The organism is Amycolatopsis acidiphila, from assembly GCF_021391495.1.
Lineage (GTDB): Bacteria > Actinomycetota > Actinomycetes > Mycobacteriales > Pseudonocardiaceae > Amycolatopsis_E > Amycolatopsis_E acidiphila.
Map to the genome: position 1 here is coordinate 1865633 of NZ_CP090063.1, position 111860 is coordinate 1977492.

117 protein-coding genes, 2 pseudogenes and 1 riboswitch (2 of these 120 running past the window's edge) are annotated in these 111860 nt (G+C 71.2%); of the genes and pseudogenes, 77 read left to right on the forward strand and 42 right to left on the reverse strand.

Going from position 1 to position 111860, the window contains the following annotated elements:
* The 8 genes from LWP59_RS09080 to LWP59_RS09115 all read right to left on the reverse strand — a co-directional run.
* Positions 1–1312: the 5' portion of an MFS transporter gene (locus LWP59_RS09080; protein ID WP_373299405.1), read on the reverse strand. The gene continues 92 nt to the left of window position 1, outside the view; 1312 of the gene's 1404 nt are visible here — the first part of the coding sequence; it begins with the start codon at positions 1310–1312; its stop codon lies off the left edge, out of view.
* Between the two features lie 5 nt (positions 1313–1317).
* A complete protein-coding gene (locus tag LWP59_RS09085; RefSeq protein ID WP_144642603.1) occupies positions 1318–1752 on the reverse strand; it encodes a MarR family winged helix-turn-helix transcriptional regulator in 435 nt (144 codons plus the stop codon).
* A 37-nt stretch (positions 1753–1789) separates the two neighbouring features.
* Positions 1790–2761 carry a hypothetical protein gene (locus LWP59_RS09090; protein ID WP_144642604.1) on the reverse strand — a complete coding sequence of 324 codons (972 nt, stop codon included), beginning with the start codon at positions 2759–2761 and terminating at the stop codon, positions 1790–1792.
* Positions 2762–2818: 57 nt separating this feature from the next.
* On the reverse strand, positions 2819–3151 hold the full coding sequence (locus LWP59_RS09095; protein ID WP_229857295.1) for an alpha/beta fold hydrolase: 333 nt from the start codon (positions 3149–3151) through the stop codon (positions 2819–2821).
* Entirely contained in the window at positions 3148–3474 is a 327-nt protein-coding gene (locus LWP59_RS40635; RefSeq protein ID WP_325062724.1) for an esterase/lipase family protein, read from the reverse strand. Before LWP59_RS40635 ends, LWP59_RS09095 begins: the two co-directional genes overlap by 4 nt.
* A 173-nt stretch (positions 3475–3647) precedes the next feature.
* Complete coding sequence (locus LWP59_RS09105) at positions 3648–4517, reverse strand: SGNH/GDSL hydrolase family protein (protein ID WP_144642605.1); 870 nt, start codon at positions 4515–4517, stop codon at positions 3648–3650.
* A 71-nt stretch (positions 4518–4588) separates the two neighbouring features.
* On the reverse strand, positions 4589–5755 hold the full coding sequence (locus tag LWP59_RS09110) for an acyl-CoA dehydrogenase family protein (RefSeq protein WP_144642606.1): 1167 nt from the start codon (positions 5753–5755) through the stop codon (positions 4589–4591).
* Positions 5755–6951 carry an amidase gene (locus tag LWP59_RS09115; RefSeq protein WP_144642607.1) on the reverse strand — a complete coding sequence of 399 codons (1197 nt, stop codon included), beginning with the start codon at positions 6949–6951 and terminating at the stop codon, positions 5755–5757. Before LWP59_RS09115 ends, LWP59_RS09110 begins: the two co-directional genes overlap by 1 nt.
* Before the next feature lie 263 nt (positions 6952–7214).
* On the opposite strand from LWP59_RS09115, the gene folC reads away from it, so the two are divergent.
* The 7 genes from folC (at position 7215) to LWP59_RS09155 (ending at position 12998) form a co-directional block, all read left to right on the forward strand.
* On the forward strand, positions 7215–8675 hold the full coding sequence (gene folC, locus LWP59_RS09125; protein WP_373299404.1) for a bifunctional tetrahydrofolate synthase/dihydrofolate synthase: 1461 nt from the start codon (positions 7215–7217) through the stop codon (positions 8673–8675).
* A complete protein-coding gene (locus LWP59_RS09130) occupies positions 8672–9076 on the forward strand; it encodes a DUF4233 domain-containing protein (protein WP_144642609.1) in 405 nt (134 codons plus the stop codon). Before folC ends, LWP59_RS09130 begins: the two co-directional genes overlap by 4 nt.
* A gap of 82 nt (positions 9077–9158) precedes the next feature.
* Positions 9159–9569: a nucleoside-diphosphate kinase gene (gene ndk / locus LWP59_RS09135; protein WP_144642610.1), complete on the forward strand. Its 411-nt coding sequence runs from the start codon at positions 9159–9161 to the stop codon at positions 9567–9569.
* 75 nt (positions 9570–9644) lie between these two features.
* Positions 9645–10403 (forward strand): IclR family transcriptional regulator, encoded by a 759-nt coding sequence (locus LWP59_RS09140; protein WP_144642611.1) that lies wholly within the window; start codon positions 9645–9647, stop codon positions 10401–10403.
* Positions 10404–10463: 60 nt separating this feature from the next.
* Positions 10464–11375, forward strand: a complete 912-nt coding sequence (locus LWP59_RS09145) for an ABC transporter ATP-binding protein (RefSeq protein ID WP_144642631.1) — start codon at positions 10464–10466, stop codon at positions 11373–11375.
* Complete coding sequence (locus LWP59_RS09150) at positions 11375–12175, forward strand: ABC transporter permease (RefSeq protein WP_373299403.1); 801 nt, start codon at positions 11375–11377, stop codon at positions 12173–12175. The genes LWP59_RS09145 and LWP59_RS09150 overlap by 1 nt, the downstream gene beginning before the upstream one ends.
* A 1-nt stretch (position 12176) precedes the next feature.
* Positions 12177–12998, forward strand: coding sequence for an ABC transporter permease (locus tag LWP59_RS09155; RefSeq protein ID WP_144642613.1), 822 nt, complete (start codon positions 12177–12179; stop codon positions 12996–12998).
* Here LWP59_RS09155 and LWP59_RS09160 read toward each other — a convergent pair.
* Complete coding sequence (locus LWP59_RS09160; protein WP_144642614.1) at positions 12976–14355, reverse strand: S8 family serine peptidase; 1380 nt, start codon at positions 14353–14355, stop codon at positions 12976–12978. The two genes, LWP59_RS09155 and LWP59_RS09160, sit on opposite strands and share 23 nt — an antisense overlap.
* Before the next feature lie 474 nt (positions 14356–14829).
* Here LWP59_RS09160 and LWP59_RS09165 point away from each other — a divergent pair, with 474 nt between their 5' ends.
* The 6 genes from LWP59_RS09165 (at position 14830) to proB (ending at position 21877) form a co-directional block, all read left to right on the forward strand.
* Positions 14830–18132 (forward strand): Rne/Rng family ribonuclease, encoded by a 3303-nt coding sequence (locus LWP59_RS09165; RefSeq protein ID WP_144642615.1) that lies wholly within the window; start codon positions 14830–14832, stop codon positions 18130–18132.
* 154 nt (positions 18133–18286) lie between these two features.
* Positions 18287–18601 carry a 50S ribosomal protein L21 gene (gene rplU / locus LWP59_RS09170; protein WP_091512575.1) on the forward strand — a complete coding sequence of 105 codons (315 nt, stop codon included), beginning with the start codon at positions 18287–18289 and terminating at the stop codon, positions 18599–18601.
* Positions 18602–18615: 14 nt separating this feature from the next.
* Positions 18616–18873, forward strand: coding sequence for a 50S ribosomal protein L27 (rpmA, locus tag LWP59_RS09175; RefSeq protein ID WP_144642616.1), 258 nt, complete (start codon positions 18616–18618; stop codon positions 18871–18873).
* Between the two features lie 159 nt (positions 18874–19032).
* Entirely contained in the window at positions 19033–20484 is a 1452-nt protein-coding gene (gene obgE / locus LWP59_RS09180; protein ID WP_144642617.1) for a GTPase ObgE, read from the forward strand.
* Entirely contained in the window at positions 20481–20771 is a 291-nt protein-coding gene (locus tag LWP59_RS09185; RefSeq protein WP_144642618.1) for a hypothetical protein, read from the forward strand. Before obgE ends, LWP59_RS09185 begins: the two co-directional genes overlap by 4 nt.
* Entirely contained in the window at positions 20768–21877 is a 1110-nt protein-coding gene (proB, locus tag LWP59_RS09190) for a glutamate 5-kinase (RefSeq protein WP_144642619.1), read from the forward strand. Before LWP59_RS09185 ends, proB begins: the two co-directional genes overlap by 4 nt.
* 310 nt (positions 21878–22187) lie before the next feature.
* Here the strand turns inward: proB and LWP59_RS09195 are convergent, their stop codons facing one another.
* Positions 22188–23483: an MFS transporter gene (locus LWP59_RS09195; RefSeq protein ID WP_144642620.1), complete on the reverse strand. Its 1296-nt coding sequence runs from the start codon at positions 23481–23483 to the stop codon at positions 22188–22190.
* A 69-nt stretch (positions 23484–23552) separates the two neighbouring features.
* Positions 23553–25658: a RecQ family ATP-dependent DNA helicase gene (locus tag LWP59_RS09200; RefSeq protein WP_144642621.1), complete on the reverse strand. Its 2106-nt coding sequence runs from the start codon at positions 25656–25658 to the stop codon at positions 23553–23555.
* Between the two features lie 262 nt (positions 25659–25920).
* On the opposite strand from LWP59_RS09200, the gene nadD reads away from it, so the two are divergent.
* The 8 genes from nadD to LWP59_RS09240 all read left to right on the forward strand — a co-directional run bounded on the left by nadD (position 25921) and on the right by LWP59_RS09240 (position 32790).
* Positions 25921–26514, forward strand: coding sequence for a nicotinate-nucleotide adenylyltransferase (gene nadD / locus LWP59_RS09205; protein ID WP_144642622.1), 594 nt, complete (start codon positions 25921–25923; stop codon positions 26512–26514).
* A gap of 72 nt (positions 26515–26586) precedes the next feature.
* The gene (locus LWP59_RS09210; protein ID WP_186383406.1) at positions 26587–26904 is read left to right on the forward strand and encodes a hypothetical protein; all 318 of its coding nucleotides are present in this window, start codon (positions 26587–26589) and stop codon (positions 26902–26904) included.
* A gap of 10 nt (positions 26905–26914) precedes the next feature.
* Positions 26915–27295, forward strand: coding sequence for a ribosome silencing factor (rsfS, locus tag LWP59_RS09215; protein WP_144642623.1), 381 nt, complete (start codon positions 26915–26917; stop codon positions 27293–27295).
* Entirely contained in the window at positions 27292–27903 is a 612-nt protein-coding gene (locus LWP59_RS09220; RefSeq protein WP_144642624.1) for a histidine phosphatase family protein, read from the forward strand. Before rsfS ends, LWP59_RS09220 begins: the two co-directional genes overlap by 4 nt.
* A gap of 2 nt (positions 27904–27905) precedes the next feature.
* Positions 27906–28640, forward strand: coding sequence for a diglucosylglycerate octanoyltransferase (gene octT / locus LWP59_RS09225; RefSeq protein WP_144642625.1), 735 nt, complete (start codon positions 27906–27908; stop codon positions 28638–28640).
* Between the two features lie 9 nt (positions 28641–28649).
* A complete protein-coding gene (locus LWP59_RS09230; RefSeq protein ID WP_144642626.1) occupies positions 28650–29507 on the forward strand; it encodes a DegV family protein in 858 nt (285 codons plus the stop codon).
* A 173-nt stretch (positions 29508–29680) separates the two neighbouring features.
* Positions 29681–30427 (forward strand): ComEA family DNA-binding protein, encoded by a 747-nt coding sequence (locus LWP59_RS09235; RefSeq protein ID WP_144646170.1) that lies wholly within the window; start codon positions 29681–29683, stop codon positions 30425–30427.
* On the forward strand, positions 30427–32790 hold the full coding sequence (locus LWP59_RS09240; protein ID WP_144646168.1) for a ComEC/Rec2 family competence protein: 2364 nt from the start codon (positions 30427–30429) through the stop codon (positions 32788–32790). Before LWP59_RS09235 ends, LWP59_RS09240 begins: the two co-directional genes overlap by 1 nt.
* Before the next feature lie 2 nt (positions 32791–32792).
* Here the strand turns inward: LWP59_RS09240 and thrC are convergent, their stop codons facing one another.
* A complete protein-coding gene (thrC, locus tag LWP59_RS09245) occupies positions 32793–34058 on the reverse strand; it encodes a threonine synthase (RefSeq protein WP_144646166.1) in 1266 nt (421 codons plus the stop codon).
* 12 nt (positions 34059–34070) lie between these two features.
* Positions 34071–34203: riboswitch (SAM riboswitch) on the reverse strand.
* Between the two features lie 111 nt (positions 34204–34314).
* On the opposite strand from thrC, the gene holA reads away from it, so the two are divergent.
* A complete protein-coding gene (gene holA / locus LWP59_RS09250) occupies positions 34315–35295 on the forward strand; it encodes a DNA polymerase III subunit delta (RefSeq protein ID WP_144646164.1) in 981 nt (326 codons plus the stop codon).
* Positions 35296–35785: 490 nt separating this feature from the next.
* On the opposite strand, the gene rpsT is transcribed toward holA, so the two are convergent.
* Positions 35786–36046 (reverse strand): 30S ribosomal protein S20, encoded by a 261-nt coding sequence (gene rpsT, locus LWP59_RS09255; RefSeq protein ID WP_144646163.1) that lies wholly within the window; start codon positions 36044–36046, stop codon positions 35786–35788.
* A 352-nt stretch (positions 36047–36398) separates the two neighbouring features.
* Here rpsT and LWP59_RS09260 point away from each other — a divergent pair.
* From LWP59_RS09260 to LWP59_RS09280, 4 genes and pseudogenes are all read left to right on the forward strand, one after another.
* Positions 36399–36836 (forward strand): annotated as a pseudogene (locus tag LWP59_RS09260) (EamA family transporter); the annotation flags it as partial.
* Positions 36837–37196: 360 nt separating this feature from the next.
* Positions 37197–37637: pseudogene (locus tag LWP59_RS09270) on the forward strand (EamA family transporter); the annotation flags it as partial.
* 21 nt (positions 37638–37658) lie between these two features.
* Positions 37659–38039, forward strand: coding sequence for a VOC family protein (locus LWP59_RS09275; protein ID WP_144642062.1), 381 nt, complete (start codon positions 37659–37661; stop codon positions 38037–38039).
* 13 nt (positions 38040–38052) lie between these two features.
* Entirely contained in the window at positions 38053–38244 is a 192-nt protein-coding gene (locus tag LWP59_RS09280; protein ID WP_144642061.1) for a hypothetical protein, read from the forward strand.
* On the opposite strand, the gene LWP59_RS09285 is transcribed toward LWP59_RS09280, so the two are convergent.
* Positions 38231–38848 (reverse strand): class I SAM-dependent methyltransferase, encoded by a 618-nt coding sequence (locus LWP59_RS09285; protein WP_144642060.1) that lies wholly within the window; start codon positions 38846–38848, stop codon positions 38231–38233. The two genes, LWP59_RS09280 and LWP59_RS09285, sit on opposite strands and share 14 nt — an antisense overlap.
* A gap of 111 nt (positions 38849–38959) precedes the next feature.
* Between LWP59_RS09285 and lepA the strand changes: the two genes are divergently transcribed.
* On the forward strand, positions 38960–40810 hold the full coding sequence (gene lepA / locus LWP59_RS09290; RefSeq protein ID WP_144642059.1) for a translation elongation factor 4: 1851 nt from the start codon (positions 38960–38962) through the stop codon (positions 40808–40810).
* Between the two features lie 3 nt (positions 40811–40813).
* Here lepA and LWP59_RS09295 read toward each other — a convergent pair whose 3' ends face one another.
* The gene (locus LWP59_RS09295; protein ID WP_144642058.1) at positions 40814–41257 is read right to left on the reverse strand and encodes a pyridoxamine 5'-phosphate oxidase family protein; all 444 of its coding nucleotides are present in this window, start codon (positions 41255–41257) and stop codon (positions 40814–40816) included.
* Between the two features lie 33 nt (positions 41258–41290).
* On the opposite strand from LWP59_RS09295, the gene LWP59_RS09300 reads away from it, so the two are divergent.
* On the forward strand, positions 41291–42337 hold the full coding sequence (locus LWP59_RS09300; RefSeq protein ID WP_144642057.1) for an NAD(P)H-dependent flavin oxidoreductase: 1047 nt from the start codon (positions 41291–41293) through the stop codon (positions 42335–42337).
* A gap of 4 nt (positions 42338–42341) precedes the next feature.
* Here LWP59_RS09300 and LWP59_RS09305 read toward each other — a convergent pair whose 3' ends face one another.
* Together LWP59_RS09305 and LWP59_RS09310 are read right to left on the reverse strand one after the other, a co-directional pair.
* Positions 42342–43313 (reverse strand): alpha/beta hydrolase, encoded by a 972-nt coding sequence (locus LWP59_RS09305; protein ID WP_144642056.1) that lies wholly within the window; start codon positions 43311–43313, stop codon positions 42342–42344.
* A gap of 114 nt (positions 43314–43427) precedes the next feature.
* Positions 43428–44393, reverse strand: a complete 966-nt coding sequence (locus tag LWP59_RS09310) for a quinone oxidoreductase family protein (RefSeq protein ID WP_144642055.1) — start codon at positions 44391–44393, stop codon at positions 43428–43430.
* 43 nt (positions 44394–44436) lie between these two features.
* Between LWP59_RS09310 and LWP59_RS09315 the strand changes: the two genes are divergently transcribed.
* From LWP59_RS09315 to LWP59_RS09325, 3 genes are read left to right on the forward strand one after another with little or no spacing between them, the layout of a single operon-like run.
* The gene (locus LWP59_RS09315; RefSeq protein ID WP_144642054.1) at positions 44437–44637 is read left to right on the forward strand and encodes a hypothetical protein; all 201 of its coding nucleotides are present in this window, start codon (positions 44437–44439) and stop codon (positions 44635–44637) included.
* 10 nt (positions 44638–44647) lie between these two features.
* On the forward strand, positions 44648–45034 hold the full coding sequence (locus LWP59_RS09320) for a ribonuclease domain-containing protein (protein WP_144642053.1): 387 nt from the start codon (positions 44648–44650) through the stop codon (positions 45032–45034).
* Positions 45035–45047: 13 nt separating this feature from the next.
* The gene (locus LWP59_RS09325; protein WP_144642052.1) at positions 45048–45410 is read left to right on the forward strand and encodes a barstar family protein; all 363 of its coding nucleotides are present in this window, start codon (positions 45048–45050) and stop codon (positions 45408–45410) included.
* Between the two features lie 2 nt (positions 45411–45412).
* Here LWP59_RS09325 and LWP59_RS09330 read toward each other — a convergent pair whose 3' ends face one another.
* The 14 genes from LWP59_RS09330 to LWP59_RS40910 all read right to left on the reverse strand — a co-directional run bounded on the left by LWP59_RS09330 (position 45413) and on the right by LWP59_RS40910 (position 56236).
* The gene (locus LWP59_RS09330; protein ID WP_144642051.1) at positions 45413–46186 is read right to left on the reverse strand and encodes an enoyl-CoA hydratase family protein; all 774 of its coding nucleotides are present in this window, start codon (positions 46184–46186) and stop codon (positions 45413–45415) included.
* 44 nt (positions 46187–46230) lie between these two features.
* Positions 46231–46473: a Uma2 family endonuclease gene (locus LWP59_RS40640; protein WP_326489615.1), complete on the reverse strand. Its 243-nt coding sequence runs from the start codon at positions 46471–46473 to the stop codon at positions 46231–46233.
* A gap of 1 nt (position 46474) precedes the next feature.
* On the reverse strand, positions 46475–46660 hold the full coding sequence (locus LWP59_RS40645) for a hypothetical protein (RefSeq protein WP_308431684.1): 186 nt from the start codon (positions 46658–46660) through the stop codon (positions 46475–46477).
* Between the two features lie 87 nt (positions 46661–46747).
* A complete protein-coding gene (locus LWP59_RS09340; protein ID WP_144642050.1) occupies positions 46748–47629 on the reverse strand; it encodes a TIGR03854 family LLM class F420-dependent oxidoreductase in 882 nt (293 codons plus the stop codon).
* A gap of 20 nt (positions 47630–47649) precedes the next feature.
* The gene (locus LWP59_RS09345; RefSeq protein WP_144642049.1) at positions 47650–48354 is read right to left on the reverse strand and encodes a sirohydrochlorin chelatase; all 705 of its coding nucleotides are present in this window, start codon (positions 48352–48354) and stop codon (positions 47650–47652) included.
* Complete coding sequence (locus LWP59_RS09350; RefSeq protein WP_144642048.1) at positions 48351–49226, reverse strand: ABC transporter permease; 876 nt, start codon at positions 49224–49226, stop codon at positions 48351–48353. Before LWP59_RS09350 ends, LWP59_RS09345 begins: the two co-directional genes overlap by 4 nt.
* Complete coding sequence (locus tag LWP59_RS09355) at positions 49213–50013, reverse strand: ABC transporter ATP-binding protein (RefSeq protein WP_144642047.1); 801 nt, start codon at positions 50011–50013, stop codon at positions 49213–49215. The genes LWP59_RS09350 and LWP59_RS09355 overlap by 14 nt, the downstream gene beginning before the upstream one ends.
* 28 nt (positions 50014–50041) lie before the next feature.
* Positions 50042–51061 (reverse strand): ABC transporter substrate-binding protein, encoded by a 1020-nt coding sequence (locus tag LWP59_RS09360; protein ID WP_144642046.1) that lies wholly within the window; start codon positions 51059–51061, stop codon positions 50042–50044.
* A gap of 76 nt (positions 51062–51137) precedes the next feature.
* Entirely contained in the window at positions 51138–52439 is a 1302-nt protein-coding gene (locus LWP59_RS09365) for a sulfate adenylyltransferase subunit 1 (protein ID WP_144642045.1), read from the reverse strand.
* The gene (cysD, locus tag LWP59_RS09370; RefSeq protein ID WP_144642044.1) at positions 52439–53362 is read right to left on the reverse strand and encodes a sulfate adenylyltransferase subunit CysD; all 924 of its coding nucleotides are present in this window, start codon (positions 53360–53362) and stop codon (positions 52439–52441) included. The genes LWP59_RS09365 and cysD overlap by 1 nt, the downstream gene beginning before the upstream one ends.
* 9 nt (positions 53363–53371) lie before the next feature.
* Positions 53372–54076, reverse strand: coding sequence for a phosphoadenylyl-sulfate reductase (locus tag LWP59_RS09375; RefSeq protein WP_144642043.1), 705 nt, complete (start codon positions 54074–54076; stop codon positions 53372–53374).
* Complete coding sequence (locus LWP59_RS09380) at positions 54073–54225, reverse strand: Insertion element protein (RefSeq protein WP_144642042.1); 153 nt, start codon at positions 54223–54225, stop codon at positions 54073–54075. The genes LWP59_RS09375 and LWP59_RS09380 overlap by 4 nt, the downstream gene beginning before the upstream one ends.
* The gene (locus tag LWP59_RS09385) at positions 54222–55919 is read right to left on the reverse strand and encodes a nitrite/sulfite reductase (RefSeq protein ID WP_144642041.1); all 1698 of its coding nucleotides are present in this window, start codon (positions 55917–55919) and stop codon (positions 54222–54224) included. Before LWP59_RS09385 ends, LWP59_RS09380 begins: the two co-directional genes overlap by 4 nt.
* 116 nt (positions 55920–56035) lie before the next feature.
* Positions 56036–56236 (reverse strand): putative leader peptide, encoded by a 201-nt coding sequence (locus tag LWP59_RS40910; RefSeq protein ID WP_407653056.1) that lies wholly within the window; start codon positions 56234–56236, stop codon positions 56036–56038.
* Between LWP59_RS40910 and hemW the strand changes: the two genes are divergently transcribed.
* The 4 genes from hemW to LWP59_RS09405 all read left to right on the forward strand — a co-directional run bounded on the left by hemW (position 56198) and on the right by LWP59_RS09405 (position 58610).
* Positions 56198–57346 (forward strand): radical SAM family heme chaperone HemW, encoded by a 1149-nt coding sequence (gene hemW, locus LWP59_RS09390; protein WP_229857289.1) that lies wholly within the window; start codon positions 56198–56200, stop codon positions 57344–57346. The two genes, LWP59_RS40910 and hemW, sit on opposite strands and share 39 nt — an antisense overlap.
* A 191-nt stretch (positions 57347–57537) precedes the next feature.
* Positions 57538–57867, forward strand: coding sequence for a sigma factor-like helix-turn-helix DNA-binding protein (locus LWP59_RS09395; RefSeq protein WP_229857288.1), 330 nt, complete (start codon positions 57538–57540; stop codon positions 57865–57867).
* Positions 57864–58280, forward strand: a complete 417-nt coding sequence (locus LWP59_RS09400; protein ID WP_144642039.1) for a hypothetical protein — start codon at positions 57864–57866, stop codon at positions 58278–58280. Before LWP59_RS09395 ends, LWP59_RS09400 begins: the two co-directional genes overlap by 4 nt.
* Positions 58281–58292: 12 nt before the next feature.
* Entirely contained in the window at positions 58293–58610 is a 318-nt protein-coding gene (locus LWP59_RS09405; protein ID WP_144642038.1) for a hypothetical protein, read from the forward strand.
* Positions 58611–58613: 3 nt separating this feature from the next.
* On the opposite strand, the gene LWP59_RS09410 is transcribed toward LWP59_RS09405, so the two are convergent.
* Positions 58614–59549 carry a LysR family transcriptional regulator gene (locus tag LWP59_RS09410; protein ID WP_144642037.1) on the reverse strand — a complete coding sequence of 312 codons (936 nt, stop codon included), beginning with the start codon at positions 59547–59549 and terminating at the stop codon, positions 58614–58616.
* Between the two features lie 102 nt (positions 59550–59651).
* Here LWP59_RS09410 and LWP59_RS09415 point away from each other — a divergent pair, with 102 nt between their 5' ends.
* The 10 genes from LWP59_RS09415 (at position 59652) to LWP59_RS09460 (ending at position 70992) form a co-directional block, all read left to right on the forward strand.
* Positions 59652–60530 (forward strand): FAD binding domain-containing protein, encoded by an 879-nt coding sequence (locus LWP59_RS09415; RefSeq protein WP_144642066.1) that lies wholly within the window; start codon positions 59652–59654, stop codon positions 60528–60530.
* A 2-nt stretch (positions 60531–60532) separates the two neighbouring features.
* A complete protein-coding gene (locus LWP59_RS09420) occupies positions 60533–61015 on the forward strand; it encodes a (2Fe-2S)-binding protein (RefSeq protein ID WP_144642036.1) in 483 nt (160 codons plus the stop codon).
* On the forward strand, positions 61012–63390 hold the full coding sequence (locus LWP59_RS09425; protein WP_144642035.1) for an aerobic carbon-monoxide dehydrogenase large subunit: 2379 nt from the start codon (positions 61012–61014) through the stop codon (positions 63388–63390). The genes LWP59_RS09420 and LWP59_RS09425 overlap by 4 nt, the downstream gene beginning before the upstream one ends.
* Positions 63390–64268, forward strand: a complete 879-nt coding sequence (locus tag LWP59_RS09430; protein WP_144642034.1) for an XdhC family protein — start codon at positions 63390–63392, stop codon at positions 64266–64268. The genes LWP59_RS09425 and LWP59_RS09430 overlap by 1 nt, the downstream gene beginning before the upstream one ends.
* On the forward strand, positions 64261–65118 hold the full coding sequence (locus tag LWP59_RS09435; protein WP_144642033.1) for an AAA family ATPase: 858 nt from the start codon (positions 64261–64263) through the stop codon (positions 65116–65118). The genes LWP59_RS09430 and LWP59_RS09435 overlap by 8 nt, the downstream gene beginning before the upstream one ends.
* A complete protein-coding gene (locus LWP59_RS09440) occupies positions 65115–66209 on the forward strand; it encodes a vWA domain-containing protein (RefSeq protein WP_144642032.1) in 1095 nt (364 codons plus the stop codon). The genes LWP59_RS09435 and LWP59_RS09440 overlap by 4 nt, the downstream gene beginning before the upstream one ends.
* Positions 66210–66280: 71 nt before the next feature.
* Positions 66281–67030 (forward strand): ABC transporter ATP-binding protein, encoded by a 750-nt coding sequence (locus LWP59_RS09445; protein WP_144642031.1) that lies wholly within the window; start codon positions 66281–66283, stop codon positions 67028–67030.
* Positions 67030–68850, forward strand: a complete 1821-nt coding sequence (locus LWP59_RS09450) for an FtsX-like permease family protein (protein WP_144642030.1) — start codon at positions 67030–67032, stop codon at positions 68848–68850. Before LWP59_RS09445 ends, LWP59_RS09450 begins: the two co-directional genes overlap by 1 nt.
* A gap of 58 nt (positions 68851–68908) precedes the next feature.
* Positions 68909–69733 (forward strand): siderophore-interacting protein, encoded by an 825-nt coding sequence (locus tag LWP59_RS09455; protein ID WP_144642029.1) that lies wholly within the window; start codon positions 68909–68911, stop codon positions 69731–69733.
* Positions 69734–69765: 32 nt separating this feature from the next.
* Positions 69766–70992: a serine hydrolase domain-containing protein gene (locus tag LWP59_RS09460; RefSeq protein WP_144642028.1), complete on the forward strand. Its 1227-nt coding sequence runs from the start codon at positions 69766–69768 to the stop codon at positions 70990–70992.
* Positions 70993–71346: 354 nt separating this feature from the next.
* Here LWP59_RS09460 and LWP59_RS09465 read toward each other — a convergent pair whose 3' ends face one another.
* From LWP59_RS09465 to LWP59_RS09490, 6 genes are all read right to left on the reverse strand, one after another.
* Positions 71347–72342 (reverse strand): TIGR03842 family LLM class F420-dependent oxidoreductase, encoded by a 996-nt coding sequence (locus LWP59_RS09465; protein WP_144642027.1) that lies wholly within the window; start codon positions 72340–72342, stop codon positions 71347–71349.
* 9 nt (positions 72343–72351) lie between these two features.
* Positions 72352–73737: a dihydropyrimidinase gene (hydA, locus tag LWP59_RS09470; protein ID WP_144642065.1), complete on the reverse strand. Its 1386-nt coding sequence runs from the start codon at positions 73735–73737 to the stop codon at positions 72352–72354.
* Positions 73737–74579, reverse strand: a complete 843-nt coding sequence (locus LWP59_RS09475; protein WP_144642026.1) for a nitrilase-related carbon-nitrogen hydrolase — start codon at positions 74577–74579, stop codon at positions 73737–73739. Before LWP59_RS09475 ends, hydA begins: the two co-directional genes overlap by 1 nt.
* Positions 74530–76098 (reverse strand): NCS1 family nucleobase:cation symporter-1, encoded by a 1569-nt coding sequence (locus LWP59_RS09480; protein WP_144642025.1) that lies wholly within the window; start codon positions 76096–76098, stop codon positions 74530–74532. The genes LWP59_RS09475 and LWP59_RS09480 overlap by 50 nt, the downstream gene beginning before the upstream one ends.
* A 147-nt stretch (positions 76099–76245) precedes the next feature.
* On the reverse strand, positions 76246–76608 hold the full coding sequence (locus tag LWP59_RS09485) for an SSI family serine proteinase inhibitor (RefSeq protein WP_144642024.1): 363 nt from the start codon (positions 76606–76608) through the stop codon (positions 76246–76248).
* A 52-nt stretch (positions 76609–76660) separates the two neighbouring features.
* Positions 76661–78250, reverse strand: coding sequence for a PucR family transcriptional regulator (locus LWP59_RS09490; RefSeq protein ID WP_144642023.1), 1590 nt, complete (start codon positions 78248–78250; stop codon positions 76661–76663).
* Between the two features lie 85 nt (positions 78251–78335).
* On the opposite strand from LWP59_RS09490, the gene LWP59_RS09495 reads away from it, so the two are divergent.
* From LWP59_RS09495 to LWP59_RS09580, 18 genes are all read left to right on the forward strand, one after another.
* Positions 78336–79637 (forward strand): aspartate aminotransferase family protein, encoded by a 1302-nt coding sequence (locus tag LWP59_RS09495; RefSeq protein ID WP_144642022.1) that lies wholly within the window; start codon positions 78336–78338, stop codon positions 79635–79637.
* Complete coding sequence (locus tag LWP59_RS09500) at positions 79634–81118, forward strand: CoA-acylating methylmalonate-semialdehyde dehydrogenase (RefSeq protein ID WP_144642021.1); 1485 nt, start codon at positions 79634–79636, stop codon at positions 81116–81118. Before LWP59_RS09495 ends, LWP59_RS09500 begins: the two co-directional genes overlap by 4 nt.
* Before the next feature lies 1 nt (position 81119).
* Complete coding sequence (locus LWP59_RS09505) at positions 81120–81500, forward strand: ester cyclase (RefSeq protein ID WP_144642020.1); 381 nt, start codon at positions 81120–81122, stop codon at positions 81498–81500.
* A 39-nt stretch (positions 81501–81539) separates the two neighbouring features.
* Positions 81540–82565 (forward strand): heat-inducible transcriptional repressor HrcA, encoded by a 1026-nt coding sequence (gene hrcA, locus LWP59_RS09510; protein WP_144642019.1) that lies wholly within the window; start codon positions 81540–81542, stop codon positions 82563–82565.
* Between the two features lie 36 nt (positions 82566–82601).
* The gene (gene dnaJ, locus LWP59_RS09515) at positions 82602–83771 is read left to right on the forward strand and encodes a molecular chaperone DnaJ (protein ID WP_144642018.1); all 1170 of its coding nucleotides are present in this window, start codon (positions 82602–82604) and stop codon (positions 83769–83771) included.
* The gene (locus LWP59_RS09520; RefSeq protein WP_144642017.1) at positions 83771–84523 is read left to right on the forward strand and encodes a 16S rRNA (uracil(1498)-N(3))-methyltransferase; all 753 of its coding nucleotides are present in this window, start codon (positions 83771–83773) and stop codon (positions 84521–84523) included. Before dnaJ ends, LWP59_RS09520 begins: the two co-directional genes overlap by 1 nt.
* A 381-nt stretch (positions 84524–84904) precedes the next feature.
* Positions 84905–85261: a histidine triad nucleotide-binding protein gene (locus LWP59_RS09525; protein WP_144642016.1), complete on the forward strand. Its 357-nt coding sequence runs from the start codon at positions 84905–84907 to the stop codon at positions 85259–85261.
* An 89-nt stretch (positions 85262–85350) separates the two neighbouring features.
* Positions 85351–86427 carry a PhoH family protein gene (locus LWP59_RS09530; protein WP_144642015.1) on the forward strand — a complete coding sequence of 359 codons (1077 nt, stop codon included), beginning with the start codon at positions 85351–85353 and terminating at the stop codon, positions 86425–86427.
* A gap of 6 nt (positions 86428–86433) precedes the next feature.
* Positions 86434–86979, forward strand: a complete 546-nt coding sequence (ybeY, locus tag LWP59_RS09535; RefSeq protein ID WP_144642014.1) for an rRNA maturation RNase YbeY — start codon at positions 86434–86436, stop codon at positions 86977–86979.
* Between the two features lie 3 nt (positions 86980–86982).
* Positions 86983–88314, forward strand: coding sequence for a hemolysin family protein (locus tag LWP59_RS09540; protein WP_144642013.1), 1332 nt, complete (start codon positions 86983–86985; stop codon positions 88312–88314).
* A complete protein-coding gene (locus tag LWP59_RS09545; protein WP_144642012.1) occupies positions 88307–88642 on the forward strand; it encodes a cytidine deaminase in 336 nt (111 codons plus the stop codon). The genes LWP59_RS09540 and LWP59_RS09545 overlap by 8 nt, the downstream gene beginning before the upstream one ends.
* Complete coding sequence (era, locus tag LWP59_RS09550; RefSeq protein WP_144642011.1) at positions 88639–89532, forward strand: GTPase Era; 894 nt, start codon at positions 88639–88641, stop codon at positions 89530–89532. Before LWP59_RS09545 ends, era begins: the two co-directional genes overlap by 4 nt.
* A 32-nt stretch (positions 89533–89564) precedes the next feature.
* A complete protein-coding gene (gene recO, locus LWP59_RS09555; protein ID WP_144642010.1) occupies positions 89565–90323 on the forward strand; it encodes a DNA repair protein RecO in 759 nt (252 codons plus the stop codon).
* A 78-nt stretch (positions 90324–90401) separates the two neighbouring features.
* The gene (locus LWP59_RS09560; protein WP_144642009.1) at positions 90402–91214 is read left to right on the forward strand and encodes an isoprenyl transferase; all 813 of its coding nucleotides are present in this window, start codon (positions 90402–90404) and stop codon (positions 91212–91214) included.
* Positions 91211–91627, forward strand: a complete 417-nt coding sequence (locus tag LWP59_RS09565) for a hypothetical protein (RefSeq protein ID WP_144642008.1) — start codon at positions 91211–91213, stop codon at positions 91625–91627. The genes LWP59_RS09560 and LWP59_RS09565 overlap by 4 nt, the downstream gene beginning before the upstream one ends.
* 246 nt (positions 91628–91873) lie before the next feature.
* Positions 91874–92878 carry a permease gene (locus LWP59_RS09570; RefSeq protein WP_229857284.1) on the forward strand — a complete coding sequence of 335 codons (1005 nt, stop codon included), beginning with the start codon at positions 91874–91876 and terminating at the stop codon, positions 92876–92878.
* Complete coding sequence (locus LWP59_RS09575; RefSeq protein WP_144642006.1) at positions 92875–93195, forward strand: hypothetical protein; 321 nt, start codon at positions 92875–92877, stop codon at positions 93193–93195. The genes LWP59_RS09570 and LWP59_RS09575 overlap by 4 nt, the downstream gene beginning before the upstream one ends.
* The gene (locus tag LWP59_RS09580; protein ID WP_144642005.1) at positions 93192–93890 is read left to right on the forward strand and encodes a TIGR03943 family putative permease subunit; all 699 of its coding nucleotides are present in this window, start codon (positions 93192–93194) and stop codon (positions 93888–93890) included. The genes LWP59_RS09575 and LWP59_RS09580 overlap by 4 nt, the downstream gene beginning before the upstream one ends.
* Here LWP59_RS09580 and LWP59_RS09585 read toward each other — a convergent pair.
* Both LWP59_RS09585 and LWP59_RS09590 read right to left on the reverse strand, forming a co-directional pair.
* Entirely contained in the window at positions 93878–94300 is a 423-nt protein-coding gene (locus LWP59_RS09585; RefSeq protein ID WP_144642004.1) for a Fur family transcriptional regulator, read from the reverse strand. The genes LWP59_RS09580 and LWP59_RS09585 overlap by 13 nt on opposite strands.
* Positions 94297–94689, reverse strand: a complete 393-nt coding sequence (locus LWP59_RS09590) for an ArsR/SmtB family transcription factor (protein ID WP_229857283.1) — start codon at positions 94687–94689, stop codon at positions 94297–94299. The genes LWP59_RS09585 and LWP59_RS09590 overlap by 4 nt, the downstream gene beginning before the upstream one ends.
* Positions 94690–94799: 110 nt before the next feature.
* On the opposite strand from LWP59_RS09590, the gene LWP59_RS09595 reads away from it, so the two are divergent.
* The 9 genes from LWP59_RS09595 to LWP59_RS09635 all read left to right on the forward strand — a co-directional run bounded on the left by LWP59_RS09595 (position 94800) and on the right by LWP59_RS09635 (position 104607).
* On the forward strand, positions 94800–96188 hold the full coding sequence (locus tag LWP59_RS09595; RefSeq protein WP_144642003.1) for a glycine--tRNA ligase: 1389 nt from the start codon (positions 94800–94802) through the stop codon (positions 96186–96188).
* Between the two features lie 106 nt (positions 96189–96294).
* The gene (locus LWP59_RS09600) at positions 96295–97233 is read left to right on the forward strand and encodes an ABC transporter ATP-binding protein (RefSeq protein ID WP_186383375.1); all 939 of its coding nucleotides are present in this window, start codon (positions 96295–96297) and stop codon (positions 97231–97233) included.
* Complete coding sequence (locus LWP59_RS09605) at positions 97230–97955, forward strand: ABC transporter permease (RefSeq protein WP_191334781.1); 726 nt, start codon at positions 97230–97232, stop codon at positions 97953–97955. Before LWP59_RS09600 ends, LWP59_RS09605 begins: the two co-directional genes overlap by 4 nt.
* A gap of 11 nt (positions 97956–97966) precedes the next feature.
* Positions 97967–99127 carry a sensor histidine kinase gene (locus LWP59_RS09610; RefSeq protein WP_373299401.1) on the forward strand — a complete coding sequence of 387 codons (1161 nt, stop codon included), beginning with the start codon at positions 97967–97969 and terminating at the stop codon, positions 99125–99127.
* Positions 99124–99729: a response regulator transcription factor gene (locus LWP59_RS09615; RefSeq protein WP_144641990.1), complete on the forward strand. Its 606-nt coding sequence runs from the start codon at positions 99124–99126 to the stop codon at positions 99727–99729. The genes LWP59_RS09610 and LWP59_RS09615 overlap by 4 nt, the downstream gene beginning before the upstream one ends.
* Positions 99730–99739: 10 nt before the next feature.
* Positions 99740–100387, forward strand: a complete 648-nt coding sequence (locus LWP59_RS09620) for a YdcF family protein (protein ID WP_144641989.1) — start codon at positions 99740–99742, stop codon at positions 100385–100387.
* Between the two features lie 32 nt (positions 100388–100419).
* Positions 100420–101676 (forward strand): deoxyguanosinetriphosphate triphosphohydrolase, encoded by a 1257-nt coding sequence (locus LWP59_RS09625; protein WP_144641988.1) that lies wholly within the window; start codon positions 100420–100422, stop codon positions 101674–101676.
* A 21-nt stretch (positions 101677–101697) separates the two neighbouring features.
* On the forward strand, positions 101698–102807 hold the full coding sequence (locus LWP59_RS09630) for a serpin family protein (RefSeq protein ID WP_144641987.1): 1110 nt from the start codon (positions 101698–101700) through the stop codon (positions 102805–102807).
* A 9-nt stretch (positions 102808–102816) separates the two neighbouring features.
* The gene (locus LWP59_RS09635; protein WP_144641986.1) at positions 102817–104607 is read left to right on the forward strand and encodes a glycosyltransferase family protein; all 1791 of its coding nucleotides are present in this window, start codon (positions 102817–102819) and stop codon (positions 104605–104607) included.
* A gap of 319 nt (positions 104608–104926) precedes the next feature.
* Here the strand turns inward: LWP59_RS09635 and LWP59_RS09640 are convergent, their stop codons facing one another.
* Positions 104927–105670 carry an alpha/beta fold hydrolase gene (locus LWP59_RS09640; protein WP_229857281.1) on the reverse strand — a complete coding sequence of 248 codons (744 nt, stop codon included), beginning with the start codon at positions 105668–105670 and terminating at the stop codon, positions 104927–104929.
* Positions 105671–105736: 66 nt separating this feature from the next.
* Here LWP59_RS09640 and LWP59_RS09645 point away from each other — a divergent pair, with 66 nt between their 5' ends.
* Positions 105737–106312 (forward strand): carboxymuconolactone decarboxylase family protein, encoded by a 576-nt coding sequence (locus tag LWP59_RS09645; RefSeq protein WP_144641984.1) that lies wholly within the window; start codon positions 105737–105739, stop codon positions 106310–106312.
* Here LWP59_RS09645 and LWP59_RS09650 read toward each other — a convergent pair.
* Positions 106266–107204 (reverse strand): sigma-70 family RNA polymerase sigma factor, encoded by a 939-nt coding sequence (locus LWP59_RS09650; protein WP_144641983.1) that lies wholly within the window; start codon positions 107202–107204, stop codon positions 106266–106268. The two genes, LWP59_RS09645 and LWP59_RS09650, sit on opposite strands and share 47 nt — an antisense overlap.
* A 23-nt stretch (positions 107205–107227) precedes the next feature.
* Between LWP59_RS09650 and dnaG the strand changes: the two genes are divergently transcribed.
* The 4 genes from dnaG to LWP59_RS09670 all read left to right on the forward strand — a co-directional run.
* Entirely contained in the window at positions 107228–109126 is a 1899-nt protein-coding gene (dnaG, locus tag LWP59_RS09655; protein WP_144641982.1) for a DNA primase, read from the forward strand.
* 3 nt (positions 109127–109129) lie between these two features.
* Positions 109130–109642 carry a hypothetical protein gene (locus LWP59_RS09660; RefSeq protein ID WP_144641981.1) on the forward strand — a complete coding sequence of 171 codons (513 nt, stop codon included), beginning with the start codon at positions 109130–109132 and terminating at the stop codon, positions 109640–109642.
* Positions 109643–109657: 15 nt separating this feature from the next.
* Positions 109658–110422, forward strand: coding sequence for a trans-aconitate 2-methyltransferase (locus LWP59_RS09665; protein ID WP_144641980.1), 765 nt, complete (start codon positions 109658–109660; stop codon positions 110420–110422).
* 1190 nt (positions 110423–111612) lie between these two features.
* Positions 111613–111860: the 5' end (the start) of a CHAT domain-containing protein gene (locus tag LWP59_RS09670; protein WP_186383374.1), read on the forward strand. It continues 2884 nt past the right edge of the window; 248 of the gene's 3132 nt are visible here — the first part of the coding sequence; it begins with the start codon at positions 111613–111615; its stop codon lies off the right edge, out of view.

Genomic DNA, 111860 nt, shown 5'->3' on the forward strand with positions numbered 1-111860 from the left:
CCAGCAGCGCCCACGCGAGGTGGTGCAGACCGGCGGAGGTCGTCTGCGCGCCGAAACACCGTGCTATCAGGGTGGATGCCGCGATCGCGCCCAGGTACTGGGCGGTCCGGAACAGCCCGCTCGCGGTGCCCATCTGTGCCGCGGGCGCCTGGCTGTAGAGCGCTGTCTGGTTGGTCACACTGGTCAGTCCCTGGCCCAGTCCGAACACCGCGGTCATCGCCAGCAGGCCCAGGATCGGCGTGCGCGTGCCGACGAACATCAGCAGCGCGGAGCCGGCCAGCAGCGCGAGCGAGTTCGTGATCAGGCGGCTGCGGATGCCGGTCGGCTTGACCGAGGCAGCCGACGCGACCACCGCCACCGCCGACATCGGCAGCAGGAGCCCGCCGGCGCCCTCCTCGCTCAGCCCGCGGGCGGCTTCGAGCCACTGGACGTAGCCGAACATGATCGAGTAGACGATGAGGAAGGCCAGCGACTGGCGCAGGTAGGTGCGCAGCAGGGGCGGGTTGCCCGCGAGCATCCGCAGGTCGATGAACGGGGTGCGGGAGCGCAGCTCGAACCAGGTGAACACCACGCCCAGCACGACCGCCACGCCGAGCAGGTACAGGTCGCCGACCGCCGGTTCCATCACGAACAGCAGCACGACGAGCAGGGTGACGGAGAACAGCAGGATGCCCACGACGTCGATGCGCTCGTGGGTCAGCGTCGCCGGGTCGTCGCGTGGCACCCAGAACAGCGCCAGCAGCAGCGAGGCGGCCGCGAGCGGGATGTTGACCGCGAAGATCGCGGGCCAGCCGAACAGGCCGATCAGCAGGCCACCGAGGGTGGGGCCGATCACCATGACCGTCTGCGAGGACATCGCCAGCACCGACAGCACCCGGCTGGGTACGCCCTGACCGGCCGCGTCGGCGTGTTTGCGCAGCACCGCCATCGCCGCGGGGAACCCGGCGCAGGTGCCGACGCCGAGCACGGCACGCACCGCGATGAGCCAGTCGAGGGAGAAGGCCATCAGCCCGCCGATCCCGGCGAGCATCACGATGACGGCGCCGGTGAGCAGCACCCGCCGCGCGCCGAAGCGGTCGACGAACAACCCGACGACCGGCTGGCCGACCGCCGTGGCCAGGTACAACGCGGTGATGAGCCACGCCGTCTGCTCGGGCCGGGCGCCGAACGCGTGCGCGATGGGCACCAGCGCGACCGCGATCAGCGTGGAGTTGATGGGGTTGAGCACCGCACTGGACACCAGCGGGGTGACCAGTTTGGCGCCGAACACTGCCGGTGCCCGGGTCGCGGTCTGCTGCGGCGTCGTACTCACTACTCCTAGTTCTGTGCCAGGCGCTCCAACAGTGGTAGCGCCTGCTCGATCCGTTCGCGTTCCGCCTGGGTGAACCCGGCCAGGGCCGTGGCCAGCCACTCCTCCCGGTGCTGGTGCACCCCCCGCACGGTCTTGCTACCCAGTTGGGACAGCGAAATCACCGTCCGCCTGCGGTCGCGCGGGTCACGTGTCCGCTCGAGGTAGCCGAGCTCGTCCAGTGCGCCCAGCGTGGCGGCCATGGACTGCTGGCGGACGTGCTCGGTGGCCGCCAGCTGGGCCTGGGTCGCCGGGCCGTCCCGGTGCAACCGGGCCAGCACCGCCGACTGGGACGGGGTCAGCACCCCGGCGTTGTCCACCTGGCGCAGTCTCCGGTGCAGCTGTCCGACCACTCCGCGCAGCGCACCGGCGAGCCGCGCGACCTCGTTCGGAACGCGGGTCATCTACACAGTCTAGGCTGTTGAGTTCAGCCTGTGCAAATCAGCGGCAGTTACCCTGCGTGGGCATGGGCTTGCCCGGGTCGAACCGGCCGGGTTCCGGGGTGAGGGAGGTGGCGTCGAAGTCCGGTTCGCTGAACGCGGGCGCCAGCACGCCGTCTTTGCTCGCCTGGCAGGCGATGTCGGTGGAGTACGTGCCGAAGTCGTCCAGCCCGAGGCCGCGGGCCGTGCTCTCCCAGGACGAACCGGTCCGGAAGACGTAGTCGGCGCCGACCCGGATGAAGGGTTCAATGTCCGCCGGTCCGTAGACCACCTGGTCGCCGGGGTCGAACGCGTACGCCACCACGTACTCCGCATGCAGCACGAGCTCACCCGCCCGGCCCGCCTTCGCGGTCACCGAGCCCGTCATCCTCGGGGTCACGGGCAGGAGGTGGTAGCCCCCGGCGAGATAGGTGAGGTACGACGCAGGGTTCTTACGGACGTTGTCCCGGGCGTAGGGCGCGAGCAGAGCGAGGTACTTCGCCGGGTTGTGCCCGTCGAGCGTGTCCTGGTCGAATTGGGCCACCGAGATCGCCTGCTTGACCTGGTCCAGTGCCGAGCTGACCTGCTTCGCCGAGAAGGTTCCCACTTTCGTCGCCGGGGGAATGCTCAGGCCCGCGATGCCCTCGGCCCAGTTCTGCGCCGGGGTGTTCTCGAACGGCCTCGACAGGTCCACGTTCGCGAAGTCGGGCAGGTCGGTGGGCGCGGTCGTCGTCGCCGCGGAGGCGGCCCCGGCCACCGGCGCACCCGCGGGGGACGCGTCCGTGTACTGCTCGGAGGTCGTCTTCCCCCAGCGGTAGAACGCGAAGCCCGCCCCGGCCACCACCACGAGCACCACCGCGAAGATCGCGAGCCGCCGGCCCCGGTGCGCGCGGCGGCGGTTGCGCTGGAGGTCGACCCAGGCCTCCTTCTCCGCGTGCCGCTGCCAGTCCGGGTCCATCAGCTCCGGGTGGTTCTCGATGCCGTGCTCGTCCACTGCCTACCGCCTCATCTCGTGATCTTGCTCCCGGAGATCGGCGGAACGGCCCGGGCGTTACGGCGAAACGACGTCCGCAACCAACTCGGGATGTGACACGTGCGGGCAGTGCCCGCCCGGCACCTCGACCGGCTCGACGCCCAGCCGCTCCCGCGCCGTGTAGCGCATCCACTCCGGCCGCAGCGTCCGGTCGCCGACCGGCAGCACGAACGTCGAGGGCGGCAGGGGGCCGGCGACGGGCTCGTCGTAGACCGCCGCGGGGTACCACAGCCGCAGCGTCGACAGGCCCCAGCGCAGGGTCGCGAGGTCGCAGTCGTGGAACAGGAAGTACGTCGCCGCCCCCGGATCGGTCGTCGGCTGCTCGGTCAGTCCGGCCCACTCCGGGTTCATGATGTCGTGGATGTGGGCCGCGAGGTCCTCCCGGAAGCTGACCTCGCCCGGGACCGCCGCGGCCGGCCACACGACGTGCTGAGCGTCGAGCGCGGCGGCGACCGCGGGCAGGAGCAGCCCGCCGCGGAATGCGCGATCACCACCGGGCTCCTCGCCGTGGTCTGCTCGACGGCCAGTCGCGCGTAGCCGGCGGCGAGCAACCCGGGCCGGCCGGTGGGCAGGTCGACCGTCTCGACCCCGTGACCGCGCCGCCGCAGGGCATCGGCCAATCGGTCCCAGCCGGCGGGTGACTGCGTCGTCCCGTGCAGCAGTACGCAGTCCATCGGGTCATCTTGCGCGCTGCCCCGGGCCCGCGGTCTACGGTTCCACGGTCGAACCGGGCCGGGTGTCGCTGGGGGACGCCGTCGTCGTGGCCTGAGCTCCGGTCGCGGCGCACCAGCCGAAGCCCGGAACGCTTCCTGGCCGCGGTCGTGGGATTCCTGGACGAGCGGCTCGCTCAGCCCAGCGCCGCGTAGACGATCTTCGCCAGGCCCGACTCGCCGTTGAAGTTCGGGTGGTACGGCGCGGCGGTGAGCTGGATGTCCTTGCCGTTGATCCAGGCGGCGGCACCGGCGCAGGCGTCGTGGCCCAGCGACGGCGTGAAGGTGTCCACATAGGACGTGTCGCCGTCGGTGGACGCGGCGCCGGAGATCGCGTCGTTGAGCGCTTCTTCGACGCTGGTGAGCCACGCGTAGTCACCGTCGGCGAACGGCAGGATGTTCGGGCAGGTCCCGGTCGGCGGGGCGATCCGGGGGTAGCCGACCGCGAGCACCTTCGCCTGCGGCGAGCGCTGGTGGATCGCCGCCAGCACGTTCGTGATGTTGGCCTGGGTCTGCGTCAGCTGGGCCTTGATCGTGTCCACGCCGTCGACCGTGAAGTGCCGCTGGCACGGGTTGCCCGTCGGGTCCGACGCGCGCAGCCCGGGGCAGGTGCCGATGAGCGTGCCGAACACGCTGTAGTCGTTGCCGCCGATGCCGAGCGTCACCAGGTCGGTGTCCGGGCGCAGCGCGTTCAGCTGCGGCGGGTTGGTGCCCAGCGGCACCGACTGCGGCGCCGTCATGTCACCGGTGTCCGCGCCGCTGCAGCTGACGTCGGTGAACGACGGCGCCAGCAGCCGCAGCGCGAGCTGCGCCGGGTAGTTCGACGTGGACCGCAGGCACCCCACCGGGTCGATCCGCTGCAACGGGATCAAAGGACCCGCGGTGTAGGAGTCGCCGAGCGCCACGTACCGCTCGTACCGCTGCGGGGCGGCCGAGGCGGAGAACGCGGAGACCAGCACTGTGCAGACGGCGAGAACGGCGATGACGAGGCTCCGGCGAGCGCGCATACGTCTTTCCTAGCCCTCGCCGGGGAGGTGCGCTGCCGCCGATCGGGTGGCGTCGCGGCCGATCACCCGGTCTAGCGGTACGCGGACTGCCCCGTCAGCAGCTGGCCGAGGACGAGGGTGTGGATCTCCTCGGTGCCCTCGTAGGTCAGCACGGACTCCAGGTTGTTCGCGTGCCGGAGCACCGGGTACTCGAGGCTGATCCCGTTCGCGGCGAGGACCGTGCGCGCGCTGCGGGCGATGTCGATCGCGGTGCGCACGTTGTTCAGCTTGCCGAAGCTGACCAGCTCGGGCGGCAGCTCGCCGGCGTCCTTGCGGCGACCGAGGTGCAGCGCGAGCAGCATGCCCTTGTTCAGCTCGAGCGCCATGCCGACGAGCTTCTGCTGCGTCAGCTGGAAACCGCCGATGGGCTTGCCGAACTGCTCGCGGCTCGCGGCGTAGTCGAGCGCGGCCTCGTAGCACGCGCGGCCCGCGCCCAGCGCGCCCCAGAGGATGCCGTAGCGCGCCTCGGCCAGGCACGACAGCGGCCCGCGCAGGCCTTTCACGCCCGGCAGCACGGCGGAGTCGGGCAGCCGCACGTCCTCCAGCACGAGCTCGGCGGTGGCGGACATCCGCAGCGACATCTTGTGCTTGATCTCGCGCGCCGTGAAGCCGGGCGTGTCCGTCGGCACCAGGAAGCCGCGGACACCCTCCTCGGCACGCGCCCACACCACGGCGATGTCCGCGAGGGTGCCGTTGGTGATCCACATCTTCGAGCCGTTGAGGACCCAGTCCGAGCCGTCGCGCTTCGCGATCGTGCGCATGTCACCGGGGTCCGACCCGCGGTCGGGCTCGGTCAGGCCGAAGCAGCCGATCTTCTCGCCGCGCGCCATGCCCGGCAGCCACTGCTCCTTCTGCTCGTCGGAGCCGTACTTCCAGATCGGGAACATCGCGAGCGAGCCCTGCACCGACACGAAGCTGCGCAGCCCCGAGTCGCCGGCCTCCAGTTCCAGGCAGGCCAGCCCGTACGAGGTCGCGTTGGTGCCCGCGCAGCCGTACCCGGTCAGGTGCATGCCCAGCAGGCCCATATCGCCGATCGAGGAGATCAGGTGCCGCGGGAACTCCGCGTCCTCGAACCACCGGCCGGCGTGCTCGAGGACCTCCTTGCGGACGAACGTGCGCACCGTGTCGGCGATCTCGCGCTCCTCCTCGGTGAGCTGGTCGCGGATGCCGAGCAGGTCGCGGGGATCGGGTTTGGTCATCAGCGGGTCCTCCTGCGGGCGCGCGCGAGCTCACGCGCGGCCGGTCCGTCTTCGATCGCTTCGCCTAGCGAACACACTAGGCCCTCCTGCCCGCGCCGGCCGATGAGCTGAGCGCCGGCGGGCAGCCCGGCGGCGGTGAGCCCGGCCGGCACGGACAACGCCGGATGGCCGGTGACCGCGGCGAGTGCGGTGAGCCGGTAGTAGGCGGCTTCGACGTCTTCGGTGCGGCCGTTGACCTGCACCGTGTCGGCGTCGAGCGGAGCAGCGGTGACCGGCACCGTCGGCAGGAGCAGGGCGTCGACGGTATCGAAGGCGGCGTCGACCTCGCCGCGGATCTCCCGGGCGAGCTTCCTCGCCTGCTCGTAGTCCGAAGTGGACACTCGAGAGCCCGCCCGCAGCTGGCCGATCGCGCGCCCGGCCAGCCCGTCCGGGTGCTTCTCGTACTCGGCCCACCACTGCCGTGCGGACTCGAAGAGCAAGACCGTGTAACCGGTGCCGCGCGCGTGGCGGCGGGCGAGGGGCAGCTCGACGTCGACGATCTCCACTCCGGCGGCCCGGAGCGTCCCGGCCGCCTCCTCGACGAGCCGCAGCACCTCGGGGTCGGCGTTGTCGCCCCACAGGCTCGCCGGCCGGCCGACGCGCAGGCCGCCGACCGGCCGGATCCCGGCGGTCTCGCCGGTGAGCAACCCGTGGATCCGCAGGCATTCCCTGGCGGTGAGGGCGATCGGGCCGACCGTGTCCATCGAGGGGCTCAGCGGCGTGATCCCGTCCATCGGCACCGAGCCGTGCGTCGGCCGCAGGCCCGCGACCCCGCACAGGGCGGCGGGGACGCGGATGGACCCACCGGTGTCCGTGCCGAGTGCGACGGGTGCCGCGCCGATGGCCACGGCCACCGCCGAACCACCGCTCGACCCGCCCGCGTCACGGCGGGGGTCCCAGGGGTTGGCGCAGCCCGGCGTCCGGCACGACCAGGCCAGCTCGGGCACGGTCGTGCGGCCCATCGCGACGTGCCCGGCCGCGCGCAGCCTCGCCCACACCGTCGCGTCGGCCGTCGCCACGCGGTGTCCCAGACCCGGGGTGCCGTTGCGGACGGTCTGGCCCGCGACGTCGATGAGGTCCTTGACCGCGACCGGTTCTCCCGGCCCCGAATACGTCTCCACGAACGCGCCCAGTTCGCGCCACTGCGATCCCGTCACCCCGTGTTCATATCAGCCGGGGTGCCTGGTGGACGAGCAGGTAACGCCAGAACAGCAGCGGCCGGACGGTGCTGCCGGGCAGCAGCCGCGCCGACTCGCGGCGGACGTCGGTCATGGTCGTGTCCCAGCACGGCCAGCACCCCGCCCGCCGCCGAGCGCGCGTGTCCGGGGATCCGGCGCAGCAGCAGTGGGTGGTGGTGGTCGTTGTGGTCGAAGGGCATGCGGCCAAGCTGCCAGAAAGTTTGTCCGTAGACTTGACAACCGTGGATGAGGAGTACCCCGCCGAGCTGTCCAGCGGCGACAACTTCGTGGCCGGGCCTCTGCCTGACGACCCCGAGGACGTCGAGACGCCCGAACCGGAGCAGACCGAGCGCGACGCGCGCCAGGAGCTGCTCAAGGTCGAGGCCGAGCTGAACACCCGCTGGCCCGAGACCAAGATCGAGCCGTCGCTGAGCCGGATCGCCGCGCTGGTCAACGTGCTGGGCGAGCCGCAGACGACGTACCCGGTGCTGCAGGTGGCGGGTACCAACGGCAAGGGCTCGACGGCCCGGATGATCGACGCGCTGCTGACCCGGATGGGCCTGCGCGTCGGCCGCTACACCAGCCCGCACCTGCAGCTGGTCACCGAGCGCATCGCGCTGGACGGGGCGCCCATCCCGGCGTCGAAGTACGTCGACATCTACCACGACATCGCCCCGTACGTCGCGATGGTGGACGGCGCGGGCGGCCCGCCGATGAGCAAGTTCGAGGTGCTGACCGGGATGGCGTTCGCCGCCTTCGCCGACGCGCCGGTCGAGGCCGCGGTGATCGAGGTCGGCCTCGGCGGCACCTGGGACGCGACGAACGTCGCCGACGCGCAGGTCGCGGCGATCACGCCGATCGGCGTCGACCACGTCGAGTACCTGGGCAGCGACCTGGCCGGGATCGCGAAGGAGAAGGCCGGGATCATCAAGCCCGGCAGCGTCGCCGTCATCGCCGAGCAGGACCCCGTCGTGCAGAAGGTGCTGCTGGAGCGCGCCGTCGAGGTCGACGCGACGGTGGCGCGGGCGGGCAGCGAGTTCGCCGTGCTGCGCCGGGAGATCGCGGTCGGCGGGCAGCTGCTCACCCTGCAGGGGCTGGGCGGCGTGTACGACGAGATCTTCCTGCCGCTGCACGGTGCGCACCAGGCGGGCAACGCGCTGCTCGCACTGGCCGCGGTCGAGGCGTTCTTCGGGGCGGGCAAGGACCGGCAGCTGGTGATCGAAGCGGTCCGCGAGGCGTTCGCCGAGGTCGAGACGCCCGGACGGCTGGAGCGCGTGCGCGCGGCCCCGGCGGTGCTGATCGACGCGGCCCACAACCCCCATGGCGCCCAGGCTCTCGCGGCGACGATCACCGAGGAGTTCGCCTTCCGGCGGCTGGCCGCGGTGGTCGGGGTGATGGCGGACAAGGACGCGCGAGGCATCCTGGAAGCGCTGGAGCCGGTCGCGTCGGAGATCGTGGTGACGCGGAACAACTCGCCGCGCGCGATGCCGCTCGACGAGCTGAACGACCTGGCGCTGTCGATCTTCGGCGAGGACAGGGTGGTCGCCGAGCCGAGCCTGGACGCGGCGATCGAGACCGCGGTGGCGCTGGTCGAGGAGAGCGACGACCCGGAGGAGCCCCTAGCCGGTGGCGGGGTGCTGGTGACGGGCTCGGTCGTGACGGCGGGCGAGGCGCGGACCCTGTTCGGAAAGGAACCGGCATGAGCTCTCCGGAAAAGCCCGAGTCTGCCGTCAAGCCCCCGGCGAAGGACCCGATGAAGTCGTTCCGCGGGGTGATGGCCGGGACGCTCGTCCTGGAGGCGATCACGGTGGCGCTGGCGCTGCCGGTCGTCGCCCGGCTCGGCGGCGGCGTCGGCACGGGCAAGGGCTGGGCCGTGATCGCGATCGCGGTGGCGCTCCTGCTGTGCTGCGGGGTGCTCAGGCGGTCGTGGGTCGTGCCGGTCATCCTCGCGCTGCAGGTCGCGTTGCTGGCCTTCTTCTTCTCCATCACCGCGATCGGCGTGATCGGCCTGCTGTTCCTCGCGTTCTGGCTCTGGGCGCTGTGGCTGCGCCGCGACGTCGCGCGCCGGATGGCCGCGGGCACGCTGCCCAGCCAGCAGCAGTAGCCGGGGACCACCACTGTTCGCCGGGCGGCCCGCCGTTACGCTTCCGGCACCGTCAGTCTTAATTCGAGGAGAAACGAAAGTCGTGAGTGAACGCACGCTGGTCCTGGTCAAGCCCGATGGCGTGAAGCGCGGTCTCGTCGGCGAGGTCATTTCGCGGATCGAGCGCAAGGGCCTGACGTTGGCCGCACTGGAACTGCGCACGGTCGAGCGTTCGGTCGCCGAAGAGCACTACGCCGAGCACAAGGAGAAGCCGTTCTTCGGCGAGCTGCTGGAGTTCATCACCTCGGGGCAGGTCGTGGCGATCGCCGTCGACGGACCGCGGGCGATCGCGGCGTTCCGGCAGCTCGCGGGCGGCACCGACCCGGTCGAGAAGGCCACCCCGGGCACCCTGCGCGGCGACTTCGCGCTGGAGACCCAGTTCAACCTGGTGCACGGCTCTGACTCGCCGGAGTCGGCCGAGCGCGAGCTGAAGCTGTGGTTCCCCGACCTGTGAGCTGACTGCCCGAGCCCGGGACGCAGATCGATCACGGTTGTTGCGTCCCGGGCCGGTTCGGTCCACCATCACCCCATGAGCGCCGGCGTTGGCGATTTGCCCAAATCCGTGCTGGCGCGCGGCCTGATGCTCCTGGACGCTTTCGCCACCACCGACACCGAGCTGACGCTCGCCCAGCTGTCCGGCCGCACCGGCCTGCCGAAGGCGACCGCGCACCGGCTGGTGGCGGAGCTGGTGCGCTGGGGCGGCCTCGAGCGCTCCGGGCACGGCTACCGGCTCGGCATCAAGCTCTTCGAACTCGGCCAGCACGCTCCGGGCAGGCGTGACCTGCGGGAAGCCGCCCTGCCGTACCTGCAGGACCTGTACGAGTCGACGCACGAGAACATCCACCTCGCGGTGCCCGACGGGGCGCACACCCTGTTCCTGGAGAAGGTGACCGGGCACCGTTCGACGCCGATCATGTCGCGGGTCGGCTCGCGGATGCCGGTGCACTGCACGGCCACCGGCAAGGTCTTCCTCGCGCTCGGGCCGCCCGGCTACTTCCGCCGTATCGCGGCCGCCGGGCTGTGCCGCAAGACCGCGCGCACGATCGTCGCGCCCGGGCTGCTGCGCCAGGAGCTCGAGCGCGCGCACGAACGGGGGTACGGCGTGAACCGCGAGGAGTCCGAAGTCGGCGTGGCCGCGGTCGCCGCCCCGGTGTACGACTCACGGCGCAGGCTGCTCGCGGCCATCTCGATCACCGGCAGCGCGCAGCGGCTGGACCTGGACCGGCTGGCCCCGGCGGTCCGCACCGCGGCCTTCGCGGTGTCGCGCGAGCTGGCGGGCGGCCGGTAAACCGGTCGAAAAGTGTCGGTACCCCGTCCTACTGTTCAGGACGTGGACGAAGAACCGACCATGGTGCAGGCCAAGGCGCTCACGAAGCGCTTCGGCGAGTTCGAAGCGGTCCGGGGGATCGACGTCGAGGTGCGGCGGGGTGAGGCCTTCGGCTTCCTGGGGCCGAACGGCGCCGGGAAGTCCTCCACCATGCGGATGATCGCGAGCGTTTCGCCGCGCACCGACGGTGACCTGAAGGTCCTGGGGATGGACCCGAACACCGACGGTCCGCGCATCCGCGCGCGGCTGGGCGTGGTGCCGCAGCAGGACAACCTGGACAACGAGCTGACCGTCCAGCAGAACCTGCAGGTCTACGGCCGGTATTTCGGGCTGTCCCGGGCGCAGACCCGCCGCAAGGCGGTGGAGCTGCTGGAGTTCGCGCAGCTGTCGGACCGGGCGGACGCGGAGGTCGAACCGCTCTCCGGCGGGATGAAGCGGCGGCTGACCATCGCCCGCTCGCTGGTCAACGACCCGGAGCTGCTGCTGCTCGACGAGCCGACAACGGGGCTGGACCCACAGGCCCGGCATCTGTTGTGGGACAGGCTTTTCCGGCTCAAGGCCCAGGGTGTCACGCTCATCGTCACCACGCACTACATGGACGAGGCGGAGCAGCTGTGCGACAGGCTCGTCGTCATGGACGGTGGCCGGATCGTCGCCGAGGGGTCGCCCGCCGAGCTGATCTCGCGGTACTCCACCCGGGAGGTGCTGGAGCTGCGTTTTCCGCCGGGGCAGGAGATTCCGCCCGAGCGGTTCACCGACCTGGCCGACCGGGTCGAGGCGCTGCCGGACCGGATCCTGTTGTACACCACGGCGGGTGAGGCGGCACTGGAGCAGGTGCACGCGCGCGGGCTGCGGCCGTTGTCGAGCCTGGTGCGCCGCAGCACGCTGGAGGACGTCTTCCTCCGGCTCACCGGACGGACGCTGGTGGACTGATGGTGGTCTCCACGGGACGGGTCGTCGGTTCCTGGCGCGCGGCCTGGCTGCGGGTCGAGGGCAGCTGGGCGTGGTACCGGCGGTACTGGAAGTCCAACCTGTACTCCTCCGGCCTGCAGCCGCTGCTGTTCCTGGTCGCGATGGGGCTCGGGTTCGGCTCGCAGGTCAAGGCCGGGCCCGCGACCGGCGGGCTGTCGTACCTGCAGTACATCGCGCCCGCGCTGCTGGTATCGGCGGCGATGCAGAACGCGGTCGGCGAGTCGACGTATCCCGTGCTGTCGGGTTTCAAGTGGCAGAAGGACTATCTCGCCGTGACGGCGACGCCGGTGACGCCGGGACAGTTGCTGGGCGGGCACTTCACCTGGGTCGCGTTGCGGTTGCTGCTGTCGGGTTCGGTCTACGCGCTGATCGCGCTCGCCTTCGGCGCGTGGCTCGACGCGGGAGCGATCCTGGTGGTGTTCGTCGGGGTGTTCACCGGGCTGGCCTGTGCCGCACCGGTGACCGCGTTCGCGGCGAGCACCTACGACGAGGGCGTGCGGTTCAACTCGTTGTTCCGGTTCGTCGTGATGCCGATGACGCTGTTCGCCGGAACCTTCTTCCCGATCGGGCAGATCCCGCTCGCGCTGCGCTGGCTCGCCTGGATCTCCCCGCTGTGGCACGGAAACCAGCTCGCCCGCGGGGTGACCCTCGGCGGCGTCGCGCCGATCGCGATGGTCGGCCACCTCGCCTTCCTGGCGGCGCTGCTGGCCGCCGGCGCCTTCTTCGCGCACAAGTCCTTCTACCGTCGCCTGGTGGTTTGAGATGACCGTCCTCCACCAGCGGCCCGGGCTGCTGCTGCGCATCCTCCCGCCGGGTCTCTACGCCGGCCGGGCGAGCAAGCTCGTGGAACGCTCCGTCCTCGCCTACTCGCGGATGTGGCTCGTCTTCGTCTCTGGCGTGTTCGAGCCGCTGTTCTACCTCGTCGCGTTCCAGATCGGCTTCGGCAGGCTGGTCGACGAGGTCACCGGCCCCGACGGCAGGCCGATGAGCTACGTCGCGTTCGTGGCCCCGGCGCTGCTGGCCTCCTCGGCGATGAACGGCGCGATCTTCGACAGCACGTTCAACGTCTTCTTCAAGTTCCGCTACGCCAAGACCTACGAGGCGATGCTGGCCACCCCGATCGGCCCGCTGGACATCGCGGTCGGCGAGATCTCCTGGGCAGTGCTGCGTGGCGGCATCTACGCCGTCGCGTTCTTCGGCGTGATGCTGGCGATGGGCCTGGTCGCCTCGCCGTGGGCGGTCCTGCTGATCCCCATCGCGCTGCTGGTGGCGTTCGCGTTCGCCGCGATCGGCATGGCCTGCGCGACCTTCCTGCGCTCGCCGTCGCAGTTCGATTTCATCCAGCTCGCCGTGATGCCGATGTTCCTGTTCTCCACGACGTTCTACCCGCTGACGGTGTACCCCGGGCCGATACGGGTCCTCGTCCAGTGCTTCCCGCTGTACCACGGCGTGGAGCTGATGCGGGAGCTGTCGGTCGGCGCGTTGAACCCCGGCATGCTCGGCCACCTCGCGTACCTGGTCGCGCTCGCCGTCTTCGGCGTCTGGGCCGCCGCGCGGCGGCTCACCCACCTGCTGCTGCGCTGACGGCGTCCAGCGCGCCCGCGGCGTCGACCATGCCGTGCCCGTAGAACCCGTTGTAGCCGGTGTATCCGGTGCAGAACGCGTCCTGATGCCCGTCGCCGGTGAGGTCGTAGTCGGTGGGGCACGGCATCGGCCGCGCGCCCTGGAACAGCGCGGCCCGCAACTGCCGTGCGCTCAGCCCCTGATGCGCGGAGGCGACGAGTGCGGCCACACCCGCGGCGTGCGGCGCCGCCATCGACGTCCCGCACATGGACGCGTACCCGCCCGGCACGGTCGAGAGCACGCAGTCGCCCCGAGCCCCGCCCGGTGCCGCCAGATCCACGACGCCCAGCCCGTACGAGCTGTAGCCGGCCTTCACCCCGTCCCGCCCGACGGCGGACACCGTCACCGCGTCCCGCAGCCCCGCGGGCAGTTCTTCACAGCTCGACGGAGTCGGCGACACGCCCGAGCGCGGTGACGGCGTCAGGTTCACCGACTCGTTCGTCGCCGCCGCGATGTCGAGGGTGCCCTGAGCCGTCGCGTACTCCTCCGCACGCGCGATCGCCTCGTGCACGACCGGGTAGCCCTCGCGCCGCGCGCACGACACGCCCCACGGATCGACCGAGAAACTCGTGTTGACCACCGGCAGGTGCCGCCCCGCCGCCCACATCAGCCCGCACACCGCCGCCTCGGGATCGACGTAGCCGTCGTCGTCGATCACCTTCACCGACGCCACCCGGACCCTGGGCGCGACCCCCGTGATCCCCTTGCCGTCGTCCGCGGCCGCGATGAGCCCCGCGACATGCGTGCCGTGTGCCGAGGTGGTCGGCTGCCAGGCGTTCGCGGCACGGTCCGGCACGCCGCTCAGGCACCCCGCGGAATCGTTCCGGTCGATCGCCTGGGCCAGGTCGGGATGTGCCGGGTCGACCCCGGAGTCCAGGACGCCCACGACGACGTCCGGGCTGCCGGTGCCCCCGATCGCGTCGACCGCCGCCATGTCCCACTGCTCGTCGGTCCGGTCCACCCCCGGCACCGTGGCCGACGACACCTCCGCGCGCCGCTGGGTGACCGGGCGCCGGACCTCCTGCGCGCTGAACGCCCTGTCCGGCCCGAACTTCGCCGCGAAACCGGGATCGGTCGACGTCACGACGCCTACACTGATCTGTGGGTAGTAGATCGCGGACTGCCCGCAGGCCGCGCCGACCTGGCGGTCGGCCTGGGTCTCGGGCGTGCCGCGGTCGAACACCACCAGGTAGCGCACCGTGCGACCGGTGTCGCCGCAACCCGGGTCCGGCTGGTCCGCGGCGGCGACGGGGAAGGGCGCGGCGGCCAGCAGCGCGGCACATGTGCCGAGCGTGAGGGACCGTCCGAAGCCGGACACCGGCGAAACCTCCAGGGGACCAGCGGTATCAGCCGCACGCTAGGACACCGCCGCAGCCGCGACAAGCGGAACCGCGAAGTTCGCCCGGCCGGGCGGGCGCGACCTGCGCCGCGCGGCTCCGGGCACGTCGTGTGGGATACTCGGGGTGGCCGCCGAGCCGGGACGCCCGTCAACCGCGGTGCGAACCGGCGCCGATGGCCCGGTGACGTGCGGGAAGAGCGCCAGGTCGTCGCCGCCCGGGAGCGGGCGGCTCGACGACGTGGGAGGCGGAGCGGGAAGCCGCCGGCCCGGCCGGCACGTGATCGAGTAGACCTGCCTTCGGCGGGTGCCGGACATCCGGCGCCGTCGTGGCGAGAGAGGCACAGGATTCCCGTCGGTGGTGACCACCACGGCGGAACAGACAGGAAGGGGCCCCTGCGCGGCCGCGTCCTTCCAGCATCGGCTGGCAGACGCGCCCGGGGGCGGAGGAGACAGATGACGAACGCGGAAACACCCGCCGAGAACACCGGCGGGGACACCGCCGCACCTACCGGCCCGCTGGGCGAACTGCCCGCCCGGGTGCGGGTTCACGCCCTGGCGAAGCTGCTCGGGTCGAACAGCAGGGACGTGCTGGCGAAACTGACCGAACTGGGGGAGACCGCCCGCAGCGCCCAGTCGAGCGTGCCCAAGGACGTGGCGATCAGGGTGGCCGAGGCCCTCGCTGGCCCGGCCGAGGAGCCCACGGCCGCTGAGGTCGCGGCCGTGGCACAGGCCGAGCCGGAGGCGCCGGAGTCCGACACGACCGAGATCACCGCGGCCCCCGACGTGGAGGAAGCCGCACCGGAGCGCCAGCCCGCCGGTAGGCGGTCGATGGCCCACGTTCCGGTGTTCGCGGCCCCGTCGCCGGTGTTCCTGCCGCCCGAGCCGCCTGCCGCCCGGCCCGAGCCGACGCAGCAGCAGCAGGACGAGCCCGTCGCCCAGGAGGAGCCCGCCGAGGCGCCCGAGCGCGACAGGGACGACGACGGCGACGACGCGAATGGCCGGCGCCGCCGGCGTCGTGGCCGTCGTGGCCGTGGCCGGGGCAAGGGCGGTGACGAGGGCTCGTCGAACGAGGACGAGAGCACCGACCAGCCGGAACATGCCGACGAGGACAAGCCGGCCCCGGCGCAGGACGAGCGCAAGCCCGATGCCGACGCCGAGAGCGACGACGAGGACTCGGACGACACCGATGCCGGCAGCCGCCGTCGTCGGCGTCGCCGCCGCCGCAAGGCCTCGGAGGACGACAACGCCGAGCCCACGACCGGCGACGACCCGCCGAACACCGTCGTGCACGTCCGCGAGGCCAAGGGCGAGGACAAGAGCAACGGCAGGGAAGCCAAGGCCGACAAGGCTGACAAGGGCGACAAGGGCGACGGGGTCCGCAGCGTGCGCGGCTCCACCCGGCTCGAAGCCAAGCGCCAGCGCCGCCGCGACGGCCGTGAAGCGGGCCGCCGCCGCGCGCCGATCCTCTCCGAGGCCGAGTTCCTGGCCCGGCGTGAGGCGGTCGAGCGCACCATGGTCGTGGCCGAGCGCGGCGACCACACGCAGATCGGCGTGCTCGAGGACGGCGTGCTGGTCGAGCACTTCGTGACCTCGTCGGGCAGCGGCTCGATCGTCGGCAACGTCTACCTGGGCCGGGTGCAGAACGTGCTGCCCTCGATGGAGGCGGCGTTCGTCGACATCGGGCGTGGCCGCAACGCGGTGCTCTACGCCGGTGAGGTCGACTGGGACGCCGCCGGCCTGGAAGGCAAGTCCCGCAAGATCGAGCAGGCGCTCTCCAGCGGTGACAACGTGCTGGTCCAGGTCACGAAGGACCCGGTCGGCCACAAGGGCGCGCGGCTCACCACGCAGATCTCGCTGCCGGGACGGTTCCTGGTGTACGTGCCCGCGGGCGGGGCCACCGGCATCTCCCGGAAGCTGCCGGAGAACGAGCGTCGCCGGCTCAAGGACATCCTCAAGCGCATCGTCCCCGAGGACGCGGGCGTCATCATCCGCACCGCGTCGGAGGGCATCAGCGAGGAGGAGCTCGAGCGCGACGTCCGCCGCCTGAAGGCCCAGTGGGAGATCATCAAGGAGAAGGCGGGCGCGGCTTCGAGCGGCAAGAAGTCGTCCGCGCCGACGATGCTCTACGAGGAGCCGGACCTGCTGGTGAAGGTCGTCCGCGACCTGTTCACCGAGGACTTCGCGAAGCTCGAGGTCCAGGGCGACACGGCGTGGGAGACGATCAACGCCTACGTCGGGCACGTGGCGCCGGACCTCGCCCCTCGGCTCAAGCGCTACGTCGGCACCGGTGACGTGCTCTCCGAGTACCGGATCGACGAGCAGATCACGAAGGCGCTCGACCGCAAGGTGTGGCTGCCCTCGGGCGGCTACCTGGTCATCGACCGCACCGAGGCGATGACCGTCATCGACGTCAACACCGGCAAGTTCACCGGCTCCGGGGGCAACCTCGAGGAGACGGTGACCCGGAACAACCTGGAGTCCGCCGAGGAGATCGTGCGCCAGCTGCGGCTGCGCGACATCGGCGGCATCATCGTGATCGACTTCATCGACATGGTGCTGGAGTCCAACCGCGAGCTGGTGCTGCGGCGGCTGACCGAATGCCTCGGCCGGGACCGCACCCGCCACCAGGTGGCCGAGGTGACGTCGCTGGGCCTGGTGCAGATGACCCGCAAGAAGGTCGGCACCGGACTGCTGGAGGCGTTCTCGACGCCGTGTGAGCACTGCAAGGGCCGCGGCGTGATCGTCTCGACCGAGCTGTCGCGCCTGTCGAACGCGAACGGTTCCAACGGCAACGGCGGTGGTGGCGGTGGGCACCAGCACGGCGGCGGTGGCTCCCGGCGCTCGCGAGGCCGGGGCAAGGCCGAGGAGCCGCAGGAGCAGCGCGGTGAGGCCGGGCGCACGCCCGAGCGGCGGGAGTCGGTGGTCACGGCCGTCCAGGCCATGGCGAACGCCGCGAAGCTGGCCTCGACGGGCAAGCCCGAGGGCGAGGAGACCGCGGAGGATGGGGTGTCGGCCGCGCTGAACGGCCGGCACACGCCCGAGGAGCAGGCAGGCCCGGAGGCGGCCCAGGCCGAGACGGACGAGCTGGCCTCGGCCGGGTCGACGCCCGCCGAGACGCCTGCCGAGGCCGCCCAGGCGCCGTTCGGCACGGGCACCGCGGATGACGCGGAGGCCGCCCAGGCGTCGTCCGGCAAGGGCATCGCCGGCGACGTGGAGTCCACCCAGGCCGAGGCCGCACCCGAGGCCGGGTCTGGGCCCGCTGCCGGAGCCGCACCCGAGGCCCCTGCCGGGGCCGGACCAGAGGCCGCTGTCGAGGCGGGACCTGACGTCCCGGCTGCCGAGGCCGCGCCTGAGGCTCCGGCCACGGCGCCTACCCCGGTCGACGCCGCTCCCGAGGCTCCGGCCGACGCGGCCGAGGCCGCGCCTGACACCCCGTCCGCGACCTCGGACGCCGCGCCTGCGGCCTGGGATGCCACTTCCCCGGCGGCAGCCGAGGCGTCGAATGCCATCTCCACGAGCTCGGACGCCGCGCCTGCGGCCTCGGAAGCTGCGTCTGCGGCTTCCCCGTCCGCGGTCGAGGCCCCCAGCGCCGAGCCCGAGCGCACGTCCACGCCAGAGCCCGCCGGGGACGCGCAGGAGCAGGCGGAGCCCGAGGTCGAGGTGCCGACTCCGGCTGTGCGCACTGCCCGTCGGCGTCCGCGCCGTGCGGCGTCGCGCCCGGCAGGCCCCCCGGTGCACGCCTCGGACCAGAGCTGAGCAGTGAAGAGCACCCCGGTGTGCACCAGCACCGGGGTGCCCCGTAACCTATATGACGGCCCGCCTGCGTGTGGGCCATGGCGCGATAACCGGACCGCACAGTGCGGGCCGTATCGCAAGCCCTCACCCATTGTCGAGTAAGCAGGAGACTTCCGTGTCGGCGTACGCGATCGTCAAGACCGGCGGCAAGCAGTACAAGGTGGCCGTCGGCGACGTCGTCGAGGTCGAAAAGCTCGAGGGCGAGCCGGGCACCGAGCACACCTTCCCCGCCGTGTTGTACGTCGACGGCGGCGAGGTCACCACGGACGCCGACGCGTTGGCGAAGGTCTCGGTCACCGGCAAGGTCGTCGAGCAGACCAAGGGTCCCAAGATCCGCATCCACAAGTTCAAGAACAAGACCGGCTACCACAAGCGCCAGGGGCACCGGCAGAAGCTGACCCGCGTCGAGGTCACCGGAATCAGCAAGTAAGGAGCTGAGCACTTATGGCACACAAGAAGGGTGCTTCCAGCTCCCGCAACGGTCGTGACTCGAACCCCCAGTACCTGGGCGTCAAGCGGTACGGCGGCCAGGTCGTCCAGGCGGGCGAGATCCTGGTCCGTCAGCGGGGCACCAAGTTCCACCCCGGCGTGAACGTCGGCCGCGGCGGTGACGACACGCTGTTCGCGCTCGCCGCCGGTGCGGTCGAGTTCGGTGCGAAGCGTGGCCGCAAGACGGTCAACATCGTCCCGGTCGAGGCCTGACGCGCGACAAATGGGCGACGTGTGTCCGCGGAATACGCGGACCGCGTCGCCCGTTTTTGTGTCTGTCGGAGGGCTGAGCCCCCCATATCCCCACGGTGCTCCTACTGACCCGGAGTGGTCGCGCTGGCAAGCACCAGCAGTACTTTCGAAAGGCTCGACATGGCGTCCCGGTTCGTTGACCGCGCGGTGATCCAGGTGGCCGCCGGTAACGGCGGGAACGGGTGCGCCTCGGTGCACCGCGAGAAGTTCAAGCCCCTCGGCGGCCCTGACGGCGGCAATGGCGGCAATGGCGGCGACGTGCTGCTGGTCGTCGATCCCAACGTGCACACCCTGCTCGACTTCCACTTCCGCCCGCACGCCAGCGCCGGCAACGGCAAGCAGGGCCAGGGCAGCCACCGCGCGGGCGCGGCCGGCCAGTCGCTGGAGCTGAAAGTCCCGGCCGGCACCGTGGTGATGACCGAGAGCGGCGAGGTGCTGGCGGACCTGACCGGCCCCGGCACCACGTTCGTCGCCGCCCAGGGCGGCCGCGGCGGCCTCGGCAACGCGGCGCTCGCCTCGCGGGCGCGCAAGGCGCCTGGGTTCGCGTTGCTCGGCGAGTCGGGCGAGGCGCGTTCGCTCGTGCTGGAGCTGCGCTCGGTCGCGGACGTCGGACTGGTCGGGTTCCCGTCCGCGGGCAAGTCGTCGCTGATCTCGGTGCTGTCCGCGGCGAAGCCGAAGATCGCCGACTACCCGTTCACCACGCTGGTGCCGAACCTCGGCGTCGTGACGGCGGGGGAGACGGTGTTCACGATGGCCGACGTGCCGGGGCTGATCCCCGGTGCCAGCGAGGGCAAGGGGCTGGGCCTGGACTTCCTGCGCCACATCGAGCGTTGCGCGGTGCTGGTGCACGTCGTCGACTGCGCCACCTTCGAGCCCGGCCGTGACCCGGTGTCCGATGTGGACGCTCTGGAGGAGGAGCTCGCCCGCTACACCCCGGGCCTGGGCGGCGAGCTCGGCGACCGGCCGCGCGTGGTCGTGCTGAACAAGGTCGACGTGCCCGACGCCGCCGAGATGGCCGAGATGATGCGTCCGGAGTTCGAGGCGCGCGGCCTGCCGGTGTTCGAGATCTCCACCGCCACCCGGCACGGCCTGCGTGAGCTGACGTACGCGCTCGGCGCCATCGTGGAGAAGTTCCGCGCGGAGCAGCCGACCCCGGAGGCCGAGCGCATCGTGCTGCGGCCGCAGGCGGTCGACGATGCGGGATTCACCGTCGAGCCCGACCCCGAGGAGCCGGACGGCTTCGTCGTCCGGGGCACGCGTCCTGAGCGCTGGATCCGCCAGACCGACTTCGGCAACGACGAGGCTGTTGGCTACCTCGCCGACAGGCTGAACCGGCTCGGTGTGGAGGAGCGGCTCGCGCGCATGGGTGCCGAGCCCGGATGCCCGGTCACGATCGGCGAGGTGACCTTCGACTGGCAGCCGTCCACGCCAGGCGTGGTGCAGCACCTGTCGGGCCGTGGCACTGATGTCCGGCTCGAGGACAACAGCCGGGTGTCCGCGGCGCAGCGCAAGGAAGCCCGCCGCATCCGCCGGGACGGAGTGTCCGAGTCCGAACTGGACGACGACGAGTGAGCGAGCTCGCGAGCGCGTGTGGTGAAACGGCGGTGTGGCGCGTGCGGCCGGTGAGCACGGTGGTAGTGCTGGCGCGGCCGGTGAGCACGGCAGGGCGGCGTGTGCAGCCGGTGAACACGGCAGGGCTGCGGGCGTGGCCGGTGGACATGCCAGGGCTGCGTGCGTGGCGGGTTGACACGGCTGTACTGCGGGCGCGGCCGACGAACATGGCGGGCCTGCTAGCGCGGCCGGTGGAAGTGGCAGGGCTGCGGGTGCGGGCGATGAGCGCAGGCGAGGCGGCGGCGTGAGCGTGACCCGGAAGGCCGTGGCCGACGCGGAGCGCCTGGTCGTCAAGGTCGGTTCGTCGGCGCTCACCACCGCCGGGCACGGTCTGGACGTCGAGCGGCTCAATGCGCTCGTGGACGCCATCGCCGGCCGGATCGCCCGGGGCGGCCAGCTGGTGCTGGTGTCCTCGGGCGCCATCGGCGCCGGGCTGGCGCCGCTCGCGCTCGGCAAGCGTCCGCGTGACCTCGCCACCCAGCAAGCGGCCGCGAGTGTCGGGCAGCTGCAGCTCGCGCACGCCTACGCCGAGTCGTTCGGGCGGTACTCGCTCACCGTTGGCCAGGTGCTGCTGACCTCGGACGACGTGGTGCGCCGCTCGCACTACCGCAACGCGCAGCGCACCTTCTCCCGGTTGCTTGCGCTGGGCGCGGTGCCGGTGGTGAACGAGAACGACACGGTCGCCACGGAGGAGATCCGTTTCGGCGACAACGACCGGCTCGCCGCTCTCGTCGCCCATCTCATCGGCGCCGACGCGCTTGTCCTGCTGTCCGATGTGGACGGCCTGTACGACGGCGATCCCCGTGACGGCGCGACACGTAAGGTCGCCGAAGTCGCGGACGACGCCGACGTCCAGGGCATCTCCGTCGGCATGTCCAGCTCTGGACTCGGCACCGGCGGGATGGTCTCGAAGCTCGCCGCCGCTCGGACGGCAGCGGCTGCCGGCATTCCGGTGTTGCTGGCCTCAGCCTCCGAGGCGGCGCGCGCCCTGACCACGGCCGAGGTCGGGACCGCTTTCGCGGCGGCGGACTCCCGGCTGTCGGCCCGCCGGTTCTGGCTCGGCTACGCCGCGGGCCCGACCGGACGCCTCCAGCTCGACGATGGCGCTGTCGCGGCCGTCGTCCGGCGCCGGCGTTCGCTGTTGGCGGCCGGCGTCACCGGTGTGAGCGGAGACTTCCAGGCGGGCGACGTGGTCGAGCTGGTGGACCCGGCCCAGCGAGTGGTGGCACGCGGGGTCGTCGCCTTCGACGCCGGTGAGCTGCCTGAGCTCATCGGCCGCTCCAGCCACGAGCTACCCCCCGAGCAACGTCGCGAAGTAGTCCACGCCGACGACCTGGTGCCGCTGCGCCACTGACGCTCCCACTGTAGGAGCGGCGGCAGGCGCCGCGCCGCCGACGCCAGCCGCAGCGCGGGCGCCGCCGTGCCAGCCATGCCACGGCGTCAGCCGCGCCGTACTGCCGGCCATGCCGCAGTGCCAGCGGTGCCGGAGTACCAGCCATGCCGCACTGCCACCCGTGCCGGAGTACCAGCCATGCCGCACTGCCACCCGTGCCGGAGTACCAGCCATGCCGCACTGCCACCCGTGCCGGAGTACCAGCCATGCCGCAGTACCAGCCATGCCGCAGTGCCAGCCATGCCGCAGTGCCAGCTGGGGCGCCGCGGCGCTAACGCAGTTCGCTTGCGCGGGTCTCCGGCAGCCTCAGGATCACGACGAACGTGATCAGCGCGGCCACCGCGACGTACCAGAAGAACGCGATCGACGCGTTGGCGGCCGAGAGTGCGCTGATCACCAGCGGTGCGGTGCCGCCGAACACGGCGACGGTCAGGTTGTACCACGCACCGATGCCCAGTCCCCGCAGCGAAGTCGGGAACAGCTCGCTCATGATCGCCGGTGCCAGCGACGAGAACGCCGCGTACAGACCCAGTCCCACACAGAACACCACCAGGAGCCCGCCGAGCGCTGGTCGCACCAAAGTGGACAGTGGCACGGTCAGGATCGCCATCGCCGCGGACCATACGTACAGCTGTGGCTTCCGGCCGATCCGGTCCGACAGCATCCCGAACGGGTACTGCAGCACGACGAACAACGCGGTACCGACCGACAGTGCCAGGAACACGTCCACGTCACTGGCGTGCCGCGTCTTGACTGCGAACGGCGTCAGGGCGCTGAAGAACGTGTAGTAGCACAGCGTCGACAACATCGTGATCCCCACGAGCAGCCCCACCGCCTTCGGGTGGTGCCGCAACGTTGCCAGCAACGGTCGCCGGACCCGCCGGGCCGTCGTCTTGTTCTGCTCGAACTGCTCGGTCTCGACCAGGCTGCGGCGTAACCACAGGCCGATGATTCCCAGCACCCCGCCCAGCAGGAACGGGATCCGCCAGCCGTAGGCGTTCAGGTCCGCCTTGTCCAACGTGCGCGCCAGCACGAACCCGAGCACCGAGGCCAGGAGTACCGCCGAGCCCGTCGAGATGTAGAAGAACGACGAGTAGCGGCCCCGCCACTTCGGCGGTGCGATCTCCCCGAGGTACGCCGACGCGTTCGACACCTCACCGCCCAGCGACAGCCCCTGGGCGATGCGAGCGAGCAGTAGCAGAACCGGCGCGAGCCAGCCGACCAGCGAGAACGACGGCAGGATGCCGATCACCACCGAGCCCCCGGCCATCAGGCTGATGGTCAGGATCATCGCCGGCTTTCGCCCTCGCACGTCCGCGAACCGGCCGAGCAGCAACCCGCCCAGTGGCCGGAAGAAGAACGCGAGCGCGTAGGTGGCGAACGTGTTGATCTGTGCCAGTGTGTCATTGCCCGACGGGAAGAAAGCGGTTGCGAAGTAGATGCTGAACGTCGCGTAGATGGTCCAGTCGAACCATTCCAGGGCATTGCCCACACTCGCCGCGAACAGCTTGCGGATCGGCAGGCGGTGCCGGACCACGGACTCGGATTCGATCTCCGATTCGACCATGGCTGCCTCCACGCGATCGCCCGATTGGTGGAGATTGCCATACGAGTGGCCGTTTCGGAAGGGTTTTGGCTAAGTCGTGGCCGCGAGCGCGAACGGCAGGACCGCGGGCGCACCTCCCTTCCGCAGCAGCCGGGCTGCGATCGTCATCGTCCAGCCCGAGTCCGCCACGTCGTCCACCAGGAGTACCGGTCCTTCCACAGTGGACAACTCGGCGGCCAGTTCCTCGGGCAGGACAAGGCGTTGCCACAGATCCGCGACCCGCTGTGCGCTGTTGGCCCGGCGGGGCGCCGGCCCCTGTGCCTCGAGGCTGCCGAGGAAGCGCAGGCGGCCGACCTCGGCGAAACGCGCCGCGAGGCTGTGCGTCAGCCGAGGCCGGCTACTGGACGGTAACGCGACCACGGCGACCGGCCGCAGTGCCCAGTTCCAGCCCGCGAGCACCGAAACACAGGCCTGGAACACCGATGCGGGCACCTCGACGTCCGGCGCCGTGGTGCCGACCAGTTCCCGCAGCCGATTGCCCCAGCCGACGTCGGTGAGCCGCCCGAGCGTCCGTCCCGGCTCGGCCTGCTCGGTCTTCGCGATCCGGCCCGACAGCGGCACGTCGAGGGTGCCGAGCCCGGTCGGCCATTGCCGTCGCGGGCTCAGCTCGACGCCCGGCCGCTGCAGGCGGGCGCCGGTCTCTTCGACGACCTCGGCCGAGATCGCCGTCGTGCGGTGCTCACCGGTGCAGTTGTCACACCGCCCGCACGGCTGGGCGTACGGGTCGTCCAGCTGGCGCAACAGGAACTCCATCCGGCAGCCCTCGGTCGCCTGGTACTCCAGCATCGCGCGCTGCTCCACACCCCGGGCCTCGCTCACCCGGCCGTAGCGCCCCGAGTCGTACTCCCAGCTCTGGCCCGTCGACTCCCAGCCGCCGCGGACCCGCCGGACCGCGCCGTCGACGTCGAGCACCTTCAGTACCATCTCCAGGCGCGTCCGCGACAGCTCCACCGTCGGCTCCAGCGCGGCTGTCGACAATGGACGGTTGCCCCTCGCCAGCGCGTCGAGGACCTGCGTCACCCGCTGCTCGTCGGGGAACGCCAGCGAGCTGAAGTAGTTCCAGATCTCGCGGTCCTCGTCGCCGGGCAACAGGATCACCTCGGCGTGCCGGACACCGCGCCCGGCGCGCCCGACCTGCTGGTAGTACGCGATCGGCGAGGACGGCGCGCCCAGGTGCACGACGAAGCCCAGGTCGGGCTTGTCGAACCCCATGCCGAGCGCCGACGTGGCTACGAGGGCCTTGACCCGGTTGGCCAGCAGGTCGTCCTCCGCCGCTTCGCGGTCCGCCGGATCCGTCTTGCCGGTGTACGCCGCGACCTCGTACCCGTGCTCGCGCAGTAGCCCGGCCACGTCGTGCGCCGCGGCCACGGTGAGCGTGTAGATGATGCCCGAACCCGGTAGCTCGGCCAGGTGCTCGGTCAGCCAGGCGATGCGTGCCTCCGGCGTCGGCAGCTTCGCGACCGACAGGTGAAGGCTCTCGCGATCCAGCGGTCCACGCAGCACCAGCGTGTCGTCGCTGTTGCCCAGGCCGAGCTGCTCGGCCACGTCGGTCACCACGCGGTCGTTCGCGGTGGCCGTGGTGGCGAGCACGGACACGCCCTCCGGCAGGTCCGCCAGCAGCGTGCGCAGCCGCCGGTAGTCGGGCCGGAAGTCGTGGCCCCAGTCGGAGATGCAGTGCGCCTCATCGACCACGAGCAGTCCCGCGGTCGTGGTCAGCTTGGGCAGCACGGTGTCCCGGAAATCGGGGTTGTTGAGCCGTTCCGGGCTCACGAGCAGCACGTCGATCTCGCCGCTCGCGATGCGGGCCTGCACCTCGTCCCACTCCTGCGGGTTCGCGGAGTTCATCGTCGCCGCCGCGATCCCGGCCCTGGCGGCGGCCGTGATCTGGTTGCGCATCAGCGCGAGCAGCGGCGAGATGATCACCGTCGGCCCGGCTCCCCGTTCCCGCAGCAGTGCGGTGGCCAGGAAGTACACCGCCGACTTGCCCCAGCCGGTGCGCTGCACGACGAGTGCGCGTCTGCGCTCGGCGACCAGCGCCTGGATGGCGGTCCACTGGTCTTCGCGCAGTTCCGCGCCCTCGCCGGCCAGCGCGTGCAGCAGCGAATCGGCTCGTTCGCGTAGTTCCTGGATGTCCACGGGTCCACGTCTACCGCATCGGTCCGACAATGGCCGCTCGAAACCTTCATGACTGGGCCACTCGCGCGTACTGTGAGGTGGAACACGCAACGGGAGTGCATCACGTCGGGGGCCCGCGCGGTCTCTCACTTGTCCCGGTCGGGACCACCGGGCGTCATCGGAGGTTCCCCTCGGATCGCCGGCGGCGCGAAAGTGCGTGGGCCGCCCCGCCGAGAAGCGGGCAACGGCCCACGCACTCTCCGTAGCTCTATACGCTGCGGATATGTCACCACGGCGCATCGGGGTCATGGGCGGTACCTTCGATCCCATTCATCACGGTCACCTCGTCGCGGCCAGTGAGGTCCAGTCCCGCTTCGAGCTCGACGAAGTGATCTTCGTGCCGACAGGGCAGCCGTGGCAGAAGTCGGGCCGTGTGGTCACGCGCGCGGAGGACCGGTACCTGATGACGGTGATCGCGACGGCGTCAAACCCGGTGTTCTCCGTCAGCCGGGTGGACATCGACCGTGGCGGCGAGACCTACACGGTCGACACCCTGCGCGACCTGCACCGGGAGTACCCCGAGGACGAGCTGTTCTTCATCACCGGCGCGGACGCCCTGGAGCAGATCCTGACCTGGCACAACGCGGACGAGTTGTTCACCTACGCCCATTTCATCGGCGTCACGCGGCCCGGCTACCGCCTCAACGACCACCATCTCCCCAGCGGGAAGGTGAGCCTGGTCGAGGTCACCGCGATGGCCATCTCGTCCACCGGGTGCCGGGAGCGCGTCGAACGGGGCGAGCCGATCTGGTACCTCGTGTCGGACGGCGTCGCGCGGTACATCGACAAGAGGAAGCTCTACCGCAAGCCGGAGTGAGCGACTCGCCAGGCCGCCGGTAGTGCCGCCGCGACGGCGAACCCGGCCAGGATCGCGCATGCGGTCAGTGGCGTGGACCGGATCTATGCCGCCCTGCTGGAGCAGATCCCGCGCCTTGAACGCATGCTGAGCACGTTCATCATCGGCTACGCGGCGTCCGAGGCAGGCGGGCGGTTCGAGACGCTGAATCCTCGCGGGCGGCGTGACCACGCGGCCGGGCGGGACCTGCCGGGACACGCCGCCCTGGCGGAGTGGCTGGCGAAGGACGTCGACTGGGACGCCGAATTCAAGGCCGACCTCGCGGACCTCGGGTACCTCATCGAAGCCGCCGTGACCAGGCGGCCGGAGCTGCCAGGTACCCTCGGTGAGCCAACAGATGCCCAGCCATGAGGGAGCAGGAGTGGCAGCGACGTCCCAAGCCCGTGAGATGGCAACCGTGGCCGCCCACGCGGCGGCCGACAAGAAGGCCACCGATGTCGTGGTGCTGGACGTCTCCGATCAGCTCGTGATCACCGATGTCTTCGTGATCGCGTCGGCCGCGAACGAGCGCCAGGTGGGCGCCATCGTCGACGGCGTCGAGGAGAAGCTGCGCGTGGCCGGCCACAAGCCGGTGCGCCGCGAAGGCGCTCGCGAGGGCCGCTGGGTGCTGCTCGATTACGTCGACGTGGTGGTGCACGTCCAGCATGACGAGGAGCGTTCGTTCTACGGCCTGGAGCGGCTGTGGAAGGACTGCCCGCGGATCGAGGTCCCCGAACCGGCCGACGGCGGAGACGACCGGTGACCTTGCGGCGCCTCGTGCTCTGGCGGCACGGGGAGACCGACTACAACGCCGCGGGCCGGATGCAGGGCCACCTCGACTCCGCGCTCACCGAGGTCGGCTGGAACCAGGCGCGGTTCGCGGTCCCGGCGCTCGCCAGGTTCGACCCGGCCCTGGTCATCGCTTCCGACCTGCGTCGCGCGACCGACACGGCAACGGTGCTCACCGAGGCCATCGGCGTACCGCTGCGCATCGACAAGCGCTTGCGTGAGACCCATCTCGGCGAATGGCAGGGCCTGACCGGGGCGGAGGTCGACGCCGACTGGCCGGGGGAGCGCGACCGCTGGCGCGTCGACGCGACGTGGGCGCCGCCCGGCGGCGAGTCCAGGGTCGAGGTCGCCGCGCGTGCCGGTGAGGTCGTCAACGACCTGCTCACCGACACCGAGCCGACGGACACCGTGCTGCTCGCCGCGCACGGAGGTCTCATCACGGCACTGACCGCCGGCCTGCTGGGGTTGCCGATCGAGGCGTGGCCGCAGCTGGGCGGCATCCGCAACTGCCACTGGGTGGAGCTCACCCGGCGTGACGAGGCGTGGCGGGTCAACGCCTACAACGCGGGCATGTACGGCTGACCGTGCCTCGCCTGCTGGTCTTCGGCGACTCGCTGAGCTTCCACGGCCCTGACGGCCCCTGCGCTGCCGACGAGGCGCGGCTGTGGCCCAACGTCGCCGCCGCGGCGCTCGGCGGCAGCGTGGACCTGGTGGCCGGCTTCGGCTGGACGGCTCGCGACGTCTGGTGGTCGCTGATCGGCGACCCGCGGGTCTGGGCGGACCTGCATCACGTCGATGCCGTGGTCCTGGCGATCGGCAGCATGGACACCCTGCCGTCGCCATTGCCCACCTACCTGCGCACGGGCCTGCGGTACCTCCGCCCGGACGGCCTCCGCCGGGTGGCGCGCAAGGCGTACCTCGCCGCCCAGCCGAAGCTGGCCGTGGCGATGCGCGGCCGCCCAACCGTCCTGCCGTCGAAACTGACCGTGCACTACCTGGACACCGCTGTCGGCGCCCTGCGGATCCTCCGCCCATCGCTGCCCATCATCGGGATGCTGCCGGGCGTCCACCGCGCCGATTCGTACGGCCGCGTGCACACCGCTCGCGACGGCGCTGCTGCCGCGATGGCGTCCTGGGCCGAGCGGGTGGACGTGCCGCTGCTCGACCTGCCCGCGGTCGTCGGGGAACACGTGCTCAGCGGCCGTGGCAACCCCGACGGGATGCACTGGGGCTGGGAAGGGCACGCCTCGGTGGGCAAGGCCATGGCCGCGCTGATCGGTCCGCTGCTGGTCCCCGACGCGGGCCCCGGGGCCCCGTAGGCTTGCGGCGTGCAGGTCGCCGTCATCACCGACTCCACCGCCCACCTGCCCGAAGGGTTCGCCGAGCGGTCCGCCATCCGGGTGGTTCCGCTGCACGTCCTCATCGACGGCGAGGCGGCGCTCGACGGCGTCGACGTCGGGCCCGGGGCGCTCGCCGAGGCGCTGGGGCAGCGGCGGATCGTGACGACGTCGAGGCCGACGCCGGGTGAGTTCGCGAAGGCCTTCCGGGCTGCGCTGGACGAGGGCGCGGACGCGGTGGTGTCGCTGCACCTGTCGAGCGAGATCTCGGGGACCTGGGAGTCGGCCGTGCTGGCGGCGCAGGAGGTCGGGCCGGAGGTCGTGCGGGTCGTCGACTCGCGGGGGACTGCGATGGGCCTGGGTTTCGCGGCCCTGCATGCCGCTGCGGCGGCCTCCGCCGGGGCGAATCCCGAGGAGGTCGAGAAGGCCGCGATGTCGGCGGTCCGGGCCTCGAAGACCGTGTTCGTGGTGGAGACGCTGGAGTACCTGCGCCGGGGCGGGCGCATCGGTGCCGCGGCGGCGTTGCTCGGGACCGCGCTGGCGGTGAAGCCGCTGCTGCACATCGACGACGGGCGCATCCAGCCGCTGGAGAAGGTCCGGACCATGAACCGGGCGATGGCGCGGCTGGTGGACCTGGCGGAGCAGGTCGCCGGGGACGAGCCGGTGGAGGTGGCCGTGCACCACCTGGCGTCGGCCGAGCGGGCCGCGGAGCTGGCGAACCGCCTGGAGGAGCGGCTGTCCATTCCGGATGGCTGCCTGGTGTCGGAGCTCGGCGCGGTCATCGGCGCGCATACGGGGCCTGGGGTGATCGGTGTGGTGGTGCAGCGGGATCCGGCGGGTCTCCGCTGAGGTCGGGCAACCGACTCGTTGCCGCTCTGCCCCGGCCCATTCCGGCTTCGTGAGCGCTGCTGCGGCTCGCCTACTCCCGACCCTGCCTCGAGTTGTCCACAGAACCCCAGTTGTCCACACCCGGCCCAACTCCCGCTTTCCCGCCCGAGCCCACCCCTCGTAGCGTCGATCGCGTGTTCGAACAAACATTCCCCCAAGCACCGGAGTCCCAGGCTCGCAACCGCCTCCGCCAGCTCGCCGACCAGGCGCTCGCCGTCGAACGTGAACCGCCGCTCGTGGGCAGGCTCGTCGAACGCTGGGTGCCGCCCGCCCTGACCCGGAGTCCAGCCCGCCGCCGGTTGACGGCTCTCATCGCGGTACTCGCCGCGGTGGTGGTCCTTGTCGGCGGTTCCGTCCTCCTGCTCGGCGGCAGCCCGCCGGCCGAACAGGCGCCCCTGCTGCCCGCCGCGCGTGACAGCCCACCGACTGCCGCCGCGTCCCCGTCGAAAGCCGCCGAAAGCTCCCTCGTGGTCAGCGTCGTCGGGAAAGTCCGCTCGCCCGGTCTCGTGACGGTGCCGAGCGGGGCCCGTGTCGCCGATGCGTTGAGCGCGGCCGGCGGGGCCCTCGACGGCACCGACATCACCGCGCTCAACCTGGCCAGGAAACTCACCGACGGCGAGCAGTTGAACGTCGGCGTCGCCGCGCCCCCGCCGACGGCGCCGCAGCAAGCCGACGCATCCGCAGCCCCCGGAAAGCTCAACCTGAACACCGCGTCGGCCGAGCAACTCGATTCACTTCCAGGAGTCGGCGAAGTCACCGCGAAGCGGATCATCGATTGGCGGACCCAGCACGGCTCGTTCAGTTCGGTCGATCAACTCCAAGAGGTCGACGGCATCGGTGCCACGAAGTTCTCGCGCCTGCGTGACCAGGTGACGGTCTGATGCCCGCCGAAGCCAGAATTCCTACCTGGCACGACTTCCGGCTGGTCCCTTCGGCGCTGGTCCTCTGGCTGGGCGTACTGACCGGGTTGCTCTGGAGCTGGTGGGCCGCACTGGCAGGTGGCGTGGCCGCGGTCGCGGTGGCTTCACTCCTGTTGTGGCGATGGCGGGCAACGCGCCCCAGGTGGTTCGCCGGCGCGGGTGCGTTGTTGCTGGCTGGGCTGCTTCTTGCCGGCCCACTGGCCGTACGCCTCCACCAGGCGCAGCACGATCCGCTGTCCGCGCTGGGCGTACACGGAGCGACAGCCACGCTGCGTGTCACGGTGAACGAGCGACCGAAGCCGATCGAGTCCGCCGGCTACGCCGGTCAACAAGCGGGTGCGCGGTCGGTGGTCATCACGGCGACAACCCAGCAAGCCGAGGCGGCGGGCAGGCCCGTCGGCACGAGGGGACGGGTGGTGCTGCTCGCCCCGTTCCAATCCTGGTCGAGCCTGCTGCCCGGCCAGGACGTGACGGCCAAAGGCTCACTCGCTCTCCCCCGCGACGCGGACCTGACCGTAGCGGTGGTGTACGTGCGGGGGCCGCCGGTGGCGGCCAGTGGGGCGCCCTGGTGGCAACGAGCGGCCGAGTCCACGCGGGCGGCTCTTCGCCAGGCCTGCTCTGTCCTGTCCGAGGACGCGGCGGGGCTCCTCCCGGGGTTGGTCGTCGGCGATACCAGCGGGGTATCGCCGCAGGTCCAGCGCGAGTTCAAGGATGCCGGGCTCTCCCACCTGATGGCGGTCAGCGGGAGCAATCTGGCAGTCGTGGCCGGGGCTGTTCTGTTGCTCCTCCGGGTATTGCGCGTTGGGCCGCGACTATCCGCGGTAGTGGCCGGGTTGGCGCTCGTCGGCTTCGTGATCCTCACCGGTGGCGAGCCGAGCGTGCTCCGTGCCGGAGTGATGGGCGCGATCGGTCTCCTGGCGCTGGCACTGGGACGGCAACGATCGGTACTGCCGGCGTTGGCGGCCGCGGTATGCGTCCTGGTGGTCTACGACCCGGCGATGGCCGTGAGCTTCGGCTTCGCGTTGTCGGTCCTCGCTACCGCCGGGCTCGTGCTGCTGGCGCCGCGCTGGGCCGCCGCGATGACTAGGCACGGCGTGCCGCCCGGACTTGCCGAAGGGCTCGCCATCCCGCTCGCCGCCTTCCTGGTCACCGCGCCGGTGATCGCCGGGATGGCCGGGCAGATCAGCGTCGTCTCGATCGCGGCGAACATCCTGGCCGCCCCGGTGGTCGCCCCGGCCACGGTCCTGGGCGTGGTGACAGCCGTGCTGGCCCTGTTCTGGCCGGCCGCGGCCAAGCTGCCCGCGCTCGCGGCAGGTCCCGAGGCGCACTGGCTCCTCCTGGTCGCCCACCACGCATCCCGGGTACCCGGTGCGGTTCTGCCTTGGCCCGGCGGCTGGTGGGGCGGGCTTTTGGCTCTCGTCGCGGTGGCCGTGCTGGTGGTGGTCCTGCGGCGGCCGCGTCTGCGGGTCGGGTTGGCGCTCGCACTGGTGTGCGTGCTGCTGGTTGTGGTGCCGGTCCAGGTGATCGCACCGGGTTGGCCACCGGCGGGATGGGCGATGGTGGCTTGCGACGTCGGTCAAGGGGACGCGGAGGTCCTCTCGACGGCCGAACCCGGGCGCGCGATCGTCGTCGACACCGGTCCCGAGCCAGGCCCGGTCGACGAGTGCCTCGGGCGGCTGGGTGTCGACCGGGTGCCGCTGGTGGTGCTGAGCCACCTGCACGCCGACCACATCAGTGGCCTGGACTCGGTGTTCGACGGCCGCTCGGTCGGCGCGGTGGCGGTCGGACCTGGCCGGATGCCGGCGTGGGCTTGGCGGCAGGTGGCTCAGATCGCGGCACGGCACGGCGTGCCGTTGCTGGAACTGGAACTCGGCCAGCGGCTGGACTGGCCCGGACTGTCTCTGGAGGTGATCGGACCGCTTTACGTTGGTTCCCAGCAAGACGACGACGCGGACGGAACGAATATCAACAACACGTCGATCGTGCTGCGAGCGTTGACATCCGTTGGACGCGTTCTGCTCACCGGCGATGTCGAGCTATTGGCGCAAGCCGACTTGCTCGACAGCGGCGCGGATCTCCACGCGGAGGTGCTGAAGGTTCCTCATCACGGAAGCAGGTTCTCCAATCCACGCTTCCTCGCCGCCGTCGCTCCCCGGCTCGCACTCATCAGTGTCGGCGCGGGCAACAGCTACGGCCATCCCAGCAAATCCACTGTGGACTCGCTGGTGGCCGACGGCGCGCTGGTCACCCGCACCGACACCGACGGCGACACGGCGGTGATCGCCGACAGCGGAGAACCGGCGGTGGTGCGAAGGGGAAAGTGAACTCAGCTCTCGAGAGCGCGGCGCACGGCGTCCACCGAGGGCGGAACTGTGGCCTTCGGTCCGACCTGGCCTTCGATCGCGTCGAGAGTCTTCAGCCCGTCACCGGTGATGAGCAGGACGGTCTCGGCGTCGGGGTCGAGTTTGCCGGTCTCGATGAGCTTCTTCGCCGTCGCGACGGTGACGCCGCCGGCGGTCTCGGTGAAGATGCCTTCGGTGCGGGCCAGCAGCCGGATCCCCTCGACGACCTCCTCGTCGGAGACGTCCTCGATCGCACCGCCGGTGCGGTTGACGGTGTCGAGCACGTAGGGGCCGTCCGCCGGGTTCCCGATGGCCAGCGAGCGGGCGATGGTGTCCGGCTTGACCGGCTGGACGACGTCGTGCCCGTTGCGGAAGGCGGTCGAGACGGGGGAGCAGCCGGTGGCCTGCGCGCCGAAGACCTTGTACGGGGTCTCTTCGACGAGGCCGAGCTTGCCGAACTCGCGGAAACCCTTGTCCACCTTGGTCAGCTGCGAACCGGAGGCGATCGGCACGACGATCTGCTCCGGCAGCCGCCAGCCCAGCTGCTCGGCGACCTCGAAAGCGAGCGTCTTCGAGCCCTCCGAGTAGTACGGCCGGACGTTGACGTTCACGAACGCCCACGTCTCGTGCTCGGCGGCGAGCTGGGTCGCGAGGCGGTTGACGTCGTCGTAGTTGCCGTCGACGGCGATCAGGTTGCCGTCGTAGACCGCGGTGGTGAGGATCTTGGCGCGTTCGAGAGAGGAGGGGATGAGCACGACGGACTGCCAGCCCGCGCGGGCCGCTGCGGCCGCGACGGCGTTGGCCAGGTTGCCTGTCGACGGGCAGGCGAGGGTGTCAAAGCCGAACTCGCGGGCCGCGGCGAGCGCGACGGCGACCACGCGGTCCTTGAACGAGTGGGTCGGGTTACCGGTGTCGTCCTTGACCCAGACCCGCTTCAGGCCCAGGGCCTTCGCGAGGCGATCGGCACGCACCAGCCTCGTACAGCCCGGCTCGGTATTGGGGATCTCCTCGACGTTCGAGGGCACCGGCAGGAGCTTCTTGTACCGCCAGATGTTGCGCGGACCGGCCTCGATGTCCTCGCGGCGGACGCGGCCGAAGTCGTACGCGACCTCGAGCGGCGAGAAGTCCTCGGCGGACACGAACTCGGGAGCCAGCGGCTGGCGGTGGCCCTCTTCCTTGGAGACCAGCTCCACGGCCGGGCCCAGGTCCAGGGTGCGCTTGGTCGAGGTCGAGCTGAGGGCTGCAGTCATCGCGAGGTCCTTTCCTCATCTGCCCCGCTGGCGCGGGCCGGAATTGGCACCGTGATCGTCAGCTACCTCGCGGAATCGAGATGACAGGCTGACGCCGGTTGCCGGGGCTTCATCGGGCCGTTCCCTCTGCCCCTCTGGATGAGCGGTATTCAATTTTCGGCGTGCCCGAGGGCAACGCAGCTGCAACAAACATACGACACGGGTCGCGATCGACGCCATGCCCCTGCGGACTTCGTCACCGTGGCAGGATCGTGGGGTGACCGCGCCAGCCACCACCACGTCGTCGCTGCACCTCGTCCTCGGCGAGGAAGAACTGCTTGTCGAGCGGGCCGTTCGCGCTGCGCTGGACTCGGCACGACTGGTAGACCCGGCCGCCGACATGACCCGGGTTCGCGTGTCCGAACTCACCGCTCCCGCGCTCGCCGAGCTCGTCAGCCCGTCGCTGTTCAGCGAAGGGCGGGTCATCGTGCTCGACGCCGCGCAGGACATCTCGCAGGAGCTGGCCGACGCGGTGCTGTCCTACCTCAAGTCGCCCGCGGACGGGGTCGTGCTCGTCGTCGTGCACACCGGCGGCGGCCGAAGCAAGGCGGCGAAGGCATTGCCCGCCGCGTTGCGCAAGGCCGGTGCACAGATAGCCGACTGCCCGAAGATCACCAAGCCCGCCGAGCGGGAATCGTTCGTACGCAACGAAATCCGGCAAGCGGGAGGGCGCATCGACGCGAGCGCGGTCGCTGCCCTCATCGACGCGGTCGGCTCGAACCTCCGGGAACTCGCGTCTGCCGCGGCCCAGCTCGTCGCCGACTCCGGTGGCAAGGTCGACGAGGAAGCAGTACGGCGGTACCACCGAGGGCGCGCCGACGTGACGGGCTTCGCGGTGGCGGAGAACGCCGTCGCCGGTGACCGTTCCGCGGCGCTCGAGTCGATGCGCTGGGCTGAGCAGATCGGCGTCCCGCACGTCCTGGTGGCCGACGCCCTCGCCGACGCGGTCCGGACCATCGCGCGGGTGTCCGCCGCGGGGCGTGGCAACCCGAACCAGATGGCCGGTGAGCTGGGGATGCCGCCGTGGAAGATCCGCAAGGCGCAGGGGCAGGCCCGAGGCTGGGGCGCGGCAGGCCTGAACAAGGCGATGGCGATCGTGGCTCGGGTGAACGCCGAGGTCAAAGGTGCCGCGGCCGATCCGTCCTACGCGCTCGAACGAGCGATCCTCGACCTTGCGGACGCCCGCGACTTGCGCTGATCGGGGCGTTCGTGACCTGCGCCGACCCCGGCGCCCGTGAGCTGCGTTGACCCGGATGGCTGGCGACTTGTGCTGACCTCTGCGCCCGCGACCGGGGTCGATCCGGACGGCTGAGGACCTGCATTGACCCTGGCGTCCGCGACCGGCGCTGACCGGTTGCCTGGCGACCTGCGTCTGACCCCGGCGTCCGCGACCGGCGTTGACCCGGACGTTCGTGACTTGCGTTGACCCGGGCGCTCGTGGTCGGCGTTGGTCCGGACGGCTGACGACTGCGCTGATCCCGGCGCCCGCGACCGGCACTGACCCGGACGCTCCGACTCAGGCGGGCGTGAACCGGGCCGGTCGAGCGGCGTGATTTGCGCTGATGCGGGCAGGGGTAGCCCGACGGGCCCAGTTCGAGTCGTGCTCGTCATTGGCATGTCGACCAGGAGAAACGCAGGAGGCCCGCCGCAGTGTGACGGGCCTCCTGAAAAGCGCGGAACGAGTCAGCTCAGAGCTGGTTGGCGCGCTTCGCCATGGCGGACTTCTTGTTGGCGGCCTGGTTCGGGTGGAGGACACCCTTGCTGGCGGCCTTGTCCAGCTTCCTGGCGGCGGCCTGCTGCAGCTCGAGCGCCTTGTCCTTGTCGCCGGCCTCGGCGGCCTCGCGGAACTTGCGGATCGCGGTCTTGACCGAGGACTTGATCGACTGGTTGCGCTGGCGCGCCTTCTCGTTGGTGGCGATGCGCTTGATCTGGGACTTGATGTTGGCCACGCGGGCGCTCCTTGATCGTTTCGGCGTATTCGCTGCCGCGTCTCAGTGGCCCCGGCGGACCGGGCTTCCTCCTTGGCGGAATGCCACACGGCAACGACCAATAACGTTACCAGCCGGTGTCGCCGGTCCAGCCCGTAGGTCGAAGCAGCGCGAGACGGGATGCCACTGCGATTCGGCGGCCGTGCGCCGCCATCCAGCAGCGCACGCGGGGAGGGTCGGCTGACGGGGGGTGCTGACGGGCGGAGGGCGAGTGACGGGGGTCGCGATGGCGGGGGCGGTGGCTCATGGGGGTTGGGCGTGAGATATCCAGGGTCTGGACCTTCGGCGCTCGGCAGAAGGGAAAAGGCCCGCTGTGAACGGTACGGCCCTGTCGCTCGTCCTGGTGGCTGCGTTCGTCCATGCGGGGTGGAACCTCGCCGCCAAGCGGGTGGCCGGTGGGGGTGCCCGGTTCGTTTTCCTGTACTACACGGTGGGTGCCGCCGTGTGCGTGCCGGTGGCTGTCGTGACGTTGTTCCTCGAGCCGCAGCGTCCGCAATGGACCTGGCTGCTCGCCGCCGTGCTGACCGCCGTCTTCCACGTCCTGTACGGCGTCATCCTGCAACGTGGGTACGCCGTCGGTGACCTGTCCGTGGTGTACCCGCTCGCCCGGGGTAGTGGCCCGCTGTTGTCGGTCTTCGCGGCTGTCTTGTTCTTTGGAGAGCGGCCGGGTGCCCTGGGTTTGGTCGGGGCGGTTCTGGTCGTCGCCGGGGTGCTGCTGATCGGCACCGGCTCCAGTGCGCGGCGCGCCGGCACCCGCGCCGGTGCCGACACCACCGGCTCCGACGCCGGGCGCCCCGAGGCCGATACCGACACTGGCACCAGCGCCGGGACCGGGCTCCTCGACGGCGGCACCAGGCATACCAGCGCCGATACCACGCTCCCGGCTACCGGCAGCGCCCACAGTGGGCTCCCCGATACCGGGTTCGCCGACACCGGCACGGGGCTGGCCAACACCGGTGCCGCTCAAGCCAGCGCCGATACCGACACCAGCGCCGATACCGACACCAGCGCCGATACCGACACCGGCACGGGGCTGGCCAACACCGGTGCCGGTCAAGCCAGCGCCAACGCCAACACCGGTGCCGGCCATGCCACCGCCGACACCACCACCAGTTCGGCCGCCCGGCGGAGGCGGCGGGCCGGGATCGGCTACGGGCTGCTCACCGGCGTCACCATCGCCGCCTACACGCTTTGGGACGATCACTCCGTCAACGCGCTCGCGGTCCCGCCGTTGGTGTACTTCAGCACCGGCACCCTGCTCGAGAGCGTCCTGCTCGCGCCTGTCGCGCTGCGGCAGGGCGGGACAAGGACCCTGTGGCGCGCGCACCGGCGGGAAGCGGTCGTCGTGGGGCTGCTCTCGCCGGTGGCCTATGTGCTCGTCCTCTACGCGATGCGCATGGCGCCGGTCAGTCTCGTCGCCCCCGCCCGGGAGGTCAGCATCGTGCTCGGCGGGTTCGCTGCGTGGCTCGTGCTGGGCGAGGCCAATCCGGTCCGGCGGCTGGTCGGGTCGCTCGTTGTGCTCGCCGGAATTGCCGCGATTGCCGCTTCCTGACAACTACGATAGGGAGTAGCCATGCAGGTGTTGACCAGCCGAATCCTCCTTCGCCCCACCGACCCGGAGAGGTCGACCGCGTTCTACCGCGACGTGCTCGGGCTCGCGATCTACCGGACCTTCCCCGGCGGCACGGTGTTCTTCCTCGGCCAGGGGCTGCTCGAAGTCTCCGGCCGGGCCGACGCCGCCCCCGCGCCGAACGTGGCCGTGTGGCTGCAGGTGCGCGACCTGGCCGCCGCCGTCGCCGAGCTCGCCGGGCACGGCGTCACCCCCGACCGCGAGCCGCGGCTGGAGCCGTGGGGGCTGCGCGAGGCCTGGATCTCCGACCCCGACGGCCTGCGCATCGTGCTCGTCGAGGTCCCGGAGGACCATCCGATCCGCACCGACGTCCGGGCGCCGTGACCTGCTGCGCGGCGTGGCCTGGTGGGCGGCCTTCGTACTCACCCTGCTGGCCTCCGCCACCGTCTCGCGCCTGACCTACGGGCCGGTCGGCCTGCACGGGTTCGGCGTCACCCGACGCGGCGTGGGCCGCACCGCCGTCTACGACGGGGAACAGGCCGACGCGGACGACAACTACGGCGCCGAGGAGGACCTCACGAAGGACTGACGGCGCGCAGTTCGGCCGCTGTCGTGCCGGGGCCGGGCGGGTTCCAGGTCCAGGTCTGCAGGTCGGTGAACCCGGCGGCGGCGACCTCGGCGGCGAGCTCGTGCCGTGGCACCGGCAGCGACTTCTCGTGTGTGGACAGCACAAGGCGGCCGCCGGGCCGGAGTACTCGCCGCAGCTCCGCGAAGCCGGCCGCGCGGTCGTCCCAGAGCTGGACGTTGTTGACGCTCAGCACGACGTCGACCGACTCGTCCGGCTGCCCGGTCCGGTCGGCTGTGCCGCCCCGCAGCTCGGCGCTCGGGCACCGGGCCGCGCACAGCGCGAGCATCTCCTCGGAGGGATCGACCCCGATGACCCTCCCGGCCTGCTGGGAGGCCGCCATCAGGCCCACGCCGGGACCGGGACCGACGACGAGGACGGTCTCGCCGGACGTGAGTATCGCCACGTCCACGACATGGCGTTCGGTGCCGGCGTTGCCGCACGCCATCACGGCGCCGCCGATCCTGCCCAGCAGGCCACGGGGACGACCGAACGTCCGGTCCAGCACGTGCGCGAGGAAACCCGGCGCTCGCGGCCGGGCCGAGGGGGAGGCAGGTGCGGTGCTCATACCTCCAGGTCAGCACTCGCACCGTGCGGCGGCATCGGGGATGACCCCCAAATCCCCCTGCACCGGGCATGGGAGACTGGAAGGGCACCCACAACCGAGCCGAGGAAATCAGTGACCTTCGCCGATACCACGTTCACGCCACCGGAGCTCATCCGGAACTTCTGCATCATCGCGCACATCGACCACGGCAAGTCCACCCTGGCCGACCGGATGCTGCAGCTCACCGGCGTGGTCGAGGGACGCGCCATGCGCGCGCAGTACCTCGACCGGATGGACATCGAGCGCGAGCGCGGCATCACGATCAAGGCCCAGAACGTCCGCCTGCCCTGGCAGGTCGACGGCCAGGACCACGTGCTGCACCTGATCGACACCCCCGGCCACGTCGACTTCACCTACGAGGTCTCCCGCGCCCTCGAAGCGTGTGAGGGCGCGATCCTGCTGGTCGACGCCGCACAGGGCATCGAGGCGCAGACGCTGGCGAACCTCTACCTCGCGCTCGACAAGGACCTCCACATCATCCCGGTCCTCAACAAGATCGACCTACCCGCGGCCGACCCGGACAAGTACGCCGCCGAGCTCGCGCACATCATCGGCTGCGACCCGGGAGACGTGCTGCGCGTGTCGGCCAAGACCGGCCAGGGTGTCAAGGAACTGCTCGACGAAGCGGTGCGCCAGGTGCCGCCGCCGCGGGGCGACGCGGACGCGCCGGCCCGGGCGATGATCTTCGACTCGGTCTACGACACCTACCGCGGCGTGGTGACCTACATCCGTGTCGTGGACGGAAAGATCACGCCGCGCGAGCGGATCCGGATGATGTCCACCGGCGCCACGCACGAGCTGCTCGAGGTCGGCATCATCTCGCCGGAACCCAAGCCCAGCAAGGGACTCGGCGTCGGCGAGGTGGGTTACCTGATCACCGGCGTGAAGGACGTCCGCCAGTCCCGGGTCGGCGACACCGTGACCAGTGAGAAGCACGGCGCGCAGGTCCCTTTGACGGGATACCGCGAGCCGAAGCCGATGGTCTACTCCGGGCTGTACCCGGTGGACGGGTCGGACTACCCCGAGCTGCGCGAGGCGCTGGACAAGCTGCAGCTCAACGACGCGGCGCTGACCTTCGAGCCGGAGACCTCGGTCGCGCTGGGCTTCGGGTTCCGCTGCGGCTTCCTCGGGCTGCTGCACCTGGAGATCACCCGGGACAGGCTCGAGCGCGAGTTCGGGCTCGACCTGATCTCGACCGCGCCGAACGTGGTGTACCGCGTGGTGCTCGAGGACGGCAGCGAGCACGTCGTGACCAACCCGTCGGACTGGCCCACCGGCTTCAAGATCGCCGAGGTGTACGAGCCGCTGTCGAAGGTCACGGTGATCGCCCCGTCGGAGTTCATCGGCGCGATCATGGAGCTGTGCCAGAGCAAGCGCGGTCAGCTGCTGGGCATGGACTACCTGTCCGAGGATCGGGTCGAGCTGCGCTACCACCTGCCGCTGGCCGAGATCATCTTCGACTTCTTCGACTCGCTGAAGTCCCGCACCCGCGGTTATGCCTCGCTGGACTACGAAGAGGCCGGCGAGCAGCGCGCGGACCTGGTCAAGGTCGACATCCTGCTGCAGGGCGAGCCGGTGGACGCCTTCTCCGCGATCGTGCACAAGGACGCGGCCTTCGGCTACGGCAACAAGATGGCGACGCGGCTGCGGGAGCTGATCCCGCGGCAGCAGTTCGAGGTGCCGATCCAGGCGGCGATCGGGTCGCGCATCATCGCCCGCGAGACGATCCGCGCGATCCGCAAGGACGTGCTCGCCAAGTGCTACGGCGGTGACATCTCGCGCAAGCGCAAGCTGCTGGAGAAGCAGAAGGAAGGCAAGAAGCGGATGAAGACCGTCGGGCGGGTCGAGGTCCCGCAGGAGGCCTTCGTCGCGGCGCTGTCGACCTCCGAGTCGAGCGACAAGGGCGGCAAGGGCAAGAAGTAGCGCTCACGGGTTCCCGTACATGCGCTCCGCGGCGATGAAGACCGCGCAGCGGCGTTCGGCGGCCATGACGCGGTCGTACTCGGCCCAGTCGTCGTGGGTGCCGGTGGCCGCGACGAAAACGTCCCGCAGCAGCTGGGGGACGCCGTCGGCCGGGAAGGCGGGGTCCGGGTCGTCCGGGCCGATCAGGTGCGCGCCGCCCTGCACGGACGCCCACTCCCACCCGCGCCGGAACACGATCGTGCCCAGGCCGCTCTCGCGCAGCAGGGCCAGCTTGCGCGTGCCGCCGCGCGCGACGAAGCCGACGCTCTTCCGGCCGGTCACCGGATCGTCGATCAGCCCCGCGTTGACGACGGACGCGTGCACGGTGCCATCGGCCCGCGCGACGGCGATGGTGGCGAGCCCGTGCTCGGCCAGTGCGAGCTTGCCCACGCGTGACAGGTCAGTCATGACGCGACCGTATCCCTTTTCTAAGCTGAGGACATGTTCGAAGAACTGCACTTCCCGGTGCTCGTCGCGCCCATGGCCGGCGGGCCGACCACTCCCGAGCTCGTGGCGGCGGTGGTCGAGGCCGGGGGATCGGGCTTCGTGGCCGCGGGGTACCTCGGGGCCGACGCGCTGGCCGAGCGGATCGCGCGGACGCGCGAGCTGACCAAGGGCTCGTTCGGTGTCAACCTCTTCGTGCCCGGCGCTCGGTCCACTATGGACCTGAGCGACTACGTGGCCCGGATCGAGGCGGAGGCGCGCAGGTACGGTGCAGAGCCCGGTGAGCCGCGCTGGGACGACGACGGCTACTCGGTGAAGCTGGACCTCGTCGTCGAGCAGCGGCTGCCGTTCGTGTCGTTCACCTTCGGGTTGCCGTCGGCGGAGGACGTGGCGCGGCTGCACGAGGCCGGCAGCCGGGTGATCACGACCGTGACGAGCCCGGGCGAGGCGGTCCGCGCCGCCGAGGTGGGCGCGGACGCGTTGTGCGTGCAGGGTTTCGAAGCCGGGGCGCACCGCGGCCTATTCACCGACGACCCGGCGGACCCGGCCGGCGGCGGCAGCTACGGGCTGCTGGCGTTGCTGCGGCTGGTGTCGGCCGAGGTCGACCTGCCGCTGATCGCGACCGGCGGGCTCGTGCACGGCGCGGACGTGGCGGCGGTGCTCACGGCAGGCGCGGTCGCGGCCCAGCTCGGCACGGCCTTCCTGCGGGCGGACGAGGCCGGGACCCAGCCGGCGCACCAGAAGGCGCTGGCCGAAGGCGGCCGCGAGACGGCGTTCACGCGGGCCTTCAGCGGCCGCACCGCGCGGGGGATGGTGAACCGGTTCCTGAGCGAGAACTCCCCGGTCGCGCCCGCCGCGTATCCGCAGGTGCACCACCTGACCCGGCCGGTCAGGGCGGCGGCGGGCAAGGCGGGCGACCCCGAGGGGATCAACCTGTGGGCGGGGCAGACCTATCCGCTCGCGACCGCGGGACCGGCGGCGCAGATCTTCGCGCGGGTGCGTGAGGAGGCGCTGGCGGCGGTCGGCCGCGTGAAGCTCGGCTGAGCGCTCAGCCCGCGGCGGCGATCGGCATCGGCTCGGCCTTCACCCGGCGGTTCCTGCGCTTGCGGGTCGCGCCGGCGGTGAAGTAGCCCATGACGTCCGCGAGGGCGATCGGGTCGTCCAGCTGGGGACAGTGCCCCCAGTCCTCCCGGACCAGCAGGCGGCTGTGCGGCACCAGCGAGTGCAGCCGCCGCCCGGCCGCGGCGCTGACCAGCCGGTCCTTGCCGCAGGCGATCACCAGCAGCGGGACCGCGACGTCGTCGATGTTCTCGTAGGCGGCGGCGAGCTCCTCGACCAGCTGACGCGCCTGCTCGAGCCGTGTCGTGGCCGAGCGGTAGTCGGGGAAGAGGCTGGTGAAGCGGCGTACGTGCTCGGCGGCCGCGATGCCGCGGTCGGCGTACAACAGCCGCGGCACGACGTACTCCGCGACGGTCCGCACCAGGAACCCCGGCACGGGCAGCGGCAGCGACGCCCAGAGCCGCAGCGGGTAGGTGCCGACCGCGCGGACCAGCCACGAGTCGACGAACCCGGGCGCGGCGATCGAGATCACGCCGGCGATCGGGTGCCGTGCGGCGGAAGCGGCGCGCAGGCTCATGGTGCCGCCGAGCGAGTTGCCGGCCAGCACCACCTTGCCGTGCTTCGTCTGCTCCTTGAGCACCGCATCGACGAACCGGTCGAGCTGAGGAAGCATGGGGCCCGTGCGCAGGCCCTCCGCCTGGCCGAAGCCCGGCAGGTCGACCGCGATCGCACAGATTCCCGCCTCGGCGAGCTGATCGAGGACAGGGCGCCAGGTGTCTGCGCTGTCGCAGTAACCGTGCAGGAGGACGAGTCTGGGCGCCCCCTTGACCAACCGCTTCGGGCCGACCTCGAGCACCCGCGTGCGGACACCGGCGTAGCTGCGTTCGCCGACCCGGATACGCTCCGGGCCGGCGGGCAACGACGCCGGCGTCTCTCGCTTTCCCCGCTCCATTGCGGTCATATACCCAGATTAGCGAGTAAATCTCACTTTCCCCCGGTATTCAGTGGATCACAAACGAGTGTCGGCACGGTGTCAGCACCGCGTCTGTGCAGCTCAGAGGTTGAATTTCCGGTGTTAGCGAGTGAAAACGATTTTGCCCGCGGTGTCCCCGGCCAGCATGTCCTCGAACCCCTTCCCCGCGTCGGTCAGCGGCAGCTCGGCGCCGATCTGCGGCTTGATCCCCGCCAGGTCGACGTACTCCAGCAGGCTCTGCAGCTCGTCGCGGGTGCCCATCGTGGAGCCGACGACGCGCAGCTGGAGGAAGAACACGCGCTGCAGGTCGGCGCTCGGGTCGGGGCCGCTGGTCGAGCCCGACACCACCACGACACCGCCGGGCTTGAGCGACTTGAGTGAGTGCCCCCAGGTCGCCTTGCCGACCGTCTCGAACACCGCGTCCACCCGCTCGGGCAGCCGTGCGCCCGACTCGAACGTCTGGTGCGCGCCCAGCTGCTCGGCCAGCGCCCGCTTCTCCTCGCTGCGGCCGGTGACCCACACCCGGAACCCGGCGGCCCGCCCCAGCTGCACCAGGGCGGTGGACACGCCGCCCGAGGCGCCCTGCACCAGCATCGTCTGGCCGGGGCGCAGGCCCGACTTGACGAACAGCATCCGGTACGCGGTCAGCCAGGCGGTGCCCATCGTCGCGGCCTCGCTGAAGGACAGGCCGGCGGGCTTGGGGACGGCGTTGCGGGCGGGCACGACCACCTGGTCGGCGAAGGTGCCCTGGTGCTTCTCGGTGAGCAGGGTGCGCTTGGGGTCCAGCGTGTCGTCGCCCTGCCAGCCGGGCGCGTTGACCACGGAGTGCAGCACGACCTCGGTGCCGTCCTCGAGCACCCCGGCGCCGTCGCAGCCGAGGATCATCGGGAACTGCTCGGCCTTGATGCCCACCCCGCGCAGGGTCCAGAGGTCGTGCATGTTCAGGCTGGCCGCGCGGACGGCCACCTTGACCCAGCCTTCGGGCACTTCGGGCTCGGGACGCTCGCCGACGACGAGTGAGTCGAGCGGGTTGTCGTAGTTGGCTTCTTTGGCATACACGGCGAACATGCCAGCAAACTACCTCGCCCCGCCCGGGCGTACCCTGTGATCCGTGTTCGTCGGACTGGCCAACTGGTGGGACAACGCGGAGCTGTGGCTCGCGCAGTTGTGGTTCCCGCTGCAGTTCGTGCTGGTCATCGCGGTACTCGGGCCGCTGTGCCTCGGGGTGGCGTGGCTGATCGACCGGATCGTGGACCGGGTGGCGGCCTGGTTGCGGCCGTCCCGTGACGAGGACTGTCCACCTCGGTCTTAAGGTAGCGCGGGTGTCTAGCAGAAGGCGGATCACCGTTGCCCTGGTCGGGCTGCTCGTGCTCGTCCTCGGCGGCTGGCTGGTCAAGGATCTCGGCAGCGGCGTCGACTCCGGGATGCAGACGAAGGCGCTGTCCGCGCTGCCGGCCGAGGCGAGCCAGACCTGGCGGCTGATCCAGCGGGGTGGCCCGTTCCCGTATCCGCGCAACGACGGTGTCGTGTACGAGAACCGGGAGAAGGTCCTGCCGCAGAAGCAGACCGGTTACTACCATGAGTACACCGTGCCCACGCCGGGCAGCGCGGACCGCGGTCCCAGACGCCTCATCACCGGCGGGTCACAGGAGTTGTACTACACAGGTGACCACTACGTCTCCTTCGTCCTCGTCGATCCCACCAAATAGCAAGTTGAAGGCCATGGAGCACACCAGTATCAAGACCATCAGGGACCACGCGCGCGCCCGCGGCGCCTACTCGCACGTGATGGCGGACCGTCCGGTGGACAAGCTGTCCACATTGGATGCCATCGCGGCGGCCCTGTCGTTCCCGGAGTGGTTCGGCCGGAACCTCGACGCCCTCTACGACTGTCTCACCGACCTGTCCTGGCTGCCCAGCGGCGAGCACGTGCTCATCTGGTCCGGCTCGGACGCGTTGAAGGCGGCGGATCCGAGGGCGTACCTGGCGATCCGCAGCGTGCTCTCGGACGCCGAGCGCGCGCTCGCGCCGGGCGGCGACCGGGCCGACAGCCGCCGCCTGACGCTCGCGCTCTCCGACGACTGAGCTCAGTCGGCCGGCACCCAGTTCGGCTTGCGCTTCTGGGCGAAGGCGACGATGCCCTCCTGCCCTTCTTCACTGGCGAAGAAGCGGGCGGAGAGGGCGTTCATCGCGCTGAACCCGGCCGAGGGCGTGGGCGGCTTCGGGCTCGCCAGCAGCTCCTTGGTCGCGGCCAGCGCGTTCGGGCCGCCGAGGGCGAGGGCGCGGACGTAGCGGCTGACCTCGTCGTCGAGTTTCTCGGCGTCCACCGCCGCGGTGATGAGGCCGATGTCGGCGGCGCGGCCGGCGTCGAACACCTCGCCGGTGAGGAACAGCTCCTGCGCGGCGCGCGGTGCGATGCGCGGGAGCACGACGAGCGAGATGACGGCAGGCACCACGCCGATGCGGACCTCGGAGAACGCGAAGGTGGCCTCCTTGACCGCGACGGCGATGTCGCACGCGGCGACCATGCCGACGCCACCGGCGCGTGCGGGCCCGGCCAGCCGCGCCACGACGGGCTTCGGGCTGTTCCAGAGCTGCTCGAGGATCTCGGGGAACTCGTTGACTCCCTGGTCGCCGGCGCCCGCCCCGCGGGCCTCCTTCAGGTCCATGCCCGCGCAGAAGACCGGCCCGGTGTGGGTGAGCACGATGACGCGCACGGCTTCGTCGTCACGCGCCTTGGCGAGGCACGCGCGCAGCTCGCGGCGCAACTGGGCGGACAGGGCGTTGCGATTGTGCGGCGAGTCCAAGGTGATCGTCGCGGCGCCACTCGTCACCGCGTAGTGGACCAGTTCGTCAGCCATGGCAACACCTTGCCACAAGGCGCGGTCGTGGCTGAGCCCCGCGGTCAGGGCCGCAGGCGTGCCAAATCCAGTTCGAGGTGACAGGCGACGAGCGACAGCGGCTCGTCCAGATCCACGATCCAGTAGTAGGGGATGCCGGCATCGGCGTACTCGCCGTGCTTCACCACGGTGTCCATCCGATGCGAGCCGGGCGAGACGATCTCGACGACGATCAGCACGTCGGCCGCTTTGATCAGGCCTCCGGTCCGTTCGGCCCGCTCGAGGCCTTCGCGAGTGACGACGATCAGGTCAGCGCGGCGGGAGAACCAATTCCAGGGATGCGATGTTGTGCACGGGTCGGGGGCTCGGCGACATCAACAGGCGGCCTTCCTGAAGCTCGGTGTAACCCGGCTCGGTCTCGCCGAGCGCCGCGTACTCCGCGACCGTCAGCAGATGGGGTTCGCCATCGACCTGAGGCTGTGGAAGCGCAGGCACAACTTCTCCTTACGTCGCCGTCACTATCGCAAGGCCCGCTACCAGCCAAAACCGCGGTCTCGCACGTCTGTCCGCGGTTATCATCGCTCAGTTCTGCCGCGGCAGCAGCTCCGTCACGAAGGCGTCCAGGAACTCGCTGAACGGCTGGGGGCCGCGGTGGTACACGACGAACTTCGTCAGCCCCGCCTCGATGTACGCGTCCAGCAGGCGGTGCAGGTCGGGCCAGCTGGCGGCCAGGATCGAGGCCGGGTCGGCGTCCGGGCGGCGGGCGCGCGCCGCGGCGGCCAGTTCCGGGGTGATGCCGCCGTCGGCGAGGAGCAGGCTCATCCCGTAGTGGTCCGGCTCGATCTCACGCCCCGCCTCCGCCGCCGCGGACTCGATCGCCTCGCGGGCGGCGAGCGCGTCGGCAGGGGGGAGGAAGCTGCCGAGCCAGCCGTCGCCGTAACGGCCGATGCGGCGGAACGCCGCCGGCGCCGAACCGCCCAGCCAGATGTCCAGTGGCGAGGCCGGCCGCGGCCCGACGCGCACCCCGTCGAGCTTGAAGAACTCGCCCGCGAAGTCCACGCTTTCCCGCGACAGCACCGAACGCAGCAGCCGCAGCGACTCGTCGAACACGTCCGCGCGGCGGCCGTCGGGCACCTCGAACAGGTCCCGCTCCGACCGGCGCGCGGGCCGCAGGCCGAACACCGGCAGCACCCGCTTCGGCGTCAGCGCCGCCAGCGACGCGAGCTGCTTGGCCACCAGCACCGGATGCCGCCCCGGCAGCACCGCCACCGACGTGCCGACCTTGAGCCGGGTCGTGCGTGCGAGCGCGTGCGCCATCCCGATGAACGGGTCCACCCCGTCGGAATACACGTGCTCCGACAACCACAGCGAGTCGATCCCGGCCGCTTCGAGCCGGTCGACGATTCCCCTCAGCTCGGCGGGGGAGGTCTCCGCGCCAAGGCCAACGCCGATGCGGATCTTCATACCGCCCACGGTACGCGGGTTCAGGCGGCGCGAGCGAGTGTCGAGTGGTAGCGCTCGAGCACCAGTTCGGCGATCCGCTGGTCCGGGGCGAGGGAATCCGCCAGCGCCACCGTGGGTTCCGCCGTGCGCGCCAGGTGCGCGATCCGGTCCGGGAGCAGGCCGGGCGCCAGGAACCACGACGCCACCGCGAAGCGCCGGGCGCCGCGCGCACGCAGCTTCGCCATCGCCGCGGGCACGTCGGGCTTCGTCGCGCTCGCGAACGCGGCGGTGACGAGCATCGGATAACGCCTGTGCCACCGCCGGGCCAGCTCGGTGACCGCCGCGTTCGCCGGCGCCTGCGAGGACCCGACCGCGGCCAGCACGACGCCCAGCTCCGGGTCCGCCGGATCCGCGCCGGCCTCGCGAAGCCGGTCGAGCGCGATGTCCTCCAGCACCGGATCGGCGCCGAGCACGTCCGCAATGGACACGCGCAGCCGCGGTACCTCGAGGACGAGCGCGGGCAGGTCGACCCGGGCGTGGTAGGCGCGGCCGAGCAGCAGCGGCACCACCACTGCTTCGCGGTGCCCCTCGGCGTACAAAGAGCGCAGCACGTCGGTCAGCAGCGGCTCGGACAGGTCCAAAAAAGACACGCGCGCGTCCAGACCCGAGACCAGGGCACGGATCGTCGCGGCGGACCGGGGATCCCGGCTGCCGTGTGCGACCACTACGAGCGGGGCGCCCGTCACGGCGTCCCCGCCAGCCCGCGGGTGCGCAGCACCGAGCGCTCCAGCGGCCGGAACACCAGCAGCTCGATGCCCACGCCCACCAGCAGGATCAGCACGATCGCGGAGATCACCGTCGGCATGTCCGACAGCGTGCGCCCGTCGTCGAGGTACGCGCCGAGACCCTTGCCCAGCAACGGCGAGGTGGCGATGATCTCCGCCGCCATCAGCGACCGCCAGGAGAACGCCCAGCCCTGCTTGAGCCCGGCCAGGTAGCCGGGGAGCGCGGCCGGCAGCAGGATGTGCCACGACGCCTTCAGCCGTCCCGCGCCCATGACCTGGCCGACCCGCGGCAGGATCGGCGGGATCTGGTCGATCCCGGCCACCAGCCCGTTCGCGATGGACGGCACGCTGCCCAGCAGCAGCACGGCGTACATCGCCGTCGGGGTGACGCCGAACCACAGCACCGCGGCCGGCACCCAGGCCACCGACGGCAGGCTCTGCAGCCCCGACAGGAACGGCCCGATCGCCGACCGGACCACCCGCACCTTCGCCACCAGCAGGCCCAGCGGCGTGGCGATCACGATCGCGACGAGGAACCCGAGTACCGCGCGGTGCACCGACGTCCAGATGAACCCGAGCGCCTGGGCGTCGGAGATCTTGGACCACAGCTCGTCCCACACCGCGATCGGCGCGGGCAGCTGGTACTCGGGCCAGAACGCGGCGGCCCACAACCCCTGCCAGACGGCGATGACGACCACGAGGAACGCGACCGGCGGCAGCACCGCCCACAGGAACCGCCGGGCGCGGCTGCGCCCGGCGTCCTGTGGTGGCGGTGTGTTCAGCGCGTCGAGGCCTGCCTCGACAGCCGCGTCGAGGTCGTCAAGCCGTGGCATGACTGGAGATCACCTCACGCAGGCGCTGGTTGACGACGTCGACGGTCTCGGCTTCCTCCGCGCCGGAGAGGTCGCCGACCTGCCACTGCTGCACGACCCGCCCCGGGCGTGACGACAGCAGCACGACCCGCTGGCCCAGGCGCACGGCCTCCCGCACGTCGTGGGTCACGAACACGACCGCCGCGCCGGTCGAGCGCCACACCCGCAGCAGCTCGGCCTGCAGTACGTCGCGGGTGATCGCGTCGAGCGCGGAGAACGGCTCGTCCATCAGCAGCAGGGAAGGGACATCGGACGAACCGCCGGTGTGCAGTGCCGAGGCGAGCGCCCGCGCGAGCGCGACGCGCTGGCGCATCCCGCCGGACAGCTCGTGTGGCCGCTTGCCACCGACACCGCCGAGCCGGACCAGGTCCAGCAGCTCGATGGTGCGGCTCTTGCGGGCCGCACGCGGCACTCCGGCCAGCCGCAGCGGCAGCTCCACGTTGGCGGACGCGGTGAGCCACGGCATCAGCGCGGCCTCCTGGAACATCACCGCCGGGCGCGAGCTGTTGAGCTCCAGCTCGCCCGTCGTCGGCCGGTCCAGGCCCGCGATGATGTTCAGCAGCGTCGTCTTGCCGCAGCCCGACGCGCCCAGGAGGCAGACGAACTCGCCCGGCGCGACGTCGAGGTCGACCCCCGCGAGCGCGGGCACGCTGTGCGCGCCCTGCCCGAACGTCTTGTGCACTCCGGCCAGGCGCACGGCACTGTCCGTCGCGGGCCGCACGGCCGAGCCGTCCAAAGTGGCGGTCATCGGATTCGCCTGCCTTCCTGGGTGGAGGTCATTTCTGGTCGAGTCCCGCGGCGCTCACGGTCGGCTTGCCGGCCTCGGTGAGCACGGCGTTGAGCGGGGTGAGGTCGAAGAACCCGTTGAGCTTGGCCGCGCTCTTCGCGATCCCGGCCGTCACCTGGTCCTGTGCCAGCTGCGGGAAGCGCGAGGCGAGCGGGTCGGTGGTCAGCGTGATGTCGGCGAACGCCCGGTCGAGCACCGGCTGCGTGAGGGCCGAGCCGCTCAGGGACTTCAGCTGGCGGTTCACCGCGGCCTTGGCCTCGTTCGGGTCGCCCGACGCCAGGTTGTTCGCGTCGAGGACCGCCTTGAGCACCGCCTGCACGGTCTGCGGGTGCTCGGTGAGGAACTGCGTGCGCACCACGAGGACGGTGGTGGGGAACTGTCCGTCGGGCCAGAGGCTCTTCTCGTCCACCAGCACCTTGGCCCCGGCGTCGGCCACCAGCCGCGAGGACCACGGCTCGGGCAGCCACGCGCCGGCGATCGCGCCCTTGCGGAACTGGTCGAGGGTGACCGCGTTGTCCTCGCTCTGCACGTTGACCCCGGTGAGCTTCTGGTCCGAGATCCACTTCTTGAGCGAGACGTCCTGGGTGTTGCCGGCCTGCGGGTCGGCGACGATCTTGCCCTGCAGGTCCTGCGGGGTGTTGATCTCCGGCTTCACCACGAGCTGGGCGCCGCCGGAGGTCGCGCCGGAGATCAGCCGCACGGCGTCGCCGTCGGACTTGGCGAACGCGTTGATCGCCGGGCCCGAGCCGATGAACCCGATGTCGAGCGAGCCGCCGAGCAACGCCGAGACCTCGTCCGGGCCCGCGTTGAACTTGGTCGGGGTGAGCTTGGTGCCGGCGCCCAGCTCCTGGGTGAAGTACCCCTTGTCCAGCCCGATCAGCGCGGAGGCGTGCGTGACGTTGGGGAAGTAGCCCAGCCGCACCTCGGTGGCGGGGGTGCCACCGGTCGTGGCGGCGGCGGAGGAGCTGTCGCTCCGGTCGGCCCGCGAACACCCGGCCACCGCAGCCATCAACGACAGTGTCACAGCCAGCACTCGGGTACTGCGTCGCACAGTTCTCACGGACGGACCTTTCGGGTTTTCGTTGTCAGGGACCGGGGGAGACCACGTCGCGGTCGGCGCGCAGCACCGGCAGCGGTGCGCCGACCAGACCCGCGGCGAGGGTGGCGCCGTCGCCCGCGTCGATCACCAGGAACGAGCCGGTGCGGCGGTTGACGGCGTAGTCGTCGACGGGCAGCGGCTCCGCGGTGCGGATGCGGACCTGCCCGATCTCGTTGAGCTCCAGCGAGCCAGGCGCGTCCACAGTGGACAGCTTTTGCTCGTCGAAGCGGGACGACAGCTCCTCGACGAAGGCCTGGACCGTGCGGGTGCCGTGCTTGACCAGCACCCGTGCCCCTGCCTTGAGCGGCTTCTCCGACAGCCACGCCACGGTCGCGGCGAGCTCGTCGGTCGGCACCGGCGCGTCGGCCGCGGCCGAGATGACGTCCCCACGGGAGATGTCGAAGTCGTCGGCCAGCAGCAGCGTGACCGAAACGCCCGCGGCCGCCTCGTCCAGCACGCCGTCGGCGGTGTCGATGCGCTCGACCGTGGTGCGCAGCCCGGCGGGCAGCACCACGACCTGGTCGCCGCGACGGACCGTGCCCGCCGCGACCTGGCCCGCGTAGCCGCGGTAGTCGGGATACTCGGGCGTGCGCGGGCGGATCACGTACTGCACCGGGAACCGGAACGCCGCGTCGTGCGGGTCCGGGGCGGCGGGCACGTTCTCCAGGTGATCGAGCAGCGTCGGGCCCTCGTACCACGGTGTCCTGTCCGAGCGGTCCACCACGTTGTCGCCCACGAGCGCGGACACCGGGATCGACAGCACCGAGCCCGGCGCATAGCCGAGGGAGGTGGCGTGGTCGGTGAACTCCTTGGCGATGACCGCGAAGGTCTCCTCGTCGTAGTCGACGAGGTCGATCTTGTTCACCGCGAGCACCAGGCGCGGCACGCCCAGCAGCGCGAGCACGGCCGCGTGCCTGCGGGTCTGCTCGATCACGCCCTTGCGCGCGTCCACCAGCAGGATCGCCAGCTGCGAGGTGGAGGCGCCGGTGACGGTGTTGCGGGTGTACTGCACATGGCCGGGGGTGTCGGCGAGCACGAAGGACCGCTTCGGGGTGGCGAAGTAGCGGTACGCCACGTCGATCGTGATGCCCTGCTCGCGCTCCGAGCGCAGCCCGTCGACGAGCAGCGAAAGGTCCGGAGTGGACAGTCCGCGGTCGACGCTCGCGCGGGTGACCGCGTCGAGCTGGTCGGCCAGCACGGACTTGGTGTCGTACAGCAGCCTGCCGACGAGGGTGGACTTCCCGTCGTCCACGCTCCCCGCGGTGGCAAGGCGAAGCAGTGAACTCATCAGAAGTAGCCCTCTCGCTTGCGGTCCTCCATGGCGGCCTCGGACAACCGGTCGTCGGCGCGCGTCGCGCCGCGTTCGGTGAGCCTGCTCGCCAGCACCTCCGCGATGACGTCCTGCACCGTGCCGGCGTCCGACTCCACCGCGCCCGTGCACGAGCCGTCGCCGACGGTCCGGTAGCGCACGGTCAGGTCCTTGACCTCTTCGCCGTCACGCGGGCCGCCCCACGGACCCTCGGTGAGCCACATCCCGTCGCGCCGGTAGACCTTGCGCCGGTGCGCGTAGTAGATCGAGGGCAGCTCGACGTTTTCGCGCGCGATGTAGTTCCACACGTCGGCTTCGGTCCAGTTCGACAGCGGGAACACCCGCACATGTTCCCCCGGACGGTGCCTGCCGTTGTACAGGTTCCACAGTTCGGGACGCTGGCGGCGCGGGTCCCACTGGCCGAACGCGTTGCGCAGGCTGAAGATCCGCTCCTTGGCGCGGGCACGCTCCTCGTCGCGGCGGCCGCCGCCGAAGACCGCGTCGAACTTGTGCTCGGTGATGGTGTCCAGCAGCGGCTGCGTCTGCAGCGGGTTGCGGGTGCCGTCGGGGCGTTCGGCCAGGCGGCCGTCGTCGATCCAGTCCTGCACGTTCGCCACGATCAGGCGCAGGCCGTGCTTCTCGACGACCTGGTCGCGGAAGGCGATCACCTCGTCGAAGTTGTGCCCGGTGTCCACGTGCAGCAGCGGGAACGGCACCGGTGCCGGCCAGAACGCCTTGATCGCGAGGTGCAGCAGCAGGGTCGAGTCCTTGCCGCCGGAGAACAGGATCACCGGCCGGTCGAACTCGCCCGCCACCTCGCGGAAGATGTGGATGGCCTCGGACTCCAGCGCCGCCAGGTTGTCGGTGGCGGCGTCGGTTGCGGGGATCTCCAGCGTTGTCATCGGTTCCTCTCAGCCGTGCAAACCGCACTCGGTCTTGGACTGGCCGGCCCAGCGGCCGCTGCGGGGGTCGGCGCCCGGGCTGACCTTCGCCGTGCAGGGGGCGCAGCCGATCGACGGGTAACCCGCCGACACCAGCGGGTTCTCCAGGATCCCGTGCGAGTCGATGTAGGCGCGGAACTCCTCGTCGGTCCACGGCGCGATCGGGTTGATCTTCACCAGCCCGTTGCGCTCGTCCCAGGTGATGATCGGGGTGTTCGCGCGGGTCGGTGCGTCCACCCGGCGCACGCCGGTGACCCACGCCGAGTACTTCGCCAGCGTGTTGCGCAGCGGCACCACCTTGCGCAGGTGGCAGCACTGGTTCGGGTCGCGCTCGTGCAGCTTCGGCCCGTACTGCGCGTCCTGCTCCGCGACCGACTGCTCGGCCTGCGCGTTGACGATCCGCACGTGCGGGTACACCGTCGCGACGGCGTCCCTGGTGCCGATGGTCTCGGCGAAGTGGTAACCGGTCTCCAGGAACAGGACGTCCACATCGGACTTGGCCTGGGTGGCCAGGTCGATCAGCACCGCGTCCTGCATGTTCGAGGCAACGATGAAGTCGTCACCGAAAGTTCCCACGGTCCAGTCCAGCGCTTCGCGAGCGGTGGCGTCCGCGAGTTCCACCGATGCCTTGTCCGCCAACGCTTTCAGCTCTTCCTTGGCGGTGACCGCGGTCATTTCGCTCCCTCCGGTAGCCGGATTCCCAGGAAATTCACAGTGAAGACGCGCCGGCAGGCGCCGCACAGCCAGCCCCTGTCCTCCTCGGTGGGACGCAGGTCCTCGTCACCGCAGAACGGGCAGTAGTACGGGGTCGCGCGCTCGCTCATCGGAGATCGCCCTCGTCGGCGCGCGCCACCCACTGGGCGAACCGCTCGCCCTCGGCGCGCTGCGCGTGGTAGTTGCGCACGATCCGCTCGACGTAGCCGATCAGCTCGTCGGCGGTCACCTTGTGCCCGCGCAGCTTGCGGCCGAACCCGGCGTCCAGGCCCAGCCCGCCGCCAAGGTGCACCTGGAAGCCCTCGACCTGGTTGCCCTCGTCGTCGGTGACGATCTGGCCCTTGAGCCCGATGTCGGCCGTCTGGATCCGGGCGCAGGAGTTGGGGCAGCCGTTGATGTGCACGCTGACCGGGTTGTCCAGGTCCGCCTGGATGTCGGCCAGCCGCTCCTCGAGCGCGGTCACCACCTCCCGGGCGCGCGCCTTGGTCTCCACGATCGCGAGCTTGCAGAACTCGATACCGGTGCAGGCCATCACGCCGCGGCGCCACGGGCTCGGCTCGGTCGGCAGGCCCAGCTCGGCCAGCTCCGTCTGCAGGCCCGCGACCTCGGCCTCGGGCACGTCGAGCACGACGAGCTTCTGCAGCGGGGTCAGCCGCACGCGGTTCGACCCGGCGCGCTCGGCCGCCTTGGCGGTGGCGATCAGCAGCGAGCCGGAGACGCGGCCCGCGACCGGCGCGGCGCCGACGTAGAAGTTTCCGTCCTTCTGCCGGTGCACGCCCACGTGGTCGCGCTGCACCTGCGGCACCTCGGGCGCCGGCCCGTCGACCAGCTTGCGGTCGAGGTACTCGTCCTCGAGAACCTGCCGGAACTTCTCGGCGCCCCAGTCCTTGACCAGGAACTTGATCCGCGCGCGCGAACGCAGTCGCCGGTAGCCGTAGTCGCGGAACACGGAGATGACCCCGGCCCACACCTCGGGCACCTCGTCCCGGGACACCCAGGCGCCCAGCCGCTGCCCGATCATCGGGTTCGTCGAGAGGCCGCCGCCGACCCACACGTCGAAGCCCGGGCCGTGCTCGGGGTGCTCCACGCCGACGAACGCGACGTCGTGGATCTCGTGCGCGACGTCCTGCAGGCCCGACACCGCGGTCTTGAACTTGCGCGGCAGGTTGGCGTACTCGGGCTTGCCGAGGTAGCGGCGCTTGATCTCGTCGATCGCCGGGGTGCCGTCGATGACCTCGTCGTCGGCGATCCCGGCCAACGGCGAGCCGAGGATGACGCGGGGGCTGTCGCCGCAGGCGGTCATCGTGGTCAGCCCGGCGCCCTCCAGCTTCTCCCAGATCGTGGGCATGTCCTCGATCCGGATCCAGTGGTACTGGACGTTCTGCCGGTCGGTGATGTCCGCGGTGTCGCGGGCGTAGGTCTGCGAGATCTCGCCGATCACGGCCAGCTGCTCGGTGGTCAGATCGCCGCCGTCGATGCGCACCCGCAGCATGAAGTACTCGTCGTCGAGCTCCTCCGGCTCGAGGGTGGCGGTGCGCCCGCCGTCGATCCCGGGCTTGCGCTGGGTGTAGAGGCCGTACCAGCGGAAGCGCCCGCGCAGGTCACCCGGGTCGATCGAGTCGAACCCGCCGTGGGCGTAGACGTTCTCGATGCGCGCGCGGACGTTGAGCGGGTGGTCGTCCTTCTTCGAGCGCTCGTTGGGGTTGAGCGGCTCGCGATAGCCGAGCGCCCACTGGCCCTCGCCGCGCCGCTGCTTGACACGCGCCGTGCGGGTGGGGGAAGTTTCGCGCGTCGGCGAAGCCATGAGGATTCCTCCGGGTCATCGGAGGCGTCGGCGCACAGCGGTCCCCTGAGGTCGAGGCGGGGGAGAAGTCCGCGGCGCCCGACGCCCGCTGTCCATCGATCGTGGTGGTTGCGGCGTCAGTGAGACGTGCGGCACAGTGCGCTCGCGACGCGCCGGAGGTCGACGTGGCGACGAGCCACGAGGAGCACACCGGCAGGAGTCACGTCACCAGCGTGCCACGGGCCCAGATGGTGGTCCAGCCACGTCCGCATCCTGGGACCAGCATCACGCCTCTTGACATGAGGGACACTGGAGGGGTGTTCGGCGTCTATGTCCATGTGCCCTTCTGCGCCACAAGGTGCGGCTACTGCGATTTCAACACCTACACGGCCGGGGAGCTCGGCTCGGCCGCGTCGCCCGCCTCGTGGCTGGAGGGGCTGAAGCGCGAGCTCGACCTCGGGGTCCGGCAGCTCGGCCCGCGCCCGGCCGAGACCGTGTTCGTCGGCGGCGGGACGCCGTCGATGCTCGGGGCCGATGGGCTGGCCGCCGTGCTGGACGCCGTCCGGGGCAGCTTCGGGCTCGCGCCGGACGCCGAGGTGACCACCGAGTCGAACCCGGAGTCGACCTCGCCCGAGTTCTTCGCCGGGATCCGCGCGGCGGGCTACAACCGGGTGTCGCTGGGCATGCAGTCCGCCGCGCGGCACGTGCTGAAGGTCCTCGACCGCGTGCACACGCCGGGCCGGCCGGTCGAGGCGGCGAAGGAGGCGCGCGCGGCGGGCTTCGAGCACGTGAACCTCGACGTCATCTACGGCACGCCCGGCGAGCGCGTCGAGGACCTGCAGGCCTCGCTGGACGCGGTGCTCACCGCCGGGGTCGACCACCTCTCGGCGTACTCGCTGATCGTCGAGGACGGCACGGCGCTCGCCCGGCGGGTGCGGCGCGGCGAGCTGCCCATGCCCGACGAGGACGTGCTCGCCGAGTACTACGAGCTGATCGACGCGAAGCTGTCCGCGGCCGGGCTGACCTGGTACGAGGTGTCGAACTGGGCGGCGTCGGAGGACGCGCGGTGCCGGCACAACCTGGGCTACTGGCGTGGCGGGGACTGGTGGGGCGCCGGGCCAGGGGCGCACAGCCACGCCGGCGGCGTGCGGTGGTGGAACGTCAAGCACCCGGCGAAGTACGCGTCACTGCTCGCGGAGGGCAAGTCGCCCGAGGCCGGGCGCGAGGTGCTGACCGAGGACGACCGGCATCTGGAACGGGTCATGCTCGAGCTGCGCCTGGCCGAGGGCCTGCCCCTGGACGCACTCGACGGCGACGGCCTGCGTGAGTCGTCGGCGGCGGCGGCGGAGGGGCTGCTGGACGCCGGGTGGCTACGTGAGGGGCGCGCGGTGCTGACCGACCGCGGCCGCCTGCTCGCGGACGCCGTGGTGCGCCGGCTGGCCGCCTGAGAAAATTTCTCCCGCGAACTGTAACCGCCTGGTGGGGTCGCGGCATCTCCAGGGTGTGCACTTCGAGGACTTCCCCCGGGAACAGCTACCCGGGCTGGTGCGGTTCGCGGCCGTCCTGACCGGGGACCGCGACCTCGCGCAGGACCTGGTGCAGGACGCGCACCGACCGTCCGGACCTGTACCTGCGCAAGATGGTCGTGAACGGCTACCTGTCGTGGCGGCGGCGCTGGTACCAGCGCACGGTCCAGTCTGCCCCGGACATCACCCGTCTCCGTGAGCCGCGCGTACCCGGCCCGTCGGCGCGCATCGCCGACCACGCCCAGCTCGCCGGGCTGCTGGCCGGGCTGAGCCGCGGCCAGCAGGCCGCGATCGTGCTGCGGTTCTACGAGGACCGCGACGACGACGAGATCGCCGAAGTGCTCGGCTGCGCGGTCGGGACCGTGCGCAGTCACATCTCGCGGGGCCTGTCGCCCCTGCACATCCGGCGGCGCTGGCCGGTGCCGTCACGGCGGTCGTCGTGACGACGGTCGGCCTCGGCCTGGGCGCCGCGGCGTTGCGTCAGCCGGACCGAGCACCGGACCTCCCGGTCGCCGCGTCGGTCGCGACCACGGTCGCCGCCCCGGAGCTGTCTTTCTCCCTCGCGGATTCGGGGTACCGGCTGACGTACTGGTCCGTCGGCGTGCACGAGACGAGCGCGCAGTACTCCGGCCCGGGGGGAGCGGTCGGTGTCACAGCGACCGACACGGACCCGGAGCTGGGGACCACCAGCGCGGCGACCTCGGCGACGCTGCACGGCGACCTGGTCGCCGTCCGGGAGCTCGGCGGCGGGAAGCGGCAGGTGTCCTGGCACGCCGCACCCGGGCACTGGCTGGTGGTCCAGTCGGCGCCGCTCGACCAGGACGGGCTGCTGCAGCTGGCCGGGGAGGTCCGGTAGACGCCGACCGCCGTGCAGGGCGCGATCCGGTCACTGCGGGCGCCGCAGGAGCTCACGCTGAACTCGTGGACCAGGACGTCCGACGACGAGAGCGTGGTGCTCTGCCGTGACGGCCGCGGGGTGGACGGCCAGTGCGTGACGGCCACGCTGCTCCCGGCCGGCAGCCCGCAGCGCGTCGACAGCGCGACGAGCCGGCCGACCGCGGCCGGGCCGCCCGACACGCCCGCGGTGGCACGGCGCATCGACGACCGCTTCCAGGTCGTGGTGGAGGCCCAGAGCGCCGACGAGAACGTGCTCGAGGCCATCGCGGCGTCCGCCGTCGTGAACTGAGGCTCAGCTCCAGATCGTCACGTACACCGGCGGGCGGAACCGCGACGGCGGCACACCGGCGCCCGGGGAGCGCATGACCTGCATCGCCGCCGGGGTGGTCAGGAAGTGCTGCAGCGCGGCCGCCGCGCTGGAGAGGCGGTCGCGCGGCAGGGTGGTCAGGTACCAGCACATCGTGGCCGGGGTGCCGGGCACCGGAACGACGGTCAGCTCGCCGCGGCGCAGCTGCGGCGCGACGAGATGCTCGATGGCGACCGACACCCCGTTGCCGCTCGCCGCGGCGGACCAGGCCGCCGTCTGGTTGGGGAACACGCTGATCTCCGGGTCCGCCACGCCGAGCCGGTTCAGCAGCTGAGCCGTCTCGCTGTCGGGGTCGGCTCCCGACGGGTCGACCAGCCAGGGCCACTTCGCGGGACTGCCGCGGTGGCGGGCTCTCGGCGACGCGACCGCGACGAGCGAGCACCGGAAGATCGGGGTGCTGTCCAGGCCGCCGTCCAGCTGAGGTCCCAGCGCGGCGTCGGCGAGGCGGCTGCCGAGCAGGACCGGCATCTCGGCCGTGCGGGCGAGCCCGGCCGACGCGTCGACCGGCAGACCCGAGCGCACGCCGAACGCCTCCAGCAACGGGTTCGCCACGAACTCCGCCAGCGTGCTGGTCACCGCCACCTGCAGCCGTTCGGCCATCCCGTTGGCCTCCCGCACCGCCGCGTCGGCGTCCGCGCCGAGCGCGACCATCTGCGAGGCGATGGGCAGCAGCCGGCTGCCGCCCGGCGTGAGCGTCATCCCGCCGCCCGTACGCACGATCAGCTTGTCGCCGTGATGGCTGCGCAGCGCCGCGAGTGCCTGCGACACGGCCGGCTCGCTGACACCCATCGCCCGCGCGGCGTCGGTGACCGAGCCGAGGCGGGCGACCAGGACGAAGGCACTGAGCTGACCGAGGGTCACGCCGCCGGAGTCTAGGCCCGCGGTGGGCAGTTGATCTGCCCTCATAATGGAACCCTTATCCGGTCGTTGCGCAACTACGCCGTCAACGGAACCCTGCTGCTCATGCAGGTACCCGCCCAGTTCCAGTACGAGAAGGCGACCAGCGTCGAACACGCGCTGGGTCTGCTCGGCAAATACGGTCCGGAAAGCAGGGTCGTGGCCGGTGGCCACAGCCTGATCCCGATGATGAAGCTGCGGCTGGCCCAGCCGCAGGCCCTGATCGACATCAACGAAGTCGAGGAGCTGACCCGGATCAGCGTCGAGGAGCACATGCTGCGGATCGGCGCGATGGTCCGGCACGCCGAACTGCTGTCCTCGGCGGTCGCCGGTGAGCATTTCCCGATCTTCCACGACGCCGAGAAACTGATTGCCGACCCGGTCGTCCGGAATCGGGGCACCATAGGCGGTTCGCTGTGCCAGGCCGACCCGTCCGAAGACCTTTCCGCCGTTTTCGCGGCCATTCGCGGTGAAGCGGTGATCCAGGGTGGCGAAGGACAACGTGTCGTGCCGATCCGTGAGTTCTTCACCGGCCCGTACGAGACGGTGGTCGCCGACGGCGAGCTGCTGGTCGCCGTGCGCGTGCCGATCCGGTCCTCGGCGTCGGCGTACCAGAAGGTCGAGCGGCGCGCGGGGGACTGGGCGGTCGCCGCCGCGGGCGCGGAACTGCGGCTCGACGGCGACACCGTGGCCGAGGCCGGGATCGGACTGACCGCGGTGGGCGCGGCGAACTTCCACGTGCCCGAGGCGGAGGAGTTCCTCGTCGGCGGTCCGGCGACGGCCGAGCGGTTCGCCCGCGCGGGCGAAATCGCCGCCGAGCACTGCCAACCGGTGGCGGACCAGCGCGGCCCGGTCGACTACAAGCGGCACCTCGCCGCGACCCTCACCGCTCGCGCGCTCGGCGCGGCACTCGCACGCTGGCACGGCCGGCATCAGGAGGCGTGAGCATGGAGATCAACGTGACCGTGAACGGCACGGTGTACCAGCGTGAGGTGGAGCCCCGGCTCCTGCTCGTGCACTTCCTGCGCGACGAGCTGCGGCTGACCGGCACGCACTGGGGGTGCGACACGTCGAACTGCGGCACCTGCGTGGTGTGGCTGGACGAGGTGCCGGTGAAGTCCTGCACGGTGCTCGCGGTGATGGCCGACGGGCACCGCGTGCGCACCGTCGAGGGGCTGGCCGACGGCGCCGGGCTCGACCCGGTGCAGGAGGGCTTCCGGCAGTGCCACGGCCTGCAGTGCGGGTTCTGCACGCCGGGCATGATGATGACCGCGCGCTGGTTGCTGGACAACAATCCGGATCCGTCCGAAGAGGACATTCGTGAGGCGGTCTCCGGGCAGCTGTGCCGCTGCACCGGCTACGAGAACATCGTCCGCTCGGTCCGCTGGGCGGCCGAGCACGAAGCGGCGCAGGAGGAGGTGCAGGCATGACCACCACCGAAGAGACACCGATGGGCTTCGGCCGGATGCACCGCAAGGAGGACGCGCGGTTCCTGCGTGGTCGCGGCAACTACGTCGACGACGTCACGCTGCCCGGCATGGTGCACGGCGCGGTTCTCCGCAGCCCCTACGCGCACGCGAAGATCGTCTCGATCGACACCAGTGCCGCCGAGGCGCACCCGAAGGTGCTGGCGGTCATCACGGGCGAGACGCTCGCGGGCCTCAACCTCGCCTGGATGCCGACGCTGTCCGGTGACGTGCAGGCCGTGCTGGCCACCGACAAGGTCCGCTTCCAGGGCCAGGAAGTCGCGTTCGTCGTCGCCGAGGACCGGTACTCCGCAAGGGATGCGCTCGAACTCATCGACGTCGACTACGAGGCGCTCGCCCCGGTGGTGGACGCGCGCAAGGCGCTCGACCCCGGCGCACCGGTCGTCCGCGACGACCTCGAAGGCCGCACGGACAACCACATCTTCGACTGGGAGACCGGCGACAAGGCCCGCACGGACGAGGTGTTCGCCGCCGCCGAGGTGATCGCGTCGCAGGACATGCTCTACCCGCGCGTGCACCCCGCGCCGATGGAGACCTGCGGTTCGGTCGCGGACATGGACCCGGTCACCGGCAAGCTCACGATCTGGACCACGACACAGGCCCCGCACGCGCACCGCACGTTGTACGCGCTCGTCGCCGGCCTGCCCGAGCACAAGATCCGGGTGGTCTCCCCGGACATCGGCGGCGGCTTCGGCAACAAGGTCGGCATCTACCCGGGGTACGTGTGCTCGATCGTCGGCTCGATCCTCACCGGCAAGCCGGTGAAGTGGGTGGAGGACCGCTCGGAGAACCTGATGAGCACGTCCTTCGCCCGCGACTACCACATGCACGGCGAGATCGCGGCCACCAAGGACGGCCGGATCCTCGCGATCAAGGTCAAGGTGCTCGCCGACCACGGCGCGTTCAACGGCACCGCACAGCCGACCAAGTACCCGGCCGGGTTCTTCGGCGTGTTCACCGGTTCCTACGACATCGAGGCCGCGCACGCCGAGGTCACCGGTGTCTACACGAACAAGGCGCCGGGCGGGGTCGCCTACGCGTGCTCGTTCCGGATCACCGAGGCGGTGTACCTGGTCGAGCGGCTGATCGACGTGCTGGCCCTCGACCTGGGGATGGACCCGGCCGAGCTGCGGATGCGGAACCTGCTGCAGCCCGACCAGTTCCCGTACCAGAGCAAGACGGGCTGGGAGTACGACTCGGGCGACTACCCGCGGACGCTGCGGCTGGCGCTCGAGATGGCCGGCTACGACGAGCTGCGGGCCGAGCAGGCGAGGCGGCGCGAGTCCGGCGGCCAGGATCTGATGGGCATCGGCCTCGCCTTCTTCACCGAGGCCGTCGGCGCCGGGCCGCGCAAGCACATGGACATCCTGGGCCTCGGCATGGCCGACAGCGCGGAGCTGCGCGTGCACCCGACCGGCAAGGCCGTGCTGCGGTTGTCGGTGCAGAGCCAGGGGCAGGGGCACGAGACGACGTTCGCGCAGATCGTCGCCGAGGAGCTGGGCATCTCGCCGGACGACATCGACGTGGTGCACGGCGACACCGACCAGACCCCGTTCGGGCTCGGCACCTACGGCTCCCGCTCCACGCCGGTCTCCGGCGCGGCCACCGCCGTCGTGGCGCGGAAGGTCCGGGAGCGCGCGAAGATCGTCGCCTCGGCGATGCTCGAGGTGAGCACCGACGACCTGGAGTGGGAGAAGGGCCGCTGGTTCGTCAAGGGCGACCCGGAGGCCGGCAAGTCCATTCAGGACATCGCGATGGCCGCGCACTCCAACCTGGAACTGCCCGACGGTGTGGAGGGGCACCTGGACGCGACGTGCGTCTACAACCCGCCGAACCTGACCTACCCGTTCGGCGCCTACATCTGCGTGGTCGACGTCGACGCGGGCACCGGACAGGTGAAGGTGCGCCGGTTCATCGCGGTCGACGACTGCGGGGTGCGGATCAACCCGATGATCGTCGAGGGCCAGGTGCACGGCGGTCTCGCCGACGGCGTCGGGATGGCGCTGATGCAGGGCATGGCGTTCGACGAGGACGGCAACCACCTCGGCGGGTCCTTCATGGACTATCTGCTGCCGACCTCGATGGAGTGCCCGTCGTGGGAGCTGGGCGAGACGGTCACCCCGTCGCCGCACCATCCCATCGGTGCCAAGGGCGTGGGCGAGTCCGCCACCGTCGGGTCCCCGGCGGCCGTGGTCAACGCGGTGCTCGACGCGCTCAAGCCGTTCGGCGTGCGGCACGCGGACATGCCGCTCACCCCGGCCGCGGTCTGGTGTGCGCTGCAGGGCAGGCCGATCCGCACGGACCTGGCGATCACCTGATGTCCAGACCGGAACTGCTCGCGCAGGCGGACTCGCTGCGGGCCCGCCGGCGACCGTTCGTGCTCGCCACGGTCGTCCGCGTGCAGCGGCCGACCAGCGCCAAGCCCGGCGACTGCGCGCTGGTGCTGCCCGACGGGACGATCGAGGGGTTCGTCGGCGGCGACTGCGCGGAGTCCACCGTGCGGCTGCAGGGGATCCGGCTGCTCGGCACCGGGCGCTCGACCCTGCTGCGGATCACGCCGGAGGCCCGTTCGGACGAAAAGGTGGAGGACGGGGTGGTGACCGTGGGCAACCCGTGCCTGTCCGGCGGCACACTGGAGATCTTCCTCGAGGCCCAGCTGCCACCGGCGCTCGTCGTGGTACACGGCGACGCGCCGGTGGCGCGGGCGTTGGTGTCGGTCGGTGCTGCCCTCGGCTACGACGTGCGCACGGACCCGTCGGTGCCGGAGGACGCCGACGCCGTGCTCGTCGCCTCGCACGGCCGGGACGAGGAAGCGGTGCTGCGGGCCGCGGTGGCGGCGGGCGTGGGCTACGTGGGCCTGATCGCCAGCCGTCGCCGCGGCGCGGCGGTGCTGGAGGCGCTCGAGCTCGACGCGGATTTCGTGCACACCCCGGCCGGGCTGGACATCGGCGCGCGCACCCCCGGGGAGATCGCGGTCTCGGTCTACGCCGAGATGATCGCCACCCGGCGGCGGCCGCCGTCCCCGGAGACCCTGCCCGAGCCCGCCGAGGCGCCGGACCCGGTGTGCGGGATGAGCGTGGCGGTCACCCGCGAGTCGCTGCAACTGCCGTACGAAGGCCGGACGTACTACTTCTGCGGGCCCGGGTGCCGGCAGGCGTTCGCCGAAGAACCCGCCAGGTACGGCGCCGATGGGTGAGACCGTGCCGGAGCTGGCCGCAGACCTCGAAGCGGCGGGGTACCTCACCGACGAGGCGCTGGCGACCGCGCTGTTCCTCGCCGTGCGGATGCCCCAGCCCATCCTGCTCGAAGGCGAGCCGGGCGTCGGCAAGACCGAGGCCGCGAAAGCGCTTGCGCGGGCGCTGGACACCCGGCTCATCCGGCTGCAGTGCTACGAGGGACTGTCCTCGGCGGACGCGTTGTACGAGTGGAACTACCCGCGGCAGTTGCTGGGCATCCGGCTCGCCGAGGCCCGGGGCGACGCACTGTCCGAAGCGGACCTGTTCGGCGAGGACTACCTGCTGGCAAGGCCCCTGCTGGCGGCGATCGAGCATCCGGGGCCGCGCCCGGCGGTGCTGCTCATCGACGAGGTCGACCGGGCCGACGACGAGTTCGAGGCGTTCCTGCTCGAACTGCTCGCCGAGGCGACGGTGACGATCCCGGAGCTGGGCACCCGGCATGCCGCCGTGCCGCCGATCGCGGTGCTGACCTCGAACCGGACCCGCGAGCTGCACGACGCGCTCAAGCGGCGTTGCCTGTACCAGTGGATCGCGCATCCGGACCCGGATCGCGTGGCCGCGATCATCCGGCTGCGGGTGCCGGGCGTCGCCGGCTGGCTGGCCGAGCGGGTCGCGGGCTCCGTGCAGCGGCTGCGCGGTTTCGACCTGTACAAGCCGCCCGGTGTCGCGGAGGCGATCAACTGGGCCTCGGCGCTGCACGTGCTCGGGGTCGAGACGCTGGACGGGACCGCCGTCCGGCACACGATGAGCACCGTCGTGAAGTACGAGGAGGACAGCGCGGTCGTCGAGTCGGCCGGGAGCTGGTGGTGACCGACCTGGCCGTGCTCGCCGCACGGTTCGGTGCGGCGCTGCGGGCCCAGGGCGTGGCCGTCGGCGCCGACCGGTCGGCGCGGTTCGCGCAGGCGATCCTGCTCGTGCGCCCGCGGACGCCGGCCGAGCTCTACCGGTGCGCGCTCGCCACGCTGGTGTCCACACCGGACGAAATAGAAGTGCTCGAACGGGTCTTCGCCGCGGTGTTCGGCACCGACGGCGACCCGGCCGACTTCCGCGGCGACCGGCCGAACGAGGCGGTGGTGGCGGGGGAGGACCGCCAGGTGAGCGCGGGCACGGCGAAGGACGGGCGCGAACGCGAGGTCGAGATCCCGGCAGCCGGCAGCGCGACGGAGCGGCTCGCGGCGCGCGACTTCGCCGATCTCGACCCCGGCGAGCTGGCCCTGTTGCGGGATCTCATGCGGCGGTTCCGGATCGCGACCCCGCTGCGCCGGTCGCGGCGCAAACGGGCCGCGCCCGGAGGCCGGCGGGTCGACATGCGCGAGACCCTGCGCGGTGCGCGCCGCAGTGGTGGCGAGCCGGTCGTGCTGCGCCGCTGGGTGCCGCGCGAGAAGCCGCGGAAACTGGTGGTGCTGTGCGACATCTCCGGCTCGATGGAGGCGCATGCCCGCGCGATGCTGCAACTGCTGGTGTGCGCGAACCTCGGGGCGCGGGCGGAGGTGTTCACGTTCGCCACCCGGCTGACGCGGCTGACCAGGGCGCTCGCCGGCTCCCCGGCGAAGGCCATGCGGCAGGCGGGGGAGGAGGCGCCGGATTGGTCGGGTGGGACGAGGATCGGCGCCGCGCTCAAGGAGTTCCTCGACTCCTACGGCGCACGCGGGATGGCGCGCGGCGCGGTCGTGGTGATCATCTCCGACGGCTGGGAGACCGGCGGGACCGACAAGCTCGCCGGGCAGATGGCCCGGCTGTCCCGGCTCGCGCATCGCGTGGTGTGGGTCAACCCGCGCACCGCCAAGCCGGGGTACCGGCCCCTCGTGGGCGGGATGGCGGCGGTGTGGCCCTACTGCGGCGCGGTCGTCAGCGCGCACCGCCTGGACGCGCTCGACGCGTTGCTCGCGGCCGTGGGGTAGGGGCAACCCCACCACGGACTCGGGTGTGCGCGGCAGTGAGTCCGCGGGTTCGCGTTGGTTGTCTTCATGGCATGACGAATGCGATCGGGGTCCAGCGTGCCACGGCGGTGGAGCTTCGTGAGGTGACCCGGGAATACGGTGGCAAGCACGCGCGGGTGTGCGCACTCGACGGCGTGAGCCTGGCGTTCCCGCAAGGCACCTGGACGGCGGTGATGGGCCCATCGGGGTCGGGCAAGTCCACCCTGCTGCACTGCGCGGCGGGGCTGGAACACGTGAGCAGCGGCCAGGTGTTCCTCGCGGGCGAGGACATCACGGCGGCCTCGGACAGGGAGCTGACCGACCTGCGGCGCCGCGAGATCGGCTTCGTGTTCCAGAGCTTCAACCTCATCGGCTCCCTGACCGCCGAGCAGAACGTCGCACTGCCGCTCAAGCTGTCCGGGCACCGGGTGTCCAAAAAGGATGTGCGCGCGGTGCTGTCGGGCGTCGGCCTCGCCGACCGGATGCGGCACCGGCCGCGTGAGCTGTCCGGCGGCCAGCAGCAGCGCGTCGCGATCGCGCGAGCCATGGTGACGCGTCCCGCGGTGCTGTTCGCCGACGAGCCGACCGGCGCGCTCGACTCGACGTCCGCGCGCACGGTCCTCGGCCTGCTGCGGCAGATGGTGGACACGGCGGGGCAGACGATCGTGATGGTCACCCACGACCCGGCGGCCGCGGCTTGCGCGGACTCGGTGGTGTTCCTGTCCGACGGCCGGATCGTGGACCGGGCCGTCGCTCCCTCGGCGCGTGAAGTGGCCGACCGGCTCGCCGCGCTGGAGGCGTGATGTTCGCCCTGTCGCTGTCCACCTTCCGGGAGCGCTGGCAGTTGTTCCTCGGCGCGATCTTCACGGTGCTGCTGGGCGTGGCCCTGGTGCAGTCCTCGCTGTTGATCCTGATCTCGGCGACCTCCTACGTCGAGGCGATCGTCCTGGTCGCGATGACGCTCGGGATCGCCGCGTTCCTCGCGGTCTTCATCGTCAGCTCCACGTTCGCGTTCACCATCGCGCAGCGCCGTCGCGACCTGGCGCTGCTCCGGCTCGTCAGGGGCAGCCGCCGCCAGCTGCGCAGGCTGCTGCTGTCGGAGGCGTTCCTGCTGGGGCTGCTCGGCACCGCGCTCGGCGTCCCGCTGGGCCTGGTGACCATGCGTGTGCAGGCGTGGCTGCTGACCGACCTCGGGTTCGTGCCGAACGCGTTCACCGCGCAGTGGCACGACTGGATCCTCGGCGTGTCCGCGGGCATCGGTATCGGCGTCTCGCAGCTCGGGGTGCTGGCCGCTTCGCGGCGTGCCTCCCGGGTGCGGCCGCTGGATGCGTTGCGGGACAACGGCGACGCGGCCCGGGTGATGACGGGCGCGCGCTGGTTCTTCGGGCTGTTGTTCCTCGCCGGGGCGATCGCGCTGGTGACGGTGTCGCGGTTCGCCGGGCCCAGCGGGGCGATCCCGATTTCGATCAACGTGGCCATCACCGCGGCCGTCGCGCTCAGCGCCCTCAGCCCGCTCGTCGTGCCGCTGATCGGCCGGCTGTTGGGGCTGGTCCTGGGCCGCACGACACTCGGTGGCCTCGCGCAGGCGAACCTTCGCGACGGGGTCCGGCGCAGCGCGTCGACCGCGGCTCCGCTGCTCGTGCTGGTGGCGCTCGTGCTGGGTATGTCCGGCGCGCTGTCGACGCTTTCGGCGGCGGGACACCGCGAGCTGGTCGAGGACGTCCGGGCGGACTTCGTGGTGAACTCCGCCGACGTCGGGCAGCTGCCGGGGATCGCCGCGGCGTCGACCGAGTACACCGTGCCGGTCACGGTCACCACCGTGAAGCACGACGACGAGGACCACGACGACGAGGACCACGACGACGAGCAGGCCCTCGCCGTCGACGAGGCCGACTACCAGCAGGTGCACCGGCAGGCGCCGGTGCGCGGTTCGCTGGACGACCTGCACGGCCTGACCGTCGCGGCGACGGACTTCGACCTCGGCGAGACCGTTCGCCTGCGGATCGGCGACCGCGATGTCGAACCGCGTGTGGTGGCCGTGCTGCCCGAGAGCCTCAACGGCGGGCCCAGCCTGCTGTTGCCGCGTGACCTGGTGCCGGCGGCTGCCCTCGGCCCGGCGCGGACCCTCGTCGAGCTGCGGCCCGGCGCCGGCGCGGCGGCGGTTGCGGCCGCCCTGCCGCAACCGATGTCCACAGTGGACCAGTGGATCGCGGCGAGCGCGTCGAAACAGGACACCACGAACTCGGGCATCATGACCGTGCTGATGGGGCTCGCCGGGCTCTACTCGCTGGTGGCCGTGATCAACGCGGTGGTGATCGCGGCGGCCGAGCGCAAGGCCGAGTTCGCCGCCGCCCGCGTCACGGGTCTTCGCCGTGGCCAGGTCGTGCGGATGGCGCTGCTCGAGTCCTGGGCGGTCACGACCGTCGGCGTCCTGCTGGGCGCGCTCGCCGCGGCCGGGACGCTGACCGGCATCGCCTCGGTGGCCCGCATGGTCTCGGTGCCCTGGGCGGTGCTGGGCCTCGTGGTCGCGGGCGCCTTCCTCGTCGTCGGCGTGACCAGCGTGTGGACCGGCCTCTCGGCGACGCGGCAGGCTCCGGTGACCCTGGTCGGGGCCCGCGAGTAGACCTTCACGGCTCGACTTAGGGTAGCCTAAGGGCTTGGGATGAGTTGAGGAGCAGCGAATGGCGGACAAGCCCGCACGCAAGAGCCGGCCCGCGGTCAGGTTGCGTGTCCTGCGCACGCAGCGGCTGACGCCGCACATGATCCGGATCGTGGCCGGCGGCCAGGGCCTGGCGGCCTTCCAGCCGAACGAGTTCACCGACGCCTACGTCAAGGTGCTTTTCCCGGCGCCCGGCGTGCGGTACCCGGAGCCGTTCGACATGGGCCTGATCCGCGCCGAGTACTCGCGCGAGCAATGGCCGGTGATGCGCAGCTACACCGTGCGCCACTACGACGCGAACGCCGGTGAACTGGCCATCGACTTCGTCCACCACGGGGACCAGGGCGTCGCCGGGCCGTGGGCGCGCGAGGCGAAGCCCGGCGACGAGCTGCTGCTCAACGGGCCGGGCGGGGCGTACGCGCCGGGCGAGGAGGCGGACTGGCACCTGCTGGTCGGCGACGAGAGCGCGCTGCCCGCGATCGCGCTGACGCTGGAAGCGATGCCGGCCGGGGTGCCCGTGCGGGTGTTCGTCGAGGTCGAGGACGCGGACGAGGAGCAGCCGCTGGTCACCAAGGGCGACGCGCAGATCCGCTGGATCCACCGCGCGGCCGGCGAGGACCTGGTGGCGGCCGTGCGTGAGCTGGACTTCCCGGCGGGCACGGTGCAGGCGTTCGTCCACGGCGAGGCGGGCTTCGTGCGGGAGCTGCGCCGTCACCTGCTCGACGAGCGTGGTGTGCGCAAGGACCTGCTGTCGATCTCCGGCTACTGGCGCCGCGGTGCGACGGACGAGGAGTGGCGCGCGGAGAAGGCCGCGGAACGGGCGGCGGCGGAGCAGCGCGCGGGTTGACGCGGCGGTACTTTGGCACGAAAGTACCGAATATGATTCTAAAAGCGGACGCCGAGCCGGCCGAGGCCGGGTTCGACGCGGACCGGTTGACGCGCATCGACCGGCACTTCGCCCGTTATGTCGACGACGGCCTGTTGCCGGGCTGGCAGATCGTCGTCACCCGGCGCGGGAAGCTCGTGCACGTCTCGGAGTACGGGCGGCGCGACATCGAGGCCGACAAACCGGTCGAGCCCGACACGACGTGGCGGATCTTCTCGATGACCAAGCCGGTCACGTCCGTCGCCGCGATGATGCTGTTCGAAGAGGGCGCCTTCGACCTGACCGACCCGATCTCGCGCTGGCTGCCGGAGTTCGCCGCGCCGCGGGTGTACGTGAAGGGGTCGGCGCTCAACCCGCTCACCGAGGCGGCGACCGAGCCGATCCGGGTCTGGCACCTGCTCAGCCACACGTCGGGCCTGACCTACGGCTTCCACCACGCGCACCCGGTCGACGCGATGTACCGGCAGGCCGGCTTCGAGTGGGGTGCGCCGCCCGGGCTCGACCTGGCCGCGTGCAGCGAGCGGTGGGCGCAGCTGCCGCTGGTGTTCCAGCCCGGCAGCGAGTGGAACTACTCGATCTCGACGGACGTGCTCGGCCGGCTCGTCGAGGTGGTGTCCGGTCAGCCGCTCGACGAGTTCTTCGCGCAGCGGATCTTCGCGCCGCTGGGCATGGCGGACACGTCGTTCGGCACGGACGACACCGAGCGGCTGGCCGCGGTGTACGTGCCCGAGCCGGGTACCCGCAAGGCGATCCGCAACGAGGCCTTCGGTCGGACCGGCGTCGGGCGACCGGCGTACTTCTCCGGCGGCGGCGGGCTCGTCTCGACGGCGGCGGACTATCACCGGTTCACGCAGTTCCTGTTGCGGCGCGGCGAACTCGACGGCGTCCGGCTGCTGAGCCCGCGGACGGTGGCGTTGATGGCGAGCAACCACCTGCCGGGCGACGTCGACCTCGAGGCGTACGGCCGGCCGCTGTTCGCGGAGATGCCCTTCGACGGTTTCGGCTTCGGGCTGGGCTTCTCGGTGCTGAAGGACCCGGTGAAGGCGAAGACGCTGTCCAGCCCGGGCGAGTACGCCTGGGGCGGTGCGGCGAGCACCGCGTTCTGGGTCGACCCGGTGCAGGAGGTGACGGCGTTGTTCTTCACGCAACTGGTGCCGTCGAGCACCCACCCGATCCGCCAGCATCTGCGGCAGCTGGTGTATCAGGCGTTGGTGGAGTAGGGGTTTGCCCGACTCGACCGCCTGCATGAGGTGAGATGAGCGGGCTTTTACTGGCTCATCTTTGAGCCTGCCCGTCCGGCGAGGACTCTCTTGATCTTTTGTCCCGCGCTTCGCGCGGGGGTCGTCGGAGGAGCCGGCCCACCCCGGTTTTTTGATCGTTCAGCGGCCGGCACGCCGGCCGCTGAAGAGGCTGGGTATCGGGGTTGAGGGGACGGCTGGGCTCGGCTCCTCTCGGCTGCCGTCGCCGGGTTCGCCATCGCGGGGTGGCCGGGCGCTGTCGGGTTGCCGTTTGTGGGTGGCTGGGCGTTGTTGGGCTCGCCAGTGTGGCTGCCCGGTGATGGAATTCCGGCCGTCCTACGCCGCCAGCTTTCCGATGATGTCCTCGTACGCCGCGAGGGTGCGCTCCCGCTCATCGTGCATCAGGTACACCGCGAACTGGTCCACCCCCAGCTCCGCGAGCTCCTGCAACCGCTCGATGTGGGCGCTCGCGGGGCCCGTCAGGCAGAACCTGTCGACGATCTCGTCCGGGACGAAGTCCGTCGACGGGTTGCCCGCGCGGCCGTGGTGGGCGTAGTCGTACCCCTCCCGCTCACGAATGTAGTCCGTCAGCTCGTGCGGTACCGGGCCCGAATCACCATACCGCGCAACGAGATCCGCCACGTGGTTGCCGACCATGCCGCCGAACCACCGGAGCTGCTCCCGCTGGTGCGCGACATCCTCTCCGACATAGGCAGGCGCAGCCACGCAGATGGTGATGCCCGCCGGGTCACGGCCCGCCGCGCGGGCGGCTTCGCGGACCGAGCCGACCGTCCAGCGGGCGATCGCCGGGTCGGCACACTGCAGGATGAACCCGTCGGCGTGCTCGCCCACCATTTTGAGTGCCTTCGGACCGTACCCGGCCATCCACATCTCCAGCCGGCCGTTGCGCACCCACGGGATCTGCACGGGCGTCTCCCTCAACAGTACCGAACGCCCCTCCGCCAGCTCCTTGATCACGTGCATCGAGTCCCGCAGCGTGGCCAAAGTGGACGGTGGCTTGCCGATCACCCGGTGTGCCGAGTCGCCCCGGCCGATGCCGCAGACCGTCCGGTTGCCGAACATGTCGTTCAGTGTGGCGAACAACGACGCCATCACCGACCAGTCCCGGGTGCCGGGACTGGTGACCATCGGCCCCACGATCATCGACGACGTGGCGGCGAGGATCTGCGAATAGATGACGAACGGCTCCTGCCACAGGACGCACGAGTCGAACGTCCAACCGTAGCCGAACCCGCGGTCCTCGGCCTCCTTCATCAACCGCACGACGTCCCGCGCCGGCGGGTCGGTCTGCAGCACCACCCCGAAATCCATCCCGCCCCCTCAGTTCAGATATTGACACAGCTCGCGCGGCAGGAACTCCCCGTGCCCGGTCCCGGCGCTGAAGGTCCCGGACGACACGACCACCTTTCCGCGGGACAACACGGTCTCGACCTTGCCGGTGATCTCGAAGCCCTCGTACGCCGAGTAGTCCACGGCCATGTGGTGCGTTTCCGCCGACAGGGTCTGCCGCGCGGCCGGGTCGTAGATCACGATGTCCGCGTCCGAACCCGGCGCGATGACACCCTTGCGCGGGTACAGCCCGAACATCCGCGCCGGTGTCGTCGAGCAGGCCTCGACCCACCGGCCCAGCGAGATCTCACCGGCCACGACGCCCTGGTGCAGCAGGTCCATCCGGTGCTCCACGCCCGGCATCCCGTTGGGGATCTTGGAGAAGTCGCCGCGGCCGAGCTCCTTCTGGTCCTTGAAGCAGAACGGGCAGTGGTCGGTCGAGACCACGGACAGGTCGTTCGTGCGCAGTCCGCGCCACAGGTCCGCCTGGTGCTTCTTCTCCCGCAACGGGGGAGAAGCGACGTACTTCGCGCCCTCGAAGTCCGGCTTCGCCAGGTCCTCGATGGACAGGTACAGATACTGCGGGCACGTCTCGGCGAACACGTTCTGGCCCTCGTTGCGTGCCTCGGCCACCGCGGAAAGCGCTTCCGCGGCCGACAGGTGCACGATGTAGAGCGGCGAACCGGTCACCTTCGCCAGCGCGATGGCCCGCGAGGTCGCCTCACCCTCCAGAATGGACGGACGGGTCAGCCCGTGCTGCACCGGGTCGCCCTTGCCCGCGGCCAAGGACTGCGCCACCAGCTCGTCGATCGCGATGCCGTTCTCCGCGTGCATCATGATGGTCGAGCCGGTCTCGGTGGCCTTCTGCATCGCCCGCAGGATCTCGCCGTCGGTCGAGTAGAACACCCCGGGATAGGCCATGAACATCTTGAAGCTCGACACCCCGGCGTCGATGCACGTCCCCATCTCCTTGAGCGTGCTGTCGTTGACGTCGGAGACGATCATGTGGAAACCGTAGTCGATCGCGCAGTTGCCGTCGGCCTTCTCGTGCCACTTGTCCAGTGTGGACACCAGCGAGGTGCCCTTGGCCTGCACGGCGAAGTCGATGATCGTCGTGGTCCCGCCCCAGGCCGCGGCCGTGGTGCCGGTCTCGAACGTGTCGGCGGAGAACGTGCCGCCGAAGGGCATCTCCATGTGCGTGTGGGCGTCGATCCCGCCCGGCATGACGTACTTCCCGGTCGCGTCGAGCACGGTGTCCGCGTTGTCGAACACTCCCGGCGCGGTGACGGCCACCACGCGCTCGTCCTCGATCAGCACGTCCGCGGAAGTCCCGCCGGTGGGGGACAGCACCGTCCCGCCCTTGATGAGAGTGCGCATCACGGCGCCACGATCGAGTCGTAGGAGTCGGGACGGCGGTCCCGGTAGAACGCCCACAGGTCCCGGACCTCGGCGAGCCTGTCCATGTCGAGGTCACGCACGACGACCTCGTCCTTCTCGTCCGATGCCGCGTCCCCGACCAGCTCGCCGCGCGGGTCGACGAAGTACGTCTGACCGTAGAAGTCGTTTTCCCCCAACGGTTCTATGCCGACGCGGTTGATCGCGCCGACGTAGTACTCGTTCGCCACCGCCGCCGCGGGCTGCTCGAGCCGCCACAGGTACTGCGACAGGCCACGGCTCGTCGCGGACGGGTTGAACACGATCTTCGCTCCGGCCAGGCCCAGCGCCCGCCAGCCCTCGGGGAAGTGCCGGTCGTAGCAGATGTAGACGCCGATCCGGCCGACCGCGGTGTCGAAGATCGGATAGCCGGTGTTGCCGGGCCGGAAGTAGAACTTCTCCCAGAAGCCCTTCACCTGCGGGATGTGGTTCTTCCGGTACTTGCCGAGGTACTTCCCGTCGGCGTCGATCACCGCCGCGGTGTTGTAGTAGACCCCCGGCTGCTCCTGCTCGTACATCGGCGCGACGATCACGATCCCGTGCCGCTCGGCCACCTCCTGCATGAGCTTGGTGGTCGGCCCGTCCGGGATGCCCTCGGTGTAGGAGTAGTAGTCGGCGTCCTGCACCTGGCAGAAGTACGGGCCGTAGAACAGTTCCTGCAGGCACACCACCTGCGCGCCCTGCGAGGCGGCGGCACCGATCGCCTCGACGGCGCCGGCGATCATCGAGTCCTTGTCACCCGTCCACCGCTGCTGCACCAAGGCGGCCCTGACCAGGTTGCTCACTGACTTCCTCCTTCTCTTCGGACGCGCGACCCGGCAGGGTCAGCGCGAGGTAGACCACGAAGCCGCCGACCAGTCCGGCGATCCAGCTGTAGTCGTAGAGGGGCTTGAGGAACGGGATGAGCCCGTCCGCGGGGAACGGCCCGCCCGACCCGGGTGCGGTGTAGGCGCCGCCGACCGCGAGCACCCCGCCGACGACGGTCGCGACCACCGCCTGCCAGCTCCAGCCCGCGCGGAACCAGTACCGGCCGCCTTGCGTGTACAGCCCGGCCAGGTCCAGCCTGCGGCGCCGCTGCACCCAGTACCCGGCGACGAGCACACCGGCGACCGCGCCCAGGACCCCGCCGTAGAAGCCGAGCCAGGCGAAGATGTAGATGCTCGGGTCGGAGTAGAGCTTCCACGGCTGGATGAGCACGCCGATCACGCCGGTGATCAGCCCGCCGACCGCGAAGGTGATGCGCTTGGGGAAGGCGTTGGAGAAGTCGTAGGACGGGCTCACCACGTTCGCCGCGAGGTTCGCCGAGATCGTCGCGAGCACCAGGGCGATCAGCGCGACGACCACCAGCACGGGGCTGGAGAACCGGTCGGCCAGCTGCGCCGGGTCCCAGATCGTCTCGCCGTAGAGCAGGCTGCCGCCCGAGGTGGTCAGGATCGCGACCACGGAGATGAACGTCATCGTCGTGGGCAGCCCGAGCAGCTGCCCGCGCACCTGCTTGGCCTGGCTGCCGCCGAAGCGGGTGAAGTCCGGCATGTTGAGCGACAGCGTCGACCAGAACGCGATCATCGCCATCAGCGACGGCGCGAACACCTTCCAGAACCCGCCGCCCCAGCCCAGCTTCGCGGGCTCGGCCAGGATCGGGCCCAGCCCGCCCGCCTTCACCAGCACGTAGCCCAGCAGGATCAGGAAGCCGACCGACACCAGCGGGGCGGTCCAGTTCTCGAACCGGCGGACCGCATCCATCCCGCGCCAGATGATCAGCATCTGCACGATCCAGAACACCGCGAACGACACCCACAGCGTCCAGTGCTGCCCGCCGATCTCGGCCGCGTTCCGCCAGCCGTCGCCTGCCAGCTTGCCGACCAGGATGTAGATCGCCTCGCCGCCGACCCAGGTCTGGATGCCGAACCAGCCGCACGCGATGAACGCACGCAGCAGCGCGGCGAAATTCGCCCCGCGAATTCCGTAGAAGGCACGCGCGAACACCGGGAACGGGATGCCGTACTTGGTGCCGGCGTGGCTGTTGGCGAGCATCGGGATCAGCACGATCAGATTGCCGAAGGTGATCGTGATGAGCGCCTGCAGCCAGTTCATGCCGAGCGCGATCAGGGAGGAGGCCAGCGCGTAGGACGGGATGTTGTGCGCCATCCCCATCCACAGCGCGAAATAGTTGTAGGTGGTCCAGGTTCGCTTTCCCACCGGGACGGGAGCCAGCTCGTCGTTGTAGAACCGGCTGCCCCGGATCGGCGCGGTGTCGCTGAGATCCACCCGGCCGTCGGGGTGGGTGATCTGCGCGGGTGCCATTGCGGAATATTGCGCGCCCGGCACTGGCGGAGGGCACTTACAGAGTGTTCACCGTTGCCCGCGCCCGCGCGCATTCTGTCGATTGCGCCCGGCGCGGGCCGGTGCTGTGCGCTGTCCCGTAGCACTCAGTTCATGAATCCGAAACACCTAGGAGAAATCGAAAACGCTCGCGGTCCCGGCGTTCGCCGAGCACTGGTTCGGGTAGCTGCGGGAGAAGCCGACCGGGCGCGCGTGCCAGTGCCCGGTGGCGGTCGCCGTGACCGGGGCGTAGATCATCGGACAGAGCAGCTGCTCCTGCGGCAGCCGGTCGAAGTCCCCGTCGACCGAGTCGAGGGTTTGGCACGCGCGGTCGTGCTGCGGGTGGCTCCCGCCCGCCGGCCCGCAGTCGAGGGTGACCGAGGCGATCCGGCCGGCGTCGTCGCGCAGCGTCAGGGTCAGCGAGGAGTCGTGGTGGGCGGGCGCGGCGACGGCGAGCAGGGTGGCGACGGCCGCGAAAGTGGAAAGAGGCATATCGGGGGTATCGGCGGTTTCTCCTTGACCCACGCCTACACGACCGAGTGAACTATTCGCCGAGATCGTGGGCGAGCAGTGCGACATAGAGGGACAGCATCGACTCCGGGTCCTCCAGCGGGACGCCCAGCACCTGCTCGATCCGGGCGAGCTGCTGGTAGTACGCGGTACGCGAGGTGTGCGCGGCGGCCGCGGCGGCGGACTTGTTGCCGCCCTGCTCGCAGTAGTGCCGCAGCGCCTGCAGCAGCCGGGTGCCCGACGCGGCGTCTCGCGACAGCAGCGGCCCCAGCTCCCGCGCGGCGAACGCACGCACCCGCTCGTCGTCCGCGAGCAGGTGTAGCAGACCGCGTAGTCGCACGTCCTCCAGCCGGTGCACCGCGCGGCCGGAACCGGCGTGCAGCGCGGCCGCCGCGACCTGTGCGGCCTCGATCAGGCTGCGCTGCGCGTGTGCCGGGCTGCTGACCGTCGTGCCCGCCGCGACCACCCGCGGCTGCCGGATCTCGCCCGCCAGCCGCTCCAGCACGGCGTCCACGTTCGCCTGGGGCGACAGGGAGAGCAGCGCCCGCACGCTCAGCTCGTCGACCACCGCGACGAGTGCGGACACCTTCGCCCGCCGGGCCGCCAGCGACACCGTCTCGGCCAGCTCGCGCAGCACCGCGGACGCGGACACACTCGGCTGCTTCGCCGCGGTCAGCAGCGGCCGGATCGCGACGCCGACCAGTTGCCGCCCTGGCAGCGGCACGCCGAGCGCGGACGCGCGGGCCAGCAGTTCGGCCGACGGCAGCGGCGAGGCCAGCAGCTCGCCGAGGACCGCCCGGTGCGCCTGCCGTTCGAGGCTGTCGCTGTCGCGGGCGACGAGCCGGTGCACGGCCAGCGCCGACGCGGCCCGTTCGACGACCACGACGTGCCGGTGCGGCGGCTGCTCGTCCGACACGACGATCAGCCGCCCCCAGTCGTGCCCGCGTGCGCCGACGATCGTGATCAGCCAGCCGGCCTCCGCCGCGTACGCCGTGCGCTCGCCGACGTGCACCGATCGCGAGCGCGAGAGCCATCCCCCCAGCAGCTCACCGGGGTCGGCGCCGGCGGCGTCGTAGGCGAGGACCTCGTGCGACAGGGTCTCCAGCACCGCCGGCCGCTCGGTCATCCGGACCACCTCGCGCAGCACGTCGGCCGGGTCCGCGCCGGACACCGTCAGCTCGGTGAACACCTGGTGCACCTGCTCGGCCGCGCGCAGCTCCGCCACCTGGGCGTCCACGATGAGCCCGTTCACCGTCTCCGTCACCGTGACGTACCGCGTCTCGCGCGACAGCGTGATCAGCGGGAGGCCGTCGCGGTCGGCGGCGGCGACCAGGGCCGGGGGCAGCGCGTCGCTCCAGTGCCGCACCAGCTCCACGACCAGCCCCGCGACTCCGGCCTCGGCGAGGCCGTCGACGTACTTGGCCAGCGCGGCCGGGTCGTCCGGCAGCGCGATGCCCGTGGTGAGGACCAGTTCGCCGCCCTTGAGCAGGTGCCCGATGTCGGCGACCTCGGCGACGTGCACCCAGCGCACCCGGGTGTCCAGGCCGTCGGCGCCCGCCACGACCCGGGGGCGGCCGTGGCGCACCACCGGCAGCGCGAGCACGTCGGCGACGGTCGGGTACATAGGACACAGACTGTACGGGCGGATTGCGTTCTCCGTACACATTGCTCGTGTCCGCCGCCGCCTGGGCTCATGGAGACTCGGTGACATGAGCGAATCGGAGTTGGCGGCCCGGCACCGCGCTGTCCTGCCGAACTGGCTGGCGCTGTACTACCAGGAGCCCATCGAGATCGTCCGCGCACAGGGCAGGCGGGTCACCGACGCCGAAGGCCGGACCTACCTCGACTTCTTCGCCGGCATCCTGACCAACGCCATCGGCTACGACGTCGCCGAGATCTCCGACGCGATCCGCGCGCAGCTGGACACCGGCGTGCTGCACACCTCGACGCTGTACCTGATCCGCAAACAGGTCGAGCTCGCCGAGCAGATCGCCGAGCTGTCCGGGATCCCGGACGCGAAGGTGTTCTTCACCAACTCCGGCACCGAGGCCAACGAGACCGCGCTGATGCTCGCGACCCAGTACCGGCGCAGCAACCAGGTACTGGCGATGCGCAACTCCTACCACGGCCGCGCGTTCGCGACGATCGGCATCACCGGCAACCGCGGCTGGTCGGCCAGCTCGCTCTCGCCGGTGAAGGTCAGCTACGTGCACGGCGGCTACCGCTATCGCGACGCGTTCGGGAGCCTGTCCGACGCCGACTACATCAAGGCCTGCACCGAAGACCTGCGTGACGTGCTGCAGACGACGACGTCCGGCGACGTGGCCGCGCTGATCGCCGAGCCGATCCAGGGTGTCGGCGGGTTCAACGTGCCGCCGGACGGGTTGTTCGCCGCGTTCAAGGAAGTCCTCGACGAGTACGGGATCCTGCTGATCTCCGACGAGGTCCAGACCGGCTGGGGCCGCACGGGCGAGCACTTCTGGGGCATCCAGGCGCACGGGGTGACCCCGGACGCGATGACCTTCGCCAAGGGGCTCGGCAACGGGCTGGCGATCGGCGGCGTCGTCGCGCGGGGCGACGTGATGGACTCGATCACCGCGAACTCGATCTCCACCTTCGGCGGCAACCCGGTCTCGACGGCGGGTGCCAAGGCGACTTTGGACTACCTGCTCGACAACGACCTGCAGGGCAACGCGGCGAAGCTCGGCAACCACCTGATCGCCGGGCTGCGCGACCTCGGCGAGCGCTACGACATCGTCGGCGACGTGCGCGGCAAGGGGCTGATGATCGGGGTGGAGCTCGTCGAGTCCGGTGGCAAGGACCCGAGCCCCCCGAACGCCGCCGCGGTGCTGGAGGAGACGCGCGAGCGCGGTCTGCTCGTCGGCAAGGGCGGGCTGCACAACAATGTCATCAGGCTCGCGCCACCGATGACGCTCACCGGCGAAGAAGCGGACGAGGCGCTGGAAATTCTGGGCGCGTCCATCGCCGCCGCGCAGGAGGGGACGAAGTGAGGATCTCGCACTGGATCGACGGCAAGCACTGGGCCGGGGTCGCGGACCGGACCGGGGAGGTGTTCGACCCCGCCACCGGCGAAGTCCGCGCCCACGTGGACTTCGCCGGTGCCGGGCAGGTCGAGGAAGCCGTCGCGGCGGCCGCCCGGGCGTTCCCCGGCTGGCGGGACACGTCGCTCGCCGCGCGCAGCCGCGTGCTGTTCGCCTTCCGCGAGCTGCTGACCGCGCGCAAGGACGAGCTGGCGAAGATCATCACGTCCGAGCACGGCAAGGTCGAGTCGGACGCGGCGGGCGAGATCGCGCGCGCGATCGAGAACGTCGAGTACGCGTGCGGCGCGCCGCAGCTGCTCAAGGGCGGGTTCAGTGAGAACGCCTCCCGCGGGGTCGACGTGTACTCGATCGCCCAGCCGCTGGGCGTGGTCGGGGTGATCTCGCCGTTCAACTTCCCGGTCATGGTGCCGCTGTGGTTCGTGCCGAACGCGATCGCCTGCGGCAACACCGTCGTGCTCAAGCCGAGCGAGAAGGACCCGTCGGCGTCCGTGTTCATCGCGGAGCTGTTCGCGGAGGCGGGCCTGCCCGACGGCGTGCTGAACGTGGTGCACGGGGACAAGGTCGCGGTCGACGGCCTGCTGGCCCATCCGGCCGTGCAGGCGGTCTCGTTCGTCGGCTCCACGCCGATCGCGCGGTACGTCTACGAGACCGGGACCTCGCACGGCAAGCGCGTGCAGGCGCTGGGCGGCGCGAAGAACCACATGGTCGTGCTGCCCGACGCCGACCTCGACCTGGCCGCCGACGCGGCGGTGTCCGCGGGCTTCGGCTCGGCGGGGGAGCGGTGCATGGCGGTGTCGGTCGTGGTCGCGGTCGAGCCGGTGGCCGACGAGCTGGTGGCGAAGATCACCGAGCGGATGGCGGGTCTGAAGGTCGGCGACGGGCGCGACCCGTCGTCGGAGATGGGGCCGCTGGTCACCGCCGCCCACCGCGCGAAGGTGCAGTCCTATGTGGACGCCGGGGTCGCCGAAGGCGCGGAGCTGGTGGTGGACGGCCGCGACATCGCCGTCGAGGGCGGCGGCTTCTGGCTGGGCCCGACGCTGTTCGACCGCGTGCAGCCGGAGATGTCGGTGTACCGCGAGGAGATCTTCGGGCCGGTGCTGTCGGTGGTGCGCGCCGGGACCTACGACGGCGCGCTGGAGCTGGTGAACGCCAACGCGTACGGCAACGGCACGGCGATCTTCACCAACGACGGCCGGGCGGCGCGGCGGTTCCAGAACGAGGTCGAGGTCGGCATGGTCGGGCTCAACGTGCCCATCCCGGTGCCCGTCGGCTACTACTCCTTCGGCGGCTGGAAGGACTCCCTGTTCGGCGACAGCCACGCGTACGGGCCGGAGGGGTTCCACTTCTTCACCCGCACGAAGGTGGTCACGAGCCGCTGGCCGGACCCGAGCCAGGGTGGGGTGAACCTCGGCTTCCCCCGGAACACGTGAGCTGGTCCGCCGGTTCTACGCCCAGGCGTGGAACCGGTGGGACGACTCCGTGCTGCCTCAGCTGCTGGACCCGGGCTTCACCTTCCGCGGCTCCCTCGGTGACGAGGTTCGCGGCCACGACGGCTGGCGCGCCTACCGCGACCGGATCCGCGCGGCGGTGCCGGACTTCCTGAACGAGATCACCGACCTGGTCGTCGAGGGCGACAGGGCCGCCGCGCGGCTGCGCTACTCCGGCCACCACCACGGCGAGCTGCTCGGCGTCCGCGGCGACGGGCGCCGCGTCGAGTACGCCGGGGCCGCGTTCTTCACCGCGCGCGCCGGATTGCTGACCGCCGCGTGGGTTCTCGGCGACCTCGACGCGCTCCGGCGGCAGCTTCCGTAAACTCGGTGTCAGGTGCACCGCGAGATGCGGAGGTGAAGGGTGGCCAGCTCGGACGAGCGACGCTTCGAAGTGCTACGCGCCATCGTCGCCGACTACGTCTCCAACCAGGAGCCGGTCGGGTCCAAGGCGATAGTCGACCGGCACAACCTCGGGGTGTCGAGCGCGACGGTCCGCAACGACATGGCAGCCCTCGAGGAGGAGGGCTACATCACACAGCCGCACACCAGCGCGGGCCGGATCCCGACCGACAAGGGCTACCGGCTCTTCGTCGACCGGCTCTCCGACATCAAGCCGCTGAGCAGCGCGGAACGCCGGGCGATCATCAGCTTCCTCGACGGCGCCCTCGACCTCGACGACGTGCTGCGCCGCTCGGTCCGGCTGCTCGCGCAGCTGACCCGGCAGGTCGCGGTGGTGCAGTACCCGATGATGTCGAACGCGACCCTGCGGCACCTCGAGGTGGTGCCGCTCACCCCGGCCCGGCTGATGCTCGTGGTGATCACCGACTCCGGTCGCGTCGACCAGCGCACCATCGACCTCGGCGACGTGCTGACCGACGAGCACGTCGGCCGCATCCGCGACGTGCTGAACACGAAGCTGTCCGGCCGCCGGCTCACCGACGCGGCCGCCCGCGTCGCCGAGCTGCCCGACCAGGCGCCGGGTGACCTGCGGGACGCGCTCGTGCGGGTCTGTACCGTGCTGGTCGAACATCTCGTCGAGCACCCGGAGGAGCGGCTCGTCCTCGGCGGTACCGCGAACCTGACCCGCAACGTCGCGGACTTCCCGGGTTCGCTGCGCCAGGTGCTGGAGGCGCTCGAGGAGCAGGTCGTGGTGCTGAAGCTGCTGGCCGCGGCCCGCAACCCCGGTGCCATCACCGTCCGGATCGGCGAGGAAAATGAGGACGCGCAGATGCGCAGCACCTCCGTGGTGTCCATCGGCTACGGGAAGGACGACATGCTCCTGGGCGGCATGGGCATCGTCGGGCCGACCCGGATGGACTACCCGGGCACGATCGCCGCGGTGCGCGCGGTCGCCAACTACGTGGGGCAGATCCTGGCCGGCAGCTAGCCGGCGAGCAGGGCTTTCCAGGAGGACTTGAGAGCGGTGGCGAGGGACTACTACGGCATTCTCGGCGTGGCCAAGAACGCGAGCGATCAGGAGATCAAGCGCGCGTATCGGAAGCTGGCACGGGAGCTGCACCCGGACGTGAACCCGTCCGAGGACGCGCAGCACAAGTTCGGCGAGGTCACCACCGCCTACGAGGTCCTCTCCGACCCGCAGAAGCGCAAGATCGTCGACCTCGGCGGCGACCCGCTGGACAACGGGGCGGGCGCGCGTGGCGGCGGAGGGGACCCGTTCGGCGGGTTCGGTGGCCTCGGCGACATCATGGACGCGTTCTTCGGCGCCGCCACCGGTGGCGGCGGCCGGGGCCGCGGCCCGCGCAGCCGGGTGCAGCCCGGCTCGGACGCGCTCATCCGGATCAGCCTGACGCTGGAGGAGTGCGCGACCGGCGTCAACAAGGAGATCACGGTCGACACCGCGATCCTGTGCGACCAGTGCCGCGGCAACGGCACCGCCCCCGGCGGCACCGTCAAGACCTGCGACACCTGCAACGGCCAGGGCGAGATCCAGTCGGTGCAGCGCTCGTTCCTCGGCCAGGTGGTCACGGCCCGGCCGTGCCCGGTGTGCCGCGGCTACGGCGAGGTCATCACCGACCCGTGCCGCCAGTGCGGCGGCGACGGCCGGGTGCGTGCCCGCCGCAACGTGACCGCGAAGGTGCCGGCGGGCGTCGGCGACGGGATGCGGATCCGGCTGTCCGGTCAGGGCGAGGTCGGCCCCGGCGGCGGCCCGGCCGGCGACCTGTACGTCGAGGTCGACGAGGAGCCGCACGACGTGTTCCTGCGTGAGGGCCACGACCTGCACTGCAACCTGCGCATCCCGATGACCACGGCGGCACTGGGCGCGAGCGTGCAGCTCGAAACGCTCGTCGACGGCGAGTACGAGCTGGACCTCGAGCCCGGCACGCAGCCGGGCGCCGAGCTGCTGCTGACGGGCAAGGGCATGCCGCGGCTGCGCTCGTCCGGACGCGTGGACGGCCGTGGTGATCTGCACGTGCACATCGACGTCACGGTGCCGACGCGGCTCGACGAAGCACAGCGTGAGCTGCTGCGGGAGCTGGCGCAGCAGCGCGGCGAAGAGGTGCCGACGCTGGCGAGCAACGGCCGGTCCGGCGGGCTGTTCTCGAAGCTGCGCGGCACCAAGAGCCACCGGTAATGCCCGGCACGACCTCGCCGGTGTTCCTCGTCGAGGCGCTGCCGGCGGGTTCGCACGCCGTGCTCGACGGCGAGGAGGCGCGGCATGCGGTGACCGCGCGCCGGATGCGGGCGGGCGAGCGGCTCACCCTGTCCGACGGCGCCGGCGCGGCGGCGGACTGCGTGGTGGAGGCCGTGCGCCCCGGCCGTGAGCCCGCGCTGGACGTGGTGATCGAGCAGCGCCGGCACGACCCCGCCCCGCGGTTGCGGGTGACGGTCGCGCAGGCGCTGGCCAAGGGCGATCGCGGTGAGCTGGCGGTGGAGCTCGCGACGGAGGCGGGCGCCGACGCCGTGCTGCCGTGGCGGGCGGAACGCAGCGTGGCCCGGTGGGAGGAGGGCCCCCGCGGCGCGAAGGCGCTCGCGCGCTGGCAGGCCACCGCCCGCGCGGCGGCCAAGCAGGCCCGGCGCACGTGGGTGCCGCCGGTCGAGGACCCGGTTGACACGCCCGGCCTCGCGGCGGCGGTGCGGGATTCGGCGCTGGCGCTGGTCCTCGAAGGCGCGGCGGAGCAGCAGCTCACCCGCGTCGACCTGCCGGCCGAGGGTGAGCTGCTGCTCGTCGTCGGCCCCGAGGGCGGCATCACCGACGCCGAGCTCGCAGCCCTGCAGGCGGCGGGCGCCGTCCCGGTGCGGCTCGGTCCGACGGTGCTGCGCACGTCGACGGCCGCGGCGGTGGCGCTGGGCGCGCTCGGCGCGCGGACCGACCGCTGGGACTAGGTCGCGGCTGACACTCTCCGGAAAAATCAAGACGCAATATGGCGTTGAGACCGGCCCAGCCATTACGCTGACCACCAGCACCTGGGGCCCGCGGTTCCCGGGTTTGCGGACCCCGCCGGACACCTCCCCCCTCGGTCCGGCGGAGCCGGGACGGCGGTGGGACGACCCCCAGGTTTCACCGCCGTCGCCGGCGTCTCCTGCTCACTCGCCCGCGGCCCGTTTCGCTCGAGGCTCCGGCGGTCCTCGCCTTGGGGGTCGAACCCCCAAACCCCCGCCAGGAGGCTCCGCTCCTGGACCCCGCTGGGGCTTCGCCCCTAGACCCCCGGTGCGGTGCCGGTTCGATGCGGAGGTGTCCTGTGGTGGCGCGATAGGGTGCGGGGCATGAGTGACGCCGAGACGTTGTTCGAGCGGATCATCGCGGGGGAGATTCCCGCCGACGTGGTGTACCAGGACGACACCACGTTCGCCTTCCGCGACATCCGGCCGCAGGCGCGGACGCACGTGCTCGTGGTGCCGAAGAAGCGCTACCGCAACGTCGCCGAGCTGGCGGCGGCCGACCCGCAACTGCTCGCGGACGTGATCGCGACCGCCGCCAAGGTGGCCGAGATCGAGGGAATTACCGGGTCCGGCTACCGCGTTGTGTTCAATACGGACAGTGATGCCGGGCAGACCGTCTTCCACGTGCACGCGCACGTGCTGGGCGGAGAACAGCTCGGTCTGTTCGGGCGGCACGAGTAACCACCTGCGACGCGCGGGGCAGTGCCGCTAGCATCATGGATGAGTACACCGTCGACTAGCGAACGCGCAGAAAGCAGGCCCGAGGGCACGTGGCCGGTACCGCACAGGGTGGAGCCGCCCGATCCGACGTCCCAGGGGACGTCCCACAGACCAATACGGAGACCGCCAACCCGATGTCGCGGAGTGCGCAGTCCCGGTTCCCGATCCCCGACACGGCCACGCTGACGCTGCTCGGCTCCCGGGACGAGAACCTGCGCGTCGCCGAGGAGCTCCTCGAGGCCGACGTGCACGTGCGCGGCAACGAGGTCACCCTCACGGGTGCCCCGGCCGACGTCGCCTTCGGCGAGCGGGTCTTCGCCGAGCTGGTCACCCTCGCCGAACGGGGGCAGCAGGTCGGCCCGGACACCGTGCGCCGCACCGTAGGCATGCTCTCCGCGGGCGGCAAGGAGTCCCCGGCCGAAGTGCTGAGCATGGACATCCTGTCCCGGCGCGGGCGCACCATCCGCCCCAAGACGCTCAACCAGAAGCGCTACGTCGACGCCATCGACAAGCACACCGTCGTCTTCGGCATCGGCCCCGCCGGCACCGGCAAGACGTACCTGGCCATGGCCAAGGCCGTGCAGGCGCTGCAGGCCAAGCAGGTCACCCGCATCATCCTGACCCGCCCGGCGGTCGAGGCGGGGGAGCGGCTGGGCTTCCTGCCCGGCACGCTGTCGGAGAAGATCGACCCGTACCTGCGCCCGCTGTACGACGCGCTGCACGACATGGTCGACCCGGACTCGATCCCGCGCCTCATCCAGGCCGGCACCATCGAGATCGCGCCGCTGGCGTACATGCGCGGCCGCACCCTCAACGACGCGTTCATCATCCTCGACGAGGCGCAGAACACCACGCCCGAGCAGATGAAGATGTTCCTGACCCGGCTCGGTTTCAACTCCAAGATCGTGGTCACCGGCGACGTCACCCAGGTCGACCTGCCCACCGGGCAGCGCAGCGGTCTGCGAGTCGTGCGGGAGATCCTCGAAGGCGTCGACGACCTGCACTTCGCCACCCTGACCAGCCAAGATGTCGTCCGGCACCGGCTGGTCGGCGACATCGTGGACGCCTACGAGAAGTGGCAGGCCGTCCAGGACACCGCGAACAACGGCTGGAAAGGCCGTCACTGACAAGTCATGAGCATCGAGATCGCCAACGAGTCCGGGACGGCGGTGGACGAGACGTCCATCGTCTCCGCCGCCCGATTCGCACTGGACCGCATGGAAGTCAGCCCGCTCGCCGAACTGTCGGTGGTGCTGGTGACCCTGGACGTGATGTCGGACCTGCACGTGCGCTGGATGGACCTGCCGGGGCCCACCGACGTCATGGCCTTCCCCATGGACGAGCTGGACTCCGCCCGCCGCCCCGACGCCGGTGACGTCTCGCCGGCGCTGCTCGGCGACATCGTGCTGTGCCCGGCGTTCGCGAAGGACCAGGCCCGCACGGCCGGTCACTCGCTGATGGACGAGCTGTACCTGCTCACCGTGCACGGCGTGCTGCACCTGCTCGGCTACGACCACGCCGAGCCCGCCGAGGAGCGCGAGATGTTCGGCCTGCAGAAGCGGATCCTCGCCGACTTCAAGGCCGCCATGTCGGCGGCCAAGCGGCGGGACGCGCAGCGCACCAACGACGACCGCCTGCTGGGCGCGGCGGGCCTGGACGCCACGGCGGACGACGCGTAACCGATGGCGAGCTCCGCCTCATTGCTGGTTCTCGCTGTCGCGCTGGTCCTGCTCGGTGGGGTCTTCGCCGCGGCGGACGCCGCCGTCAGCACCGTCTCCCCGGCGCGCGTCGACGGCCTGATCCGGATGGGCCGTCCCGGCGCCCGCCAGCTCGCCGCCGTCGTCGCCGAGCGCCGCAGGCACATCAACCTGCTGCTCCTGCTGCGGATGATCTGCGAGCTCACCGCGACCGTGCTGGTCACCGTGGTGTTCCTGCGCTGGATCGACCCCGAGTGGCTCGCGGTCGTGGTCACCGCCGTCGTGATGGTCGTGGTCAGCTACGTCCTCATCGGCGTCGGCCCGCGCACGATCGGACGCCAGCACCCGTACCGGGTGGGCGCCGCCGTCGCCGGTCCGGTGCGTGTCCTCGGCACCGTGCTGGGCCCGCTCAGCCGGCTGCTGATCATCGTCGGTAACGCCATCACCCCTGGTCAGGGCTTCCGCGAAGGCCCGTTCAGCTCCGAGATCGAGCTGCGCGAGCTGGTCGACCTGGCGCAGGAGCGCGGCGTCGTGGAGCCCGCCGAGCGCGAGATGATCCACTCGGTGTTCGAGCTGGGCGACACCGTGGCGCGCGAGGTCATGGTGCCGCGCACCGAGGTCATCTGGATCGAGCAGGACAAGTCCGTGCGGCAGGCGCTCGCGTTGTCGCTGCGCACCGGGTTCACCCGGCTCCCGGTGATCGACGAGTCCGTGGACGACATCGTCGGCGTGCTCAACCTCAAGGATCTGGTGCGCGCCTCGCTGGACGACGGGTCGGCGAAGCCCGTCTCGCAGCTGATGTACCCGGCGACCTTCGTGCCGGACTCCAAGCGCCTGGACGACCTGCTGCGCGAGATGCAGCTGTCGCACAACCACATGGCGATCGCGGTCGACGAGTACGGCGGCACCGCGGGCCTGCTGACCATCGAGGACATCCTGGAGGAGATCGTCGGCGAGATCACCGACGAGTCCGACCTGGAGGAGCGGCCGCCGGTCGAGCACCTCGACGACAAGTCGGTCCGCGTCTCCGCGCGGCTGCCGGTCGACGACCTGGGCGAGCTGTTCGGCATCGAGCTGGAGGACCACGACGTCGAGACCGTCGGCGGCCTGCTCGCGCAGCGGCTGGGCCGGGTGCCGCTGCCGGGCGCGGAGGCCGAGGTGGACGGGCTGCGCCTGCACGCCGAGGGCGGCAAGGACCGCCGCGGCAGGATGCGGATCACGACCGTGGTGGTGCGCGCGGCGGACGAGGAGATAGCCGGACGTAGGGTGCGTACCGGTGAACAGGACGAACGTGACGGGAGCGTGGACGATGTCTGAGCTGGGGCCGGAAGACGAGAAGATCGTGATTCTCGCCCGATCGGCGCGGGCGCGCACCCAGGCCACCGAGGGCGCCGCGGTACGCGACACCGACGGCCGCACGTACGCGGCCACCACGGTGGAGCTGCCCTCGTTCCAGGTCACCGCCCTGCAGGCCGCGATCGCCGCGGCGGTCTCCAGCGGCGCCGAGGGCCTGGAGGCTGCGGCCGTGGTGACGCACCGGCCGATGGTCGACGGCGCGTCGGTGCAGGCGGTGCGGGACCTCGCGGAGATCGCGCCGATCTTCCGCGCGGACCTCAAGGGCGACGTGCAGGAAGTCCTGCAGTGAACCACCGCTCGGGCTTCGCCTGTTTCGTCGGCCGCCCCAACGCCGGCAAGTCCACGCTGACGAACGCGCTCGTCGGCAGCAAGATCGCGATCACCTCCAGCAAGCCGCAGACCACCAGGCACGCGATCCGCGGCATCGTGCACCGCGACGACGCGCAGCTGGTCATCGTGGACACCCCGGGCCTGCACCGGCCGCGCACGGTGCTCGGCGAGCGGCTCAACGACATCGTGTACTCGACGTGGTCCGAAGTGGACGTCGTCGGGTTCTGCGTGCCCGCCAACGAAAAGGTCGGGCCCGGCGACAAGTTCATCGCGAACGAGCTGCGCAAGATCGCCAAGCGCACGCCGGTGCTCGGCATCGTCACCAAGACCGACCTCGCGAACCGCCAGCAGATCGCCGACCAGCTCCTCGCGCTGCAGGAGGTCATGGAGTTCGCGGAGCTGATCCCGGTGTCCGCTTCCGCCGGTTTCCAGGTGAAGCAGCTGGAAGACCTGCTGGTGCAGCGGCTGCCCGAGGGCCCGCCGCTCTACCCCGACGGCGACCTGACCGACGAGCCCGAGCAGACGCTCGTCGCGGAGCTGATCCGCGAAGCGGCGCTGGAGGGCGTACGGGACGAGCTGCCGCACTCGATCGCCGTCACGGTCGAGGAGATGCTCCCGCGCGAAGGCCGGGACGACCTGCTGGACGTGCACGCGTTCCTCTACGTCGAGCGGCCGAGTCAGAAGGGCATCATCCTCGGGCACAAGGGGGAGCGGCTGCGCACGGTCGGTTCGGAGGCGCGGCGGCACATCGAGGCCCTGCTGGGCACGAAGGTGTACCTCGACCTGCACATCAAGGTGGCCAAGGACTGGCAGCGCGACCCGAAACAACTGCGGCGGCTCGGCTTCTGAGTTTTGTCGGTGCGGGATGAGAAGATGTCCCGGTGAGTCTCTATCGCGACACCGGTGTGGTGCTGCGGGTGCACAAGCTCGGTGAGGCCGACCGGATCATCACCCTGCTGACCCGCCACCACGGCAAGGTGCGCGCCGTGGCCAAGGGCGTGCGGCGCACCACCTCGCGGTTCGGTGCGCGGCTGGAACCCTTCGGCCACGTCGACGTGCAGTTCTACACCGGCCGCACGCTCGACGTGATCACCCAGGTGCAGACCGTGGACGCCTTCGCGCTGCCCCTGGTCGGCGACTACCAGCGCTACACCGCGGCCAGCGCGATCGCCGAGACGGCCGACCGGCTCGCGGCCGAGGAGGGCGAGCCGGCGATGCGGCTGTACCTGCTGGTCACCGGGGCGCTGCGCGCGCTCGCGGACGGGCAGCGGGACGCATCGCTGGTGCTCGACGCCTTCCTGTTGCGTGCCATGTCCTTCGCGGGCTGGGCGCCGGCCATCGCCGAGTGCGCGCGATGCGGCCTGCCCGGTCCGCACCGGGCGTTCAGCGTGCAGGCGGGCGGGTCGATGTGCGGCAACTGCCGGGCGCCGGGGTCGGTGCATCCCGCGCCGGAGGTGCTGGTGCTGCTGGAGGCGCTGCTGCACGGTGACTGGGACATCGCCGAGGCTTCGGTGCAGGGCGCCCGCCGGGACGCGAGCGGCCTGGTCGCCGCCCACCTGCAGTGGCACCTCGAACGTCAGCTCCGCTCGCTCCCCCTGGTGGAGCGGCGCGCACGAGAGGTGACCACCGGGGGTTCGTAGCCGGGTGTCCGTTCGGGCAGCCGCTGTGCGGTGGGTACTGTCGGACGGCGGAATCCGGACTACTGGAGGCGAATCAGGGTGCTGCGCAGGGGACGTCAGGACACCGCCACGGCGCTGCGGGCGCCTGACCCGCACCCGTCCGGGGCGCGTCCGCCGGAGATCCCGGCCGAGCTGGTGCCCAACCACGTCGCCCTCGTCATGGACGGCAACGGCCGCTGGGCCAACCAGCGTGGCCTGCCGCGGATCGAGGGGCACAAGCGTGGCGAGGCCGTCATGATCGACGTGGCCAGTGGCGCGGTCGAGCTCGGCGTGAAATGGCTGTCGGTGTACGCGTTCTCGACCGAGAACTGGAAGCGCAGCCCCGAAGAAGTGCGCTTCCTGATGGGGTTCAACCGGGACACGATCCGCCGTCAGGTGGACTACCTCGGGTCGATCGGCGTGCGGATCCGGTGGGCCGGGCGCACACCGAAGCTGTGGCGCAGCGTGATCAAGGAGCTGCAGGCCGCCGAGGAGAAGACCAAGAACAACACGCTGCTCAACATGACGATGTGCGTGAACTACGGTGGCCGGGCCGAGATCGGCGACGCGGCACGGCGGATCGCGCAGCTCGTGGCCGAGGGCAAGATCAACCCGGCCAAGGTCGACGAGAAGATGCTGGCGAAGTACCTGTACCAGCCCGAGATGCCGGACGTGGACCTGTTCCTGCGGCCGTCGGGGGAGCTGCGGACGTCGAACTTCATGCTGTGGCAATCGGCGTACGCGGAGTTCGTCTTCCAGGACACGTTGTTCCCCGACTTCGACCGGCGCCAGCTGTGGGCGGCGTGCTTGGAGTTCGCGAAGCGGGACCGCCGGTTCGGCGCCGCTGTCGATGCTGCGAAAGGTGCGTCATGATGACTGAAGCCGCGGACACCGCGGAGCTGCTGGGGCGTGCGCGCGAGGCGCTGGAGCGCTACCTGGAGGTCCACGTCGACGACGACGGCGCGCTGACGTTCTCGCACGCCGGGGTGCCCGGGGTCGTCCAGTCGACCCAGCTCGCCGAGGGGCTCACGGTGCTGAGCCTGACCTGTGTCGTGGCGTGGGACCTGCCGGACAAGCCCGGCGTCGCGACGGCCGCGGCCGAGCGGGCGGGGCAGGGGCTGTTCGGCACTCTCGGTGTGACGCACACCGACCGCGGCCTGGACCTGACGCTGCGGTACGCGTTTCCGGGGCAGGGCCTGGAGGTCTCGGCGTTGGGCACCCTGCTGATGCTGGTCATCTCGACGGCTTCGCAGCTGCGGAACGAGCTGGTCCCGCCGCAGGGCTGAGCCACCCCACTGCGGCGACCTGCCCGCACAACCCTTCGGCACCAGACCTTCTGGTCGCGGCCGAGCGGGCGGTCTGGACCTGACGCTGCGGTACGCGTTTCCGGCGCAGGGTCTCGAGGTCCCGGCGCAGGACCGAGCCACCCCACCGCGGCGACCTCCCCGCACAACTCGTCGGCACCACACCTTCGGGGGCGTGCCTCGCGGGCGGCCGGGGAACTGTCGGTCCCCCCTGGCATCATCGGGCCCGTGGACGTCCTCACCGAGCGCCCGCGCGAGAAGCGCCGCCGCCGGATCACCTCCGTCGAGGTGCTCTGCGTGGTGCTGCTCGCCGCGATCCTGGGCCAGTCGTGGCTGCAGGACGTCCTCGACGTGCCCGGCCTGCGCACCGGCTCGACGATCTTCGTCGCCGTCTGCGTCCAGGCCCTGCCGTTCCTCGTGCTCGGTGTGCTGATCAGCGGCGCCATCGCCGCGTTCGTGCCCGCCCGCGTCCTGCGCCGGGCGCTGCCCCGCCGTACCGCCGCGGCGGTGGGCGTCGCCGGGCTGGCGGGGGTCGCGCTCCCCGGCTGCGAGTGCGCCTCGGTACCCGTAGCCCGGCGGCTGATGGGGCAGGGCGTCGCCCCGGCGGCGGCGCTCACCTTCCTGCTCGCCGCCCCCGCGGTGAACCCCGTCGTGCTCGTCGCGACAGCCGTGGCGTTCCCCGGCAGGCCCGAGATGGTCCTCGCCCGGTTCCTCGGCTCGCTCGCCACCGCCGTGGTCATGGGCCTGCTCTGGGCCCGTTGGGGCAAGCTCGACTGGATCGTCGCCCGCGCGCTCGAACGGCTCCCCGACGCCGGGGGCGGGCGCTGGAAGGCGTTCGCCGAGATCGCGCGCACCGACCTGGTCGAGGCGGGCGGTTTCCTCGTCCTCGGCGCCTTCATCTCGGCCACGCTGAACGTCCTGGTCCCGCAGTCCTGGTTCGCCGTCCTCGGTGGACAGCTGGTGCTCGGCGTCGCGGTGCTGGCGGTGCTGGCGGTCGTCCTGGCCCTGTGCAGCGAGGCGGACGCGTTCGTCGCGGCGTCGCTGACGGCGTTGCCGCTGCTGCCGAAGCTGGTCTTCCTGGTGGTGGGCCCGGCGATCGACGTCAAGCTGTTCGCCCTGCAGGCGGGCACCTTCGGCCGCTCGTTCGCGGTGCGGTTCGCGCCGGTGACGTTCGTCGTCGCCGTGTGCTGCGCGCTCGTGGTCGGCACGCTGCTGGTCGGCGGTGCGCGATGAGGCTCGCGCTCGCGTCCGTGGCCCTGGGCGCGGTCGGCGTGGTGTTCGCGGTCTCCACCTGGGTGACCTGGCTGATCATCCAGCCCGGCGACCCGACGCCACTGACGATCGTCGTCGCGCTGGTGCTCGGGGCGTTGTGGGTCGTCGTGCTCGGGGCCGCGGTGCTCGCGCTGATCTTCGGTTTCGTCGGCCGGGCGGCCGGCGGTCTCGCGAAGGCCGGCATCGGGCTGGGCGTCGTCGCGATGCTGCTCGCGCTCGGCGGCGCGGTCGCGTTCGTCGCCGCGGCCGCGGACTGGACGCCGGTGGTGGCCCGGTGAGGCGCGAGACGCAGAACATCCTGCTGGTGCTGCTCGGCGGTGCCCTGCTCAAGATCGGCCTCAACGGCGACTACCTGCGTTACGTCAAGCCGGCCCAGCAGCCCTGGGTGCTCGCCGGCGGAGCGGTGATGGTCGCGCTCGGCGCCGTCGCCATCGTCCGCGACATCCGGGCCCACCACGCCGACGACGGCCACGGCCACCACCACCTCGCCCGGTCCGCCTGGCTGCTGATGCTGCCGGTGCTCGCGGTCTTCCTCGTCGCGCCGCCCGCCCTCGGCTCGGACTCCGTCACCCGCACCGAGGCCCGCGCCCCGGCGCAGAGCCAGGCGGTCTTCCCGCCGTTGCCGCAAGGGGAGGTCGTGCCGCTGTCGCTGACCGACCTCGTCACCCGCGCGGGCTGGGACTCCGGCGGTTCACTCAACGGCCGCACGGTGCGGCTGACGGGGTTCGTCACGCATTCCCACGGCTCCGTGCTGCTCGCACGCATGATCATCACCTGCTGTGCCGCCGACGCGTACCCGCTGACGGTCCGGCTGGCCGGTCCCACGGGCGCGGCCTATCCGGACGACACCTGGCTGGAGGTCACCGGGCAGGTCGTGCCCGGTACGGCGACCAGGGCCGACCGCTACACGCCGGACCTGGTGGTCGCGTCGGTGCGTCGCATTGCGCAGCCGCGGGACCCTTACGAGGACTGAGCCACCCGGGCCGCGCAGTCGGCGCAGGTGCCGACGATCTCGACCGTGTGCGTGATCTCCGAGAACCCGTGCCCGGACGCGATCTTCTCCGCCCAGCGTTCCACGGCCGGCCCCTCCACCTCGACCGTCCGGCCGCAGTGGCGGCACACCAGGTGGTGATGGTGGTGCGAGGAGCAGCGGCGGTAGATCGCCTCGCCGCTGTCGGTGCGCAGCACGTCGATCTCGCCGGCCTCCGACAACGACTGCAGCGTCCGGTAGACCGTCGTGAGCCCGATGCCGTCGCCGCGTTTGCGCAGCTCGTCGTGCAGTTCCTGGGCCGACCGGAAGTCGTCGACCTCCGCCAGCAGCTCCACCACCGCCGCGCGCTGCCTTGTCGACCGCAGGCCGGGCACGGGCGCGACCCTACTCATGCGTCCTCCTGAACGTGTGCCACCGCGTCCACCACGATATGGGCCAGGTGGTCGTCGACGAGCCGGTACACCACTTCGCGCCCGTGCCGCTCGCCCTGCACGACTCCGGCGGCCTTGAGCACCCGCAGGTGCTGGCTGATCAGCGGCTGCGCGACGTCGAGCGCGTCGACCAGCTCGTGCACGCAGCGGTCGCCGTCGCGCAGCTGCAGGACGATCGCGATCCGCACCGGCGCGGCGAGCGCCCGCAGCAGCTCCCCGGCCCCGGCCAGCGCCGCGGTCGAGGGAACCGGCGTGCCCGGCCTGACCGGCCCCTCCGCGTGCACCTCGTCCGGCACCTGGCTCGCCGTGGGCATGTCGATCTCCAGCCTGTCGTGCGGGTGTCCTTCCATCCTAGTGGGCGGTAGCCCGGCGCCCGCCGATCTGTCAAGCCCCACCGCACGAGCGCGAAGCGGCCGGATAGGCTGGACGAAACCATCCCGCCGGCTATGGAGAGCGTGGAGTGCCCGCCAACACGATTGAGACCGTCGTCAGCTTGTGCAAGCGCCGTGGCTTCGTCTTCCCCAGCGGGGAGATCTACGGCGGTACCCGGTCGGCGTGGGACTACGGACCGCTCGGGGTCGAGCTCAAGGAGAACGTCAAGCGCCAGTGGTGGAAGACCATGGTGCAGAGCCGGGACGACGTCGTCGGCCTGGACTCGGCGGTGATCCTGCCGCGCAAGGTCTGGGAGGCCTCCGGGCACGTCGAGGCGTTCGTCGACCCGCTGGTCGAGTGCCTGTCCTGCCACCGCCGCTTCCGGGCGGACCACCTGCAGGAGGAGTACGCCGAGCGCACCGGCAAGGAGCAGGCCGAGGGTGACCTGTCCGACGTGCCGTGCCCGAACTGCGGCACCCGCGGCCAGTACACCGCGCCCCGCAGCTTCAACGGGTTGCTCAAGACCTATCTCGGCCCGGTGGAGAGCGACGAGGGCCTGCACTACCTGCGCCCGGAGACCGCGCAGGGCATCTTCGTCAACTTCCTCAACGTGCAGACCACCTCCCGCAAGAAGCCGCCGTTCGGCATCGGCCAGGTCGGCAAGTCCTTCCGCAACGAGATCACCCCCGGCAACTTCATCTTCCGCACGCGTGAGTTCGAGCAGATGGAGATGGAGTACTTCGTCGAGCCGGGCGAGGACGAGCGCTGGCACCAGTACTGGATCGACCTGCGCACCGACTGGTACACCGACCTGGGCATCCGGCGGGACAACCTGCGGCACTACGAGCACCCGAAGGACAAGCTGTCGCACTACTCGAAGCGGACGGTGGACATCGAGTATCGCTTCGGGTTCTCCTCGGGCCAGGAGTGGGGTGAGCTCGAGGGCATCGCGAACCGCACCGACTTCGACCTGACGACGCACTCGAACCACTCGGGTGTCGACCTGTCGTACTTCGACCAGGCCACCGGGCAGCGCTACCGGCCGTTCGTGATCGAGCCGGCCGCGGGCGTGGGCCGCCCGATGATGGCGTTCCTGCTCGACGCCTACACCGAGGACGAGGTGCCCAACGCCAAGGGCGGCGTGGACAAGCGGGTCGTGCTGAAGCTGGACTACCGGCTCGCGCCGTACAAGGTCGCCGTGCTCCCGCTCTCGCGCAACGCCGACCTCACGCCGAAGGCGAAGGACCTCGCCGCGCGGCTGCGCAGGAACTGGAGCGTCGACTTCGACGACGCCGGGTCGATCGGCAAGCGCTACCGCCGCCAGGAGGAGATCGGCACGCCGTTCTGCGTGACCGTCGACTTCGACTCGCTCGAGGACAACGCGGTGACCATCCGCGAGCGCGACACCATGGCACAGGAGCGCGTGGCACTGGACAAGGTGGAGTCCTACCTCGCGGGCCGCCTGCTCGGCTGCTGACGTCCCGGCACCTGCCCGGCAGCGCCGCGCACCCCTGACACCTGTCACGGTCAGGTCGTGACGAGCGGCCTGCCGGTGCGGGGGCGCGCGGCGGCAGAGTCGGGGTATGAACGCAACCAGCTCCCAGCTCAGTGACGCGGAGGTGACGGCAGGCACCGCGGTGCGGTTGTCCGGCCTGCGCAAGACCTACGGCGAGGTGCGCGCCGTCGACGGCATCGACCTCACGATCGCGCCGGGTGAGGTGGTGGCGCTGCTCGGCCCGAACGGCGCCGGCAAGTCCACCACCGTCGACATGATCCTGGGGCTGAGCAAGCCCGACGACGGCGACGTGACGGTGTTCGGCGCGACCCCCGCCGAGGCCGTGCAGACCGGCAGCATCGGCGCGATGCTCCAGGGCGGCGCGCTGCTGGACGACGCGACGGTCGGTGAGACGGTCGCCATGATCGCGTCCCTGCACCGCAAGCCCATGCCGGTGGCCGAAGCCCTCGCCCGCGCGGGCATCGAGGACCTGGCGAACCGGCGCGGCAACAAGCTCTCCGGCGGCCAGAAGCAGCGCGTGCGGTTCGCCGTCGCGCTCGTGTCCGATCCGGACCTGCTGCTGCTGGACGAGCCCACGGCCGCGATGGACGTCGGGAGCCGCCGCGAGTTCTGGCGGTCCATGCAGGCCTTCACCGGCTCCGGTCGCACGGTCGTGTTCGCCACGCACTACCTGGAAGAGGCCGAGGAGTTCGCCGACCGCGTGGTGCTGATGCGTGGCGGGCGGATCGTCGCCGACGGCTCCGTCGCCGAGGTCCGGGCGCTGGCCGGTGGCCGCACGCTTCGTGCGGTGGCGCCCGGCGCCACCGAGGCCGCGGTCGCGAACCTCCCTGGTGTCACCGGGTTTCAGCTCCGCGGTGAGCGGGTCGCGGTGTCCAGCGGCGACTCCGACGCGACCCTGCGCGCGTTGCTCACCGCCTTCCCCGGGGCGCACGACATCGAGATCGCCGCGATCGGCCTCGAAGGTGCGTTCCTGTCGCTGACTTCAGACGAGGAGAACGTCCGATGAGCCTCAGGTTCCTGGCACTGGAGATCCGGCGGGTCACCCGCTCGCCGCGGTTCATGATCTTCACCGTGGCCTTCCCGGTCCTGCTGTTCCTGCTCTACGTCAGCCTGTTCGCCAAGCAGCCCGCCGAGAAGGCCGTGCTGATGGTGAGCATGACCGCCTTCGGCGCGATGACCGCCGCGATGTTCACCGGCACCCGCGTCGCACTGGAGCGGGCCGCAGGCTGGCAGCGGCAGCTGCGGCTGACCCCGTTGTCCGGCGCGGGCTACCTGACGGCGAAGGCGACCACCGGCATGACGCTGGCGCTCGCGCCCGCGATCTTCGTGCCGCTGGTGGCGCTGGTCGCCGAAGGCGTCTCGCTCGACGGGGCTGGGTGGGTGCGGGCCACGCTGGGGGTGTGGCTCGCGGCGATCCCGTTCGCGCTGATCGGACTGCTCATCGGGCAGATCGGCACGGCCGACTCCACCCAGCCGATCACCCAGCTGGTGATGCTGCCGATGGCGCTGCTGGGCGGGATCTTCATCCCGATCGACGCGATGCCGCACTGGCTGCTGCAGATCGCGCAGGTGCTGCCCACCTACTGGATGGGACAGATCGGGCGCGGCGCGGTCACCCCGGATCTGTCCACGGGCCTCGGCAAGGACGTGCTCGTGCTCGGGATCTGGACCGTGGTGCTCGGGGTCGCCGTGGTTCGGCGCTACCGTAAAGACTCGGCCCGGGTCTGACGAGGTGGAACGTGACGCGTGAACGCGGACCGGAGTGGGGCGGCTGGTGGCGGGACGACGCCATCGGTCCGCCCCACGACCGGTCTTCCGGCGCCCGCTGGCCGCTGCTGGGCCTGCTCTTCCTGTTGCCGATCATCATCCCCGCGGTGCGGTCGGCGGCGCACCCGAACACGTCGGTGGTGCACGCGGTGCTCGGGCCGGTGCTGCTGGCGGCCTACGCGGGCTGCTACTTGTTCTTCCCGCAGGTCGTGTTCCGGCGGCCATCGATCCGGGCGAAGCTCGTCTTCTGCACCGGGATGCTCGCGCTCGGCTGGGTCGCGATGCTGGTGCTGCACGAGGGCAGTGTCTACGTGCTGCTGTACGCGATGGCGGTGATCGCCTTCGGGCTGCCGCCGGGCTGGACGCTGATCCTCGACGGCTCCTCGCTGGTGGCGCTGCTGGTGGTGGTGGAGCGGCACGTCGGCGTGGACGGCTCACCGAGCGACGTCGGCACCCTGCTCGGCATCACGTCCGCGATGTTCGCCGTGGGCCGGCTCCTGCACACCGTGCGGAGCCTGCGGGCGGCCCAGGACGAGATCGCCACGCTCGCGGTCACAGCCGAGCGGGAGCGGCTGGCCCGGGACCTGCACGACATCCTCGGACACAGTCTCACCACGATCACCGTGAAGGCGGGCCTCGCGCGGCGGATCCTGGAGAGCGCGCAGGACACCGAGCGCGCGAGCACCGAGATCCACGAGGTCGAAAGCCTCGCCCGCAGCGCGCTGTCGGACGTGCGCGCGACGGTGTCGGAGTACCGCGAGGTGTCGCTGTCGGCCGAGCTGGTGGGGGCGCGGGCGGCGTTGCGGGCCGCGGAGATCGAGGCGGACCTGCCGCACGCGGTGGACAATGTGCTGCCGGACCTGCAGCAGACCTTCGGGTACGTGCTGCGGGAGGCGGTCACGAACGTGCTGCGGCACTCGGGGGCGAAACACGTGAAGGTGCGGTTGGGCAGGACCTGGCTGGACATCGAGGACGACGGCGCCGGCGCGCCCGGCGGTGTGTCGGGGAACGGGCTGCGCGGGCTGACCGAACGGCTGGACCAGATCGGCGGCACCCTGCGCGCGGAGCCGCGGGCGGGCGGCGGCTTCCTGGTGCGCGCCGAGGTGCGGCCCGCGCTGGAGGCCGCCTCGTGATCCGCGTGCTGCTGGCCGACGACCAGGCGATGGTGCGGGGCGCGCTGGCGACCGTGCTCGGGCTCGAAGCGGACATCGAGGTGGTGGCGCAGGTCGGTTCCGGCGAGGAGGTGCTGGCGGCGGCGAAGGAGTCATCGCCCGACGTCGCCCTGCTCGACGTGCAGATGCCCGGCAAGGACGGGCTGAGCGCCGCGGCCGAGCTGCACGCGGCGCTGCCGGCGTGCCGGATCATCGTCTGCACGACCTTCGGCAGGCCCGGCTACCTGGCGCGGGCGATGGCCGCGGGCGCGGCCGGGTTCGTGGTGAAGGACTCGCCGCCCGAGCAGCTGGTCGACGCGGTGCGCCGGGTGTCGAACGGCCTGCGGGTGGTGGACCCGGCGCTGGCCGCGGAGTCGCTGGCGACCGGGCCGAGCCCGCTGACCGGACGGGAGCACGACGTGCTGCGCGCGGCCAGTGACGGCGGCACCGTCGCGGACATCGCACGCCGACTGTTCCTGTCGGAAGGCACTGTGCGCAACCACCTTTCCGCCGCGATCGGCAAGACCGGCGCGCGCACCCGGGCGGAGGCGGTCCGCCTCGCGGAGGAGAACGGGTGGCTGTGAGAATGACGCCGTGGGGACGCGCACGACGACGACAAGGGCCGCCTGGGTGCGGCGTGCCGTGTTCGGCACGCTCCTGGTCGTCGCGCTGACGATCGGCGGCACCGCGTTCCGCGTCTGGCAGATCGCGCGCGTCGACGACCGGTCCGAGGCCGACGTGATCATCGTGCTCGGCGCCGCGCAGTACAACGGAAAGCCGTCGCCGATCTTCCAGGCCCGGCTCAAGCACGCCAAGCAGCTCTACGAGGACGGCGTGGCGAAGGTGATCATCACGGCCGGCGGCAACCGTGCCGGCGACGAGTACACCGAGGCCACCGCCGGCGCCCAGTGGCTGGTCGAGCAGGGCGTGCCGAAGGCGAGCACGCTGCCCGTCGGCGAGGGCCGGGACACGCTCGGCAGCCTGCGCGCGGTCGCGAACGTGGTGGCCGAGCACGGCTGGCACACCGCGGTCCTCGTCAGCGATCCCTGGCATTCGCTCCGGGCTCGCACGATGGCCGACGACGTCGGGATGGAGGCGTGGACCTCGCCGACGCACAGCGGCCCCATCGTGCAGACCCGCCAGACGCAGGCGATGTACATCTTCCGCGAGACCGGTGCGCTGTTGTTCTACCTGCTGACGAAGACCCCGGCCGACGACATCGGCGGCACCGGGCTCGGCTGAAACAGTCGGTGGTCCCGCTTATCGTGGTCACCGTGAGCTGGTACGACGAACACGATCGCGAGCGGCGGGTGCCGGAGCCGCCCAAGCGGGCCGCGCTGCCGGGCTCGCGCGCGGACGGGCGCAGCGACTTCGCGCGCGACAGGGCACGCGTACTGCATTCCGCGGCGCTGCGGCGCCTCGCGGGCAAGACGCAGGTCGTCGGGCCGGGGGAGGGTGCCGAGGTCAGCGGTGTGCCGCGCACCAGGCTCACGCATTCGCTGGAGGTCGCCCAGATCGGCCGGGGCATCGCCGAGGAGCTGGGCGCGGATCCGGACCTGGTGGACACCGCGGGCCTGGCGCACGACATCGGCCACCCGCCGTTCGGGCACAACGGGGAGCAGGCGCTCAACGTCGTCGCGCAGCAGTGTGGCGGGTTCGAGGGCAATGCGCAGACGCTGCGCATCCTGACCAGGCTGGAGCCGAAGCTGGAGCCGGTCGGGCTCAACCTGACCCGCGCCTGCCTCGACGCGGCCACCAAGTACCCCTGGCCGCGTAGGCCGGGGCAGGTCAAGTTCGGCGTCTACGCCGATGACGCCGAGATCTTCGCGTGGATGCGCGAAGGTGCGCCTGAAGGCCGCCGGTGCTTCGAAGCGCAGATCATGGACTGGGCCGACGACGTGGCGTACTCGGTGCACGACGTCGAGGACGGCGTGCTGGCCGGGCGCATCTCGCTGCCCGTGCTGGCGGACGCCGAGGAGCGCGCGGCCGTGGCGGAGCTGGCGGCGAAGCACTTCTCGGACCAGTCGGTGTCCGCGCTGGAAAGCGCGGCGCGGGAGCTGCTGACGCTGCCGGTGGTCGCCGAGCTGGCGAAGCCGGGGCACGACTCGTCGTTCGGTGCGCACGTCGCGCTCAAGCGGGTCACCAGCGAGCTGGTGGGCCGGTTCGCCGCCGCGGCGGTCACCACCACCCGGCAGGCGCACGGGGACGGGCCGCTGACCCGCTACGCCGCCGACCTCGAGGTCCCGGCGCAGGTGCGGGCCGAGGTAGCACTGCTGAAGGCGCTCGCGCTGCGGTACGTGATGAGCGACCCGCGGCGGCTCGCGATGCAGGACGGCCAGCGCCAGATGCTCACCGAGCTGGCCGGGCTGCTGGTCCGCCGCGCGCCCGAGGCGCTGGACAGCGTGTTCCATCCGGCGTGGGAGGCAGCCGGTGACGATGCCGCCCGCCTGCGCGTGGTCGTCGACCAGGTCGCCTCGCTGACGGACGCGCAGGCGCACGCGTGGCACGCCTGGCACACCGGACGGCACTGAAAATCCGGTAGCGTCGAGACGATGGGCAAACCGGAACTGGATCACCTGCGCTTCTGCCTCGCGCTGCACCGCGCCGTCGCCGGCGAGGGCGATTCGTGCTTCTCGCCCTACTCGGTCGCCAGTGCGCTGGGCCTGACGAGCCAAGCCTCGCGGGGTGCGGCTTCCGACGAGCTGGTCCGGCTGCTGGCCGCGGAGGACGCCGACGTGGCGAAGCAGGCGGAGCTGTTGCGGGCCGCGGCCGCACTCAGCGAGTCCGGGCGGCACGAGGCCCCGGTGCTCGCGGTCGCGAACACCCTGTGGACCGCCGAAGAGCTGCCGCTCAACCAGGACTTCCTCGGTGAGCTGGCGGCGTGGCCGAACGGTGCGGTGAAGCCGGCGCCGTTCGCCGCGGACCCGGAAGCGGCCCGCCGCGCCATCAACGCCGACGTGGCCCGGACCACCCGCGACCTCATCCCCGAGCTGCTCAGCCCCGGCGCGGTGAAGCAGGACACCGTGGCCAGCCTGGTCAACGCCCTCTACCTCAAGGTCGCCTGGGTGCACCGCTTCCGCGACGAGCGCACCGAGGACGGCGACTTCCACAGCCCGTCCGGCATCCGGCGGGTGCCGATGATGCACCAGGCGGAGTCGCTCGGGCACGCGGCGCGGGACGGCTGGCAGCTGGTCGAGCTGCCGGCCGCGGGCGGGGTGCAGGCCACGATCCTGCTGCCCGACGGCGACCTGTCCGCGCACGAGCCAGGTCTGGACGAGCACCTGCTCGCGAAGCTGTTGTCGGCGAAGAAGAACCGCCAGGTCCGGCTCGCGATGCCGAAGGTGTCGCTGGACATGCGCGCGGAGCTCAAGCCCGCGCTGGGTGGCCTCGGAGTGCGGACGATGTTCTCGCCCCGGGCGGACTTCAGCCCGCTGACGCCGGACGAGCGGGTGTTCGTCGACGACGTGCTGCACCAGTCGGTCCTGCGGCTCGATGAGCAGGGGCTGGAGGGTGCGGCGGCGACGGCGGTGATGTTCCGCACGCTGTCGATGGTCACCCCGGCGGACCCCCTCGACGTGGTCGTCGACCGGCCTTTCCTGCTCCTCGTGCGGCACGCCGGGACGGGTGTGGTCTACTTTTTCGCCCGCGTAGTCGAACCGTGAGGTAAGAAGTTGACCGCGTTGCTGGAGGCGCCCGGGACGGTGCAGGTGAACGAGCCCGAACGGCGCAGGTGGAACCGTGCCGACTCGATCGTCGGACTGTGCTACCTGCTCGCCGCGTTCGTGATCTACGCCGGGTTGTGGGGCAACCTGAGCAGCGGCTACCTGTACAACAGCGCGCAGGACCAGAACATGTGGGAGTGGTTCTTCTCGACCACCGCCCACTCGGTGTGGCATCTGCAGAACCCGCTGGAGTCGGTGCTGCAGAACTATCCCGACGGCGTCAACATGATGGCCAACACCGCGATGCTCGGCCTGAGCATCCCGCTGTCGCCGATCACGATGCTGTTCGGGCCGACGGTCACCTGGGCGATCGCGCTGACCGGTGGCCTGGCCGGCACGTCGTTCGCCTGGTACTGGGTGTTCTCGCGGCACCTGGTCACCTCGCGGGTCGCGGCCGCGGTCGGCGGGGTGTTCTGCGGGTTCGCGCCGCCGATGATCTCGCACGGCAACGCGCATCCGAACTTCGCGGTGCTGGTGCTGCTGCCGTTCATCGTGCTGCGGCTGATCCGCCTCGCGCAAGGCGCGCGCCCGGTCCGCGACGGGCTGATCCTCGGCGTCCTGCTGGCGTACCAGGTGTTCCTCGGCGAGGAGCCGCTGCTCATCACGATGCTCGGCTTCGTGGTCTTCGCCATCGCTTACGCCGCGTCGCGCTGGCGCGAAGCGGTGAAGATGGTGCGCCCCATGGTGATCGGGCTCGTGATCGCCGGCGTGCTGACGCTCGTGGTGACGATCTTCCCGCTGTGGTGGCAGTTCCTGGGGCCGCAGAGCTACCACACCCTCGAACACGGCTCGGTCGGCAACGACACGGCGGCGTTCACCCGCTTCGCGACGGAGTCCATCGCCGGGGACGCGCAGGCGGCGGCCGACGTGTCGATGAACCGCACGGAGGAGAACGCGTTCTTCGGCTGGCCGCTGATCGTGTTCATGGTGGTGCTGACGGTCTGGCTGTGGCGCAACGTGCTGGCGCGCTCGATCGCGATCTCGATGTTCGTGATGGCGTGGCTGTCGCTGGGGCTGGAGATCACGGTGGCCCACCACGACACCGGTATCCCGGGGCCGTGGCAGTTGCTGGCGAAGCTGCCGCTGTTCGACTCGCTGCTGGAGTCCCGGCTGGCGATGGCGTGCATCCCGGCGATCGGCGCGCTGCTCGCGATCGCGACCGAGCGGGTGTTCCGCGCCGCGCCGTCGTTCCGGGACAAGGACCTGCCGCTGCGGTGGCTGTGGCTGGGCGCGCTGGTCGCGGTCCTGCTGCCGATCGCGCCGACGCCGCTGGAGACCATCACGCGGCCGGGCACGCCGGCGTTCTTCTCGGACGGCACGTGGCGGCAGTACGTGACGAGCGGGTCGGTGGTGACCGTGCCGCTGCCCAACCCGGGTGACGCGCGCGCCCTGCACTGGCAGGTTCAGGCGGACGTCGGGTTCCCGCTCGCGGACGGCTACTTCGTGGGCCCCAACGGCCCGGACGACAAGCGCGGCCGCTACGGCGCGCCCGACCACCCGACGGCGTCTCTGCTCAACGACGTGCACGACACCGGCGACGTGCCGGCCGTGACGGACACCCAGCGCGCCGAAGCCCTGGCCGACCTGCGCTACTGGCACGCGGATGTCGTGGTGCTCGCGCCGGGCACCAACCAGCAGGCCCTCCAGGCGACGGTGGAGCTGCTCCTGCGCACCCCGGCCCGCTACGTGGACGGCGTCTGGCTCTGGGACGTCCGTGCCCTGACGGCGAACGCCACTTAGCCGGGGCGCGGTGGCGGCCGGACGCCGAGCCGCGGGGAAAGATCAAGAGAGTCCTCGCCGGACGGGCAGGCTCCGGGATGAGCCAGGCCCAAAGGGATCTCACCTCGTGCAGGTGGTCGAGTTGGGCGGTCATCCCGTCGCCTGCGGTTTGTGCATATCATTTTGAGCCAGGCCCGCAAGCTTTGGCCTTTCGGCCGCCGGTCCCAGCGGATGTTGCGGACCTGGCTCAAAATGATCGTCCGGTGTCAGGCGACGGGATGACCACCCAACTCCGGGGTTGACATGGCGGCCCGCCTACCGCGCGCACAGCCCGAGGCTGCTACCCCAGATACTCCCCGATCGCCCGGCCCAGATCCTGCCCCGCGCCCGCGCTCATGTGGTCGCCGGGGATGGTCCGGTACTCCGCGACAGGGAGCGCCGCAGCGAGCTGGTCCGCCGTGCCCTGGTCGTCGTCCCCGTCGCCGACCAGCACCAGCACCGGCGTCGTGATCCGCGCCAGCTCCTCGGGCGACGTGTCGACGAACGTGTCGAGCAACCGCAGCAACGCCACCGGATCGCCACCGACCGCACGCAGGAACCGCTCCGCCTTCCACTCCGCCGAGCCGCGCTCGAACGTGCCCAGCTCCGTCAGGATCCGCCGGAAGTGCTCCCCGCGACGGCGGGCGGCGACGATGCCCTCCACCCCGGTCCCGGCGACGATCGCGCGCCCCGGCGTCGCGCCGCGCACCAGCATGCGCACGACCGTCCGGGCGCCGAGCGAATAGCCGCCCAGGTCGTAGTCCACCAGCCCCAGGTGCTCCAGCAGCGCGAACCCGTCGTCGGCGAGGACGTCCGGGGGATAGGCCGCGGGGTCGTGCGGCTTCGCGCTCTCGCCGTGCGCGCGCAGGTCCGGCATGATCACCCGGTGCCCGCGTCCGGCGAGCTCAGCCGCGTGGCCGTAGGCGACCCAGTTGACCCGGGCGGTCGAGAAGTACCCGTGGATCAGCACCAGCGGGCGCCCCTGCCCCACCTCCCGGTACGCGAGCTCGACGCCGTCGCGGCCGGGGAAACGTCCTTCGATCACCAGCCGAGCCTGTCACATTCCGCGGACCCGCTTCGTCTCCATGGTGACCACAGGAGGAGGAAAGCCATGTCCCGCCTACCCGTCCTGTCCACAAAGGACGCCGGACCGTTCGCGAAGCTCGTCTACCGCATCGCCCGCCGCCGCTACGGCGCCATCCCCGAGCCGTTCGCCGTCACCGCGCACCACACCGGGCTGCTGGCCGCCACTGCGATCCACGAGCTGGCGGTCGAGAAGGCCTCCCGGACGCTGCCCGTCAACGTCCGGGAGATCGCCGTCTACCGCGTCGCCGTGCGGCTCGGCTGTTCGTGGTGCGTCGACTTCGGCACGATGCTGCAGAAGCACGACGGCCTCGACATCGAGCGGCTGAAGCACATCGACGACTACGCCACCTCGCCGCATTTCAGCAGGCAGGAGCGCCTCGCGATCGCCTACGCCGACGCGATGACCGCCACGCCCGCGACCGTCACCGACGAGCAGGTCGCCGAGCTGGAGCGCGAGTTCGGCCGTAAGGGCGTGCTCGAGCTGACCTACCAGATCGCGCTGGAGAACCAGCGCAGCCGCATCAACAGCGCGCTCGGCATCACCGACCAGGGCTTCACCTCGGGTGCGGCGTGCCGGGTTCCGCTGCCGGGACTCGCGTGAGCTTGTCCGGGTTCGCCACGTCGTAGATCGCGACGATGCGGCCGTCGCGCACGGCCATGGTCTGCAGGTGCGCGTCGAGCGCCTTGCGTGAACCGGGCGCCTCGGCCGGCCCCAGGAAGACCCCGAGATCGCCGTTGACCAGCAGCGGCCGCCCGGTGCCCAGCAGCTCCGGGGTGTACATCTCGACGAGGCCGGCGAAGAACCGGGCGATCTTGTCCGCGCCGACGACCAGCTGGCGTGCCGTGCGGGCCTTGCCGTTCGAGTCGCCGATGAGGACCGCGTCGGGGTGCAGTACCTCGGTCATGCCCTGCACGTCCCCGGCGAGCAGTGCCCTGAGGAACCTGTCGAGCAGCTCCTGCTGCTCGGCCAGGCTCGCCCGCGGCGGCGGCTCCGCGTCCTTGAGCGCGCGCCGCCCCCGCGAGGCGTACTGCCGCGCGGCGTCGGTGCTGGCGCCGAGGATGTCCGCGATCTCGTCGAACGGCACGGAGAACGCGTCGTGCAGCACGAACGCGACGCGCTGCTCCGGGGTGAGCTTGTCCAGCACGACCATCGCGGCCATGCGCAGCCCCTCGTCGCGCACCGCGACATCGAGCGGGTCATCGGCACTGCGACCACTCAACGGGGTGACGATCGGCTCGGGCAGCCACTGGCCGACGTACCGCTCCCGCTGTGCGGTCGCCGAGCGCAGCCGGTCCAGGCAGATCCGCCCGACGAGCGTGGTCAGCCAGCCCCGGAGGTCCCGGATCCCGGCCCGCTTCTCCTCGCTCAGCCCTGCCAGCCGCAGCCACGACTCCTGCACGGCGTCCTCGGCGTCCGACACCGATCCGGTGAGCCGGTAGGCCACCGCGACCAGGTGGGCGCGCTGCGCGGTGAACTCCTCCGCCAGTGCCATGACCAAGACAGTATCCTCGACGCGTGGCAGGTCGTATCCGGGAAGCAGACATTGCGGAGGTCCGCGAGCGCAACCGGATCGACGAGGTCGTGGGGGAGTACGTCGCCCTGCGTAACGCAGGTGGCGGGGCGCTCAAGGGGCTGTGCCCGTTCCACGACGAGAAGACCCCGTCGTTCAACGTCCGGCCCACGCACGGCACCTTCCACTGCTTCGGCTGCGCCGAGGGTGGCGACGTCATCAAGTTCCTGATGAAGATCGACCACCTGGGCTTCGTCGAGTCGGTCGAGCGGCTCGCCGACCGGGTCGGCTTCCGGCTGACCTACGAGGGCGGCGGCGCCAGCGTCCAGCGGGACCGCGGCACCCGCACCCGGATGGTCGAGGCGCACAAGGCGGCGGCCGAGTTCTACGCCGAGCAGCTGCGCGGCCCGGAGGCCGAGCTCGCCCGCAAGTACCTGCGGGAGCGCGGGTTCGACGAGGCCGCGGCGCAGCGCTTCGGCTGCGGCTTCGCCCCCTCCGGCTGGGACAAGCTGACGAAGTCCCTGCTCAACCGCGGGTTCGAGCTCTCGGAGCTGCTCAAGGCCCAGCTGGTCAAGGAGGGCAGGCAGGGCCCGATCGACCGGTTCCACCGGCGGCTCGTGTGGCCGATCAAGGACCTCGGCGGCGACGTCGTCGGCTTCGGCGCGCGGCGGCTGTTCGACGACGACCCGATCCAGGCCAAGTACCTCAACACCAGCGAGAGCCCGATCTACAAGAAGTCGCAGGTGCTGTTCGGGCTGGACCTGGCCAAACGCGAGATCGCCAAGCGGCACCAGGTCGTCGTGGTCGAGGGGTACACCGACGTGATGGCGATGCACGCCGCCGGGGTGCCCACGGCCGTGGCCTCCTCGGGCACCGCGTTCGGCGAGGACCACATGAAGGTGCTGCGGCGGCTGCTGATGGACGACGACGCGTTCCGCGGCGAGGTGGTCTTCACCTTCGACGGCGACGCGGCGGGCCAGAAGGCGGCGCTCAAGGCGTTCGAGGGCGACCAGACCTTCGCCGGGCAGACCTACATCGCCGTGGCGCCGGACGGGATGGACCCGTGCGAGCTGCGCCTGGCGAAGGGCGACGCGGCCGTGCGGGACCTGGTGGCACGGCGGATCCCGCTCTTCGAGTTCGCGATCAAGAGCATGCTCGCCGAGTACGACCTGGACTCGGTCGACGGCCAGGTCTCGGCGCTGCAGCGGACGGTGCCGCTGGTCGCGCAGATCAAGGACAGGGCGAAGCGGGACGGCTACGCGACCAAGCTGGCGTGGTGGGTCGGCTGGCAGGACGCGGACATGGTGGTGCGCCGGGTGCGCGCCTCGGCCGGCAACGGCGCCCCGGTGAAGCCGGGCCGGCGCGCGCCGGCGAACGGCTCGGCGCCGGCGGCGGGCGCGGCCGAGGACATCCCGCGGCCCGCGCCGAAGGACCCGCGGTTCATGGCGCAGCGCGAGGTGCTCAAGGCGGCGCTGCAGGAGCCCGCGCTGGCTGGGCCCGAGTACGACGCGCTGCCCGAGGACGCGTTCACCCATCCCGCCTACGTCGCGGTGCACCGCGCCGTGCTGAAGGCCGGCGGGGCGAGCTGCGGGCTGACCGGCCCGGCGCTGATCGACGCGGCGAGCACCAACCTGCCACAGGGCACGGTGCGCACGCTGCTGTCGGAGCTGTCCGTGGAACCGTTGCACGCCAAGGGAACCGTGGACATCCGCTACGTCGGCAGCATGATCGCGGCGGTGCAGGAGAACCTGGTGGGCCGGCAGACCGCGGAGATCAAGTCGCGGTTGCAGCGGTTGTCGCCCGTCGACGCCCCCGACGAGTACCGCGCGCTGTTCGGGGACCTGGTGGCGCTGGAGGAGTACCGGAAGGCGTTGAAGGACCAGGCGATCGGCGGGATGGACTAGCTGATGTCATGGCTTCGCCGACTGTTCGGCGACGGGTTGCCGGACGGGTTCCCGGGCGAGCTCGAACCCGCGGAGAACGCGCTCGCGGTGGCCGACGTGGCCTCCGGCGGGCACCTCGTGGTGACCGAGCTGGGCTTGTGGCTGCCGGAAGGCCGGCGCGTCGGCTGGCATCTGATCAGCAAGGCGGGCTGGGCCGACGGGGACCTCACGGTCGTCGAGGCCGAGGAGGTCGGCGCGGCGGGCGCGGCGATGCTGCTCGCCGACCGGGAGCCCGTGCGGTTCACCCTGCCGCGGCCGGGAAAGCTGCCCGTGATGGTGCGCCAGCGGGTGGACGGCTCGATCCGCGGCAGGCACCGCCAGGAGCTGACCGGCGGCGGGGTGTGGTTCGTGCAACGCAAGGTGCCCGGGCGCGACGGGAGCGTGCTGCAGGCGCGGCCCGACCCGGGGGTCGATCCCGAGGTCGTGGCGGCGATCGCGCGGGAGGCCGCGGAGAGGCTGGCGCAGCCCGAGCTGTAGCAGTACGCTCGTACTGTGTGGGATCCGGCGAAGTACCTCGACTACTCTGACCTGCGAGGACGTCCGTTCTACGACCTGATCGGCAGGATCGACGCGGTGTCCCCGCGCCGGGTGGTCGATCTCGGGTGCGGCCCGGGAAACCTCACGTCGTCGCTCGCGCAGCGGTGGCCGTCGGCGGTCCTGGAGGCTTCGGACAGTTCACCCGAAATGGTGGAGGCCGCGCGGGCGGCGGGCGTGCCTGCGGAGGTCCTGGACGTGCACGACTGGAAGCCCGCCCCGGACACCGATGTCGTGGTCACGAACGCCGTGTTGCAGTGGGTGCCCGATCACCGCGAGCTGCTGAGCCGCTGGGCCGGGCAGCTGTCGTCGGGGGCGTGGCTGGCGATGCAGGTCCCGGGCAACTTCGACGCCCCGTCGCACGTGCTCATCCGCGAGCTGGCCGGTGAGCCAGAGTGGGCCGCGAAGCTCGAGCCGGTGCGGCTGCGCGGTGACGAGACGGTCGGCGATCCGCAGGAGTACGCCGACCTGTTCGCCGACGCGGGCTGGCTGGTGGACGCCTGGGAGACGACGTATGTCCAGCGTCTCGCGGGGGAGGACGCCGTGCTGGAGTGGGTCTCGGGCACCGCGCTGCGCCCGATCAAGGCCGCTCTGGACGAGGCCTCTTGGGAGCGCTTCCGGGCCGAGCTGGCTCCCCGCCTGAACGAGGCATATCCGCCCCGCGCGGACGGGACGACCTGGTTCCAGTTCCGCCGCGTCTTCGCCGTGGCACGGTTGCCGTGAGCGGGGTTCGGTCGAGCTGAGTGCCGCGTCGGTGGAGCGAGGCCACCGGCGCGAGTCCCGGCGGGCCAGGCCTGGCACGATGTCGCGACGTGCGGCCACGTGGTGAACCAGCGTGCTTCGCGGGCCCGTCGCAAGGCCGCCGTGGCGGCTGGTCCACTGTGGATGGTCTGCTGGTGGGGTCTGCTCCGCCCAGAAGGTCGCTGACAAGCACCACCGGAAGCGCAGTGTAGCGGCGGCGGCCCTGGAGCGGATGTTCGACCACGAGCCCAGCCGGTGACGAAAGTGGCGGGTTTCTGGCGGGCCGGACCTGCTGAGTTCGGGCCAACAAAAAAGCCCAGGTGCTTGACCTGGGCTTTTGCTCCCCCGGTTGGACTCGAACCAACAACCCTTCGGTTAACAGTTATGTGGTGTGCGCGGTGGACCTGCCGCTGACCTGCTTCGACGCTCTTTCCTGTGGCCATCCGGTCCCGCTGTTGTTCACGGTTGTCCGCCCCGGTTGATGTCAGCTTTGGATGTCATCGCGAACGGCTGCCAGCCTTGCAGGCCACCAACCAGTCCCACCTTTCCCGCGATCCAAAGCCGCCCACAGCCGGGACGGACGCTGTCAACCCTGTAACCGATCACGCCCGCCCGGCGACGTACGTTCCGTGACTCTCCGGACGCAGAGCGACCACCACGGGCGTGATCGGCGCGAAGCGGGGTTGACAGCGTCCGGCCCGGCTTTGACCATCCGGCGATCGCGGGGAAGGTGGCCGTTCCGGCAGCCGCCCGCTCGTGGTGCTTCCTGCATCTCTCATGCGTCCTTCGCTGTCGTGCGCGCGGCGGCCGACGGCGTTCGGCGCGGTCGAGCCGAGCGGAGCGGGACAGCTCGACCGCGCGCCAGTTCGGCCCGCGCGCCCGCCCGCCAGGGCGGCTTGAAGACGTAAAGAAAGTCCTCACGGTCGAAACGTGTCAGCGAGTGTCAGCAATCGTCTCGTCCGATAAGGAGCGGAGGCAACATAGCGATGGCGGTGTCTCGACTTGTTTCGTACGACTGGCAATGCACATGCCGGTTTGAAAATCAATCTCTTGTATGGCGTCTGATTTTCGCGCCAGAGCGTCCAGAACTCCTTGGCGCTAACGTTGCAGGGATAGCGTGGGTTGTGTGTAGTTCGTGTGGAGAGCGGTCGCCCATCGAAGCGCCGCTACTCGTGATCGATCCCGACTCAGCCGTTCAGCTTCTCCACGCGCTGCCGATGTCCGAGATCGATACACCGGAACTGTCAGGTCCCGGGCTGGCTATTGAAGCGCAAGAGGCACTGGGGGGAAATGCTGGAATACACGGTCCAATGGTACGGCTGCCCCGGCTGCTCGTGCCGTTGGCCTTGTCGCGAAACATCGAACACGATCTCCGAGACCCCGACGCGGCTGTTGGTCAAGTTGCTGCGCTGAATCAAGC

What these genes read in the sequence shown, in the direction of transcription:
- LWP59_RS09085 (WP_144642603.1), bottom strand. Translation starts at nt 1,752, where the DNA reads ATGACCCGCGTTCCGAACGAGGTCGCGCGGCTCGCCGGTGCGCTGCGC.
- LWP59_RS09095 (WP_229857295.1), bottom strand. Translation starts at nt 3,151, where the DNA reads ATGAACCCGGAGTGGGCCGGACTGACCGAGCAGCCGACGACCGATCCG.
- LWP59_RS40635 (WP_325062724.1), bottom strand. Translation starts at nt 3,474, where the DNA reads ATGGACTGCGTACTGCTGCACGGGACGACGCAGTCACCCGCCGGCTGG.
- LWP59_RS09105 (WP_144642605.1), bottom strand. Translation starts at nt 4,517, where the DNA reads ATGCGCGCTCGCCGGAGCCTCGTCATCGCCGTTCTCGCCGTCTGCACA.
- LWP59_RS09110 (WP_144642606.1), bottom strand. Translation starts at nt 5,755, where the DNA reads ATGACCAAACCCGATCCCCGCGACCTGCTCGGCATCCGCGACCAGCTC.
- LWP59_RS09130 (WP_144642609.1), top strand. Translation starts at nt 8,672, where the DNA reads ATGAGCTCTCCGGAAAAGCCCGAGTCTGCCGTCAAGCCCCCGGCGAAG.
- LWP59_RS09140 (WP_144642611.1), top strand. Translation starts at nt 9,645, where the DNA reads ATGAGCGCCGGCGTTGGCGATTTGCCCAAATCCGTGCTGGCGCGCGGC.
- LWP59_RS09145 (WP_144642631.1), top strand. Translation starts at nt 10,464, where the DNA reads ATGGTGCAGGCCAAGGCGCTCACGAAGCGCTTCGGCGAGTTCGAAGCG.
- LWP59_RS09150 (WP_373299403.1), top strand. Translation starts at nt 11,375, where the DNA reads ATGGTGGTCTCCACGGGACGGGTCGTCGGTTCCTGGCGCGCGGCCTGG.
- LWP59_RS09155 (WP_144642613.1), top strand. Translation starts at nt 12,177, where the DNA reads ATGACCGTCCTCCACCAGCGGCCCGGGCTGCTGCTGCGCATCCTCCCG.
- LWP59_RS09165 (WP_144642615.1), top strand. Translation starts at nt 14,830, where the DNA reads ATGACGAACGCGGAAACACCCGCCGAGAACACCGGCGGGGACACCGCC.
- rpmA (WP_144642616.1), top strand. Translation starts at nt 18,616, where the DNA reads ATGGCACACAAGAAGGGTGCTTCCAGCTCCCGCAACGGTCGTGACTCG.
- obgE (WP_144642617.1), top strand. Translation starts at nt 19,033, where the DNA reads ATGGCGTCCCGGTTCGTTGACCGCGCGGTGATCCAGGTGGCCGCCGGT.
- LWP59_RS09195 (WP_144642620.1), bottom strand. Translation starts at nt 23,483, where the DNA reads ATGGTCGAATCGGAGATCGAATCCGAGTCCGTGGTCCGGCACCGCCTG.
- nadD (WP_144642622.1), top strand. Translation starts at nt 25,921, where the DNA reads ATGTCACCACGGCGCATCGGGGTCATGGGCGGTACCTTCGATCCCATT.
- LWP59_RS09240 (WP_144646168.1), top strand. Translation starts at nt 30,427, where the DNA reads ATGCCCGCCGAAGCCAGAATTCCTACCTGGCACGACTTCCGGCTGGTC.
- thrC (WP_144646166.1), bottom strand. Translation starts at nt 34,058, where the DNA reads ATGACTGCAGCCCTCAGCTCGACCTCGACCAAGCGCACCCTGGACCTG.
- LWP59_RS09275 (WP_144642062.1), top strand. Translation starts at nt 37,659, where the DNA reads ATGCAGGTGTTGACCAGCCGAATCCTCCTTCGCCCCACCGACCCGGAG.
- LWP59_RS09285 (WP_144642060.1), bottom strand. Translation starts at nt 38,848, where the DNA reads ATGAGCACCGCACCTGCCTCCCCCTCGGCCCGGCCGCGAGCGCCGGGT.
- LWP59_RS09295 (WP_144642058.1), bottom strand. Translation starts at nt 41,257, where the DNA reads ATGACTGACCTGTCACGCGTGGGCAAGCTCGCACTGGCCGAGCACGGG.
- LWP59_RS09300 (WP_144642057.1), top strand. Translation starts at nt 41,291, where the DNA reads ATGTTCGAAGAACTGCACTTCCCGGTGCTCGTCGCGCCCATGGCCGGC.
- LWP59_RS09305 (WP_144642056.1), bottom strand. Translation starts at nt 43,313, where the DNA reads ATGACCGCAATGGAGCGGGGAAAGCGAGAGACGCCGGCGTCGTTGCCC.
- LWP59_RS09310 (WP_144642055.1), bottom strand. Translation starts at nt 44,393, where the DNA reads ATGTTCGCCGTGTATGCCAAAGAAGCCAACTACGACAACCCGCTCGAC.
- LWP59_RS09325 (WP_144642052.1), top strand. Translation starts at nt 45,048, where the DNA reads ATGGAGCACACCAGTATCAAGACCATCAGGGACCACGCGCGCGCCCGC.
- LWP59_RS09330 (WP_144642051.1), bottom strand. Translation starts at nt 46,186, where the DNA reads ATGGCTGACGAACTGGTCCACTACGCGGTGACGAGTGGCGCCGCGACG.
- LWP59_RS09340 (WP_144642050.1), bottom strand. Translation starts at nt 47,629, where the DNA reads ATGAAGATCCGCATCGGCGTTGGCCTTGGCGCGGAGACCTCCCCCGCC.
- LWP59_RS09350 (WP_144642048.1), bottom strand. Translation starts at nt 49,226, where the DNA reads ATGCCACGGCTTGACGACCTCGACGCGGCTGTCGAGGCAGGCCTCGAC.
- LWP59_RS09355 (WP_144642047.1), bottom strand. Translation starts at nt 50,013, where the DNA reads ATGACCGCCACTTTGGACGGCTCGGCCGTGCGGCCCGCGACGGACAGT.
- LWP59_RS09360 (WP_144642046.1), bottom strand. Translation starts at nt 51,061, where the DNA reads ATGGCTGCGGTGGCCGGGTGTTCGCGGGCCGACCGGAGCGACAGCTCC.
- LWP59_RS09365 (WP_144642045.1), bottom strand. Translation starts at nt 52,439, where the DNA reads ATGAGTTCACTGCTTCGCCTTGCCACCGCGGGGAGCGTGGACGACGGG.
- cysD (WP_144642044.1), bottom strand. Translation starts at nt 53,362, where the DNA reads ATGACAACGCTGGAGATCCCCGCAACCGACGCCGCCACCGACAACCTG.
- LWP59_RS09375 (WP_144642043.1), bottom strand. Translation starts at nt 54,076, where the DNA reads ATGACCGCGGTCACCGCCAAGGAAGAGCTGAAAGCGTTGGCGGACAAG.
- LWP59_RS09380 (WP_144642042.1), bottom strand. Translation starts at nt 54,225, where the DNA reads ATGAGCGAGCGCGCGACCCCGTACTACTGCCCGTTCTGCGGTGACGAG.
- LWP59_RS09385 (WP_144642041.1), bottom strand. Translation starts at nt 55,919, where the DNA reads ATGGCTTCGCCGACGCGCGAAACTTCCCCCACCCGCACGGCGCGTGTC.
- hemW (WP_229857289.1), top strand. Translation starts at nt 56,198, where the DNA reads ATGAGGGACACTGGAGGGGTGTTCGGCGTCTATGTCCATGTGCCCTTC.
- LWP59_RS40910 (WP_407653056.1), bottom strand. Translation starts at nt 56,236, where the DNA reads ATGGACATAGACGCCGAACACCCCTCCAGTGTCCCTCATGTCAAGAGG.
- LWP59_RS09395 (WP_229857288.1), top strand. Translation starts at nt 57,538, where the DNA reads ATGGTCGTGAACGGCTACCTGTCGTGGCGGCGGCGCTGGTACCAGCGC.
- LWP59_RS09415 (WP_144642066.1), top strand. Translation starts at nt 59,652, where the DNA reads ATGCAGGTACCCGCCCAGTTCCAGTACGAGAAGGCGACCAGCGTCGAA.
- LWP59_RS09420 (WP_144642036.1), top strand. Translation starts at nt 60,533, where the DNA reads ATGGAGATCAACGTGACCGTGAACGGCACGGTGTACCAGCGTGAGGTG.
- LWP59_RS09425 (WP_144642035.1), top strand. Translation starts at nt 61,012, where the DNA reads ATGACCACCACCGAAGAGACACCGATGGGCTTCGGCCGGATGCACCGC.
- LWP59_RS09430 (WP_144642034.1), top strand. Translation starts at nt 63,390, where the DNA reads ATGTCCAGACCGGAACTGCTCGCGCAGGCGGACTCGCTGCGGGCCCGC.
- LWP59_RS09435 (WP_144642033.1), top strand. Translation starts at nt 64,261, where the DNA reads ATGGGTGAGACCGTGCCGGAGCTGGCCGCAGACCTCGAAGCGGCGGGG.
- LWP59_RS09445 (WP_144642031.1), top strand. Translation starts at nt 66,281, where the DNA reads ATGACGAATGCGATCGGGGTCCAGCGTGCCACGGCGGTGGAGCTTCGT.
- LWP59_RS09450 (WP_144642030.1), top strand. Translation starts at nt 67,030, where the DNA reads ATGTTCGCCCTGTCGCTGTCCACCTTCCGGGAGCGCTGGCAGTTGTTC.
- LWP59_RS09455 (WP_144642029.1), top strand. Translation starts at nt 68,909, where the DNA reads ATGGCGGACAAGCCCGCACGCAAGAGCCGGCCCGCGGTCAGGTTGCGT.
- LWP59_RS09460 (WP_144642028.1), top strand. Translation starts at nt 69,766, where the DNA reads ATGATTCTAAAAGCGGACGCCGAGCCGGCCGAGGCCGGGTTCGACGCG.
- LWP59_RS09465 (WP_144642027.1), bottom strand. Translation starts at nt 72,342, where the DNA reads ATGGATTTCGGGGTGGTGCTGCAGACCGACCCGCCGGCGCGGGACGTC.
- hydA (WP_144642065.1), bottom strand. Translation starts at nt 73,737, where the DNA reads ATGCGCACTCTCATCAAGGGCGGGACGGTGCTGTCCCCCACCGGCGGG.
- LWP59_RS09480 (WP_144642025.1), bottom strand. Translation starts at nt 76,098, where the DNA reads ATGGCACCCGCGCAGATCACCCACCCCGACGGCCGGGTGGATCTCAGC.
- LWP59_RS09485 (WP_144642024.1), bottom strand. Translation starts at nt 76,608, where the DNA reads ATGCCTCTTTCCACTTTCGCGGCCGTCGCCACCCTGCTCGCCGTCGCC.
- LWP59_RS09490 (WP_144642023.1), bottom strand. Translation starts at nt 78,250, where the DNA reads ATGTACCCGACCGTCGCCGACGTGCTCGCGCTGCCGGTGGTGCGCCAC.
- LWP59_RS09495 (WP_144642022.1), top strand. Translation starts at nt 78,336, where the DNA reads ATGAGCGAATCGGAGTTGGCGGCCCGGCACCGCGCTGTCCTGCCGAAC.
- LWP59_RS09520 (WP_144642017.1), top strand. Translation starts at nt 83,771, where the DNA reads ATGCCCGGCACGACCTCGCCGGTGTTCCTCGTCGAGGCGCTGCCGGCG.
- LWP59_RS09525 (WP_144642016.1), top strand. Translation starts at nt 84,905, where the DNA reads ATGAGTGACGCCGAGACGTTGTTCGAGCGGATCATCGCGGGGGAGATT.
- ybeY (WP_144642014.1), top strand. Translation starts at nt 86,434, where the DNA reads ATGAGCATCGAGATCGCCAACGAGTCCGGGACGGCGGTGGACGAGACG.
- LWP59_RS09540 (WP_144642013.1), top strand. Translation starts at nt 86,983, where the DNA reads ATGGCGAGCTCCGCCTCATTGCTGGTTCTCGCTGTCGCGCTGGTCCTG.
- LWP59_RS09545 (WP_144642012.1), top strand. Translation starts at nt 88,307, where the DNA reads ATGTCTGAGCTGGGGCCGGAAGACGAGAAGATCGTGATTCTCGCCCGA.
- LWP59_RS09565 (WP_144642008.1), top strand. Translation starts at nt 91,211, where the DNA reads ATGATGACTGAAGCCGCGGACACCGCGGAGCTGCTGGGGCGTGCGCGC.
- LWP59_RS09575 (WP_144642006.1), top strand. Translation starts at nt 92,875, where the DNA reads ATGAGGCTCGCGCTCGCGTCCGTGGCCCTGGGCGCGGTCGGCGTGGTG.
- LWP59_RS09585 (WP_144642004.1), bottom strand. Translation starts at nt 94,300, where the DNA reads ATGAGTAGGGTCGCGCCCGTGCCCGGCCTGCGGTCGACAAGGCAGCGC.
- LWP59_RS09590 (WP_229857283.1), bottom strand. Translation starts at nt 94,689, where the DNA reads ATGGAAGGACACCCGCACGACAGGCTGGAGATCGACATGCCCACGGCG.
- LWP59_RS09600 (WP_186383375.1), top strand. Translation starts at nt 96,295, where the DNA reads ATGAACGCAACCAGCTCCCAGCTCAGTGACGCGGAGGTGACGGCAGGC.
- LWP59_RS09605 (WP_191334781.1), top strand. Translation starts at nt 97,230, where the DNA reads ATGAGCCTCAGGTTCCTGGCACTGGAGATCCGGCGGGTCACCCGCTCG.
- LWP59_RS09630 (WP_144641987.1), top strand. Translation starts at nt 101,698, where the DNA reads ATGGGCAAACCGGAACTGGATCACCTGCGCTTCTGCCTCGCGCTGCAC.
- LWP59_RS09645 (WP_144641984.1), top strand. Translation starts at nt 105,737, where the DNA reads ATGTCCCGCCTACCCGTCCTGTCCACAAAGGACGCCGGACCGTTCGCG.
- LWP59_RS09650 (WP_144641983.1), bottom strand. Translation starts at nt 107,204, where the DNA reads ATGGCACTGGCGGAGGAGTTCACCGCGCAGCGCGCCCACCTGGTCGCG.
- LWP59_RS09660 (WP_144641981.1), top strand. Translation starts at nt 109,130, where the DNA reads ATGTCATGGCTTCGCCGACTGTTCGGCGACGGGTTGCCGGACGGGTTC.